Genomic DNA, 112,793 nt, shown 5'->3' with positions numbered 1-112,793 from the left:
CGACGGGCGCCGCGTCATGGGCCTGGCCAGGCAGGCCTACGCGAGCAAGGCCCTGATCAAGGTGGACGACGTCGTTGACCTGCCCGAGGAGGCCGTCGCGGGCGAGGCCCTCGCGCTGCTGATCCAGGGCCTGACCGCCTGGCACCTGCTGGGCACCTCGGCGCGGGTGCGCAAGGGCGAGAGCGTCGTGGTGAACTCGGCGGCGGGCGGCGTCGGCCACCTCGCGGTCCAGCTCGCCAGGGAGCTGGGCGCGGGCAGGGTGATCGCGACCGCCTCGACCCCGGAGAAGCTCGAACTGGCGCTGAGCCTGGGCGCGGACGCGGCAGTCGACGGCTCGGCGGAGGGCTACGCGGAGCGGGTGATCGAGGCCAACCTGGGCAACCGCGCCGACGTGATCCTGGACGCGGTCGGCGGTGACGTCTTCGACGCGGCGCTCGGCGCGGTCGCCGAGTTCGGCCGCCTGATCAGCTACGGCACCGCCTCGCACAAGGACCCGAGCCCGGTGGACGTCGGCCGTCTCCTTGAGACCAACGTCGCGGTGGCGGGCTTCTGGATCAGGCCGCTGCTGGCCAGGCCGGGCGGCTACCGGGCACAGCTCAGCGAGCTGCTCGAACTCACCGGCTCCGGCAGGATCCGCCCCATCGCGGGCCGCGAGTACGCCCTCGCCGACGCCGGCAGGGCACTCGGCGACGTCCTCGCCCGCCGTACGACGGGAAAGGTCGTGCTGCGCCCCTGAGAAGCGCCCCTGAGCCCCGCGCGTGGCCGCCGTCCGGGCCTGGACGGCGGCCACGTACGCTGGGAGGGCGATTGGGACGCGCCGGACACCTCCCCCTAAGGTGGGGCGCAGAAATGCGCCTACTACGAGGGGTAGGGAATCACCTGATGCTGCATGAGCGACTGTCGTCGATCTACGAGAACGTGCTCCGGCGCAACCCGGGGGAGATCGAGTTCCACCAGGCCGTCCGCGAGGTGCTGGAAAGCATAGGACCGGTGCTCGGCAAGCACCCCGAGTACGCCGAGTCGAAGATCATCGAGCGGATCTGCGAGCCGGAGCGGCAGATCATCTTCCGGGTCCCGTGGGAGGACGACCGCGGCGAGGTCCACATCAACCGTGGCTTCCGGGTCGAGTTCAACAGCGCCCTCGGCCCCTACAAGGGCGGCCTGCGCTTCCACCCTTCGGTCTATCTCGGCATCGTGAAGTTCCTCGGCTTCGAGCAGATTTTCAAGAACAGCCTGACCGGCCTGCCGATCGGCGGCGGCAAGGGCGGCTCGGACTTCGACCCCAAGGGCCGCTCAGAGCGCGAGATCATGCGCTTCTGCCAGAGCTTCATGACGGAGCTCTACCGCCACATCGGCGAGTACACCGACGTCCCCGCCGGTGACATCGGCGTCGGCGGACGCGAGGTCGGCTACCTGTTCGGCCAGTACAAGCGCATCACCAACCGCTACGAGTCCGGCGTGATCACCGGCAAGGGCCTCACCTACGGCGGCGCGCAGGTGCGCACCGAGGCCACCGGGTACGGCTGCGCGTTCTTCGTGGACGAGATGCTGAAGGCCCGTGGCACGTCCTTCGAGGGCAAGCGCGTCGTGGTCTCCGGGTCGGGCAACGTCGCCGTCTACACGATCGAGAAGATCCGCCAGCTCGGCGGCGTCGTGGTCGCCTGCTCCGACTCCTCCGGATACGTCGTGGACGAGAAGGGCATCGACCTCGATCTCCTCAAGCAGGTCAAGCAGGTCGAGCGCCAGCGGATGAACGTCTACGCCGAGCGCAGGGGCTCCCAGGCCGTCTTCGTCTCCGGCAGGAGCATCTGGGAGGTGCCCTGCGAGGTGGCGATGCCGTCGGCGACCCAGAACGAGATCACCGGCCGTGACGCCGGGCTGCTCGTCGGCAACGGCTGCGTCGCCGTCGGCGAGGGCGCCAACATGCCCACGAACCCGGAGGGCATCCGCGTCTTCCAGGAGGCGGGCGTCGCCTTCGGCCCCGGCAAGGCCGCCAACGCGGGCGGGGTCGCGACCAGCGCGCTGGAGATGCAGCAGAACGCCAGCCGCGACTCGTGGACCTTCGAGTTCTCCGAGAACCGCCTGCAGCAGATCATGCGCGACATCCACGCCCGCTGCCTGAACACCGCCGACGAGTACGGCATGCCCGGCGACTACGTGGCCGGTGCCAACATCGACGGGTTCAAGCGCGTCGCGGACGCGATGCTCTCCCTCGGCCTGATCTGACGGCCTGGATCTCCCCGGCCGATCACCTGGCCGCCTTGACCGGCTGTTCTGACAACGGCGTCCGACAGCCTGGTCGGTGCCCGCGAAACCGTAGGAGGACGCATGGCACCGAGCCCCACCCTGATCGTGATCTACACCCCCGCCCTTGAGGCCTGTCGCGCCTTCTACGCCTCCCTCGGGCTCGATCTCAGGGGCGAGCGGCACGGGACGGGTCCCGCGCACTACGCCGCCGTTCTGGGCGACGGGGCCGTCTTCGAGCTCTATCCCTCGTCACCGCGGCGTACGACCGGCGCGCTGCGTCTCGGGTTCACCGTGGACCCCGGCCTGGCCATAGACGGCACGACGCTCACTCCCGGCCGTCACCTCTTCCACGACCCGGATGGCAGGACCGTCGAGGTGCACGTCCCGCCTTCCTAGCGGGTGCGGGCCCGCCATCCCGGCCTGCGGAGCAGGTCACGGCGCTCCAGCAGGTAGGTGAGCTTCGCGGCCGCGGTCCGCACCGCCTCCTCGTGACGGTGCCGCCGCTCGGGGACGGCGCCGCTCCAGCGTTCGAGGACGTGGGCCATCTCGTCGGCGACCTCGCCGATCACGCGGTGCCGGGTGCCGAAGGCGTACAGGTCGCCGTGCACCTCCTCGACCACGTCCTCCTCGACCCGGCGCGTCAGCGGCCTGATCCTCCTGAGGATGTCGGCGTCCATGGACGTGGTGACCGGCGCGCGTCTGGCGTCTCCCTCGGGGACCATGACGAGCGCCCTGATCCGCGCCACCGCCAGGGCCCGTTCGGGCTGCGAGGTCGAGGGATGCCCGGCGAGGTCGAGCAGGCGCCTGAGGGTCTCCTGTGTCTTCTCGTCGAACATGGAGACCTGTTCCGTTCTTCTCGTCCTGGCGGCCGATCACATGCTATTCGACGGAGTGGCGGCTTAGCCGTACGGCAAAGAACCTCCAGATCCCGACTTTCCGGGCGAGTCTCGTGGAAGCGGAGGGTAGGGACCGGGGCATGGTAGCGATCGGTTACACGATGATGTGTGAGCAGACTCCCGCCCGGCAGCTCGTCGAGGACGTCGCCGAGGCCGAGCGGGCAGGGTTCGACTACGCGGTCATCTCCGACCACTACTTCCCGTGGATCGAGGAGATGGGGCACTCGCCGTACGCCTGGTCGGTGCTCGGCGCGGCGGCGCAGGCCACCGAGCGGCTGCCGCTGATGACGTACGTGACCTGCCCGATCATGCGTTACCACCCGGCGGTCGTGGCGCAGAAGGCCGCCACGATGGGGGAGCTGACGCGGGGGCGCTTCACGCTCGGCCTGGGGGCGGGCGAGAACCTCAACGAGCACGTGATCGGCGAGGGCTGGCCTCCCGTGGACACCCGGCACGAGATGTTCCGTGAGGCCGTGGAGATCATCAGGGAGCTGTTCGAGGGGAACTACACGACCTACCACGGCGAGTACTTCGACGTGGACTCCGCCAAGCTGTTCGACCTGCCTGACGACCCGGTGCCGATCGCCATCGCCGCCTCGGGTGGCCGCTCCGGGGAGATCGCCGCGGAGTACGGCGACGCGCTCGTCGCGACCGATCCCGACGCCGACCTGGTCGGGCTGTTCGCCGCCGCCGGAGGGCGGGGCAAGCCGGTCTACGGTCAGCTTCCCGTCTCCTACGGCCAGGACGCCGAGGCGGCCAGGGAACGGGCCCACCGGCTGTGGCGCTGGTCCGTCCCCGGCTGGAAGGTCATGGCGGAGTTGCCCGCGCCGGTCAACTTCGACGCCGCCACGCGGACCGTGCGCCCCGAGGACGTTGCCGAGACCGTGCCGTGCGGCCCGGACCTGGAGGCGGTCGTCGAGGCGGTGCGCCGCTACACCGAGGCGGGCTTCACACACGTCGCCCTGGTCCAGATCGGCCACGAGCACCAGCGGGAGTTCCTCGACTGGTCGGCCAAGGAGCTGCTGCCCGCGCTGCGGGGCCTGTAGGTCAGACGGCCGCCTTGCGGTGCGGGTAGACATGTCCCAGCTCGTGGTCGACCGGCAGGACACACCGGCGTCCCGACTCGGTGCTGGGGCAGCGGGGCGCTTCGAGACGCCGAGGGAGCGGCCGCTCCTCCTCCAGCCCGAGCTCGCCGTCCTCGGCAGGCTGGTGGGTCATCGCGCGCATCCTCCTGTGACCGCCCCAGGCCGTGCCGGGCGCGATATCCGTGTGAGCCGTGAGTCAAGCAATCTATCCCCGGGGGTTCCGCCTGGCCCAGGACCGGGGGTTTGACGCTCCCCCACGTGATCGTTGTCAGGAAATGGGGGATATGCGCCCCCACTGACTGATCTGTGGCCGAAGAACCGGGAACAACCGGCGACGATCACGCGTTCGCCGTTTCGGTCGCCTCACCCCGCTGGAGAGACGCTCGCGGGTCCCTCGCGGGCGGTGGGCGGAGGGCGACGGCGGGACGGGCAGCCCTCGGGGGGACAGCTCGTCCCGCCATCCCCGCGCCCCTACATCGCCGAGGCCGCGCCGTCCCGGAGAGGCCGCCGATCCGGCCCAGAAGGCATGCGGATGGCACGGGGAGCCCCCGCTGAGCAGGGGTCATAACGCGGTGACGTCATACCACTGCGGTAGGGAGTTTTTGCCACATTGCCCAGGCATGCCCTGACAAATACTTTGACAGCACCCCTCACAAGGAGTGCATATGTTGAGTAAGCGTTCCCTCCTGTCCGGCGCCGCCGTCGCCGCCCTCTGCCTCGCGGCCACCGTCTCCCCCGCATCCGCACAGCCGGCCGCGCAGCCCGCCCCCTCGATGATCGAGGCACTCCAGCGCGACCTCGGCCTCACCGCGGAGCAGGCCGTCACCCGGCTGGCCAACGAGGCCCGCGCCGCGAGCACCGAGGCTCTCCTGAGCAGGACGCTCGGCGCCGGATACGCCGGTACCTGGCTCAACGCCGACGCCACCCAGCTCCTGGTCGCCACCAGCGACCCGGCGTCGGTCTCCGCCATCAAGGCCAAGGGCGCCCTGCCCGTGGTCGTCAGCCGTTCCCTCGCCCAGCTCGACGCGCTCAAGGCCCGCCTTGACCAGGCACCGGCCCAGGCGCAGGCGGGCGCCTCTCTGTGGTACGTGGACCTGCCGACCAACAGCGTCGTCGTGGTCGCCAAGCAGCGCGAGGCCGGCGAGGCCCTGCTGTCGGCGGCCGGGCTCGGCGGCGACGTCGCGCGGGTCCAGGTCTCCGGCGAGCAGCCCCAGACCTACGTCAACCTCAGGGGCGGCGACCCGTACTACATCGGCAGCGGCAGCCGTTGCAGCATCGGCTTCCCCGTCACCAGGGGCAGCACCCCCGGCTTCGTCACCGCGGGCCACTGCGGCAGGGCGGGCCAGACCACCAGCAACCCCTCCGGCACCTTCCAGGGCTCGTCGTTCCCCACCAACGACTACGCCTGGGTCGCCACCCCCGGCCACACCCCGCAGCCGTGGGTGAAGTCGGGCAGCACCAACGTCATCGTCAAGGGCTCAACCCAGGCCCCGGTCGGCTCCTCCATCTGCCGCTCCGGCTCCACCACCGGCTGGCGCTGCGGGACCATCCAGCAGCACAACACCTCCGTCACCTACTCCCAGGGCACCGTCTACCAGGTGACCCGCACCAGCGTCTGCGCCGAGCCCGGCGACTCGGGCGGCTCGTTCATCTCGGGCAGCCAGGCCCAGGGCGTCACCTCGGGCGGCTCCGGCAACTGCTCCTCGGGCGGCACGACCTACTACCAGCCCGTCAACGAGATCCTGCAGACCTACGGGCTGACCCTCAAGATCGGCTGACCGCCCTCCTCCCGGCGTTACCCCCCAGACCGAGGAGACCAGCAAAGTGTTGAGAATCATCCGCCTGACCGTCGCGTTCGTCCTCGGACTCGCCTTCCTCGCGACCGTCACCCCCGCGCAGGCGGGGACGGCCTCGGGCGAGGCCGTCGCCGTACGGGTGCTCAGGTATGACGCCAGCCGGGCCGCCGAGTTCCGCTCCGCGATCGACCAGGCGGCACAGGTGTGGAACTCCAGCGTCACCAACGTGCGGCTGGTCGCCGGCAGCCCAGCCGACTTCGTCGTGTACGCGGACAACGGCTGGCCCCGCACCCAGCCGACCAGCCTTGGCCGCGGCACGATCTGGATGGGCAGGCAGGCCACCGCGGAGGGCCACAACCCGCTGCGCATCGCGACCCACGAGATCGGTCACGTGCTGGGACTGCCCGACCGCCGCACCGGTCTGTGCTCGGACCTGATGTCCGGTGCGAGCGCGGGCACGAGCTGCACCAACCCCTACCCGAACGCGGCGGAGAAGGCCGAGGTCGAGCGTAACTTCAGGGGCTACACCCCGCTCGTCGACTTCGGCAGGGTCTACGTCGACAGCCCGGAGCCCGCGGCGCGGTAGCGGGCATCACGGGTGAACCCGCGGGTGGGACCCCCACCGGTTCCCGCCCGCGGGGACGTGGACGGACCTTTTCAAACCAGCGGCCGGTACGGCGGAGCGCTCCGCCGTACCGGCCGTCGTCGTGAGCCGCCCTCAGAGGCGTTTCTCGAAGCAGTGGGAGCCCGCGAGGCGCTCGTAGGGCGCGAAGAGCGGGATGGCGACGTAGCCCTCCCGCTCGTACAGCCGCACGGCGTCCGGCTGGCGGTCGCCCGTCTGCAGGATGATCCTGGGGGCGCCGAGCGCGCGGGCCGCCTCCTCGACGGCGGTGAGCAGCGCGCGGGCCACGCCCGTCCCCCGGTGGGAGGGCGCGACGAACATCCGCTTCAGCTCCAGGTCGTCGCCCAGCCAGCGCAGTGCGACGTGGCCGACGGGGAGGTCCGCCCCGGCGTAGGCGACCCCGGTGTAGGCCACGGTGTGCGCCTCGACGTGCATGCCCCGGGGCAGGTAGTCGGGGTTGCCCGCGACCCGGTCGGCGTATCTCGCCCCCATCTCCTCCGTCATCGCCCCGCGCAGCGCGACGGCCGCGGCGTCGTCCCAGCCGACCGACCTGACCTCGACGACGTCGGCTCTGTCCGCGTATGCGGTCATGCTGGCGCTCCCTGCCTCTCCGCGGGCCTCTCGCACGGGACTGCTCCCGGACGAGGGTAACCCTCCCCTCAGCCCAGGATTCTGGCGGCCCCGAAGCCCGCCGCCAGCTCGCCGCCGCCCTCGAACCTGGACGGCGCGAAGGCCGCGAGCCGGGGATCCGCCTCACCGAGGACAAGCCTGGCCACGTGCTCCCCCCAGGCGGGAGCGAGCTTGAACCCGTGCCCGCTGGTCCCGGCGTCGACGAGGACGTGCTCGGTGACCCGGCCCGTCACCGGCTGCCAGTCGGGGCTGACGTCGTACAGCGAGGCCCATCCTCCGACGGGTACGGCCCTGCGCCGGGCCGGGGAACGCCTGGCCGAGACCGTGGCGAGCCTGACCGTCTCTTCGGGGGTCACCGTACGCTCGAAGTCGTCAGGATCGGCCGGGGAGGCGGGCACCACCCCGCCGACGAGATACTGCGTGCGCGGCTGCGGGGTCGAGTAGTAGCCCCCGGCCACGTCGATCAGCACGTACGGCACGAGCCCCGCCGCGTCCGCGGGATCGTGTTCCAGGATCGCGACGACGTGCCGCTCCACGGTCAGCGGCAGGTCGACGCCGAGGGGCCGCAGCAACGGCGCCGTCCACGGCCCCGCGGCCACCAGCAGCGTGCCCAGGTGGTGCGTGCTCCCGTCGGCCGTCGTGACGGTCACCCCACGGGCACCCTCCTCGATCGCGACCACGGGCCGGTCGAGGAGGAACTCGGCCCCGTGCCCGCGTGCCGCCTCGGCCAGGCCGAGCGTGGTGGCGAAGGGGTCGGCGTACCCGGCCCCCGGCTCCCACACGGCGACCGCGACACCCTCGGTCTCCAGTTGGGGCAGCGCCTCGGGGCCGAGGGTCTCCGCGCCAGGCCCGAGGCGCGCCGCCGTCTCCCGGGCCGCCTGGACGTCGTCGGGGCCGTGCAGGTAGAACGCCCCGGTACGGCGGAAGCCCGACTGTCCCCCGCCCGTCCGCTCACCGAAGTCGGCCAGGAAGGCGATGCCCTCGTGGGCGACCTCGGCGAGGAAGGGATCGGTGTAGTAGGCCCGGCAGATGCCGCCCGAACGTCCCGTCGGTCCCGAGGCCGGGGTGCTCCGGTCGAACACGACGGTCGAGACGCCCCTGCGGGCGAGGTGGAAGGCCGCGCTGACCCCGTGGACTCCGGCTCCGACGATCCCGACGTCGTACGACACACCACCACATCCTCAAACCAGGCTTTGTCCCCAAAAATACCCATAAAGCTGATAGGAAAACCAGGTTTTCGGACATCACCTACCCAAGAGGGAGTTCGGCGTTGTCGGTCTGCGCGGCGACCAGGGCCGCATACCGGCCGCCCCTGGCCAGCAGGCCCTCGTGGGTGCCCCGCTCGACGATCCCGCCCTGGTCGACCACCAGGATGAGGTCGGCGTCCTTCACGGTGCTCAGCCGGTGGGCGATCACGATGCGCGTCTGGGTGAGCCAGCCGAGGTTGGCCTCGATCCGCGCCTCCGTCGTGCTGTCGAGGTGGCTGGTCGCCTCGTCGAGCAGCAGGATCCTGGGCCGGGACAGCAGCGCGCGGGCGAGCGCGAGCCGCTGCCGCTGGCCGCCGGACAGGCCGCCGCCCTCCATGAGGACGGTCTCGTAGCCCATGGGCATCGCGCTGATCTCCTCGTGCAGGCAGGCCAGCTCGGCGGCCTGCACGATCCGGTCCATCGGCGCGTCCGGGGCGTTGAGCGCGATGTTCTCCCTGATCGACCCGGTGAACAGCGACGGCTCCTGGGTGACGACACCGAACTGACGCCGCAGCGAGCGCAGGTTCAGCTCCGTCAGCGGCACCCCGTCGTAGCTGACCCGCCCCTCGGAGGGGTTGTGCAGGGCCAGCAACAACCTCGCCAGGGTGCTCTTGCCCGCCCCAGAGGGGCCGACCAGGGCGACCTTCTGCCCCGGGCTGATCGAGACCGAGATGCCGCGCAGCGTCCACGGCCCCCGGGGGTCGTGCCGGAAGCCAACCCCGTGCAGCTCGATCGACCCGCGCAGCCTGAGCACCTCGATGCCCGCCGCGGACTCCGGCTCGGAGGCGAGGATGTCGGACAGCCGGTCGAAGTGCGCCCCCGCCTGCTGGAGCCCCTGCAGACTCGACATCAGCGAGCCGAGGGGGGTCAGCGCCGCGGCGGCCAGGGCGTTGAGCGCGAGCAGCGCGCCCAGCGTCAGCTCCCCGTCGAGCACCCGCCACGCCCCGATCCACAGCAGCGCGAGCGGGGCCAGCAGGCGCAGGGTGCCGAGCGCCGCCTCAAGGAGCCCCTGGGCCAGCCCGCCCCGCATGTCGGCGTTGAGCTGGGTGGTGAAGTGCCGCGACCACTGTTCGACCGCCCGGTGCTCGGCTCCCGACGCCTTCAGCGTCTCGATGCCGCCGATGGCCTGGACGAGCTGGCTCTGCGTCGCGGAGAAGGCGCTGAGCTCCTCCTGGGTCAGGAGGCTGACCCTGCGGGCCGTGGCCAGCAGCAACAGCACCTGCGTCGCGGCGAAGCCGAGCAGGCACAGCCCCATGACCGCGTCCCAGCCGAAGACGAGAACCATGTAGCCCAGCGCGAGCGGCCCGTCGAGCAGCGCCGAGAGAACCTGCCCGGTCAGCATGTCGCGCAGCACCGCGACGCTTCCCGCCCGCGTCATCAGGTCGCCCTTGCCACGCAGCGCGAAGTAGCGGTACGGCAGGGCGACCAGATGGGAGACCACGCCACCGGTCAGCTCCGCGTCCGCGCTCGCCCTGATCGCCACCAGCAGCACCGAGCGCAGATAGCCGACCGCGAACTGGGTCACGGCGGCGAGCGCCAGCCCGATCCCGATCATCGGGAGCAGGTCACGCGCCCCCGAGGGCAGGACGCGATCGACCAGCGCCTCGGAGAAGAACGGCAGTGCGAGGCCGAGGAGCTGCAGCAGCAGGGAGGCCAGGACCACCTGGGCGAGCAGCCCCTTCCTGCGGGCCAGCAGCGCCCGGACGAACCGGCGGCGCCAGGCGGCGCCCGCGCTCGATCGGCCCCGCTCGAAACCGGGTCCCGGCTCGAAGGCCAGCAGCACGCCGGTGAAGCCCTCGTCGAACTCCTCCGCGGTGATCCTGCGGCGGCCACGTCCCGGATCGACGATGCCGACCCGGTCCCGCGCCCAGCGCTCGACGACCACGAAGTGCTTGAACTCCCAGTGCACGATCGCGGGCATCGGCACCCGCTCCAGGTCGGCCGGGGCCAGCGAGAAGGCCCGCGCCTTCAGGCCGCACTCGACGGCCCCCTCCCGCAGCGCCTTGGCGCTGAGGCCGTCCCTGCCGATCTGGAGCCGGTCGCTGATCTCCTGCAGCGAGACGCGCCTGCCGTGGTAGGACAGGACCATCGCCAGGCAGGCGGCCCCGCACTCGGTCGCGCTGTTCTGCAGCACGACGGGCACGCGTCTCATGCCCCGCCTCCCAGCCGCTCCCCCAGCGCAAGGGCGAAGACGCCCCCGGCGACCAGCAGCAGCGCGACGAGCGCCCAGAGCGCGACCAGCCTGCCCGTCCCGACCGTCAGCGGGACGTCCTCGCGTCTGACCCGGTTCCGGTAGCGGCGCAGGGACTCCTCCCGGTAGATGCCGTCGCTCACGACCAGTGCCATTCGATCGTGGCCCGGGCCCGGCGCGCGGCCAGCCACTCGGAGAACGCGGCCCGTCCCGCGGCGGCCAGCGTCCGCTCATCCTCGCGGGCCTCGTGCCGGGCCAGCACCGTGCCCGCCAGGAAGGCCCCGCCGTACGGCACGGGCCCGACCGTCTCCCCCGGTGCCATGTCACGCAGCGGCTCGGGGAGGTCGAGGGCCGGGCGTTCGGCGATCGTCGTCTCGACGTCTCCTGCGGCCGCGAGGGCGGCGAGTCCCCCGTCGGCGGCGCGGGCGAGGTCGCCCGTGTGGGCCGCGACGCCGTTCTCCCGCCCGGTGATCCAGACCGCGCGCACCAGGTCGAACGCCCGGGGGTCGGCCGCGAGGCGGGCCGCGCCGAGTTCGGCCTCCTTGCGCCGCCGGAAGGCCCTGCGCCTGGCGACGCCGCCGATGTAGGTCTCGAACCGCTCGGGCGTCATGCCCATCTCGGCGAGCCAGGCCAGCGTCGTGGCCCTGTCGTACAGGCCCCTGCCCCTGCGGAACTCGTCGGCCGCGGCCTGCAGGTCCTCCGTGGGGACCGGCTCCGTCTCGTCCGCGACCTCGTTGAGGATCAGGCACTGGTCGACGATCTCGTCGTGCGGCGTCGTGTCCCGGCGCGACAGCGATTTGATCATGGTCAACGCCTGGGCGACCGACAGGTGGACGTCGTCGACGCTGACGAGCTGCCCAGCGGCCCAGTGCGTCGAATGATCGACCAGCCAGGGCACACCGTCCTCGGTCTGGACGGTGAGGGCGACCGTACCTCCCCGGGGGTCCTCGACCAGGAGGTCGAAGTCGACAACGGGGGTGCCTGGCCGTTCGTCCACGACGAGCTGGGCCCGCAGGTCCGGGTGCTCCAGCGCCCATCCGGCCGCCGCCCGCCTGGCCTCCTCGACGTGGGCGCGGCGGCGGGGCAGGCCGCGCAGCAGCCGCACCCCGGATTCGAGCGCGGTGGCGAAGTCGCTCATCGCCCTTCTCCTGTCCCGGCCGTGGCCAGCCAGTCGGCGATGGCGTCGGCGACCGGCAGCCCCGCCCGCTGTTCGACGAAGCCCCAGGCGCCGTTGGGGTTGATCTCAAGGAACACGTACTCCCCCTCCGGGGTGAGGATGAGGTCGATCGCGCCGTAGGACAGGCCGAGCGAGGTCACCAGGTCCGCGCACCGGCGTTCCACGTCGCCGGGGAGCCGGTGCGCGCCGTAGCGCACCCGGTCGTCGTCGTAGTGCCGCCAGTCGTCCTTCGCGGTGCGTGACGCCTGGGAGTCGATCTCGGCGGCGAAGACCCGCTCGCCGACCACGATCACCCGCAGCTCGACCGCCTTGGGGACGTACGGCTGGAGAATGACCGGTTCGTGCCCGAGCCGGTGGCGCGAGGTCAGGTGGCGCCGGGTGACGACGGTGGTGTAGGCGCGGTGGTCGGCTCCGTCGAGGGTGAACTCCGCCGAGTCGATCTGCTTGGCGACAAGACGCCCCCCGGCCCGCCCGTGGGCGGGGACCAGTTCGCGGGGGTCGTTGGTGTAGACGGTCTCCGGCACCCGGAAACCGAGGGCGACGGCGTGCGCCATGTGAACGATCTTGTTGTGCGCCCGGCGCTCGGTCTCCCCGCGCGCGGGCATCCACCGGGCGGACGTGAGCTCCCAGGCGCCGTCGAGCAGGAACCGCGCCTGGGAGACGACGTGACGGCGGTGGGAGGGGTCGGTGACGTTCGCCGCGGGCGTCGGCGGGTTGGGGCGCCGCCGCCACACCGCGCGCACCTCGGCCAGGTCCAGGGGAGTCTCGCCCGTCCCGGGATCGAGCACGAGGCGGTGTCCCCCGTCGCCGAAGGTCACGGTCAGGTGGCCTCTGGCGGGGAAGTCGCCGGGATCCCACCAGGTGACCGGCGCCCGGCGCCGCCTCAGCCCGGCGAGCACCATCTCGACCGCCTCGTCCCGCCGGTCGCTCAGAATCAGGATCACGCCGCCCTCGCCGTACTTTGCGTTCGGAAACCGGACCGCCGGCCGGGTGGGAACCCGGCCGGCGGCGGATGTCATCGTGGCGAAGCTCAGACCGACCACTCGGCGGGCTTGCCCTTGATGTACCAGGTCACGTGCCAGCGACCACCGGACACCTCGCCCAGCTCGGCCTCCGACAGCTCGGCGCCCTCAAGCGCCAGGTCCTCAAGGCTGATCCTGTTGTCCTTCACGAGCCTCCCCCTTCCTTGCCGTGCCGGGAGCGACGTCCCGGCGTTTCGTGCCTTACGGAAGGGGACGCTACGGATGCCCTCTTGTGATCATCTGGCGGATGACTTGTGAACCACTGGAGCTGCCCGTCCAGGCGGTCTGGGCAACGAAAAGGCCCGCCCCGGGCGGGACGGGCCTGTCTTCGGGAGGTCTCAGTGCTCGGTGAGGCCGCGACGGGGGTCGCGTGGCTCCCGCGCGCCCGGCTCCTCACGGATGACCTCGCCGTGGATGACGGGACCAGAGCCGGGCCGCTGGACGTCCCCGAAGGGGAAGCCGGGGATGTCGCCGAACGGCGTGCCCGCGCCGGGAACCGTCCTGGCGAGCGCGTCGACCCTGCGGGCCAGGAAACGGGCGCCGAACCCGCGGACCAGCGGCCTGGTGAAGGGCAGCAGGAACAGCAGGCCCGCCACGTCGGTGACGAAGCCGGGGAAGAGCAGCAGCGCGCCACCGGCGACGACCATGGCGCCGTCGGCGAGCTCACGCTCGGGCATCCGGCCGCTCTGCAGCGCGCCCTGCAGGTTCTTCCAGGCCCTGCGGCCCTCCCTGCGGACGATCCAGACGCCGAGCGCGCTGCCCGCCAGCAGGAGAAGGAACGTGGGCCAGCCGCCGATGACCTGGCCGACCTGGATGAGCACCAGGACCTCAAGGACCGGGACCATCAGGAAGAGCAGGAGCAGCACAGAGCGCATCTTTTCCTCGACTCACGCGACAGGGCCGTACGACAGTGACAACGTCCGGAGGGCGCGGCGCGTTCCGCACCCCGCCCCGTCCGGCCCGATGTTCGCTCAGCGTGTACGGCGCAGCCGCCGCGGGAGCCCCGTCAGGCCCCACACGGTGACCCGCCACAGCGCCTCGACGAAGACGCCACGGCTCATCTTGCTGGCTCCCGCCGTACGCTCCACGAAGGTGATGGGCACCTCGGCGACGCGCAGCCCGTTGCGGATCGTCCGCAGGGTCATGTCCACCTGGAAGCAGTAGCCCTGCGACTGGACGTTGTCCAGCCCGATCTTCTCCAGCGTCGAGGCCCGGTAGGCGCGGAAGCCCGCCGTGGCGTCGCGGACCGGCATGCCGAGCATCAGCCGGGTGTAGAGGTTGGCGCCGCGCGACAGCAGCTCCCTGGGGACGGGCCAGTTGACGACCCTGCCGCCGGGCACCCACCGGGAGCCGATCGTCAGGTCGGCGCCACGGGTCAGCCGCTTGAGCAGCTTGGGCAGCTCCTCCGGCTGGTGGGAGCCGTCGGCGTCGATCTCGACGAGGACGTCGTAGCCCTCCTTGAGCCCCCAGCGGAAGCTCGCGATGTAGGCGGCGCCGAGCCCCTGCTTGCCGGGGCGGTGCAGCACGTGGACGTGGTCGTCCTCGGCCGCGATGCCGTCGGCGACCTCTCCGGTGCCGTCGGGGCTGTTGTCGTCGGCGACCAGCAGGTGCGCCTCGGGCACCGAGGCGCGCAGCCTGCCGACGATCATCGGCAGGTTGTCCCGCTCGTTGTACGTCGGGACGATGACGAGCACCCGGCCGAGCATCTGCTCCATCATGCTTCTCCCACCTGCTCGTCCGCCGGGCCCTGGTTGGGGGCCGGGATGCGCTTTCTCTGCGGTCGGGAGGCGACGAGCGCGCCCGCGCCGACAAGTATCAGGAGCCACTGCGGCAGTGCGCCGACACGGGTGGCGACGGTCTGGGCGGTCCGCACCGGGACGGTGAGGACGCCGGAGGCGGGAACCAGCTCACCGGTACGCCAGGCGATCTTTCCTTGGGGGGTCACGTAGGCGGATATACCCGTGATCGCGGAGGTGATCACCGCCCGGTTGTGCTCGACCGCGCGCAACTGGGACATGGCCAGTTGCTGGGCGGGCAGGTTCGTCAGCGCGTAGGTGGCGTTGTTGGTCTGCACGACCAGCGGGCTGGCGCCGGTCCTCGCGGTGCCGCCCACGACGTCGTCGAAGGCGACCTCGTAGCAGTTGATCGCGCCGACGGTCACCGGGCCGAGCTTCAGGTCCCCGTCGCGGGTTCCGGCCACCGACTGCTTGCCGACCAGGGCGGCCCGTTCGAACAGGGCGAGCACGACGTCCTTGAACGGGGTGTACTCCCCGAAGGGGACCAGTTTCTGCTTGTCGTAGTAGGCGCCGGGCCCGGTGACCGGGTCCCACACGAGGCTGCGGGTGGCGCGGTTGTTCTCGCCGATCCCGACCACGGCGCCGACCAGGACCGGGACCCCGATGTCCTTGACCGCCGCGTCGAGCTGCGCCCTGGCGAAGTCGCTGCGGTAGGGGTCGATGTCGGTCGAGTTCTCCGGCAGCACGACGAGGTCGGGTTTTGCGACGGTGCCCTGCCGTACGGCCTGGGCCATCTCGTGGAGCATGCGGACGTGGTTGCCCAGGACCACGGCGGGTTCGTCGCCCAGGGGGTGCATGCCCCTGCCCGGGACGTTGCCTTGGATGACCCCGACGGTGACGGTCCTGCCCTCGTCTTGCGGTCTGGGCACGCCCAGCGCGGCGGCGGGTACGGCCAGCGCCCCGACCAGCGGCAGCACGACCGGCAGGGGACCGGCCCTGCGGGACCCCCTGAGGGCCGTGAGCGCGAGCAGCCCGCCGCACAGCACGACCGTGAAGCTCACCAGCGGCGCGCCGCCGAGGGCCGCGTAGGGGGTGAAGGGCGTCTCTCCCTGGCTGAAGGCCACCCGCGCCCACGGGAAGCCGCCGATCGGGAACGTCCCCCTCGCCCACTCCATCGCCACCCACAGCGCGGCGCCCCACAACGGCCACAGGGGCAGCCGGGAGGTCAGGGTGGCGCCCACCGCCCAGGCGCCGTAGAAGAGGCTCTCCAGGGCCACCAGGCCCAGCCAGGCGTCGGTGCCGATGGGGCTGACCCAGTGCAGGGCGGGCAGCAGGAAGGCGAGGCCGCCGAGGAGGCCGAGCCACAGCGCGCGGCGGGCGCGGACGTCGCGCACCGCGAGGGTGAGCAGCGCGACGCCGAACGGCGCGAGGAACCACAGCCCGATCGGCGGGAAGGCCAGATAGAGCAGCACCCCGCCCGCGACGGCTCCCACGGCCCGCGAGGCCAGACGCCCGCGCGCGGTGGGCGCCGCGACCGGTGCCGCCTCGGGCGGGGCGCCCGGGGCGGGTCCGGCCGTCTTCTCCTGCACCACGGGCGGGGCTCCTCGATGACATGCGATGACACGGGGGACGGGTTGACATCCGATCCTGACCCGTCTTTCTAGCCCGAACGGTACCGCTCCACCGCCTCTCTCCCAAAGCGTCTGCGGCGCCTGTTCCAAACCACGAGTTCAGAGGCCTCTCCGAGGGCCCCGGGAACGGCAACGGGGCGGCTCCCGGCTGGGAACCGCCCCGACGCTTGCGCGCTCGCACGGGAGCGGGAAGAGGGCCCGGACGACCCTTCGGACCGGTTCCGTCCCGTCGGCGGCGAGCGCGGATTGCCGTTGTCTACTGGGTGTCCAGGCCCCTCCTGGGTCCAACCCCCCGCCCGGATGGGGTGCCCCGCCTCGACGAAGCGCCCGCCCTGCGCCTGGCTGTACGGACGGGGTGACCCCCCGTCACGGGCGCAGGAACCGGCGATGCCGAAAGACGGCCAACCGGCCAGTCCCGTGCTGGACTGGGCAGCAAACTACCGACCCCAGCGCAGATGTCAACCGTGTCACCAACAGCGGAAACACCAAGTTTCCGCAGCTGGGGCATGATCGACGAGAGCCGTCAATGCTCTCATGTGATCCGATGTCGCTCAAGTCGAGCCAGCGCTTCGGGCAGTGACCCGGTGTGCACGACGCCAAGGCGCTGGGTCGCCCGGGTCATCGCGACGTAAAGGTCGCTCGCGCCGCGCGGGGACTCCCCAAGGATCAGCTCCGGCTCGACCACGATCACCACGTCGAACTCCAGCCCCTTCGCCTCGGCGACGGTCATGACGGAGACCGGGGCGTCCAGCGCGGCGGTGCCGCGTCCCCTGACGGCTCCTTCGACGGACTCGGCGAGGAGTTCCCCGGTCTTCTCGGCCGACGACTCGGCCACGATCACGACGGTTCGCCCACCTTCGACGGACTCGGATTTGACCAGTTCGGGCAGGCGGGTCGCCGGGGAGGCGGCCCACGGGTGGGTGCCCGTCTCCCTGACCGAGGTCGGCGCGCTCAGACCGGGCCCGACCAGGGTCAGCACGTCGGCGGCCACGGCCATCAGCTCGCTCGGGGTGCGGTAGTTGACGGTGAGCTCCTCCTGCCGCCAGCGCCCGGCCACGTAGGGGTCCAGCATCCGGCCCCAGGAGCGCACGCCCGCGGAGGAGCCGGTCTGCGCGAGGTCGCCGACGATCGTCATCGAACGGCTCGGGCAGCGCCGCATCACCATCCGCCAGTCCATCGGCGACAGCTCCTGCGCCTCGTCCACGATGACGTGCCCGAAGGCCCAGGTGCGGTCACTCGCGGCGCGCTCGGCGGTGGTGAGGTAGGCCTCGTCGTCCATGTGCCTGGCGGCGAACCGCTCCGCGTCCATGATCTCGGAAAGGCCGGTGAGTTCGAGCACCTCCCTGGCGTAGTCGAGCCGGTGCCGCTGCTCCTCCTCGGCGGCGGAGCGCGCGGCGGCCTGTTCCTCCTCCGCCATCCACGCCCCGGCCCGCAGCACCGCGGGGTCGATGTCGCCGAGCAGCTCGGCGGCCTCGTCGAGCAGCGGCACGTCGGAGGGCGCCCACCAGCCCTCCCCCTTGCGGGGCGGCTCGCGCAGCAGCAGGCGGCGCTCGGCCTCGCCCAGCTCGGCGGCGGCGTAGTCGAGCCGCTCCCTCGACGTGAACAGCCCGATGAGCAACTGCTGCGGGGTGGTGTACGGCCACAGCCTGTTCAGGGCGGCCTTGACGGGCTGTTCCGTGCGCAGTTCCTCACGCAGGTCGGCCAGTTCGTCGTCGTCGATCGTGCCCTTGCCGATCAGGCGGGCGGCCTGCCTGGCGAGGGCGTTGAGCAGGTGGCGGACGAAGACGGCGCGGGCCTCGTTGTGCGGCCTCCTCGACCGGGCCGCCCGGTTGCGCGCGGCGTCGAGCAGCCGCCCGTCGAGGGTGAGGGTGTAGCGGTCCAGGCGGATCTCCACCGGTTTGCGCGGCACCCGCTGCCGTTCCCGTACGGCCCTGGCCACGACCTGGGCCATCCGTTCGTCACCCTTGACGGCGGCGACCTCGGGGCGCTCCCTGCGCGTCGCGGTGATGCCGGGGTAGAGCTCGGCGACGGTGGACAGCAGCACGTCGGTCTCGCCGAGGGAGGGCAGCACCTGTTCGATGTAGCGCAGGAAGGTCAGGTTGGGCCCGAGGATGAGCACGCCCCTGCGGGCGAGCCGTTCCCTGTGCGTGTAGAGCAGGTAGGCGGCCCTGTGCAGGGCGACGACGGTCTTGCCGGTGCCGGGGCCACCCTGCACGACCAGCACGCCGTCGAGGCCGGAGCGGATGATCCGGTCCTGCTCGTTCTGGATCGTGGCCACGATGTCGCGCATCCGGCCGGTCCGCCTGGCGTCGATGGAGGCCAGCAGCGCGGCCTCGCCGTTGAGGGTGCTGACGTCCTCCTCGGTGAGGTTGTCCAGGTCGAGCAGGTCGTCGTCGATCCCGATCACCGTGCGGGCCCTGGTCTGCAGGTGCCTGCGGCGCACCACGCCCATCGAGGCCGCGGGGGTCGCGGCGTAGAACGGCCTGGCGACCGGGGCCCGCCAGTCGATCAGCAACCGACGCTGGTCGTCGTCGGCCAGCCCGATGCGGCCGACGTAGAGGGTGCTCTGGTCGGCGCCGTCGAGCCGTCCGAAGCACAGGCCGTTCTCCACCGCCCACAGACGGCCGAGACGCTGGGCGTACATCCCGGCGAAACTGTCACGCTCGGAGCGGTTCTGGTGCGTACCGCCGCCCCCGCCCTGGGCCAGCACCTCGTCCAACTGCCGCTGGGTGCGTTCGCGCAGCAGGTCGAGCCGCTCGTAGAGCCCGGAGACATACTCCTGCTCCCTCTCCAGCTCGATTTGACGGGTTGCCTTCGCTCCATTATGGTTGATACTAATGGGATACTCCGGGCCATTGCGCTAGTTGTTGTGACAAACCACCACCCTAGCAGGTCCGTTGAGGCACCCGGTCATTCTCCGGCCATCACAGGTTCATTGCGGCGTCTCCGTGACGCTTGACGCGGCTGAGCAGGGTTCTTTAAATTCATTTAAGGTTAGGAAACTTTCCTAACTCCGCCCTGCGGGTGACCGTACGAACATGCGCGGACACGGAGGACCTGTGACCCAGCCCACCCCGGGCACCCCAAGCCTGCTCCGGGCGATCAACGACCGGGCGGCCCTGCAGGCGCTTCTTGAGCGTGGACCGCTGACCCGTCCGGAGATCGGCGCCCTCACCGGTCTGTCCAAGCCCACAGCATCCCAGTTGCTCGCCCGGTTGCAAGAGGCGGGGCTCGTCGTGCTCAACGGCATCCGCGAGGGAATGCCCGGCCGGACCGCGGAGGTCTACCGCCTCAACCCCGAGGCCGCGCACGTCGCCGCGCTCGACGTCACCCACACCCACATCGACGCCAGGGTCGCCGACATCACGGGAACCGTGATCGGCAGGCACCGGCTGGTCACCCCCGCCCCCTCCGACGACCTGGTGGGACGGGTCCGCACCGCGCTCGACGGCGCGGGCGCCCCCGCCGACCTGAGGCGCGTCGTCATCGGCGTGCAGGGCGCGCTCGACCCCGGCACCGGCAGGATCGGCTACGCGACCAGCAGGGACCTGCCCGGCTGGCACATCCCCCACCTGGTCGAGACCCTCCGCGAGGGGCTCGGCGTCCCGGTCTCGGTCGAGAACAACGTCAACCTCGTCGCCCAGGCAGAGCAGGCGCACGGCGCCGCCCGGGGGCACCGGGACTTCGTGCTGCTGTGGGCCGACGAGGGCCTCGGCTCGGCGCTGGTGCTCGGCGGCAGGCTGCACCGGGGCGCGACGGGCGGCGCGGGCGAGGTCGGCTACATGCCCGCCCCGGGGGCGCCCACGGCCCGCGAGACCGGCCGCTACGCCAACCACGGCTACCAGGCCCTCACCGGCGGCCCCGCCGTCCTCAGGATCCTCAGGTCGTACGGCGTGCCCGGCGGAACCTTCAGACAGGCCGTGAGCAACGCCGTACTGGCCGCGGAGGGGGGTGGGGCACGGGCGGGGGACGCCCGCGCCGGGCTGCGCGAGGTCGCCTCCAGGCTCGCGGTCGGCCTGGCCTCGATCACCTCCGTCGTCGATCCCGAGCTCATCGTGCTGACCGGCGGGACCTTCCTGGCCGGGGGCGAGACCCTGCGGGGGCTCGTCGAACGCGAGCTGCACACGCTGACCATCCCCCGCCCCCCGCTGCTGCTGTCGGCCGTCGAGGGCAACCCCGTCCTCGCGGGCGCACTCGACCTCGCCCTCGCCGCCACCCGCGAAGAGGTGTTCAGCTCGACCGTGCCGTCCTGAGCTCCCACCTCCCCCACCAGCAAGGAGCAGCCCCCGCCCAGTAGGAGTCACCCTTCCCCTGCCGCGCCCTTCGCGGCCCGATCCACCGTTTTCCCCTACTTTCCCCTACGCCCGGAGAGATCCCGTCCGAGGCGTGACGCTGACAGGAGCACACAGATGAAACTCGCCGTAGTCGGGGGCGGCTCGACGTACACGCCGGAGCTGATCGACGGGTTCGCCCGGCTGCGGGACGAGTTGCCGGTGACCGAGATAGCGCTGGTCGATCCCGACCCCACCCGGCTCGGGCTGGTCGCGGGGATGGCCCGCCGCATGCTTGAGCACGCCGGTCACCCGGCCAGGGTCGTGGCGACGGCCTCGGTCGAGGAGGGGGTCGCCGGGGCCGACGCCGTACTCCTCCAGTTGCGGGTCGGCGGTCAGACGGCGCGCAACGTGGACGAGACGTTGCCGCTCGAATGCGGCTGCGTCGGCCAGGAGACCACCGGCGCCGGAGGTCTGGCCAAGGCCCTGCGCACCGTCCCCGTGGTGCTGGACATCGCCGAGAAGATCCGCAGGCACGCGCCGAACGCCTGGATCGTCGACTTCACCAACCCCGTCGGCATCGTCACCAGGGCGCTGATCGAGGCCGGGCACCGGGCCATCGGCCTGTGCAACGTGGCCATCGGCCTGCAGCGCCGCTTCGCCGCCGGGCTGGGGGTCGCCCCCGAGCGGATCTCCCTCGGCCACTTCGGCCTGAACCACCTGACCTGGGTGCGCTCGGTCAGCCTCGACGGCGTGGACGTGCTGCCGAAGACGCTCCAGGAGCCGCTGGGCGAGAAGATCGCCGAGGCCATCGGCCTGCCGATCTCCCTGATGCGCCACCTCGGCGTGGTCCCCTCCTACTACCTGCGCTACTACTACGAGCACGACACCGTGGTGTCCGAGCAGCGCAGCAAGCCCTCGCGGGCCGCCGAGGTCGCGGCGATGGAGGCCACCCTCCTTGAGCTGTACGCCAACCCGTCGGTGAACACCAAGCCCGAACTGCTGGAGAAGCGGGGCGGCGCGTTCTACTCGGAGGCGGCGGTCGCGCTGATCGCCTCGCTGCTCGGCGACCGGGGCGACGCCCAGGTGGTCAACCTGCGCAACGACGGCACGCTGCCCTTCCTGCCCGACGAGGCGGTCATCGAGGTCCCGGCCACGATCACCGCGAACGGGGCCAGCGCGGTGCCCGTGGCGCCGGTCGAGCCGCTCTACGCCGGGCTCATCGCGCACGTCACGGCCTACGAGACGCTGGCGCTCGACGCCGCGCTGCACGGCGGCCTGCGACGGGTCTCCGACGCGCTGCTCGCCCACCCGCTGGTCGGCCAGGCCTCGCTCGCCGACGACCTCGCCCAGCGCCTCGTCGAGGCCAACCGCGCCCACCTGCCCTGGGCGACGGAGTGAGGACCGTACTGGCGGTCGACGGCGGCAACAGCAAAACGGACGTCGCGCTGGTCACCGAGGACGGCTCCGTCCTCGGCACCGGCCGGGGCGGTCCCTTCCAGCCGCAGATCGCGGGGGTCGGCACCGCCGTGGACGCGATCGCCGAGGCCGTGCGGGCGATGCTCGGCCCTGACGCGACGCCCCCGTTCGCCGACCACGTGGCCGCCTACGTGGCCGGTGCCGACCTGCCCGCCGAGGAGGAGGTCCTGCGCGCGGAGATCCTCTCCAGGGGGTACGGCGGGCACGTGGTCGTCGGCAACGACACCTTCGCGCTGCTGCGCGCCGGGGCCTCGGGACCCGCCGGGGTCGCCGTGGTGTGCGGGGCCGGCGTCAACGCCGCGGCGGTCTCCCCGACCGGGGAGGTCACGAGGTATCCCGCCCTGGGCAAGCTCACCGGCGACTGGGGCGGCGGCTTCGGTCTCGGCGAGGAGACGCTGTGGTGGGCCATCCGCGCCGAGGACGGCCGGGGCCCGGCGACCGCGCTTCGCCAGGCCGTGCGCGAGCACTTCGGCACCGGCACGGTCGAGGAGCTCTGCCTCGACATCCACTTCGGCCGGACCTCCGCCGAGAGGCTGCACGAGCTGGTCCCGGTGCTGATGGCCGTGGCGAACTCGGGGGACGCGGTCGCCGGGGCCGTGGTGACGCGGATGGCCGACGAGGTCACCGTGCTCGCGGTGGTCGCGCTGCGCCGTCTCGGCCTGCTGGAGACCCCGATGGAGGTCGTCCTCGGCGGGGGCGTGCTGACCGCCCGCGACCCGCTGCTGAACTGCCTGATCGAGGAGCGCTTCGCCGAGCAGGCCCCCCAGGCGAAGCTGATCGTCGCGGACGTGCCGCCGATCATGGGCGCCGCCCTGCTCGGCCTGGACGCCCTCGGCGCCACCGAGGAGGCCAAGGCCGCGCTACGCGCCCACTTCCACGCGGCTGTGTGAAATTCGCCCCGTACGGCCCGCGGAGGGCTGTACGGGGCTCTCAGGCCTTCTCGCGGGGTTTGTCCCCCGGCTCGTCGGGCTCGCCGATCAGCTCGGGCGCCCTGTGCTCGTACGGCGTGCTGAGCACCACCGTCGTCCTGGTCGAGACGTTGGCCGAGGTGCGGATCTGGTTGAGCAGTTCCTCAAGGGCCAGCGGCGAGGCCACCCTGACCTTGAGGATGTAGCTCTCGTCCCCGGCCACGCTGTGGCAGGCCTCGATGGCGCCCAGGTGGGCCAGCCGCTCCGGCGCGTCGTCGGCGGCGGCGGGGTCGATGGGCTTGATGGAGACGAACGCGGTGAGCGGCAGCCCGATCGCGTCGTAGTCCACGAGCGCCGCGTATCCCCTGACGACCCCGCGTTTCTCCAGCCTGCGCACCCGCTGGTGCACCGCGGAGACCGAGAGCCCGGTCTCCCTCGCGAGGTCGGTGAAACTCATCCGGCCGTCCCTGGCCAGTAACGTCACGATCCGGCGGTCGATCTCCTCCACCCGGTCAACGGTAACGGCCCACGGCGGGACTCGCGCCGCCACATGGTCACGGCATGGTCCCAACCGCCCCACCCGTGCCGGGCGGCGGGCGGCGGCCGTACATTCTCGGCATGAGCAACCTGGAACGCGCGCCCCTGGAGACCGAGTGCGGCGGCCCCGCGAGCGCCGTGGCGGGCCAGGCCGGTGAGCTTCTCACGGGCCGGGAGGTGGTGCTGGGCGGCACCCGGGGCATGCGGGTGACCCGGACCCTGCCCAACCGCGACGTGCGCATGGTCGGCGCCTGGTGCTTCCTCGACCACTACGGCCCCGAGCGTACGGCCATGCGGGTGCCCGCCCACCCGCACACCGGGCTGCAGACGGTGAGCTGGCTCGTCGAGGGCGAGGTGCTGCACCGCGACTGCCTGGGCAGCGAGCAGGTGATCCGGCCGGGCCAGCTCAACCTCATGACGGCGGGCCGGGCCATCTCGCACTCCGAGGAGTCTCCCGAGGGCCGCGACCTGCACGGCGTGCAGCTGTGGGTCGCGTTGCCCGCCGCGCACCGTGCGACGGAGCCCGCCTTCGAGCACCATCCTGCGCTGCCGACGCTGACCGGGCCCGGCTTCACCGCGAAGGTCCTGATGGGCGAGCTCGGCGGCGTCGTCTCCCCCGCCCGCGTCCACAGCCCGCTGACCGGCGCCGAGATCACCCTCCGCGAGGGCGCCTCCGCCACGGTCCCGCTCAGACCGGACTTCGAGCACGCCGTGCTGAGCCTGTCCGGAACGGTCAACGCCTGCGGGAACGACCTGGCGCCGGGACCGCTGCTCTACCTGGGCACCGGCCGTTCAGAACTCACCCTGCGCGCCGGGCGGGACGCGCGGGTCCTGCTGCTCGGCGGCGAGCCGTTCGAGGAGCGGATCGTGATGTGGTGGAACTTCGTCGGCGGCGACCACGACGAGATCGTCCGGTTCCGACGGGAGTGGATGACGGGCAAGACCTTCGGCGTCGTCCCCGGCGCGCCTGGAACCCGGCTGCCCGCGCCTGACCTGCCCGGCGTCCCGCTGAAGCCCCGGGGGCGTCACCGCTGAGCCAACCTCTGACAAGCTGGACGGTGAGTTTTCTGAGCCCTGGGAGGCAGTCGTGGCCGATGAGTTCGACGTGGTCGTGGTGGGCGCGGGGCCCGCTGGGGAGAACGTCGCCGGACGTGCGGTCCGGGGCGGACTGAGCGTCGCGGTGGTCGAGGAGGAGCTGGCGGGCGGTGAGTGCTCCTACTGGGCGTGCATCCCCAGCAAGGCGCTGCTGCGCCCGGTCGATCTCGTCGCGGAGGTGGGCCGGGTCCCGGGCCTTGAGACGGGGCCGATCGACACGGCGGCCGTGCTCGCCCGGCGTGACGAGGCGGTCTCGCACCTGGACGACGAGGGACAGGTCGGCTGGATCGAGGGCCTGCCCGCCGAGTTCGTCCGGGGCAGGGGAAAACTCGACGGCCCCAAGGTGGTCGGGGTGACCGCGCGGGACGGCTCCGTCCGCACGCTGCGCGCCCGGCACGCGGTCGTGCTGGCCACCGGGAGCCGCCCGGTATTCCCCGAGGTTCCCGGGCTCGCCGAGGCCAGGCCGTGGACGAGCCGCGAGGCCACCGCGGTGCGGGAGGTCCCCCGGCGCCTGGTCGTGCTCGGCGGCGGCGTGGTCGCCTGCGAGATGGCGCAGGCCCTGCACGGGCTCGGCGCGCGGGAGGTCACGCTCCTGGTGCGCGGCGGCTCACTGCTCGGCCGGGTCGAGCCGTTCGCCGGGGAGCTGGTCGCGGAGTCCATGAGGGCCTCCGGCATCGACGTGCGCACCCGGGCGGAGGTGACCCGGGTCGAACGGCCGACGCCCGGCGGGCCCGTCACCGTCCACCTGGCCGACGGAGAGTCCGTCGAGGCCGACGAGCTGCTGGTCGCCACCGGGCGCGCGCCCGCCACGGGGGACGTCGGTCTGGCCTCCGCGGGCCTGCCCGAGCACGGCCCGGTCAAGGTCGACGACAGCATGCGCGCCACCGGCGTGGACGGCGGCTGGCTGTACGCGGTCGGCGACGTCAACGGCCGCGCCCTGCTCACCCACATGGGCAAGTACCAGGCGCGGGTGTGCGGCGACGTGATCGTGGCCAGGGCCAAGGGCGAGCCCGACGACCTGCCCGCGCTGCGCGCCGTCGCCGACGGGTACGGCCCGCCGCAGGTGGTCTTCACCGACCCCCAGGTCTGCGCGGTCGGCCGTACCGAGGAGGCGGCCAGGGCCGAGGGCTTCGACGTGCGCGTCGTCGAGTACGACCTCGGCTCGGTCTCCGGCGCCTACCTGCTGGGGGACGACTACAGGGGCAGGGCCAAGGCCGTCGTCGACGAGCGGCGGCGTGTCCTGCTCGGGGTGACCTTCGCCGGTCCCGGGGTGGCCGAGCTGCTCCAGGCCGCGACGGTCGCCGTCGTCGCCGAGGTGCCGCTGGACCGGCTCTGGCACGCCGTACCGGCCTTCCCCACGGTCAGCGAGGTGTGGCTGCGGCTGCTTGAGGAGTACGGCCTCTAGGGGGCGGGTCATGGGAGATCTTCCTGGCCCTTTGCCCGGATCGTTTTTCACGTGTCCATCGGGGATTGCGGCCTTCTCCACATAAGGTCCACGCCTGCCGACGTTCACGGTTTGGCCAGTGGAAAAAATGGTTTTTTGACTGGTTTGTCATATTTTAGAAACAAGCGGGCACCAATGGAAAGGATACGGTTTCGGCAGGTACATGGAGCGGACCAGGGCGTGCAAGGGGGGCGAAATGGCAGCCATGGAGAAGGGCATGCACAGCAACCAGCACGAAACTCCCTGGCAGGTCGACTTCCAGGCGCTGGACAGACGTGAACGCCTGATCATCAAACGGATGCTCGCCGGACTCGCCCTTGGCATGGTCCTGGCAGTGGCAGGTGAATCCCTCGCGGAGGTCCTGCCCCCGACGATCACCATGATCTACGACCCGTACGTCTACGGGCTCCTGGTGCTCGTCATGACACGCGGCTCGGCCAACGCCTGGTGGGCCGCGCTGAACGGCCTGCTGGCCACCGCGGGCCTGACGGCGGGACACGTGGTCGCCCACGCCCTCAACCACGGCGAGACGCTGATCACCCAGGCCAACGAGAGCTGGCAGATCGCGCTGAGCGTCACGCTGGTCGGCTTCGGCGTCGCGGGCTATCTCAGCCGCGGGAAGGGCCTGGGCGGCGACGTGGCCGTGGGGGTGTTCGCCGCCCTGATCTGCACCCAGGGCCAGGAGATCCAGCGGGCCGCCCTGGTGCCGCACGGCCTCCCACCGGCGAACGGCACGTGGCCCGTGGTCGCCCTGGTGCTGCTGGGAGTCGGCCTCCCCCTCCTGCTGCGCCCAACCGCCCAGGCGCGGCTGCGCACCCTGCTGATCACCGTCGGCTGCGCAGCCGTACTCTTCGGCGTGTCCCTGCTGTGAGCGCCTCTCAGGCGTTCTTCGCCAGCGCCCTGCCGATGACCAGCCGCTGGATCTGGTTGGTGCCCTCGACGATCTGCAGCACCTTCGCCTCCCGCATGTAACGCTCCACCGGGAAGTCCTCCACGTAGCCGTAGCCACCGAAGATCTGGACCGCGTCGGTGGTGACCTTCATGCACGCGTCGGTCGCGAACAGCTTGGCCATCGCCGCCTGCGTGCCGTACGGCCTGCCCGCGTCCCGCAGCCGGGCGGCCTCCAGATAGAGCGCCCGCGCCGCGGCCACCTGGGTGGCCATGTCGGCGAGCATGAACCCGATCCCCTGGAAGTCGACGACACGCGTGCCGAACTGCCTGCGCTCCCCCGCGTAGGAGACCGCCGCGTCCAGCGCCGCCTGGGCCAGGCCGACCGCGCAGGCCGCGATGCCGAGCCTGCCCCCGTCCAGGGCGGCCAGCGCCACCCGGAAGCCCTCCCCCTCCTGGCCGACCAGGGCGTCCTTGGCGAGCCGTACGCCGTCGAAGCGGACCTGGGCCGTCGGCGAGGAGCGCATGCCCATCTTGCGCTCGGGCACGCCGAACGACAGCCCCTCGGTGCCCGCAGGGACGTGGAAGCAGGAGATGCCCCGGCTGCCGTCGTCGGAGGTCCTGGCCATCAGCGTGTAGAAGTCGGCCTCCCCGCCGTGGGTGATCCAGGCCTTGACCCCGTCCACCACGTAGCCGTCGGCGTCGCGGACCGCGCGGGTGCTCAGGGCCGCTGCGTCCGAGCCCGACTGGGGCTCCGACAGGCAGTAGGCGCCCAGCAGCTCGCCCCCCAGCAGCTCGGGCAGCAGTTCGGCGCGCTGCTCCGCCGAGCCGTACGCGGCGACCGGGAAGGAGGACAGGGTGTGCACGGACAGGCCGAGCCCGACCGCCAGCCAGCCCGCGGCCAGCTCCTCGATGACCTGGAGATACACCTCGTACGGCTGCGCGCCGCCGCCGTACTCCTCGGGGTAGGGCAGCCCGAGGAGGCCGGACCTGCCCAGGGTGGTGAAGACCTCGCGGGGGAAGCGCTTGGCGGACTCGTCGGCCGACGCCCTGGGCGCGACCTCCTTGGCGATCAGGTCGCGGACGAGGTCCAGCAGGTCGTGGGCCTCGGCGGTTGGCAGCGTACGCTCAACGGTCATATCCGCTTACTCCAGGTCGGGGCGCGAAGTAAAAAGGGCGGCCGGGATCGCCGGCCACCCCGATTGTTACACCTGTCACACTATGACGAGTTCGCGAGGGCGATGGTTGAGCCGCTCGCCACCCTCCTCGGTGCAGACGAGGATGTCCTCGATGCGGGCGCCGTGCTCCCCCGGCAGGTAGATGCCCGGCTCGACCGAGAAGGCGTGCCCCGGCGCCAGCGCCTCGGTGTTGCCCGCGACGATGTAGGGCTCCTCGTGGGTCTCCAGGCCGATGCCGTGCCCGGTCCGGTGGATGAAGTAGTCGCCGTAACCCTCGGCCGCGATCACCTCGCGCGCCGCCGCGTCGACCGACTCGCACGAGACCCCGGGCCTGACGGCCGCGCAGGCCGCCTCCTGGGCCCGCTGGAGCACCTCGTAGTATCGCGTGAACTCCTTGGGCGGCTCCCCGACGGAGTAGACCCGGGTCGAGTCGGAGCAGTAGCCGCTGGGCATCTGGCCGCCGATGTCGACGACGACGGGCTCACCCGGCTGGATGATCCGGTCGGACAGCTCGTGGTGCGGGCTCGCGCCGTTGTGGCCGGAGCCGACGATGACGAAGTCGACGGTCGTGTGCCCCGCCGCGAGGATCGCCTCGGCGATGTCCCGCCCGACCTCCCGCTCGGTACGGCCCGCCCGCAGGAAGCCGGGCACCTGCGCGTGCACGGCGTCGATCGCGGCCCCCGCCTCGCGGAGAGCGGCCACCTCCGCCTCGCTCTTGCGCATGCGCAACTCCCGCAGCACCGTCCCGGCGAGCACCTGCTCCGCCCCGGGCAGCGCGTCGCGGAAGCGCAGCGACTGCATCGCCCACATGCGGTCGGCCAGCCCGACCCTGCCGACCTTCCCCGCACCGCCCAGACGCGCGGCGACGAGCGCGTAGGGGTCGTCGGTCTCGTCCCAGGGCACGAACTCGATGCCGAGCCGCGCGGCGGGAGAGTGCTCGGCGGCGGGCAGCTCAAGACGGGGCACCACCAGGAAGGCGGGACCCTCCGCGGGCAGCGCCAGACAGGTCAGCCGTTCGAGCGGCAACGCCTCGTAGCCGGTCACGTAGCGCAGGTCGGGGCCCGGCGTGAGCAGCAGCGCGCCGAGGCCGGCCGAGGCCGTGGCCTCCTGCGCGGCGGCGAGACGGGCCACGGGATACAGGTCAGAGGACTCCTTTGTCACACCGACCAATGTAATCCGGAACAGATCGGCGCCACACCGGTGGCCACACCCGTGCCTTCGACCGGCCCTGGAAGCCGGGGAAAAGTCCAGGAAAAGGCCACCGACGCCGTGACGACGCCACTACAATCCGTTGAAGGACGATCACATTTTGTGGATAGGATGTCCCCAGGTCCCCACATTCGAGAGCGAGCTAAATGGTCGGCGTAGTGGGCGGCCACCAGCCACCCCTCCACCCACGAAACGACCACGTGACCGGTTCCGCCCCGCTGACCGCGGCAGAGATGGTGCAGCGGTTGCGCGGAGAGCTGGACGAGCACATGGCCGTCGAAAGACAACTTCTCAGTGCGCGGCTGGCCCACGCCGAACGGCTTGGCGATCTGGGCTGGGCCGAATGGCACCTGCACAGCGGCGAGTCCACCTGGTCGGAGCACGCCTACGCCATCTTCGGCCGCGATCCCGGCGAGGGGCCCATCGGTCTGCGCGACCTGGTCGGCCACGTCGAGCCGCAGGACCGCGCCCTCGTTGACGGACTGCTCAGGTCGGTGGTCGATCTCGCGGAGCCCGGACAGGCCGAGTTCCGCATCCGCCGCCGCGGCGAGGTCCGCAACGTCCGCGCGGCCCTGGACCCTGTCGTGAACGGGGGCCGCCACGCCGTACACGGCGTGATCCAGGACATCACCAGCCGCCGCAGGGCCGAGCAGATCGCCTCCGAGTCACGCAGGCAACTGCTTGAGGTCCGCGAACGGGCCGCCGAGCAGCAGGGCGTGAGCACGGCCCTGCGCGAGGCGATCATCCCGCGCCTCGGGACGTCCGTCGATCTCCCCGGCGCCCGGATGGAGGTCCGCTACGTCCCCGCCGGGCTGAAGGACGGCCTCGGCGGCGACTGGTACGACGCGACGACCATGCCTGACGGGCGGGTGCTGCTGACCATCGGCGACGTGTCCGGCCACGGTCTGCCCGCCGTCACCCAGATGAGCAGGCTCAGACACGCGCTCGGCGGCCTCGCGATGACCGGCGAGCCGCCCGACAAGCTGCTGACCTGGCTCAACGACCTGGTGATGCACCGCTTCGAGGAGACCACCGCGACCGCTGTCGTCGGCCACCTCGACCCGCTGAACCGCGTGTTCACCTGGAGTCAGGCGGGGCATCCGGCGCCGATCCTGGTCCGTGGCGGGAGTGCCGTCCAGCTCGAACCGCCCGCCGGGGTGCTGCTCGGCGCGACCCTGTCGGAGAAGTACGAACGCTCGGCCGTACGGCTGCGCGAAGGTGACGCGCTGCTGCTGTTCACCGACGGGCTCGTCGAGCGGCGCGACCGCGACATCGACGAGGGGGTCGCCCTGACCCTCAGGGCGGCGGCCACCCTGCGCCCGCAGGACGGGGAGGCCGCCCTCGACCGGCTGATCCGGGCGGTCGGTGGCCCCAACCCCGAGGACGACACCTGTGTGCTGATGATCGTCCTGCCCGGGTGAGCGGCTTGGTTAAATGGTCGCCATGCCCGGGCTGATGCTTCTTGACACCCCCTCGCTCTACTACCGCGCCTTCTACGGGATCCCGGAGTCGGTGACCGCCCCCGACGGGACGCCCGTCAACGCCGTCCGCGGCCTCATCGACATGATCGCCATGCTGGTCAGGCAGCACTCCCCCGGTGAGCTGGCCGCGTGCATGGACGCCGACTGGCGCCCCGCCTTCCGGGTCGCGGCGATCCCGTCCTACAAGGAGCACCGCCTCGCCCCCGACGGCGGCGAGGAGACCCCCGACACGCTCGCCCCGCAGGTCCCGGTGATCGAGCGGGTCCTCGACGCGGCCGGGATCGCCCGCCTCGGCGTGCCCGGTTACGAGGCCGACGACGTGATGGGCACGCTCGCCCTGCGCCCCCGGGGCGCGGCGGACGGCGGGGTCGACGTCGTCACCGGTGACCGGGACATGTTCCAGCTCGTGGACGACGCCGTGCCGATCCGGATCCTCTACACCGCCAGGGGCGTCAAGAACCTCCAGCTCGTCGACGAGGCCGCCGTCACCGAGAGGTACGGCGTGCCCGGCCGCGCCTACGCCGACTTCGCCGTCCTGCGCGGCGACCCCAGCGACGGCCTGCCCGGGGTCGCGGGGGTCGGGGAGAAGACCGCGGCCACCCTGATCACCCGGTTCGGCTCGCTCGACGCCCTGCTCAAGGCCCTCGACGGGGACGGCGACCTCACCAAGGCACAGCGGAGCAGGCTGGAGGCCGCCCGCGACTACCTGCGGGTGGCGCCCGAGGTGGTCAGGGTCGCCCACGACGTCCCCGTGCCCGACGTCACGCTGGCCCTGCCCCAGGAGCCGCGCGACCCGCGGGCGCTCACCGAGCTGGCCGGGCGCCACGGGATCGGCGGCCCTCTCGGCCGCCTGGCCCAGGCGCTGTCCTGGAGCTGGCGGGCCTGAGTCCCGCCCCCCGGCGCCCGATACGCCGGAGAGCGGTAGGTTGACCCCCGTGCCTCACAAAAGCATCCGGGTGCCCCAAGAACCCCATCCGCGGCTGAGTGACGGCTTCGAGCGGATCAGACGGGAACTGAAGCTGCCCGCGGAGTTCCCCGTCGCCGTGTGCGCGGAGGCGGAACAGGCCACCGGGACCCCCACACTGCCCGCGCTCGACCGCACCGACCTCCCCCTGATCACGATCGATCCCCCGGGGGCCATGGACCTGGACCAGGCCATGCACCTGGAGGAGCGGCACGGCGGCTACCGCGTCTGGTACGCCGTCGCCGACGTCGCCGCCTTCGTACGGCCCGGCGGGGCGATCGACGTCGAGGCCCGCACCCGGGGCGAGACCGTCTACATGCCGGACGCCCGGGTGCCGCTGCACCCCACGGTGCTGTCCGAGGGCGCGGCCAGCCTGCTGCCCGGCGCGACCAGACCGGCCGCGCTGTGGTGCGTCGACCTGGACGCCGAAGGCAGGATCGTCGGCACCGACGTGACCAGGGCGCTGGTACGCAGCCGGGAGCGGCTCGACTACGACTACGTGCAGACGGCGGTGGACACCGGGACCGCGGACGGCACGCTGCGGCTGCTCGCCGAGATCGGCAGGCTCAGGCTGGCGCTCGAACGCGACAGGGGCGGCGTCACGCTGCCCACCCCCGACCAGGAGGTCGTCCCCGACGGGGACGGCTACCGGGTCGAGCTGCGCGCCCCCCTTGAGGCCGAGGCGTGGAACGCGCAGATCTCGCTGCTGACCGGTATGGCCGCGGCCTCGATGATGCTGGACGCCGAGATCGGCCTGCTGCGGGTGCTGCCGCCCGCCCCGGCGGAGAAGATCGCCCAGGTTCGCCGGGTCGCCGCCGCGCTGGGTGTGCCGTGGCCCGAGGGAGCGGGTTACGGGGACGTCGTCCACGGTCTCGACCCGAAGGTCCCCGGACAGGCCGCCTTCCTTGAGGAGTCCACGGTCCTGCTGCGCGGGGCCGGATACGTGGCCTTCAACGGCGAACCCCCGGCCCAGGCGGACCACGCCGCGGTGGCCGCGCCGTACGCGCACGTGACCGCGCCGCTGCGCAGGCTCATCGACCGCTACGCCACCGAGATCTGCCTGTCGGTCGCGGCGGGCGAGCCGGTTCCCGAGGAGATCCAGCGGATCATGGGCGAGCTGCCCGGCGTCATGCGGGTGACGGGACGGCGCGCGGGCGCGGCCGAGCGGGCGTGCGTCGACCTGGTCGAGGCGTTCGTGCTGCGCGAGCGGGTCGGCCAGACGTTCGACGCGGTGGTGATCGACGTGGACGAGGGCCGATCAGGGGGGCTGGTGCAGATCACCGAGCCCGCGGTGGTCGCCCGCTGCGACGGCGAGCGGCTCCCTCTCGGCGAGACGGTCCGGGTACGGCTGACGCGCGCCGACCCGGCGACCCGGGAGGTCCGCTTCAGCCTCACCTGACGGCGGGCTTCCCGCGTTCTCCGCCGGGCCGCCCGCCTTCCGGTCTCTTTCCGTGCTTCTTCAGCCTTTACCGCTTGAACGTCCAGCCGGCACCGACACCCAGCAGGTGCAGGGCGACGAGGGCCAGTCCGGCGATGACGAGCGTGGTGACGGTCACGACGGAACCGACGGCCACACCGGCGATCTGGAAGATCAGCGCGAGAACGAACAGCAATGCGGCGACGAGGGCGAGCATTCCTACCTCCCTGGGCGGGGGTCCAACATGGTTCTGCTTTGGGGATTTCCTAGGCGATATCCCAGAAAACAGCCCTGAAGGTGACGTTCCGCCCACCTGCCGTCACGCGGTATTGACCGGACGGTCAGTCGACCGCCCGGTGCGCCCCTCGCTCAGGTCAGGGACGAGTAGGCCACGACACCCCGCCTGAGCGCGTCCATCGCCTTGCCCGCGTTCTGTCTCACCTTGCTGCCGGACGGGGAGGCGTCGGCGATCTGGCCGAGCAGGTCGAGCAGCTGCTTGATCCAGCGCACGAAGTCTCCCGCGGCCAGCTCGGCGCCGTTGACCCCGTCGCCGAGCACCGCGTCCAGGTTGTGCCCCCTGGCCCAGCGGAAGGCCGCCCAGGCGAACCCGAAGTCGGGCTCCCTGATGAACGACAGGCCGTGGTCGCTCTCGACGGCCTCCAGGTCGCCCCACAGGCGCACCATGTCGCCCAGCGCCTTCTGCACCCCGCCCGCGGGGATCCTCGGCTGACGGGCCTCGTCCGCCTGCCGGGACTCGAAGACCAGCGAGGAGACGCTGGCGGCCAGCTCCGCCGGGTCCAGCCCCTCCCAGAGCCCGGCGCGCAGGCACTCGGCGGTCAGCAGGTCCAGCTCGGTGTAGAGCTGGGCCAGCCTGCGGCCCTCGGCGGTGACGTGCTCACCGTCGAGATAGCCCAGCTGGTCGAGCACCCCGCACACCTTGTCGAAGGTGCGGGCGATGACGTGGGAACGGCCCTCGACCCTGCGGCGCAGGCCGTCGGTCTCACGGAGCAGCTTGTAGTAGCGCTCCGCCCAGCGGGCGTGGTCCTCCCGCTCTTCACAGCCGTGGCAGGGGTGCTGCCTGAGGTCCCTGCGCAGCCGCAGGATCTCCTCGTCCTCCCCCGCGTGGTCGCGTGCCCTGACCGGCTTGCCGAGGTCACGGTCACCGAGCTTGGCGTGCATCGAGGAGACCAGGTTGGCCCGCTCCTTCGGCGAACGGGCGTTGAAGTTCTTCGGGATGCGCAGATGCTCGACCGGCTCGACGGGGACGGGGAAGTCGGCCGAGGAGAGCTTCTTGACCTGCTTGCCCGCGGTCAGCACCAGCGGCGCCGGCCCCTCGCCCCGGGAGTTGAGCCCCGGATCGAGGACGACCGCGACCCCCGCCCTGCGTCCGCCGGGCACCCGGATGATGTCCCCCGGCCTGAGCGCCTCAAGGGAGCGCAGCGCCTGCGCCCTGCGGGCCGCGCCGCGCTGCCGCGACAGCTCGGCCTCCCGGTCGGACAGCGCCCTGCGCATCGCGGCGTACTCCTCGAAGTCGCCCAGATGGCAGGTCATCGCCTCGCGGTAGCCCTGCAGCGCCTCGTCGTGGCGACGCAGCTGCTTGGCGAAGCCGACCACCGCCCGGTCGGCCTGGAACTGCGCGAAGGAGGACTCAAGCAGCGACCTGGCACGTTCCCTGCCCACCTGGCCGACCAGGTTGACCGCCATGTTGTAGGAGGGACGGAAGCTGGAGCGCAGGGGGTAGGTGCGGGTGCTGGCCAGGCCCGCGACCTGCAACGGGTCCATGCCGGGCTGCCAGTGGACGACCGCGTGACCCTCGACGTCGATGCCGCGCCGCCCCGCCCTTCCGGTGAGCTGGGTGTACTCCCCCGGGGTGAGGTCGGCGTGGGTCTCGCCGTTCCACTTGTCGAGCTTCTCGATCACCACGGAACGGGCGGGCATGTTGATACCCAGCGCGAGGGTCTCCGTGGCGAACACGGCCTTGACCAGGTTACGGGTGAACAGCTCCTCGACGACCTCCTTGAAGGCCGGGAGCATGCCCGCGTGGTGGGCCGCCAGCCCGCGTTCCAGGGCGTCGCGCCACTCCAGATAGCCGAGCACCGCCAGGTCCTCGTCCGGGAGGTGGGCGGTGCGCTCGTCGACGATCTGCCGGATCTCGTGGCGTTCGGCGTCCGTGGTGAGGCGGATCCCGGCGTACAGGCACTGCATGACGGCGGCGTCACACCCGGCCCTGGAGAAGATGAAGGTGATCGCGGGCAGCAGCCCAGCGGCGTCGAGACGCTCGATGGCCTGGGCGCGGTCCGGCGGGCCGCCCCTGCGCGGCCGGGAGTAGCCCCTGCGGCCCCTGCCGTACGCCTGACGCTCCTCGTCCCTGGCCAGGCGCAGCAGGTTGGGGTTGACCAGCGGCCTGCGGCCGTCCTCCTCGCCGAGGAACAGGTCGTAGAGGCGGTTGCCGACGAGCATGTGCTGCCAGAGCGGGACGGGCCGGTGCTCGTCGACGATGACGCTGGTGTCGCCGCGGACCTCCCCCAGCCACTCGCCGAACTCCTCGGCGTTGCTGACCGTGGCCGACAGGGCGACCAGCCGTACCGACTCGGGAAGGTGGATGATCACCTCTTCCCAGACCGCGCCGCGGAACCGGTCGGCCAGGTAGTGGACCTCGTCCATGACGACGAAGCCGAGCCCCGCGAGGGTCCCCGACCCGGCGTAGAGCATGTTGCGCAGCACCTCGGTCGTCATGACGACGATCGGGGCCTCACCGTTGACGCTGTTGTCGCCGGTGAGCAGGCCGACCTTGGCGGCGCCGTACCGTTTGACCAGGTCGTTGTACTTCTGGTTGGAGAGCGCCTTGATGGGGGTCGTGTAGAAGCACTTGCGGCCCTCCTGCAGGGCCAGGTGCACCGCGAACTCCCCCACCACGGTCTTGCCCGAGCCGGTCGGGGCCGCCACGAGCACCCCGTCGCCCGCCTCAAGGGCGCGGCAGGCGTCCAACTGGAAATCGTCCAGCCCGAAGCTGTAAAGACCGCGGAACGAGGTCAGCGCCGGCCCACTGTCGGCCTGGCTCTGACGGAAGGCAGCGTAACGTTCCGCTGGGGTCGTCATGCCTCCAAGCCTACCGATATCAACATTCCGGTCCGCCCCACGAGCCCCAGCCCATGCCCGACGCCAAGTGTGAGGAGTTTCGGCTTGGGCGCGTCGGTTTCTAGACTGAGGAGTGTCGGCTTGGGCGCGTCGGTGAGCTGGACTGAGGAGTGACGGAGCGAAGCGGAGGAACGACGAGGGAAGTCACCGACTTCGGGCGCCCAAGCCCGCGCCGCCGCCAGGCGGCGCAAAGCAAGCACAGCGGAGGAACGACGAGGGAAGTCACCGACCTCAGGCGCCCAAGCCCTGCGACGCCGCAGGCGTCGCAAAAGGAACACAGCCCAAACCCGCGACGCCGCCAGGCGGCGCAATCAGCACAAAACATGAAGTGCGCCTGGAACGAGTTCGCAGGTGAGGGGTAGAGGGCCGAGGCGCTCGCCGTCGGCGTAGGCGACCACGTCCCGCGCCTCCAGCGTGATCCCGCGCACGCGCCTCGTCGCGACGAAGGGATGGGTGACGTGGGAGCCCCGGTAGACGCGGGGGAAGGCGCGCAGGAAGCGTCCCACGGGCACCGCGTCGATGATCGTCACATCCAGCAGGCCGTCGTCGGGAACGGCGTCGGGGCACACGCGCATCCCGGCGCCGTAGGAGGAGGTGTTGCCCACGGCGACCAGCATGATCGGCCGTTCGATCGTCTCGGCTCCCGAGGGACCGTCCAGGGTGATTCGGAACGGGATCGGCCGGTAGGAACGCAGTTCCGCGGCCAGCGCGAGTAGATACCGGGACATGCCCGGCGGCCCGCTGATCCGGTTGGCCCGCTCGTTGACGCGGGAGTCGAAGCCGCAGGCCAGCACCCCGGCGAACCACTCGCCGCTCCCGGTCCGCACCGCGTCCACCGTACGGCCGACGCCCCGCAGCACGGCGTCGGCCGCCTCAAGGGGTCTGCCCCGGGTGACGCCGAGGGCGGTGGCGATGTCGTTTCCCGTGCCCGCGGGGATGATGCCCAGGGGGACGCCGGTCTCCGCGACCGCCTGGACGGCCAGGTGCACCAGCCCGTCGCCGCCGAAGGCCACCAGGGTGCCCGCGCCCGCGGCGACGGCCGTACGGGCTCGGGCGAGGGCGTCATCCGCGGAGTCACCGACGAGCACGGAGACCTTCCTGTCGCCGCGCCGCAGCCGGTGCAGCACCGGGCCGAGCAGGCCGCGTGAGCGTCCGCCCCTGGCGGCCGGGTTGACGAGGACGGCGATCTCTCCGGGCATGGCGCCGGAATCTACCGCCTATTTCGGCGGATCGGTATCCGTCTCCAGGTCGAGCGGGGAGGCCTCGTCGTCGGACAGGTTGGAGAAGTCCTCACCCTTGGGGCGTCGCTTCTCCCTGAGGTACATGAACCCCTCGGCGAGGGCGAACAGCACGACCATCGGGATCGCCAGGGCGATCATCGAGAACGGGTCGGTGCTCGGGGTCGCGAGAGCGGCGAAGACGAACATGATGAAGATCACTGTGCGCCGGTGCTTGGCCACCGTGTCGCGCGGCAGGACCCCGATCACGTTGAGGAAGACCATGAGCAGCGGCAGCTCGAAGGAGACTCCGAAGATGACCAGCATCACCAGCGCGTAGGTGAGGTAGTCGTCCATCTCCAGCAGCGGGATCGCGTTGTCGGGCGCGAAGCTGAGCAGGATCGCCAGCCCGGTGTCCATGATGAGGTAGGCCAGCCCGGCACCCGCGAGGAACAGCGGGATCGCCAGCCCGAGGAACGACAGCGAGTAGCGCTTCTCGTTGCGGTACAGACCGGGGGTGACGAAGGCCCACACCTGGTACAGCCAGACCGGTGAGGAGACGACCATCGCGAACATCACCGCGACCTTCAGGTTGACGAAGAAGGCCTCGAAGACGCCACGGATGGCGAAGGTGCACTCTCCGGCCCGCAGGGTCTGCGACGCGGGCAGGCTGCAGTAGGGCTCGGTGATGAACGCCCAGATCGGCTGGAAGAACAGGAAGCCGATGACGACGCCGACGACCAGCGCGAGCATGGAGATCAGGATGCGGTTGCGCAGCTCACGGAGGTGTTCCATGAGTGGCATGCGCCCCTCGGACACTCCGGACGATCCCGGTCCGTTCGAGCCCGGCTTGGGCCATTTCAGCAGCGCCATTCACGAATCCCGGTCTGACGAGTGAGGTGGTGAGAAGCGGGCTGGACGCCCCGCCTCGGCCCTACTGCGGCTTGGCCGCACCGGCCTGGGCGCGCAGCTTCGCGGCCTGCTCCTCAAGGGCACGTGCCTGCTCCTCGGCCGTCTGCTGGGGAGCGGCAGCCGTGGGGAGCGGCTGGGGGGCCGGAGCGGCCGGCTGGGGCTGCGCCTGCGTCTGGACGACGGTGGTACGGGTGTCCGTCTCGTCGTCGTCGCGAAGCTTGGCGGTCTCCGACTTGAAGATCCGCAGTGACCGGCCCAGGCCGCGAGCCGCGTCCGGCAGTTTCTTCGCACCGAACAGCAGGATCAGGATCACGCCGATAATGATCAGCTCGGTGGGTCCCAGGTTAGGCATGACACATCCTTAGGCCGAACGACATGCACTCTCCTGCCCGATCGTACGCTCCCGTGAGCACAGACTCATCCCTTCCGGGAGGGGATTGTCCGGACCTGCTCGTTCAAGGCGCTGTGTGCGGGGGTGACCGTCTGGCGGATCCTGGCGACCTCCCGGCCCAGCGCCCGGGTGGCCAGCAGCACGCGAACCCCCAGAAAACCCAGCACCAGCAGGCCCGCGAAGGCGAGTCCGACCGCGGCGAAGATCCAGCTCATGACAGCCGATCATAACGGCGCATGTCAGGAGACCGACTCGTAACGATTCAGCGCCGAGGTCGCCGCCCGCCTGACGCTCTCGGCCAGTGAGGCGGGTGAGAGCACCCGGCCGGTGTCGCCGAGGCGCAGCGCGAGCCGTACCAGCCAGCCCTGGTCCCGGGCGCGCAGTGTCACCTTCAGGCGCCCCTCGCCCAGTTCGGTGACCTCCTCGCACGCGTAGTACTCGGCGACCCAGCGGCCCGCGGGGGTCAGTTCGAGCTCGACCAGCTCGTCGGTCGGCGAGGGCCGGAACACCCCGGGCGTCACCTCGTCGGGCACCGCGTCCGCGGGCGGGTCGGCGGCCACGTCGAGGATCTCGACGGTGAGCATCCGGTCGAGGCGGAAGAGCCTGACCGCCTCCGCCCGGTAGCACCAGCCGGACAGGTAGGAGCGGCCGTCCACCACGACCAGGCGCATCGGGTCGACCTCGCGCGGGGTGATCTCGTCGCGGCCCGGCACGTGGTAGCGCAGCGAGAGCCGTCTGCCGCGGCGCAGCGCCTCGTTGACGGTCGGCAGGGCGTCCGGGGTCGCGCCGACCTCGACGGCGACCTGGCTGCTGACCGCCGCGGCGCCCTCTCCCTCGGCCTGCTCGAACTTGGCGATGACCCGCGCCAGCGCGTCACGGTCGCCGAACTCCGGCAGCTCGGCGAGCATGCGCAGGGCCACCAGCAGGGCGCTCGCCTCGTCGATGCCCAGCCGCAGCGGGCGGGCGATGGTGTCGGCGTTGTCGATGACGATCTCGCCGCCGTCCCAGGAGACGTCGATCAGGTCTCCCGGGGTGTGGCCGGGCAGCCCGCACATCCACACCAGCTGGAGGTCGTCGATGAGCTGCTTCTCGCTCAGCCCGAAGACCTTGGCCACCTCGGGCACCTGCGCCCCGGGGTGGGACATCAGGTACGGCACCAGCGCCAGCAGCCTGGGCAACCGGTCGGCCGTGCTCATACTGTGTTCCCCCTGCTCGTCGGTCTGTCCTCGCCCCTCACGCCAGGGCTCCCTTCAGGCGGCGGATCACGGCCTCCCTGGCGTCCGGCGGCCCGGCCACCTCGGCGTCGGCGGCGAAGCCCGCCACCCACCCGGCCAGCCGCTCGGTGTCGGTGAACTCGACGTCCAGCTCGTCCCACCCGTCGTCGCCCTGCCGTACGGCCTTGGCCACCTGGCGAAGCCCCTGGCAGGTGCCCTCGCGGACCCGGATGAGGGCGGCGCGCTCCCTGACCGTCATCTCGTCGCGGTAGCCGACCATCGAGATGATGTCCACGCCCTCGGGGACCACGACGGCGCCGGGGCGGCCGACCGGGACGACGGGGCCGTTGATCCGGCTGAGCCGGAACACCCGTGCCGCGCCCCGGTCGCGGTCGTGACCCACGACGTACCACCGGCCGCGGCGGCTGACCACGCCCCACGGTTCGACCGTCCTGGTCAGCACGCTCTCGCTGGCCGCGGCCCGGTAGGGGAAACGGACCGCGCGCCGGTCGCGCACGGCCTCCCACAGCGCGGGGAAGGCCGGGTCGCGGGTGTCGACGCGCAGTTCAAGCGCCCCACCGAGCATCCCGCCCGCCTCGTCGGTCTCCACTCCCCCGGCGCGCAGCTTCAGCAGCGCGCCGCTGGCGGCCTCGGCCAGGCTCGCCCGCTGCCACACCTGGGCGGCCAGGCCGACCACGGCCGCCTCGTCGGGTTCGAGGGTGATCTCGGGCAGCTCGTAGGACTCGCGGACGATCCGGTAGCCCGGGTCCTCCTCCCAGGGGTCCTTCTGGACCTCGATCGGAATGCCGATCTCCCGCAGCTCGTTCTTGTCCCGCTCGAACATCCGCTGGAAGGCCTCGTCGTTGGCGGCGTCGTATCCGGGCACCGCCTGGCGGATGTGCTCGGCGCTGAGCGGCCGCCTCGTGGCCAGCAGGCAGATCACAAGGTTCAGCAACCGCTCGGTCTTCCGGCGCGACATCCGGCCTCCTTCCCTGTTCACATGACTCTACGTCCAGGTGGCGCTACTCTTCCCCGGTGATCAGATGGCGCAGGGGCGAGGTCGCGCGGATCCGGCGAGAGTGGTCGGGGGCGATGGAGATCGAGGTCTCCACCGAGGAGGGGCTCGTCCGTGCGCTGGCCTACCCCGCCCTGGTCGGGCGTCCTGAGCCGGGCGACACGGTCCTCCTCAACACGACCGCGCTCGCGATGGGTCTCGGTACGGGAGGTTACGCCATGGTGGTGGCACTCCCGAACAGATTGCCGAAAGATCCACAGGGTCCCGGCCACCTGGTGAAGGCACGCTACACCCCCCTGCAGGCGACCGTGCTCGGCGCGGACGAACAGGACTCCCCCTTCCACGAGGCGCTGCGCGAGGCCGACTCGCTGGACGGCATGCCCGTCGTGGTCGCCGACCTGCACTCGGCGCTGCCCGCCATCCTCTGCGGCCTGTACGGCTCCCGCCCCGCCGGGCACGAGGAGGTCCGGGTCGCCTACGTGATGCTCGACGGCGGCGCGCTGCCCGCCTGGTTCTCCATGTCCTGCGCCAGGCTCAGGGAGACGGGCTGGCTCGACGGGGTGGTCACGGTCGGTCAGGCGTTCGGCGGCGACGTGGAGGCCGTGACGCTGCACACGGGCCTGCTCGCGGCCCGACACGTGATGGACGCCGACGTGGCGATCGTCACCCAGGGGCCGGGCAACCTGGGCACCGGAACCCGCTGGGGCTTCTCCGGCGTCTCCGCGGGCGAGGCCGTCAACGCGGCCTCCGTGCTCGGCGGCAGGCCGGTCGCGGCGCTGCGGGTCAGCGAAGGCGACCTGCGCAAGCGTCACATCGGGGTCTCACACCACTCGCTGACCGCCTACGGCAGGGTCGCCCTCGCCCCCGCCCAGGTGGTCGTGCCCGAGCTGCCCGGCGACTTCGGCAGCCGGGTGGCCGAGCAGTGCGCGCCGCTGGCCGTACGGCACGAGCTGGTCGGGGTCCCGGTCGAGGGGCTGTACGAGGACCTCGCGGACTGCCCGGTCAGACTGTCGACGATGGGCCGTGGGCTGGACGAGGACCTGGCCTACTTCCTGGCCTCCGCGGCCGCCGGACGCCACGCGGCCTCGCTGCTTTCGTAGAACTCCTTGAAGGTGAAGGCCTGCGGTGTAGGGCCCTGAGTTCTGAGCAGGTCCAGGCGCTCCATGCCCTCCTCAAGCGTGGGCACGTGGTCGCTCGGGATCCACCACATCACCGAGTACGGCTCCGCGACGCGCAGGAACCACTCCCTGCGCCGTTGCAGGATGCCCAGGTGGGCACTGCGGTAGACGAAGTCCCACAGGCTGTCGCGGTCCTCCCACACGGAGAAGTTGATCAGCAGGTGGTCCCCGTAGTCGTGGTGGACGACGTCCTGCGGCCCTTCGCCTCCTTTGAGCCGCCACACGTAGCCGGGGGACTCCTCGGCGAGCTGGTTGATGGGGTCGAGGGCCGCGACGAAGTCGGCGATCTCGGGGGATTCGAGGGGGGCGCGCAGATGACCGACGTTGAGCTGAGCTAGGTGCATGCCTGTCAGCAAACCATCCCCCGTTCTTCTATGTCAATCTTCGTTGTTTTTAGAAAAAGTGACGCAGCACTCCCCCGGCCGGGGATCCAGCCTGGCCGTACGGGCCTCCTCACCCAGCGCATCGAGCAGCCCCCGGCACAGCGCCAGGTTCATCGAGCACACCAGCAGCGGTTGCTCCCGCGACAGCACGTGGAAGGGGCAGTTGCGCATCCGCAGCACACCGTCGTCCTCGTAGGGCTCGTATCCCCGCGCGCGCAGCGCCCCGGCGAGGTCCTCACCCCGCTCCGCCAGCTGCGCGCCCGCCCGCCGCGCGACCTCGTCGGCGATCTCCTCCCCGCCGAGACGATCGACCGCCTCGGCCAGCATTGACGCCATGGAACGGTAGTCCCTGGCCGGGACGCTGACCTGCCACTCCCCCGGCGCCCTGCGGTAGACCTTCGCCGGACGGCCACTGCCCGGCCCCGTCCTGTCGGTCAGCCGTTTGAAGCCCGCCTCAAGCAGACCGGCCTCCACCAGCTTGTCGAGGTGGAAGGCCGCCAGGGTCCGCTGCACCCCCACCGCCTCCGCGGTCTCGTTCCGCCCCGCCTCACGCCCCAGGGAGGCCACGTACTCGTAGACGGCCCGCCTCACGGGATCGTGCAGGGCCGCGACCGTGCCGAGGTCATCGCTGCTCACAGGCGGGATTCTAGGCTGTGCTTGTTTTTGCGGCGCCTTCGGCGCCGCAGGGCTTGGGCGCCCGAAGTCGGTGACTTCCCTCGTCACTCCTCCGCTTCGCTCCGTCACTCCTCAGTCCAGCTCACCGACGCGCCCAAGCCGAAACTCCTCACGCACGGCACCGGTACCCCAAACCCTTCACCGGTGATGCGAAGGACCCGGGCACGCGGGGGGCGTGACCGGGTCCCTGGACGTTCAGTGGGTCAGTAGGCCTTGAGGACGTCCACCAGGAAGACCAGGGTGTCGGTTCCCTTGATCTTGTCGCCGGAGCCGTCCTTGCCGTATCCCAGGTCCGGCGGGATGCTCAGCAGCACCCGGCTGCCGACCGGGACGCCGACCAGGCCCTGGTCCCAGCCCTTGATGACCTTGCCGGTGCCGATCTGGAACATGATCGGCTCTCCGCCACGTGCCCAGCTGCTGTCGAACTCCTGGTCAGAGCCCCAGATCTTGCCGACGTACTGGACCAGGATCGACTGGCCCGACTTGACCTCGGGCCCGGTGCCCTTGATCACGGTCTTGGCGACCAGTCCCTTGGGGGCCTTCTCGTCGGTCTTGGTGGTCAGCTTGGGCGCGGCGTCCCCACCGGGGTTCTCGATCTTGATCCCCTTGACCTCGGGGTCGGCCGCCGTACCCTGGGCCGCCTTGCCCGCGGCGGGGACGTCGACCACGTCGACCACGAAGACCTGCGACTGGCCCGCGGGAGCCTGGGCCTGCTGCTCCTTGGGCAGCGCGTCCTTGCCGAGGACCGACAGGAAGCGGCCCCCGCCCTTGGTCTCCGCGAAGCCCTTGCGCAGGATCTCGGGGATCTGCTCGTTGAGGGTGATCAGTTGCGGGCCGCCCTCGTCGTAGGTCGAGCCGACCAGCTTGTTCTGCTTGCCGTCCCAGGTGAAGACGGTGAGGTTGGCCACCACGCTGGCGCCGGCCTGGGCCGGGGTGCCGACGGTTCCGGGTGTGAGCACCTGGTAGGAGGAGACCTCCGTGACCTTCGCGGGGAAGGCCACGGTCGGCTTGGCGTTCGTCGCGCCGGTGACCTTCAGCTCGGGCGCCGACCCGGCGGAGGTGGTGGCCGAGGCCCCCGAGCCCGTGCCTCCCTCGGAGCCACAGGCTGCGGCGAACAACAATGGCACTGCGGCCAGTACGGCCAGGCTGCGGCGGCGCATGAATATCCTTCTGGCAGACGTCAGGTTTGCGTCACACTACCCGTCAACACATACGGGCGTGCTAAGACCGCCGACGACCTTACCGAAGCATGACCGTCACATTCCCGCGATCAGCTTGTCCACCCTCTCGTCCACGCTGCGGAAGGGGTCCTTGCACAGCACCGTGCGCTGCGCCTGGTCGTTGAGCTTCAGGTGGACCCAGTCCACGGTGAAGTCGCGGCGCTTCTCCTGCGCCCTGCGGATGAACTCCCCGCGCAGCTTCGCCCTGGTGGTCTGCGGCGGCACCGACTTGGCCTCGAAGATCTTCAGGTCGGAGGCGACCCGCTCGACCGCGCCGCGCTTCTGCAGCAGGTAGAACAGGCCCCTACGCCGGTGCACGTCGTGGTAGGCGAGGTCGAGCTGGGCGACCCTGGGGCTGGACAGCGGCAGGTCGTACTTCCTGCGGTAGCGCTCGATCAGCTGGTACTTGGTGACCCAGTCGATCTCCCTGGAGACCAGGTCCAGGTTGCCCGTCTCGACCGCGGTGAGCGTCCGCTCCCACAGTTCGAGCACCCGCTCGCTGATCTTGTCGCCGCCCCTGCGGTCGACGAAGTCACGCGCCTTGGAGAGGTACTCCTGCTGGATCTCCAGCGAGGACGCCTCCCTGCCGTTGGCCAGGCGCACCCGGCGCCGGCCGGTCATGTCGTGGGAGACCTCCCGGATGGCCCGGATGGGGTTCTCCAGCGACAGGTCGCGCATCACGGTGCCCGCCTCGATCATGCGCAGCACCAGGTCGGTCGCGCCGACCTTGAGCAGCATCGTCGTCTCGCTCATGTTGGAGTCGCCGACGATGACGTGCAGGCGGCGGAAGCGCTCGGCGTCCGCGTGCGGCTCGTCACGGGTGTTGATGATCGGCCGGGAGCGGGTGGTGGCGCTGGAGACGCCCTCCCAGATGTGCTCGGCCCGCTGGGAGACGCAGTAGACGGCGCCGCGCGGGGTCTGCAGCACCTTGCCCGCGCCGCAGATGATCTGACGGGTGACCAGGAAGGGGATGAGCACGTCCGCCAGGCGGCCGAACTCCCCGTGCCTGCCGACCAGGTAGTTCTCGTGGCAGCCGTAGGAGTTGCCCGCCGAGTCGGTGTTGTTCTTGAAGAGGTAGATGTCCCCGGCGATGCCCTCCTCGCGCAGACGCTTCTCCGCGTCGACGAGCAGGCCCTCCAGGATGCGCTCACCCGCCTTGTCGTGGGTGACGAGCTCCACGACGTTGTCACACTCGGGGGTTGCGTACTCGGGGTGGCTGCCGACGTCGAGGTAGAGGCGCGCGCCGTTGCGCAGGAAGACGTTGCTCGACCGGCCCCAGGAGACGACTCTGCGGAATAGGTAACGCGCGACCTCGTCGGGCGACAGCCGCCGCTGTCCCCTGAACGTGCAGGTGACGCCGTACTCGTTCTCAAGCCCGAAGATGCGACGGTCCATTGCCTCACACTATTCGCCGAACCCCTCCTGCGGGAGGGATCAGTGGGGTTTTCGGTCGTACGGCTTATGCCCCCACCTGGGGTCGGCTAAGCGTGAGCGGGGCTCACGCCCGGTGAGAACGGGCGCGAGCCGTACGGGAACGTTCAGGGGGTGTAGATCTCCTGGACCTTGACGATCTGTCCCCGGTAGACGGTGATCAGCGAGGGGCGCTGGGACTTCTTCACCCTCGTCAGCAGAACCTTCCTGGAGCACCGCTTGGCCCCCAGGCCGACCTTGTCGACGGTCATGGGGCCGGCCCCCGTCGAGGAGCAGCCGAAGGCGCTCAGGAAGACGACGTTCTTGGCGACCGGTGAGGCGTAGGCGCTCACGTGCCCCTCCGGGGGGCCGACGAAGTATCCCTCGGTGTACTTGTCCCGCACCCACTTGATCGGCTCGTACTCCACCTCGTACCGGCTGACGTGGGTGATCCAGCCGCGCAGGATGCCGTTCTTGCGGGGGCTGATGCGCTTGGTGAAGTCGTGGCCGGGGTCCTTCTGGAAGGTGGTGCCGAAGATCTTCGGGCGGGGGAAGTTAGGAATCGCCGCGGCCTCGGCGGGGATCGCGCCGCCCAGGGCGACGGAGAGCGCGGCGGCCACGGCCAGCAGTGAGCGTTTCATGCTCGTTACGACGACGGCCCCACGGACCCGGTTCGCCGCATGGAAGGTGATCCACGTCACAGCGGAGCGCCGCGCCCCCACACGGGGACGCGGCGCTCTCTGACCGTTCCGACCGGCTCCGTCAGCCGTTGGAGCCGGTGTCGATGTCGCCCTCCGGCGCGGTCGGCGGCAGGTCGGAGCCCTGCTCGGGCGCCGCCCCCGACGCCGTGTCCGGAGCGGTCGGGGAGGGCGTCGTCTCCTCGGCGAGCAGCCGCTCCAGCCTCGGGCCGTTCAGGCGCAGGAACTTGCGGTGCGGCCGGTTGCGGTCGAGCACCGCGACCTCGAGCTGGTTCGCCGGGGGGCGCTCACCACCCGGCTCGGTGAGGGCGAACAGCGCCGCCTCAAGGGCCTCGGGCAGCGGCAGGCCCTCGCGGTAGCGCTCCTTGAGCCTGCCCGCGACGGCCTCCGCCTGGCCGCCCATCGCCACCAGGCCGGTCTCGTCGAAGACCGAGCCGTCGAAGGTGAGGCGGTAGATGTGGTCCTCCTCCGCGCTGTCACCGACCTCGGCGACCACGATCTCGACCTCGAAGGGCTTGGGCGACTCGGTGAAGATCTGCCCGAGGTTCTGCGCGTAGAGGTTGGCCAGCCCACGCGCGGTGACGTCGTCCCTGGCGTAGTTGTAGCCGTTGATGTCGGCGTAACGGATGCCGCCGAGTCGCAGCGCCTCGAACTCGTTGTAGCGGCCGACCGCGGCGAAACCGATCTTGTCGTAGATCTCGCTGATCTTGTGCAGGGCCCGGGAGGGGTTGGGGGCGACGAACAGGATGCCGTCCTCGTACTGCAGGACGACGACGCTGCGGCCTCGCGCGATCCCCTTACGCGCGTAGTCCGCCTTGTCCCGCATCTGCTGCTCGGGCGAGACATATCCAAAGGGTATGGACACCTGGGGTGATCCTCTCGTGTTAGCGCAGCGGGGCGACGGGGCCGTCGGGGAAGTTCATGCGCCCTTCGAGGACTGTCTGGACGTGGGCGCCGACCTCCTCGTCGGACAGACGGCGGAAGCCGTCGGCGGTGATCTGCGCTACAACGGGCCAGATCTTGCGGGTGACGTCGGGGCCACCGGTCGCCGAGTCGTCGTCGGCCGCGTCGTACAGGGCGTTGATGAGCGCCTGCACGACGTCCTCCGGCGAGGCGTTCTCCCGGTAGAGCTTCTTCAGCGAACCACGCGCGAAGATCGAACCCGAGCCGATCGCGTGGTGCTGGTACTGCTCGTACGGCCCGCCGCCGACGTCGTATCCGAAGATGCGCCCACCGTCGATCTCGGGGTCGTACGCGGCGAACAACGGTACGACGGCCAGGCCCTGCATCGCCATGCCGAGGTTGCCGCGGATCATCGTGGCCAGGCGGTTGGCCTTGCCCGCGACGGAGAGCGTCCTGCCCTCCATCTTCTCGTAGTGCTCAAGCTCGACCCGGTAGAGGCGGGCCATCTCGATGCCGGTGCTCGCCGCCCCGGCGATGCCCATGCACGAGAAGTCGTCGGTCCTGAACACCTTCTCCATGTCCCGCTGGGAGATGATGTTCCCCGAGGTCGCCCTGCGGTCACCGGCCATCACCACGCCGCCCGCGCAGGTCGCGGCGACGATCGTGGTCGCGTGCGGAACGTGGTCTCCGACCGGGGCCGCCAGGGTCTCGTTTCTGTCGGGCAACAAGTCCGGCGCGTAGGAGCCGACGAACTCGGTGAACGAGGAAATGCCGCTGTTCGTGAAGATGTGATTCACCATGCCGGCGGGCAGGTCCCTGTGCGATCCCACGCGACTCCCTCCAAAGGTGCGGTCCTATAAGGCCCGACCTTACTCATCTTGCCGTGCTGCATGCACTTCCCTGGATCAGCTCAGCGCGAACCCTCTCCAGGCGCGTCTTCGAATCTTTATATCCGGACGGAGGCCGCGTTCCGCCCCCACGCGCGGGGCCCGGCCGAGGCTTTTCCGCGCGGGCGGAAGGCCTGAAGGACCCCGCAAAAAAGGGCGGGCGGCGCCTTCGCGTCACACCCGCCGTCTGCGCCGGTCCACGCCGTCAGGGCGTGGCGGGACCGGCGACGGCCAACCGGCCCGTCGTCTCGCGGCGTGGCTACGCCCTGAGCCGGTCCGCCTCTCGGCTTCCCACGTTCACGAACACCGTCTGACCCTCCGGGGGGCCGCCGCCGCGACGCGCGGCCTCACCCCGCTCGGCCCGGGACTCGTCCTGGCTTCCCTATCGACTCCCTCGCGCTCAGGAACGACCGGCTACTGGCCGCCCTTCTGGACGTAGGACCTGACGAACTCCTCCGCGTTCTCCTCAAGCACCTCGTCGATCTCGTCGAGGATCGCGTCAACGTCGTCGGAGAGCTTCTCCTGGCGTTCCTGAACGTCGGTCGAGTCGGCCTGCGCGGTCTCCTCGACCTCCCTGTCGGTCCGCCCGGTCTGCTTCTGGCCTCCGGTGTCCTTACTAGCCATCTGTGGCACCTCCACATGGGGGACGTCGTTGCCCCATATCTTCCCCGAACCGGCGGACATTTCGCGTGGATCGTCCTCGATCTTTGCGAGGACCGCGAACTCCCCGGACTCGCCCCAAGACAACCCTCCCCGAGCCGTCGGCGGCAAATCGCACTTGACTAGATAGCAACTCTATCCAATGATGGGCCGACATCGGCCGTCCCCAAGGAGCCCCCATGCCGCCCGAGACGCTGAGCACCGCCGGAGTGCTCCTGATCACCGTGCCCACCATCGCCTTCGGCGGACTCATGCTGCTGAGCCACATCATGCGCAACGTCCCCGGCTACCTCGACAACCCGGTCCGGCAGAACCTGTGGCGGGCGGGACACGCCCACGCGGGCGTCCTGGTCCTGTTCGCCCTCGTCGCGCTGCTCTACATCGACCAGACACACCTGGACGAGGGCCTCAGGAGAGTGGCCAGACTTCTGATCGTCTCGGCGCCGATCCTGATGCCGCTCGGCTTCTTCCTGTCCGTCGTGCGCCCCTCGGACACCAAACCCAACAAGCTCATCTGGCTCACGGTCCTCGGGGGTGTCTTTCTCGCCGCGGGCACGTTGCTGCTCGGTATCGGCCTGTTCTGACCCGCCTCATGCCCTCGCGGAGAAGGAATTTGTCAGCTAATCCGGCGAGTCGGGACCGTTCCGAGTAGGCCAACCGGGTGCAAAACTGCGATCATTGGACCGTGAGCACCATCGTCGCCAGCCGTTACAAGCTTCACTCCCCCGTCGGCCGGGGTGCGACGGGCGTGGTATGGCGCGCCTACGACCTGTTACTCGAACGGAAGGTGGCGCTCAAGGAGATCGCCCTGCCGCCGGGGCCCGCCGCGGCCGAGCAACGACGGCGGGTGGTGCGCGAGGCCCGGATGGCCGCCAGGCTCAGCCACCGGGGCATCGTGACGGTCCACAACCTCGCCGAGGAGGCCGAGCGGCTCTGGATCGTCATGGAGTTCCTTGAGGCCCTCACCCTGCACGACACGCTCGTCCAGGCCGGGCCGCTCCCGGTCGACCTGGTGGCCGGGATGGGCCGCAGGCTCCTCGACGCGCTGCGGCACGCGCACGACGGCGGCGTGATCCACCGTGACATCAAGCCCGCCAACATCATGCTGACGGGCGACCGGGTGGTCCTTGCGGACTTCGGCTTCGCCGCCCCCGAGGGCGCCGCGGGCACCTCGATGCGCGGCACCCCGGCCTTCATCGCGCCGGAGACCCTGCACGGCCGGGGCGGCACCCGCGAGGCGGACATGTGGTCGTTCGGGGCGACCCTCTACATGGCCGTCGAGGGCAGGACCCCCTTCAGGACCGTGAACTCCATGCCCGCGCTGGTCGAGGCGCTGCGCGAGCCCGCACGCGCGCCGCAGCGGGCGGGCGCGCTCGAACCGGTGCTGCGGGGGCTGCTCCGCAAGGACCCCAGGGCACGTCTGAGCGCCGAGCAGACCTCGGCCATGCTGGCCAAGGTCCGTTGCTTCAGCGCCGCCTGACCGGCCCCTCGCCGGAGGCCCCGGGGTTCGTCGTTCGCGGACCCCGGGCCGGCGCCTTTACAAAGTAGATCAAAGTAGATCAGCGACAGGCCTCGACGAACCTGGCGGCCAGCCCGGGGGTACCCGCCCAGTGCAGGTGGAGGTAGGAGGCCACGACCGGGCCGACGGCGAACCCGTCCGCCCCACCCCGCCAGCGGAACAGAGGCCGCTCCGGCACGGGCTCGACGGCCGTGCGGTGGAACTCGTGCCCCCGGTAGCGCTCCCCCGCCCTGGTCAGCGCCGAGTCCTCGACCGCGACCGCGTCGCGGTAGCCTAGGGTGAGGGTCCCCGTCATCCTGGCCTCCACGTCGAGGACCCCGCACATGGGACTGTCGTCGAGCCGCCTGGCGAGATACAGCAGGCCCGCGCACTCGGCGGAGATCGGTCCGCGGAACGCGGCGACCTCCTTGCGCAGCGGCTCGTTCGCGGACAGCTCGGCCGCGTAGATCTCCGGGAACCCTCCACCGATGACGACGCCGCCCGTCCCCTCCGGCAGGGACTCGTCCACCAGCGGGTCGAAGGGGACGACCTCCGCCCCCGCCGCCGTCAGCAGCTCCGCCTGCTCGGTGTAGCCGAAGGTGAACGCCTGCCCCGCGGCGAGCGCGACCCTCGTGGTCGCCGGTACGGCGGGCCCCGGGCTCCACGGCGACGCGGACAGGGCGGGAGCCGTACGGGAAAGTCGGAGGAGCTCCTCCAGGTCGCAGGAGGCGGCGACCAGTTCGGCGGCGGCGTCCATCGCCCTGACCGCCTGCGTCGCGCGCTCGGCGGCCGGGACCAGGCCGAGGTGGCGGGAGGGGGTGGCCACGAGGTCGCTGCGGTGGATCGCGCCGAGCACCGGGACGCCGCTCTCGGCCAGGGCCGCGCGGCACAGCTCCTCGTGCCTGGCGGAGCCGATCCGGTTGAGGATCACCCCGCCGAAGCGGATCCGGGTGTCGTAGGAGGCGAACCCGTGCACCAGCGCCGCGACGGACCGGCTCTGTCTTGCCGCGTCGACCACCAGGACGACCGGGGCCTGCAGCAGTCTGGCCACGTGCGCGGTCGAGGCGAACTCGCTCGTTCCGGCCCCGTCGTAGAGGCCCATCACCCCCTCGACCACCGCGAGGTCGGCCCCGGCGGCGCCGTGCAGGAACAGCGGGGCGACCAGGTCCTCACCGACGAGCCACGGGTCGAGGTTGCGCCCCGGACGGCCCGTGGCCAGGGCGTGGTAGCTCGGGTCGATGTAGTCGGGCCCCACCTTGTGCGGGGAGACTCGCAGGCCCCTGCGGGTGAGCGCGGCCATCAGCCCGGTCGCGACCGTGGTCTTCCCCGCGCCGGACGCGGGGGCCGCGATCACCAGCCGGGCTACCATTCGATGCCCTTCTGCCCCTTCTGCCCGGCGTCCATGGGGTGCTTGACCTTGCCCATCTCCGTCACCAGGTCGGCGGCCTCGACCAGGCGGGGGTCGGCGTCACGGCCGGTGACGACGACGTGCTGGCCGTCGGGACGGGAGGTGAGGGTGGCGACGACCTCCTCGACGTCGATCCAGCCCCACTTCATCGGGTAGGTGAACTCGTCGAGGACGTACAGCCGGAAGGTCCGCGCGGCCAGGTCACGCTTGATCTGCTCCCAGCCCTCCCTGGCGTCGGCTGCGTGGTCCTCCTCGCTGCCGGGGCGCTGGATCCAGGACCACCCCTCCCCCATCTTGTGCCAGGACACCGTGCCGCCCTCGCCGGACTCGCCCAGGACACGCAGCGCCCGCTCCTCGCCGATGCGCCACTTGGCGGACTTGACGAACTGGAACACGCCGATCGGCCACCCCTGGTTCCAGGCCCGCAGCGCCAGCCCGAAGGCCGCGGTCGACTTGCCCTTGCCGGGCCCGGTGTGGACGATCAGCAGCGGCCGGGTACGGCGCTGCCTGGTGGTCAGCCCGTCCTCGGGCACGCTGACCGGTTTCCCCTGGGGCATCGTCATCCGCCTTTCGTTCTCGTACGGCTCACGCGGCGGCCCGTCTGTCGCGGACCACCCCGGCGAGGTCGGTGAGGTCGTCGAGGCGTACGGCCTGTGCCCCCATCCGCCGTGCCAGGGAGGCGGCCAGGCCGAGCCGGATGTGTCCCGTCTCGCAGTCGACCACGACCGTGGCGATCCCGGCCAGCAGCCCGGCGGCCCTGTGAGCCTCCTCGACCGTGCCGGAGGTCGCCCGGCCGTCGGTCACCACGACCAGGAGGGGACGCCGGGACGGGTCGCGCAGCCGTTCGACCCGCAGGACCTCGGCCGCGCGCAGCAGCCCGGCGGCCAGCGGGGTGCGCCCGCCGGTCGGCAGCTCACGCAGCCGGGCGGCGCCCGCCTCGACCGAGGAGGTGGGCGGCAGCACCAGGTCGGCGCGGGAGCCGCGGAAGGTGACCAGGCCGACCTTGTCGCGGCGCTGGTAGGCGTCAAGGAGCAGGCCGAGCACGGCGCCCTTGACGGCGCTCATGCGCTTCCTGGCGGCCATGGACCCGCTGGCGTCCACGACGAACAGCACCAGGTTGCCCTCCCGGCCCTCACGCGTGGCCTCCCTGAGGTCCTCGCGCCGCAGCAGCAGGCCGGGCCCGCTCCTGCCCCGCTCGACCTGGTACGGCGCGGCGGCCTCGACGGTCGCCCTCAGGTGCAGGGAGGTGGGCCGTCCGCCGGGGACCCTGGCCCCGGTCACCCTGCCGAGCGGGGTCGCGGCCCTGGACCTGCGGCCGGGGGCTCCCGCGCCGAGACCGGGCACGGTGAACAGCCTGGCACGCCGGGCGGGGTCGGCCTCGGCGACCTGGTCACGCCCGGTCTGTCCGGTCTGCCCGGGTGCGGGCTCCCCGGACGGGGGCGTGGGCACGCCCTCCTGGTTCGTGGGCTCGGCGGGACCGTCGGCAGATCCCGCTTCCTGGCCGCCCTCGGGACCGCCACCGGGACCGTCGTCCTCGGGACCGTCGTCGGGGTCGTCGTCCGGCTCCTCGGGCATCTGGTCGAGGAGGTCGTCCAGCTTGGACTCGTCCAGGCCCGGCGCGTCGAAGGGGTCGCGGCGCCGCCGGTGCGGCAGGGCGAGCCTGGCGGCCTCGCGGACGTCCTCGGCCGTGACGGTCGTCCCGCCCCGCCAGGCGGCGTGCGCGATGGCGGCCCGCGCGGTGACCAGGTCGGCCCGCAGGCCGTCCACCTCGAAGGCGGCGCAGACCGTGGCGATGCTGTGCAGCGCGGAGTCGGGCAGGGTGACCTCGGCGACCCTGGCCCTGGCCTCGGCGATGCGCGCCGCGAGCTCCCTCTCCTGTGCCTGCCACGAGGCGGTGAAGGCGGCCGGGTCGGCCTCGAAGGCAAGGCGCCGCCGGACGACCTCGGCCCGCTGGGACACCTCCCGCGACGCCCGGACCTCGACGGTCAGCCCGAACCTGTCGAGCAGTTGGGGCCGGAGTTCGCCCTCCTCCGGGTTCATGGTCCCCACCAGCAGGAACCTGGCGGCGTGCCGTACCGAGACGCCCTCTCGCTCGACGTAGCAGGTGCCGAGCGCGGCGGCGTCGAGCAGCAGGTCGACCAGGTGGTCGTGCAGGAGGTTGACCTCGTCCACGTAGAGGACCCCCCGGTGGGCGTCGGCGAGGAGGCCGGGTTCGAAGGCCTTGACCCCCTCGGTGAGCGCCCGTTCCAGGTCGAGCGAGCCCGCGAGCCGGTCCTCCGAGGCGCCGACCGGCAGCTCGACGAGCCTGGCGGGCCGTACGGTGCCTGGGGCGGCCTCGTGCGGGCCGTCGGGGCAGCCCGGGTCGGGGGCCGCGGGGTCGCAGGAGAAGCGGCAGCCGCGCACCACCTCGACGGGCGGCAGCAGCGCCGCCAGTGCCCGCACGATCGTGGACTTGGCGGTGCCCTTCTCCCCCCTGACCAGGACTCCGCCGACTCCCGGGGAGACGGCGTTCAGGATCAGGGCGAGCTTGAGGTCCTCCGACCCCACGATCGCGGTGAAGGGATAGCGCGGATCGCGCACCTTTGCTGCCTCCTCGGCTCTCGTCATGCGGGGTAACTCAGCCGCCAGCGCCCGCCCCGCCCGGTGAGCGTCACCAGGGAGAGCGGTGCGACGTCCACACGCCAGAAGGCGCGGGCCGGGGCGCCGAGGGCGTGTACGACCGCGGCCCTGACCACCGGGGCGTGGGTGACGGCGACGGTCCTTCCTGGGCCGAGGGTGGCGAGCCAGTCCGCGACCCGGCCGACGAGACCGGTGATCGGCTCCCCGTCGTGGGGGGCCGCCGCGGGGTCGGTGAGCCAGGCCTCAAGACCCTCGGGCTCGGCCGCCTCGACCTCGGCGAGCGTCATGCCACGCCAGCGCCCGTAGTCGCAGTCGGCGAGCAGCGGCTCGGGTACGGCCCGCAGGCCGAGCGCCTCCGCCGTCTGCGCGCAGCGCAGCTCGGTCCCGCGGACCGCCCTGCCGGGGCCGATCCGCGGGGCCGTCGCGCGGGCGCGGCGCAGGCCGTTCCCGTCGAGCGGCTCGTCGCCGGGGAAGGCGGCCCGCGCCGTCGCCCGCGTCGAGGCGTGACAGACCAGCAGCAGGCGCGCGACCCCCGAGGGGGTCGTCACGCCGGGCTGCGCCTGCGTGCGGCGAAGGCGAACAGGGCGCCGACTCCCAGCCAGAACACCGCCTGTGTGCCCAGTGAGGCCAGGCGGAAGTCCCACAGGAGACCGGCGGGGAAACCCTCGGGCACCTCGTCGATCCTGGGTAGCAGGATCCAGGCGGCCGCGACCGGCACCAGCAGGGCCGCGCCACCCGCGACCCAGCGCGGCCACGCCTCGGTCGAGGAGACGTAGCGGTACGCGGCGGCCGCGGCGCCGACGGCCAGGATCCCGATGACGACGGCGACAAGGTAGAGCACCGTGCGCTGGTTGATCGTCTCCGGGTCACCGACAGCCGGTGGATTGGCGGGATATTTCACGAACGGGACGAGGACGATCGCGACGAACGACGCCGCCGCGAGAGAGATCGCGAGCAACGGCTCCGACCTCGGGCCGACCCGCCCTCGCACCCCCGCGTAGACGAGGGCGAACAGGCCGCCGAGGGCCACGCCGTACAGGCCGAGGGCGAGGAAGAGACCGAGGCGCTGGCCGTCCCTGCTGACCAGTTCCTCCTCCTCGTGGGAGTGGGCGGGCTCGGCCGCCTCCTCGGCGTGGGAGCTGGAGGCCGCGGCGGCCTCCTCAAGCGCGATGGCCCGGTCGACCCGGGGTTCGCCGACTGTGTAGGCGAAGACCCCGGCGAGCAGTCCGGCGAGCAGCCCTACGAGCATGCCCCTGACGATGAGTTTGGTGATCACGTGTGTGCTCAGTGGCAGGGCACACCGAGCAGGTGGCGCCCGTCGTGCATGAGCTCGTGCAGGTAGTTGCCGGTCTGCGAGATCGCGCCCTGGTCGAAGGCGACCAGGTAGGCGACGAGCAGCAGCACCGGTACGGCGAGCAGCCAGCGGGTGAGTGAGCCAAGCGGGATGGGGTTGACTGGCGGAGCCGAGATCTGGCTCACGGCCACCTCCTTCAGGGGATTGACGCGCCCCTTTTTCGTAGGTCGGTGGCGGTCGAGTGACCTGGCTCCCCGCCCCTCGTGGGGTGGGTCACAGTGGCGCGACCGCACCGGAATCTCACCGGATTTCCCTCGCACCGCCACAAAACAACCGGAACTTATCCCGGTTTGTACTGTCCGTCAATCCATACGATAGCGGACAGAGAACCAGAAACTGTGCGGACGGGTACACCCGCCCGCACAGCGGGTCACTGATCGCCCGTGAGGGCGGTCACCAGGTCGGACGCGGTACGGCAACGGTCGAACAGCTCGCCGACGTGGGCCTTGGTACCGCGCAGCGGCTCCATGGTCGGGACGCGCTGCAGCGATTCCCTACCTGGAATGTCGAAGATGACGGAGTCCCACGAGGCGGCCGCGACCGACTCGCTGAACTGGCTCAGGCAGCGGCCCCTGAAGTAGGCCCGCGTGTCGCTCGGCGGGGCCTCGATGGCCCGCTGGACCTCCTCCTCGGTCACCAGGCGCTGCATCCTGCCCCGGGCGACCAGCCGGTTGTACAGGCCCCGGTCCGGGCGGATGTCGGAGTACTGCAGATCGACGAGCTGCAGACGCGGGTGCGACCAGGCCAGGCCGTCACGCGAGCGGTAGCCCTCAAGGAGTTCGAGCTTGGCCACCCAGTCGAGCTCCCGCGACAGCTGCATCGGGTCCTCGGCCAGGCGGGTCAGGACGGACTCCCAGCGGTCGAGGACGTCCTTGGTGACCTCATCCACGCCGTTGCCGCTGCGCTCCTCGGCATACTTGCGGGCCAGTTCGAGGTACTCCATCTGCAGTTGCACCGCGGTGAGCCTGCGGCCGTCGCGCATCGGGATCTCGTACTTCAGCGTGGGGTCGTGGGAGACCGCGCGCAGCGCCTGGACCGGGTTGTCGACCGCGAGGTCACGGGTGAAGTAGCCGTCCTCGATCATGGCGAGGACCAGCGCGGTCGAGCCCAGCTTCAGGTAGGTCGAGATCTCCGACATGTTGGCGTCGCCGATGATGACGTGCAGCCTGCGGTACTTCTCCGGGTCGGCGTGCGGCTCGTCCCTGGTGTTGATGATCGGCCGCTTGAGCGTGGTCTCCAGGCCGACCTCGACTTCGAAGAAGTCGGCCCGCTGGCTGATCTGGAAGCCCTCACCCCGGGAGTCCTGACCGATGCCGACCCGGCCCGCGCCGACGACGACCTGCCGGGAGACGAAGAACGGGGTCAGGTGCCTGACGATGTCGGCGAACGGCGTGGCCCGGCGCATCAGGTAGTTCTCGTGGCAGCCGTAGGAGGCGCCCTTGTTGTCGGTGTTGTTCTTGTAGAGCTGGATCGGAGCGTTGGCGGGGACGGCCGAGGCGCGGGTCGCGGCGTCGTACATGACGCGCTCCCCCGCCTTGTCCCAGATCACCGCGGCTCGTGGGTTGGTGCATTCGGGAGTCGAGTATTCGGGATGGGCGTGATCCACGTACAGCCGGGCCCCGTTGGTGAGGATCACGTTGGCCAGGCCCAGATCCTCGTCCGTGAGCTGGCTCTGGTCGGCCACCTCCCTGGACAGGTCGAAGCCCCGGGCGTCGCGCAGCGGGTTCTCCTCCTCGAAGTCCCAGCGTGCTCGCCTGGCCCTGGCCGCCGAGGCCGCCAGGTAGGCGTTCACCACCTGGGAGGAGGTCACCATAGCGTTGGCCCCCGGCTGTCCGGGCACGGAGATGCCGTATTCGGTCTCGATGCCCATCACCCGCCGTACCGTCATGCGCACCCTCTGTTCATCCAGGACGACTACTCCGCCGTATATATCCCCGACCCTAGACCCTTCACTATCCCCGTTGACCAGACAGTTATGGCACAGAGGCCTTTTCTGATGCCTTTTCTCCCGGCACCCCCGGCACCCACGGCCCAGGGACCGCTCCCCGCCCATCAGGTACGGCTGCCCGCCTCCTCCTGGCCTTGACAAACTCCTGGACGGGCCGTTCGACCAGCCGGTGAACCAGGTAGGAGAGCGCCAGCGTGACCAGCACGGTGACCGTGGCGGTCAGCCAGGGTGGCAGCGTGTCACGCAGCACCGGCACGAGCACGGCGGCGACCGTCGAGTGGAACAGGTAGAGGGGGTAGGTCAGCGCGCCGAGCACGACCAGCCCGCGCCAGCGCAGCCTGCTGAGGGCGCCGAGCGCGACCAGCGCCATGAGCACGTAGAAGATCACGACGGTCACGACGACCGCCCAGCCGGGCACCGGCATCGCGGCGTAGCCGACCGCGTCGATCCTGCCCTCGACCCTTGCCAGGGCCGCGTTGACCGCCAGGCCACCGCTGATCCCGGCCACACACCACAGCACGGGCTTGGGGCCGTACTTCGTCATGAGGAAGAAGGCCATGCCGCCGACGAAGTACGGCGCGTACTTCGGCATCACGATTAGCTGGACCCACTCGTTCTCGTTGCCGGTGAGGATCCCGGCCGCCAGCAGCCACACGCCCATGAAGACCAGGCAGCGGACGAACGTCACCCCGACGATCACCAGGATCGAGATCAGCAGGTAGAAGCGCAGCTCCGCCCAGAGCGACCAGTAGACGCCGTTGGCGTCGGTCAGGCCGAAGGCGCGCTGGAACATGGTCAGGTTGACCAGGTAGTCGCGCAGGCCGAGCTTGGGGTCCAGAGCCGTGGCCGCGCCGAGGCCGTAGACGGCGGCGACGACGCCCACGCTGATCCAGTAGGCGGGGAAGAGCCGCACCAGGCGTGACAGGGCGAAGGCGCCCAGGCCCCTCCCCCAGATGCTCATCAGGATCACGAAGCCGCTGATCATGAAGAACAGCTCGACGCCGAGGATGCCCAGCCCCGCCGGGGTGGCGGTCGCCGGGAACAGTTTCGCCGGGCGCTCCCCCCAGACGGAGGCGAAGGCGATGAGGTAGTGGAAGGAGACGACCCCGGCGGCGGCGAGGAAGCGCAGGAGGTCGAGTTCTGCGAGACGGCCGGTTCCCCTTGTGGTCGTGCCCGTAGCCGTGCCGGTCATGTGCCCGCCGGGGCGAAGTGTTCACGCACGCCACTTGGACGGTGTTTCGATCATCCGGGTTCCCTCGGGCCGGATCTTGTTCCCCCGGTTTCCCGGCTCTCCCGGAAGGCCTTCCGGAGACGCGAGGGCGGCGCGGTCCTCGGAAGGACCGCGCCGCCTCGGTGGTGCGTCTACAGGTACTGACCGGTGTTGGCGACCGTGTCGATGGACCGGCCCGCCTCGGTGCCCTGCTTGCCCGTCACGAGGGTGCGGATGTAGACGATCCGCTCGCCCTTCTTGCCGGAGATGCGGGCCCAGTCGTCGGGGTTGGTGGTGTTGGGCAGGTCCTCGTTCTCGGAGAACTCGTCCACGCAGGCCGCCATCAGGTGCTGGATCCTCAGCCCCTTCTGCCCGGTGTCGAGGAACTGCTTGATGGCCATCTTCTTGCCGCGGTCGACAATGTTCTGGATCATCGCGCCGGAGTTGAAGTCCTTGAAGTACAGGACCTCCTTGTCGCCGTTGGCGTAGGTCACCTCAAGGAAGCGGTTCTCCTCGCTCTCGGTGTACATCCGCTCGACCACCCGCTGGATCATGGCCGAGATCGTGCCCTCACGGCTGGAGCCGTGCTCGGCCAGATCGTCGGCGTGCAGCGGAAGGTCCTCGATGAGGTACTTCGAGAAGATGTCCCTGGCCGCCTCGGCGTCCGGCCGCTCGATCTTGATCTTGACGTCCAGACGGCCGGGCCGCAGGATCGCCGGGTCGATCATGTCCTCGCGGTTGGAGGCGCCGATCACGATGACGTTCTCCAGGCCCTCGACGCCGTCGATCTCGGACAGGAGCTGGGGAACGATGGTGTTCTCGACGTCGGAGGAGACGCCGGAGCCACGGGTCCTGAAGATCGAGTCCATCTCGTCGAAGAACACGATCACCGGGGTGCCCTCGGAGGCCTTCTCCCTGGCGCGCTGGAAGACCAGGCGGATGTGCCGCTCGGTCTCGCCGACGTACTTGTTGAGAAGCTCGGGACCCTTGATGTTGAGGAAGAAGCTCTTGCCGGACTGGCCGGTCTTCTCCGCGACCTGCTTGGCCAGGGAGTTGGCCACCGCCTTGGCGATGAGCGTCTTGCCACATCCGGGCGGGCCGTACAGCAGCACGCCCTTGGGGGGACGGAGCTTGTGCTCGCGGAAGAGGTCGGCGTGCAGGTAGGGAAGCTCGATGGCGTCCCTGATCTGCTCGATCTGCCGCATGAGCCCGCCGATCTCCTCGTAGGAGATGTCGGGCACCTCCTCCAGGACGAGCTCCTCGACCTCGGACTTGGGAATGCGCTCGTAGACGTAACCGGAGCGCGGCTCCAGCAGCAGCGAGTCGCCCGCGCGGATCGGCTGGTCGAGCAAGGACTCGGCCAGTCTCACCACCCGCTCCTCGTCGGCGTGCGAGATCACCAGCGCGCGCTGGCCGTCCTCAAGGAGCTCCTTGAGCATCACGATCTCGCCGACTTCCTCGTATCCGAGGGCCTCGACGACGTTGAGCGCCTCGTTGAGCATGACCTCCTGGCCACGCTTCAGCGAGTCGACGTCAACCGCTGGACTGACGTTCACTCGAAGTTTGCGACCACCGGTGAAGACCTCCACCGTGCCGTCTTCCCTGGACTCAAGGAACACGCCGAAGCCGGAGGGCGGCTGCGCCAACCGGTCGACTTCCTCCTTGAGCGCGACGATCTGGTCCCTGGCCTCCTTGAGGGTGGCCACAAGACGCTCGTTCTGGCCGGTTACGGCCGCGAGGTTCGCCTGCGCTTCGTGGAGACGCTCTTCGAGGATCCTGGCCTGCCGGGGAGACTCCGTCAGCTTCCGACGTAGCGTGGTGATCTCCTCCTGCAGGAAGGAGACCTGTGCTGTGAGGTCGGCGACCTCCCGTTCGCGCTGCGCGGCACGAGCCTCGGCGTCGTCGCGAGCTGCCACGGCGTCACCTCCTTCCCAGTCGAGACCGACTACTCAAAACCCTACCCATCTGGGGGCTGTCCCTTACCTGGCCGAGCGGTGTTCGTATGGCTACATTAAGTAGGCACTTAACAATCCCTTATCGTGCGTTTAGTCCTTGGAGCATAAGAACACGGAGATCTGTTCCCGCGTCACTCTCCGACGCACCCTCGTGGCTGAATCGTCATCAACTGGTGGAAGTGGTGGAAGACGCGGACTCCTCGCCATATGCCCCCTTCGCTGGACGCCTGCGACGAGGTGGTGGGGTCACCCCGTCCGCCATGCGACGCGCGGTGACGAGAAACCCGGTGTGCCCGACCATCCTGTGGTCCGGCCGTACGGCGAGGCCCTCGACATGCCAGTCGCGAACCAGGGTCTCCCACGCATGGGGCTCGGTGAAACTCCCGTGTTCGCGGAGAGTTTCCACCGTGCGGGACAATTGGGTGGTAGTCGCCACATAACAGCAGATGACACCACCGGGAGTGAGGGCCTTGGACGCGGCGTCCACGCACTCCCACGGGGCGAGCATGTCCAGGATGATCCGGTCGACGTCACTCTCGTCGAGCGCGTCCACGAAGTCGCCGACCACCAGTCGCCACTGGTCCATCGGGCCGCCGTAGAACTTCTCCACGTTCTTGGTGGCGACCTCGGCGAAGTCCTCGCGCCGCTCGTAGGAGGTGACCCGCCCCTCAGGGCCGACGGCGCGCAGCAGGAAGCAGGTCAGGGCGCCGGAGCCGACCCCCGCCTCGACGACCCGGGCGCCGGGGAAGATGTCGGCCATGCCGACGATCTGCGCCGAGTCCTTGGGGTAGATGACCGCGGCGCCACGCGGCATGGACAGCGTGTAGTCCTGGAGCAGGTGCCGGAACGCGAGATACTGGGTGCCGCCGGACGAGCGCACGACCGATCCCTCAGGCTGACCGATCAGGTCGCTGTGCGGGATGGCGCCCTTGTGCGTGTGGAAGACCCCGTCTTCCTTCAGCGTCACCGTGTGACGCTTGTTCTTGGGATCGGTGAGCTGAACCTGATCCCCGGCCTGAAACGGCCCATGCCTGCGAAAACCCATGCCCGCAAGGTTATCGGCGCCCGGCCGCCGCCCGTCCCCTCACGAAGATCCCCGCGGGACGTCCAGGACGGAAATGGTTGGTCCGCCTTCGTGGGGACCTGATAGCACTTGGGGATGCTCCCACAAGACATGATCCTCTCCCGGGACGTCGTCCTGCGCCCACCCGCGAAGTCCGACGTCGAGCCGATCGCCCGCGCCTGTGCCGACCCCCGCGTCAGTCGCTTCCTGCCGACCCTGCCGGTGCCGTACACCCGCGACGACGCGCTCGCCTACCTGGGAATGGCCGAGCAGGCGTGGCGGGACGGCGGCGCGTCCTTCGCCATCGCGGACACCGAGACCGACGAGTGGCTGGGCAACATCGGCCTCAAGCCGCTCGACGCGCGCGGCAACGGCGAGGTGGGCTACCTGGTGGCGCCGTGGGCGCAGGGGCGGGGCGTGGCGACGGCGGCCACCAGGGCGCTCACCGAGTGGGCCTTCGCCCTCGGGGTGCGGCGGATCGAGCTGCTGGCGGATGTGGAGAACCTCGCCAGCCAGCGGGTCGCGCTCGCCGCCGGTTTCCAGCGCGAGGGCGTCAGGCGCTCGGCCGAGGCCCGCAGGGACGGCGGCCGGGCCGACCTGGTGGCCTTCGCCCGCCTGTACGGCGAGCCTGGCGAACGCGTCCACCCCTTCCTGCCCGCCCTGCCCGGCGGCTCGCTGACCGACGGTGTGGTACGGCTGAGGCCGCTGGGCCCCGGGGACGCCGACGACTATCACACGCTGGAGAACCTGCCCGACGTCGTGCGCTACAGCGTCCCCCCGCAGGGCCCCGACAGGGCCAGGGCCGAGCGACTGTGCCGGGAGGCGGGTGCGCACTGGCTCGCGGGCGAACGCGTCGAGCTGACGATCAGGGACGCCGCGACGGACGCCTTCGCCGGGCACATCCAACTGACCTCGATCGTCCCGGTGCTCGGTCAGGCGATGACCGGCTACAGCCTGCTGCCCGCCTTCCGCGGCCGGGGCCTGACCACGCGGGCTGTCGACCTGCTCGTCGGGTGGGCCTTCGAGCACACCGCGCTGGCCAGGATCATCGCGGGCACCTCCCCCGGCAACCACGCCTCGCACCGGGTGCTGGAGCGCGCGGGCTTCGCCAAGGAGAGGCTGGCGCGCGGCCTGCTGCCCGGCCCCGACGGTACCCGCCTGGACGACCTGCAGTGGTACAGGCTGCGGGAGTAGCTCTCAGCCGAGCAGCGCGTACAGGCGGTCGGCGACCCCCCTGGCGGTCGGCCGCCGGGCCGGTTCCCCGATGCAGGCCAGGACGAGGTCGGCCAGCCCGGGCTCCAGGTCGCCGCTGACCGAGGGCGGCGTCGTGTTGACCTTGCGCAGGGTCAGCAGCGGGTCGTGGACGGGCAGCTCGCCGTACAGACCGGTGCGGGTCACCGACCAGTGCAGCGTCGCCCCGAGCGACCACACGTCCCCCGCGGGCGAGGGGTCGTCGCCCCGCAGCAGCGCGGGGTCGGTGAACTCGACCGACCCGATGTCGCCCATCCCGGTCACCGTCGCGCCCGGCGTCAGCACCTGCGACAGGCCCAGGTCGGACAGCTTGCCCCCGGTCTCGGTGAGCAGCACGTTGCCGGGCTTGACGTCCCGGTGCACGATGCCCTCCTCGTGCAGCGCCTGGACGGCGTGGGCCGCGCACGCGACCGAGCGCAGGACCCGCTCGCGCGAGGGCGGCGTCGCGGGCAGCCTCAGGGAGCCCTCCGGGAGATACTCCATCGAGTAGTAGAAGACCCCGCCCTGCTGCCCGGCGTCGTAGAGCGTCACGAGGTACGGCGAGCGCACCGCGGCGAAGGCCTTCAGCTCCCTGGTCGCCCGCCGGAAGGCGTCCTTGCCGGTGCCGCCGACCACCTTCACCGCCACCAGGTCGGCCTCGACCGGCAGCCGCTGCGGTTTCCTCGCCAGGTAGAACTCGCCATGGTTGCCCGCCCCCAGCGGGCGGACGAACTCGTAGTCGGCGATGCCCTCCACCGATGGTCCCCCTTCGCACCTTCCGCGACGCTCGCGGTGATCTGCCACAGACGGTAACGTCACCTTGGTCATTCTCGGGGCTTTTCATTACTTACGGGAAGCGTGTCCCAGTGTTCCAGGTTGACCTGCTTCTGCTTGATCTCGTGATCGTCCTCGTCGCGGCGCGGCTGCTGGGAGCCGCGGCCAGGCGGCTCGGCCAGCCCCCGGTCGTCGGGGAGATCGTGGCCGGCATCCTGCTCGGTCCCACCCTGCTCGGGCCGCTGGTCGGCGACCGGCTGTTCGGCCCCGGGATGCTTCCCCCGCTGCAGGCCCTTGCCGACGTCGGGCTCGTGCTGTTCATGTTCGTCGTCGGCCTGGAGCTGGACCAGAAGCTGGTCAGGGGCAAGGGCAGGATCGCGGTCGTCATCGCGCTCGGCTCGACGCTCCTGCCGTTCGTCCTCGGCTGCGCGCTGGCGCTCGGCATAGCGGGCGACCACGTGGACGGGTCGAAAACGCTGCCGTTCGTGCTGTTCATGGGCGCGGCGATGGCGGCGACCGCCTTCCCCGTGTTGGCCAGGGTCATCACCGACCGGGGGATGCAGCGCGTCACGGTCGGCGGCCTCTCGCTGGCCTCGGCCGCGGTGATCGACGTGCTCGCCTGGACCGCGCTCGCGGTGGTCGTCGGGCTCGCGAGCGCGGACGGGGGCGAGGGGCAGTGGAAGGTCGCGCTGGCCCTGCCGTACGGGCTGGTGATGTTCCTGGTCGTGCGGCCGCTACTGGCCCGTCTGGTGCCCGCGTGGCAGCGGGCGGGCAGGCTGACCCCGGGGCTGCTGTCCGTGGTTCTCATCGGCCTGCTGGCCTCCTCCTGGGCCACCGAGTGGATGCACGTGCACTTCATCTTCGGGGCGTTCGTCTTCGGCGCCGTGATGCCCCGCGAGGGGGCCGAGCGGCTCAACCACGAGATCCTCGAACGCCTCGAACAGCTCGCCGTGCTCCTGCTGCTGCCGATGTTCTTCGTGGTGGCGGGACTCAACGTCGATCTCCGCTCGCTCGACCTGTCCAGTCTGGGGACGCTCGCGGCGATCCTGGTGGTCGCGATCGGCGGCAAGCTGGTCGGCTCCTACGTCGCGGCCCGCACCCAGCTGCCAGGGCGGCAGGCGCTGGCCATCGCCACGCTGCTCAACACCCGGGGGCTCACCGAGATCGTCATCCTGTCCGTCGGGCTGCAGAAGGGCGTGCTCGACAACGAGCTGTACTCGCTGATGGTCGTGATGGCGCTGCTGACCACGGCGATGACGGGGCCCGTGCTGCGCAGGGTCTATCCCGAACGCCGGGTGGCGCGTGACATCGCGCAGGCCGAACGCGAGGCCCTCGGCGTGAGCGCCGCCCACCGCGTGCTGGTCGTCGTGCCCGGCTCCCCCGCCGAGCAGGTCCCGCTGGCGGAGCTGGCGGCCGTCCTGGCCCGTTCCGCCCCGCCCGCCAAGGTGATCCTCGCCCACCTGCGGCCCTATCCGGGCGGCCGTCTCGAACTCGGCGGGGGCCTGTCGTCGGAACTGGCCGAGCTGGCGGAGACCCTCCACGATCTTGAGGTCCTGGCGGAGGTCGTGCGCGCCCACGGCCACGAGGCGAGGGTGGTGAGCCGCTTCAGCGCCTCCGTCGGCACCGAGCTGGCGGAACTGGCCGTGGGAGCCTCCCCCGACCTGGTGGTGCTGCCCGAGGGCGTTCCCGGATACGCGGAGATCCGCGACGGGGTCACCTGTCCCGTGGTCACGGTGACCTCCGCTGCCCCGCTGACCTCACGGGGACCGGTCGCGGTACAGCAGGCCGACGAGGCCGCCGTCCGCGTGGCGCTCATCCTGGCGCTGGCCGGTGGGCGCCCGCTGGTGGTCGAGGGCGGCGGCAGGGCCTCCGCCCTGGTCAGGCGGCTGGACGGGCTCGGGGTCGAGGTGGGCGGCGGGCCGGTGCCCGAGGACGCCCTCACCGTGGCCGGGGAGAGCGCCAGGGACGCCGCGGGACACCTGCTGGTCCGGGCGGAGCGGGACGCCGACCCGGTGGACTGGTCCGCACTCGTCTCCGCGCTGCGCGAGCCCGTACCCCCCGCGCGGAGCTGAGATCAGCGGTTGCGGTGCGACTCGTAGCGCATCGTGCGTGAGACGCCGATCCGCACGGTCGTGCCCGGCAGGATGGCGACCGGCTCGTTCGGCGGGATGTCGTAGAAGTTGGGGTCCCCCGGCGGCTGGATCTGGGTGCCGTTGACCGAGCCGAGATCGACCAGGTTGACGTCCCAGCCGTCCAGTGCGACCCGCAGGTGTCGGCGCGAGACCGACCCGTCGGGGCTGGTGACCTTGGCGGGGCGCACCGTCCCGTCCGCGACTTCGGGGGCCCGCTCGGGGTCGCGGCCGACCAGGTAGTCGCTGTCGAGGCGCAGCGTCGTGCCGTCGTCGAGCAGGAGCACGCCCAGCGGCGGGCGCGGCCCCTTGTAGGGGACGAGCGTGCGCTGCACCAGCGCGATGCCGCAGACCGCGCAGTACGGCACGCGCGGGTCGTTGAAGTGGTCGTTCTTGCAGTCCACCCCGTAGACCAGCGGACGCGACTCGGCCTGCTGGTCACCGGGCGGCGCCGGGGACACCGGAGACACTGGAGACTCCGCGGTGCCCTGGGGACCGCCGGGCATGAGCAGCTCGTACTCGAAGGGCTGGTCGCGGACGTCCTGGACGGGCTCGGGTTCGTGCTGGGCCATCGCGGGGGCCTGCGGCCCCGGGTCGGAGTGCCACCCCTGCTGCGCGGGCGGTCCTGGGGCGTAGTGGTCGGGGGAGCCCATCGGGTACGGCGCGGGCGGCACCGGCTCGGCCGGGGGCACCGGAGGCACCGGAGGCGCGGACCAGTCCACGGACGGCTGGGACGGCGCGGGGTCGGCCCACTCGGAGGGCGCGGAGACGACCGGTGGAGGCGCGGTCTCCACCGGAGAGGCCGCCACGGGGGCGGCCTGCGGGAGGGGCTCGGGGGCGGGCTCGCGGCGCGGAGCCTGTACGGGCGCCTGCCCCGGCTCCGCGGGGTCGCACAGGACGCCGCCCGCGTTGACCACGCCGCTGTCCAGCCGGGTCAGCGGGTGCGCCTGCCCGGCGTCGGGCAGGCGCAGCTCGACCCGGGTGACCGGGCCGGGAACCAGCCGGTCGGACCAGGTGAGGGCGTCGCGCCCGGCGAGCTGCACCTCACCGCCCTGACCGGTGACCGAGGCGAACGCCGGGCCGCTGACCAGCACGGCCACCCCGGAGGAGACCGGACCGGCGACGGCGCACGCGACGGGCTCGCCCATCACGACCGCGAGCACCTGGGCGACGCGGCGGGCCAGCGCCCGGCCGTCGCCGCCCGAGGCGGCCGTCTCCCTGAGCGCCCCCAGAAGATCCTCGACGACGGGCTCGGCCGCGTCACACACCAGCAGCAGGCCACCCACATGGGCGACCAGCCCCTTGCCCGGAAGTGGACGCACCACTCCGAAGCCCTCGTCGGTCACAGAACTCTCCCTCCCCGGAAACGCCACCGGATGAACGGAACCCTCATCGGCCCGTTCGCCACCAGCCACATGCAGACCCAGACGACGGTGAAGTGCGTCCAGAACGCGGCAGGTGGGACCGGGTCAATGAAATCAACCGCACCGGACCGTAGCAAAAAGTACAGCAGAAGGCCTTCAGGAACGAGCGTCAGCAAACCGAACAGCGTCGGCCAGTCCTTCTCCCACCGGAACTGCATGAGGAAGTGGTAGATCAGCTCCCAGACGATCCCCAGGACGGCCACCGCCAGCAGGACGAGCAGGGCGTTGGCGTAGCGGGCGCCGAGCGCCCCCGAGGAGCCGGGAAGAACCGGGACGATCAGCAGCGTGACGACCACGCCGACGGTGGCCAGCAGGAAAAGGCGCGTCTGGATGCGCCCGAACAACGTCGGAACCACGGGGAAACTACTCTCCTTACGGCGGTCTGACCGCTCACACCGGCGTGTTGAAGGCCCACTTGAACCACTGCGAGGTCGAGCGCAGCGGCCCCATCTTCCTGACGAACCCCCGCCTCGCGAGGTCGTCGGCGATCTCCTGCGCGGCGATCTGCAGCCCCAGGAAGGTGTCCACCCCGGGGAAGTAGCCGCCGAGGGTCGCCGAGCCCGAGGCGTACAGGACCCCGTCGCCGCTGGCCGTGCCCTTGACCTCGAAGTGCCGCTCGACCTCCAGCCTGCCCAGCGGGTTGCGGAAGGCCCCGCCGTACTGCAGGAGGTCGGCGAAGATCCGGTGCTCGGAGATGTCGGCCTCAAGGCCGGTGCAGTCGATGATGTAGTCGGCCACCGGCTCCCGGACGATGCCGTCGTTGCTGCGCACGTAGCTGACCAGCCGCCCGTCGGGGGCCCGCTCCACCCGGTCCACGGTGCCCTGCACGGCGTGGTAGTAGCCGCCGCTGCGGCCCGCCCGCATCTGCTCCTGCCAGCGCCTGCGGTAGGGGGTGTTGGTGCCGCCCATCTCCTTGTACTTCGCGGCGCGCTCCGCGCCCTCCAGCTTGCGCATCTCCGCCTTGAGCTGGCCGCCCCACACCGACTTGGGGTAGTTGAAGCCCTGGTAGGCCCAGCCGTTGCCACCCTTGCGCCGGGCCCAGATGTGCGGGCCGTGCGAACCGGCGACGAAGGTGCGGAAGATGTGCACGATCTGGGTCTTCAGGCCGTACTTCTCGCGGTCGTCGAACAGGCGCTGCAGCACGCGGGAGGCGACGATGCCACCGCCCCGGATGACGACCGTGCCCGGCCGGGTCTTGAGGAACTCGTAGACCTGCTCGTGCGGCTCGTAGGCGTTCACGACGTGCTGGTAGTCGTTGTGCTTGGTGCGGAACTCCTGCAGGTCGGGCAGGAACTTCAGGCCCGGGTAGCCGACCGCCAGGTGCACGAAGCGGGAGCGGAAGATGACGCGCTTGGTCGGCCCACTGCCCTCCGGCGGGGTGACGACGGTGAAGTAGCCGCCGCCCACCCTGCGGCGGACCATCCGGACCTGCCCCTTGACCAGCATGTCCCAGTAGCTGATGCGCTTGGCCTCGCGCTCGATGCTCTCGAAGACCGTGCCGGCGCGCGGCGTCCAGTAGTCGTTCAGCAGCGGCTCGGTCAGCAGCTGCCACAGGTAGGCCGGGGTCTTGTCCTTCCACGTCTCCTGCAGGGCATAGGAGGGGAAGCCCCAGAGGTTGTCCGGGCGGGAGGCGGAGTCTGAGCGGATGCGCTCGCTCCTGGGGATCTGCGAGCACCGGGTGAGGAACTCGTAGGTCTGCCACGGGGTGTCGATGTTGGAGATCACCCGCATCTGGGAGGTGGGAACACCGTAGACGCGCAGATAGTCCAGGGTCACGAAGGACCCCATGCCGCCCCCGACCGTCAGGAAGGGGATGTCGTACATGGGGATTCCCGCGGCGGCGACCATCTGGTCGGTCCACTCTGGCGCGCCGAGCAGTTCCGGGGTGAGATCACCGGCGGGGGCCGGGGTGTTGGGGGGTGCCAATTGTGCGTCCCTTTAGCTTCATGGCCGACCGGTTCGGTTGGCCAGAACAGTAGTCCTGGTGCGTGCCGAAAACGAGGGGCGAATCATGCCTGCCCGTGCCGTACGGACACATCCACTCAGACGCCCGAACGGGCGCCGGGGTTCGCCAGAAGCCCGTCCCAGCCTGGAGGGAGCGGGTGCTAGACCCCGCTGAAGACGCGGTTCACGTCGGCGGTCGCCAGCACCCCGAAGATCTCCCCGCCGCGTTCGACCAGGAGGTACTCCCCGGCGGGGGCCTCGCGCATGGCGTCGATCAGGGCCTCCCCCGTCAGGTCGGCGGCCAGCACCAGGGAGGGTTCGAGGTTGCGCGCCAGCGAGCCCGCGCTCACCCAGGGGCGGCGGCTCTCCGGGGTCGCCTCGACCGCGACCTCGTTGACGATCCCGGTCGGGCGGCCCTCGTGGTCGACCACGACCATCGCCCCGGCCTTCGCCTCCGTGGCCCTGCGCAGCGCCTCGGCCAGCGGCACGTCCGCGGTCACCGGGATGGCGCGCCTGGCCAGGGCACGGGCGTTGACCTGCGGGATGCGGGCCCGCACCCGGGCGCCGCGCAGCGACTGGGTGGCGCCGATCCAGATGAAGGAGGCCAGCAGGATCGACCAGATGAGCATGCTGGTGTTGGGCGCCTGCCCGCTGACCAGCGCGAGGCCGACGGGCACCGCGACCAGGAGGACGGCCAGCGCCCGGCCGACCCAGGCGGCAGCCGCGGTGCCGGAGCCCGCGCTCCTGGTGAGCTTCCACACCCCGGCGCGGAGCATGCGCCCGCCGTCCAGGGGGAGGCCGGGCAGCAGGTTGAACACCCCGACGATCAGGTTCGCCAGCCATAGCTGGAAGACGAGGACGCCCGCGATGGTGCCGGGGTCGATGACCCGGTAGGCCAGGAACCCGATGACCGCCAGGCCCAGGGACAGCAGCGGCCCGGCGAAGGCCACCATGAACTCCCTGCCCGGGGTCTCCGGCTCGCGCTCGATCTCCGAGACGCCGCCGAGCAGGTAGAGGGTGATGCGGCGGACCGGCAGGCCGTACATCCTGGCGACCACGCAGTGGGCCAGCTCGTGCAGGAGCACCGAGACGTACAGCAGCACCGCGAAGACGAAGGAGACGACGTAGGTCATCGGGGTGTTCAGCTCGGGCAGGCTGGTGCTCACCGAGCCCTGGAAGGTGAAGGTGATGAACGCCGCCACGATGAACCAGGTCGGCGAGACGTAGACGGGAATGCCGAACGGCCGCCCCATCCGCAGTCCTGGCTTGTCCTGGCGCGGGCTCTCGCTGCTCACCGCTGGCTCACCGTTCCTCGCTCACATCGTCTTCAGGCCTCGATGCTACGCGCCATCGCGGCGGCCGCAGCCTCCCGTGGCCAACCTGGCCCTCCCGAGATCCCCCCGATATCTTCCCGAGACCCCCGTGAGGTCTCCGTGAGGTCTCCGCGAGCCGTCCCGAACTGTCGTCACCGTGACCTACAGTGCGGACATGCCACCGACCGAGCCCACGATCATCGGAGCCCTGTCGCCGTCCCGCGCGGGCGACTTCATGACATGTCCGCTGCTCTACCGTTTCCGGGTGATCGACCGGCTGCCCGAGCCGCCGTCGCCCGCCGCGGTGCGCGGCACGATGGTCCACTCGGTGCTCGAACGCCTCTACGACCTGCCCGCCGCCGAGCGCACCAGGGCCGCGGCAGTCGAGCTGCTCGAACCGCAGTGGCGCAAACTGCTGGCCTCTGAGCCGTCCTACGAGGACATGTTCACCGACGAGTCGGAGCGGGCGGAGTGGCTCTCCCAGGCGGCCGTCATGGTCGAGCGCTACTTCACCCTTGAGGACCCCACCCGTCTCGAACCGGCGGAGAGGGAGCTGTACGTCGAGGCGACGCTGGACAACGGCCTGGTGCTGCGGGGCTACATCGACAGGCTCGACGTGGCGCCGACCGGGGAGGTGCGGGTCGTCGACTACAAGACCGGCAGCGCGCCGGGCCCTGCCTTCGAGGCCAAGGCGCTGTTCCAGATGAGGTTCTACGCGCTGGCGCTGTGGCGGCTACACGGCTCGGTGCCGCGCGTGCTGCAGCTGATGTACCTCGGCGGGCAGGGCGAGGTCCTGCGCTACGCCCCCGACGAGGCCGACCTGCTGGCGACCGAGCGCAAGGTGCGGGCGCTGTGGACGGCCATCGAGCGGGCCATGGAGACCGGTGAGTGGCCACCGAGGCCGAGCCGCCTGTGTGACTGGTGCAACTACCAGGAGCTGTGCCCGCAGTACGGCGGCACTCCCCCGCCGCTGCCCGAGCGGCAGCCCGGCGACACCGTGCGCAGCACGAGGAGACGCGCCGTCAGGGCCGCGACGGACGAGCTCTGAGTGACGCCGCCGCACTCCTGAGGCGCGTCGGCCCGTCCGCGTCATCCGTGGGTATGAGGTCGATATCCACCCGCAGCAGGGCGGCGGCAGGGGCTGGGCGCCTAAATTGATTGTGTGCGCAACCCCTCCGGTGTCCTGCGGGCCTGGCTCCACGACCGCCCGCTGGTCCCCGACGCGGCTCTGGCGGTGGTGACCACGGCGCTCGCCGTGCTCCTCCTCCGCTCCGTCCCGTCCCCGGAGGGGGCGCAGGACGGCCCGGCCGTCGCCCTGACCGTGGCCTGCTGCCTGTCCCTGGCGCTGCGCCGCCGCGCGCCCTTCCCCCTGCTTCTCGTGGTCTGCCTGGCGGGGGTGGCCCTCGCGACGCTGGGTCTCGACGGGCTGCCGCTGTGGCCCGCGGTGCTGGTGCTGGTCTACACGGTCGCCGCCCACCGCGGCCTGGCGCTGAGCCTGTGCGGGCTGGCCTGGAGCTTCGTCTGCCACTTCGCCTCCGCCGCCGTGGGCGGCACGCTCGGCGACTGGGGCCTCCACCTGCCCGTCACGGTCCTCACCGTCACGCTGTGGATCACCGGCAGGAGCGTACGGCTGCGCAGGGCCTATCTGGAGGAGCTGCGTGACCGGGCCCGGCGCACCGAGTGGGCCAGGGAGGCCGACACCAGGGCGGCCAGGGCCGAGGAGCGCTCCCGGATCGCCAGGGAGCTGCACGACGTGGTCGCCCACCACGTCAGCGTGATGACCGTCCAGGCCTCGGCGGCGCGCCGGGTGCTGGCCACCAACCCCGAGGGGGCGCGGGAGGCCCTGTCCGCGATCGAGGAGATGGGCAGGACCGCGATGGCGGAGATGCGCAACATCGTCGGCGTGCTCAGGACCGACGCCTCCCCCGCCGAGCGCAACCCGCAGCCGGGGGTGGCCGAGATCCCCGCGCTGGTCGACCAGATGCGGGAGGCGGGCCTGCGCGCGCAGCTGTGGGTCGAGGGCGTGCCCGGGGCGCTGCCGCCCGGGGTCGACCTGGCCGCCTACCGGCTGGTCCAGGAGGCGCTGACCAACAGCCTGCGGCACGCGGGGCCCCTGGCCCGGGCCTGGGTGACGGTACGGCACGAGCACGGTCAGCTTGCCGTACAGGTCGAGGACGACGGGCGGGGCACCAGCGGCGAGGCCGGGGCCGGGGAGGGGAGCGGCCACGGGTTGGTCGGCATCCGCGAGCGGGTGGCCCTCTATGGTGGAGTCCTGAGGATCGGCCCGCGCCCAGAGGGCGGGTTCGAGGTCAATGCCCGTTTCCCCCTCAAGGACGTGTGATGACAATCAGAGTGCTGCTGGTGGACGACCAGCCACTGCTGCGCACCGGTTTCCGCCTCATCCTGGAGGCCGAGGCCGACGTCACCGTGGTCGGCGAGGCCGGGGACGGCAAGGCCGCCCAGGACCAGTCACGGGCGCTGCTGCCCGACGTGGTGCTGATGGACATCAGGATGCCGGGGGTCGACGGCATCGAGGCGACCCGCAGGATCGTCCGTGAGGCGAGCGGCGGGGCGCACGTGCCCAGGGTGCTGGTGCTGACGACCTTCGACCTCGACGAGTACATCGTGGAGGCGCTGCGCGCCGGGGCCAGTGGCTTCCTGCTCAAGGACGTCCCGCCCGACGAGCTGGTGCAGGCCATCCGGGTGGTCGCGGCGGGCGACGCCATCGTCGCGCCGAGCGTCACGCGCAGGCTGCTCGACCGGTTCGGGGCACGCCTGCCCTCGGCCTACCAGCAGACCACCCCGGCCCGTCTCGACCGGCTCACCGAACGGGAGCTTGAGGTGCTGCGGCTGATCGCCAGGGGCATGTCGAACGCGGAGATCGCCGCCGAGCTGGTGGTGAGCGAGACGACGGTCAAGACCCACGTCGGCAACGTGCTCACCAAGCTCGGCCTGCGCGACCGCGTCCAGGCCGTCGTCCTGGCCTACGAGACCGGCCTGATCACTCCGGGAGCCATTCCCTAGCGCCGAGGGCCCGCAGGACGCCGGTCAGCACGGGCCGGGTGTCCGCGCGCCGCCAGGCGAGGGCGGTCGAGCACCGCTGCCCGCCGGAGAGCGGGACGAAGACCACCCCGGCGCGGGCGTAGTGCTCGTCGGTTCCCTCGGACAGCAGGGCGACGCCCCGGCCCGCGGCGACCAGTTCCAGGGTCTCCTCGATCGCGTCCGAGCCGACCTCCCCCGCCACGTCCGTCACCCCGGCCGCTCCGGGGCGGCGGAAGGCCCGCCAGACCTCGTCCCGGCTGCGCGGCACCACCCAGACGCGGCCCGCCAGGTCCGCGGGACCCACGGCGGCGAGCCCGGCCAGGGGATCACCGAGGGGTACGGCGACGGCACGCGGGTCGGTGCGCAGGGGCCGTGTCTCCAGGGCGTCACCCGTCTCCAGGGGCGGCCACACCACGGCCAGGTCGCTGGCCCCGGTCAGCAGCCCGCAGGACGGGTCGTCGAAGTCGAAGCGGCGCAGCCGTACCTCCCCGCCGCAGGCGCGCCGGACGACGGCGAGCAGGCGGGAGGTGAGCGGGCCCGCCGCCTCGCCCATGAAGCCGACCGTCAGCTCCGGGGTCTCCCCCGTCAGCAGCGTCTCGAAGTCGTCGGTCGCGCTCACCACGGCCACCGCGTGGGCCAGCAGCCGTCGGCCGAGCTCTGTGGGCCGCACGCCGTCGCGGTCGCGGACCAGCAGCGGCCGTCCCACGACGGTCTCCAGGCGTCTGACGGCGGCGCTCACCGTCGGCTGGCTGACGCCGAGGCTGGTGGCCGCCGCGCCGAAGGAGCCCTCCCTGGCGACCGCCACGAAGGCCCGTATCGCGGGCAGCGTGACCTCCATCCCGCAACGATAGCCTCCGGCTATCGGCATAGGCGGAGGCTGTTGGGCGGGCCGGGGATCGTTCGCCGAGGATCGGAGCATGGAACGATCTGTGGGGTTACGGGGTGATCTCGGGCTCGCGCTGGGCGCGGCGGCCGGGGCCGCCGTCTACTCGGCGGTGTTCGGCGCGGCGGCGGTCGAGCGGGGCTGGCCCGTCTGGGCCGCGGTGCTGGCCAGCGTGGCGGTGCACGCGGGCGGCAGCCAGATCGTCGGGCTGACCGCGCTCGGCGACGTGGACCCCGAGGCTCCCGCGCTCACGGCGGTGACGGCGGCGGTGGTCACGGCGTCGCTGGTCAACCTGCGACTGACCGCCTTCGGCCTGGCGCTGGGCGACGTCTTCCCGACCCGGTGGGGCCGCGCGCTCGCCGCGCACCTGGTCTCCGACGAGTCGGTCGCCGCCGCGGTGACCCGTGGGACGCCCGACACGCGCAGGCGGACCTTCCTGGTCGTCGGCTCCGTGCTCTTCACCGGCTGGGTCGCGGGGACGGCCGTCGGCGCGACGCTGGGGGCCGTGCTGCCCGCCGGGGCGCGGCAGGCGGTCGAGGGAGCCGCCGTCGCGGCCTTCGCGGCGCTGCTGGCCCCGCTGCTGCGCACCCGGGGTGACCTGGCCGTCGCCGCGGCCGCGGCGGTGACGGCGCTGGTGTCGTCGTGGTGGCTGCCTCCCGGCCTGCCGGTCGCGCTCGCGGCGCTGACCGTGCTGCCGAGGGCGGTGAGGCGGAGGTGAGCGTGGTGGTGTTCGTGGTCGGGCTCACGGTGACGACCTACCTGCTGCGGCTGGCGGGGGTCGGCGCGGCGGCCTCGGGGCGCCTCGACGACCCCGGGCATGGCGTGCTCACGGCGGCACTGCCGGTGGCCCTGCTGGCCGCGGTGGTGGCCGTCCAGGCGGCGCCCGGCGGCCACCCCTCCGCCCGGCTGGCCGTCGCCGCCCTGGTCGCCGGGCTGTGCGCCCGCCGCACCGGCTTCCTGCCCGCCGTACTGCTCGGCACCCTCGCCGGGGCCCTGGTCCCCTGAGAGGCGGACCGTCCTGTACGGCCGGGCCGTACAGGACGCCGATCCAGCGTGGGGGTGTCAGGCGGAGACGGTCGCGGCCGGGGTGGCGCGGTCCGGCTCGGGGGCGTTCTCCGGGAAGTGGCAGGCCACCTGGTGCCGGGGGGCCAGCTCGACCAGCGGAGGCTCGACCGTCTTGCACACCTCCTGGGCCTTCCAGCACCGGGTGTGGAAGCGGCAGGCGGAGGGCGGGTTGAGCGGGCTCGGCACGTCACCCTGGAGCCGGATGCGCTCGCGGTCCTTGCGCCTGGCCGGGTCGGGGATCGGCACCGCCGACATCAGGGCGTTGGTGTAGGGATGCATCGGCGTGTCGTACAGGGACTTGCGGTCGGCCAGCTCGACGATCTTGCCGAGATACATGACCGCGACCCGGTCGCTGATGTGCCGGATGACCGACAGGTCGTGCGCGACGATGACGTAGGTCAGGTCCAGCTCGTTCTGCAGGTCCTCCAGGAGGTTGACCACCTGCGCCTGGATCGACACGTCGAGCGCGGAGACCGGCTCGTCGGCGATGATGAGCTTGGGCTTGAGCGCGAGCGTGCGGGCGATGCCGATGCGCTGGCGCTGGCCGCCGGAGAACTCGTGCGGGTAGCGGTTGTAGTGCTCCGGGTTGAGGCCGACCAGTTCGAGGATGTCCTGGACCGCCTTCTTCGTGCCCTGCTCGGTCTTGATCCCCTGGATGCGGAAGGGGGCACCGACGATGGCGCCGACCGTGTGCCTGGGGTTGAGCGAGGAGTAGGGGTCCTGGAAGATCATCTGCATGTCACGGCGGAGCGGACGGATCCGCGACGCCGACATGTGGGTGATGTCGTGGCCCTCGAAGACGACCTTGCCGCCCGTCGGTTCGAGCAGCCGGGTGATCAGCCTTCCCGTGGTGCTCTTGCCGCAGCCGGACTCTCCGACCAGGCCGAGCGTCTCGCCCTTGCGGACGTCGAAGGAGACCCCGTCGACGGCCTTGACCGCGCCGACCTGGCGGCGCAGCAGACCCTTGGTCACCGGGAAGTGCTTCTGGAGACCCTGGACGGACAGCAGGACCTCGGCCCCGCTCCTGTCGTCGTGGTCCTCGTGCGAGGTCACGCGCCCTCTCCCGTCACTCGCTGGCTACGCTCGCTCACGTGCTCTCCAACATCGGCTTGATCTCGTTGTCCCAGATGGACCGCCGCTCGGCGCGGGGCATGTGGCAGCGGACCAGGTGACCGCCCTCGGTCTCCAGCAGATCCGGCACCTGTGAGGTGGCCTTGCCGTCCGTACGGCCCGCGAAGGCGCACCGGGGGTTGAAGGCGCAGCCGCTCGGGACGTTGATCAGGGAGGGCGGGGTGCCCTTGATCGGGAGCAGCCGCTCGGTCGGCTCACGGTCCAGGCGGGGCATCGACCCCAGCAGACCCCAGGTGTAGGGGTGCTCCGGACGGTAGAAGATGTCCTCCGCCGTGCCGTACTCGACACACTTGCCGCCGTACATCACCAGGATGTCGTCCGACAGCTCGGCGACCACGCCGAGGTCGTGGGTGATGATGATCAGCGCCGAGTTGAACTCGCGCTGCAGGTCGGTCATGAGGTCCAGGATCTGCGCCTGGACCGTCACGTCGAGGGCCGTGGTCGGCTCGTCGGCGATCAGCAGCTCGGGGTCGCAGGAGAGCGCCATGGCGATCATCGCGCGCTGGCGCATTCCACCGGAGAACTGGTGGGGGTAGTCGTCGACCCGCCGGTCGGGCTGCGGGATGCCGACCCGGCCGAGCATGTCGATCGCGTGCTTGCGCGCGACGGCCTTGCTGACCCTGTTGTGGATCCGGTAGGCCTCGACGATCTGGGCGCCGACGGAGTAGAAGGGGTGCATCGACGACAGCGGATCCTGGAAGATCATCGCCATCTTCTTGCCGCGCAGCGTCCGCACGTGGTCGGCGCTGGCGCTGACGAGCTCCTCGCCGTCGAGCCAGATCTCACCGGAGATCTTCGCGTTGCCGCCCTTGTGCAGGCCGAGGATGCCCAGGCTCGTCACGCTCTTGCCCGAACCGGACTCGCCGACGATGCCCAGGGTCTTGCCCCGTTCGAGCTTGTACGACAGGCCGTCGACGGACTTGACCAGGCCGTCCTCGGTCGGGAAGTGGATGCGCAGGTCACGCAGTTCGAGGAAGGACTCGGGTGGCTGAGTCGTCATGAGAGCCTCACCCTCGGGTCGACCACCGCGTACAGGATGTCCACGATGAGGTTGGCCAGGACGATGAAGAACGCCGCGAACAGGGTCACCCCCAGCACGACCGGAAGGTCGTTGCCACGGATCGCGTCGATCACCAGCTTGCCGATGCCCTGGATGGAGAAGGTGCTCTCGGTGAGCACCGCACCGCCCAGCAGCAGTCCCAGGTCGAGGCCGAAGATGGTGAGGATGGGGGTCAGCGTGGCGCGCAGGGCGTGTCTGGTGACGACCGTGCGCTCCTTGAGCCCCTTGGCGCGGGCGGTGCGGATGTAGTCCTCGCCCATCGTCTCCAGCATGCCCGCCCTGGTGAGCCGCGCGTACAGGGCGGCGTAGAGGAAGGCCAGGCTGATCCAGGGCAGCACGAGCGCCTGGAACCACATGATCGGGTTCACCGTGATCGGGGTGTAGCTGCCACCGCCGGGGAAGATCCCGAGCGTGTAGGCGAACACCGCCAGGGAGACCAGGCCGGTGAAGTAGATCGGCAGCGAGACTCCCGCCAGGGCGACCGTCATGGCGGCCCTGTCGAGCAGGGTGCCGCGTTTCAGCGCGGATATGACGCCGATGCTGACACCGGCGACGAGCCACAGCACGGCGGCGCCGACGGCCAGCGAGAGCGTCGCGGGCAGCCGGTCGAGCAGCGTCGGCCACACCGGCTGGTTGTTGTTGAACGAGAAGCCGAAGCAGGGCGCGGGGCACTCGGCCTTCTTGGGGCCGAGGGAGTAATCCTGACCGGCGACGATGCCCTTGGCGAAGCGCCCGTACTGCACGAGCAGCGGGTCGTCCAGGTGCAGCCGCTTGACGGCTCCCTGGATCGCCTCGGGTGTGGCGTCCCGTCCCACGTAACGCGACGCCATGCCCTCGGGGGTCTGTCCCAGGGCGCGCGGGATGAGGAAGAAGATCGCGAAGGTGGCCATGCTGACGACGGCGAGCATCAACACGGCGGCGATCACGCGGCGGACGATGAAAGCGACCACGATCGTTCGGCCGGGATGCCCGGGAGGATCCGCTCCCGGGCATCGTCAGGCCTTCACCTGCCTTTGGCTAGCTAGAGAAGGACTACTGCTTGACACCCAGCCACGTGTAGTCGTACATGCCCCAGGCGGAGTGGACGTACGCGTCGGTGAGGCTGGCGGGACGGAAGATCAGCGTCTTCTCGTAGACGAAGGACGTGAACGCGGCCGACTCCATCACCTTCTGGTCGACCTGGGCCCAGATCTCGTTGCGCTGTGCGGCGTCAGCGGTCTGGATGCCCTTGTCGAGCAGCTCGTTGATGCTGGGGTCGTTGAGCTCCATCATGTTGTAGTTGCCGGAGGGCTTGATGGCCCGGCCGTCAACGATCTGCGACAGGAAGCCGAAGCCGGACGGCCAGTCAGAGCCCCAGCCCGCGATCATGATGCCCAGGTTGTTCTTGTGCACGAAGTCCGGCTTGCCGGCGTACTGCGCGCTCCAGTCACCCGAGGGGTACTTCTTGATCGTGAGCTTGATGCCGACCCGGGCCAGGGAGGCCTGCAGCGCCTCGGCGACCTGGACCTCCTTGGTGCGGTCACCACGGACGGCGACGTTGGTCGAGAAGCCGTCGGGGTGGCCACAGGCGGTCAGGGCCTCCTTGGCCTTGGCCAGGTCACCCTTGTGGTCGGCGCCGTTGGGGTAGAGGTCGAACGGCTTGTAGCCGACCGTGGTCGGGGTCATCGCGGTGGTGCCGATGTCACCGCCGAGCGGGCCGCCCCACGGAGCCTGGGTGGCGGTCTTGTCGATGGCGTACTGCACGGCCTTGCGGCAGTCGATGTTGTCGAACGGCGCGACCTTGGTCGACATCATCGCGTAGCGGTTGAACGGCGTGAAGGGGTTGTCCGTGGAGTCCTTCAGCTGCGGGTTGCTGACGACCTTCGCGCGGCCCGCGGGCTGCAGACCGGTGCCGCCCAGGTCGACGTGGATCTGCCCGGCGATCAGGCGGTTGTCGATGTCCTCGGCGTTCTGCTTGAACTGGACCTCGATGCGGTCGGGCAGCTGCTTGCGGGTGGTGTCGGTCGCCTGGTCCCAGTTGGGGTTCCTGACGAGGTTGAGCTGCTTGCCGACCTCGTAGCTCTCGAACTTGTAGGGACCGGTCGAGGCGACGGCCTTCTCGTAGTCGACGCCGGTGTCCTTGGCCTGCGGCACCGGGGCGGACTGCGGGTTGGCGACCAGGAAGTCGAACTCGGAGAAGGGCGCCTTGAGCTTGAAGACGACCGTGTAGTCGTCGGGGGTCTCGATGCCCTTGAAGTCGTCGAGGTTCTTGTCCTTGTAGGGACCCTTGTAGTCGCCGGCGTCGAGGTACTGGGCGAAGTACTTCGGACCGTCGGTCAGCTCGTCGGTGAAGTTGCTGCGGGCGATGGCGTACTTGACGTCGGTGGCCTTGACCTCCGTGCCGTCGTCGTACTTGATGCCCTTCTTCAGCTTGTAGGTCCACGTCTTGCCGTCGGCGCTGACCTCACCGGGAGCCTCGGCCAGGTCCGGGACCAGCTTCAGGCCCTCGGGGCCGGGCTTGGGCGTGTAGGTCATCAGCGGGCGGGAGTAGAGCCGGCTGAAGTTCCAGTTCCAGGCGTAGTAGGTGTTGCCCGGGTCCATGGAGTCCGGCTCGTCGGTCAGGGCGAACTTGAGCGTGCCGCCCTTGGCGTCGGAGGGGTTGACGACCTTGGTGTAGGCGTCGTTGTGCTTGGCGGCCGAGGCGTCGCCGCCCCCCGTCGAGCTGTTGTTGTTCCCGGAGGACGTGTTGCCACCGCCACCGGCCGTGCCGCCACAGGCGGCGAGCCCCATTGTCAGCACGGTGCCCAGCGCGGCGAGCGCCAGGACGTTGGTCTTCCTCATCGTGGTGGTACACCCCTTGTCATGAGTGACGGTGATATGGAGAAACGGTCGTGTTCCGTTATCGGGCGCGCGGGTCGAGGGCGTCTCTGAGCCCGTCGCCCAGCAGGTTGAAGGCCATGACGGTGATGAAGATCGCGAGGCCCGGAACGATCATGAAGTGCGGGGCGATCTGGTAGTAGTCCACCGCCCGGGTGAGCATGCCTCCCCACGAGGCCTGGGGTTCGCTCACACCCACGCCGAGGAAGGACAGCGCCGCCTCGAAGAGGATGTTCGTGGGGATGAGCAGCGTCGCGTACACCAGGATCGGCGCCACGAGGTTCGGCAGCATCTCGCGGAAGATGATGTAGCCGTTGCCCGCCCCCAGCGAGCGCGCGGCGTCGACGAACTCCCGCTCACGCAGCGACAGCGTCTGACCTCGCACGATACGCGCGATGTACGGCCAGCTGAAGAAGCCGATGATGAACACGATGACGGCGATCCGCAGGGCGTTGCCGCTCAGGCCCAGCGCCTCGTCGGGCAACGCGCCCACGATGGCGATGGCGAACAGCAGCAGCGGGAAGGCCAGGAAGATGTCCATCAGGCGGCTGATCAGCGTGTCCACCCAGCCGCCGAAGAAGCCGGCCAGCACGCCCATCAGCGAGCCGATCACCACCGAGAGCAGCGTGGCGAGGAAGGCGACGAGCAGCGAGATCTGGGCACCCGACAGGACCCTGGCGAACAGGTCGCGTCCGTTGACCGGTTCGAGACCGAACGGGTGCTCCAGGCTGATGCCGCCCCAGGCGCCCATGGGGGCACTGGTGAGGGGGTCGATCAGGTCGTTGTTGGGGATGTTCGGGTCGTCGCCGAACAGTGCGATCAGCCCCCCGAAGGGGCGCTCGGCGAAGATGGCGACCAGGGTCAGGAAGACCACGATGAAGGCGCCGAGGATCGCCGCTTTGTCACGTTTGAGGCGGATCCACGCGATCCGCCCGAGCGAGCGGCCTTCGATGGCCTTTCCGCCCGCCCCTTCGAGAACGGCCTCGGGCTGGGCCTCCATGGCCTGCCCGGAGACATCGAGCGGTGCGGTCATACCAGTGGCCCCCTGGATCCCAGACGACATTGTCCTAAACGCGTGCCCGGGTCGGGTAGCGCGCCTGAAGTCTATGGGCCGTTTGACGGCCCCGTGACGCAGAATCTATGGGCTGATCTGCGCTGACTAGTCCCCTGGCACACCATGTGGCTCAACTGTGATTCATGCGAAATTCATTTGTTTTGATCTTGAAGCGAATGTCTGGGAGCCGTTCAGCTTGTGTCTCGAATTCGTGACACTGCACGGGAGGGTGACGCTGGGTCATCCGATCCCGCGACGCTTCAGAATTGCCTCGATATCCGAGAAATCATCGTCGGTCGCCGGCGCCGCCTTCTTGGCGCCCCCCTGGGCCCCCGGCTTGGCACCGGCCTGCGGACGGCGCTGCGGCAGAGGCTGCGTCTTGGCCGACGGCCCCGCGGTCACTCCCGGCGCGCTCCCCGGTCCCGCCACCGCCGCGGGTGCCCCCGGGGCCGCCGTGGCCGCCGCCGCCCGCGAGAGAGTACGGCGACGCAGCACCCCGGACACCAGGAACAGCAGCACCGACACTCCCGTGACGGCGACCCCGGCCCACACCATGGGGTTGAAGACCAGACCGGTCAGGAATCCGGCGACAGCCGTACCCGCCTGCCAGAGGGCGGGCAGCGCACCGGTCAGGTAGGCGGCCATGGGCAGCAGCGACCAGGCCGCGCCCCGCAGCCCCGCGGCCGCCCCCTTACGGCGCAGCAGCAGGAAGCTCAGCACGAGCCCCACCCCGGTCACCCCGGCGCACAGTGGCAACCACGCGATCTGACTGAACGACAACATGCGGACCGCCCCTCGAAATCGGCTTACCCGATCCATCCTGGCATGTCGCGCGCGGACCGTTCCTCCTCCCAGGGGAGGGATCATCCCCTAGGGGGCCGGAGGCGCCCTCTCAGGGGAGTGCCCGGGTGCCTCTCACAGGACCGTGACGGACAGCTCCCGCAGCACCTCGACGTCCACCTCACGCAGGGAGGCCACGACCAGGCGGCCGGGGGCCCGCGGGACGGGCAGCACGCTGGGCACCGCCACGACCCGGCAGCCCGCCGCCGTGGCCGAGGTCACCCCGTTCGGGGAGTCCTCAAGCACCACGCAGCGGGCCGGATCGACCCCGAGCAGCCCCGCCGCCGTGAGGTAGGGCTCGGGGTCCGGCTTGGTCCTCGTCACGTCGTCCCCGGTGACCACCCGGTCGAAGTTGTGCCTGCCGATGCCGTCGAGACAGGCCTCCGCGATGGGCCTCAGCGAGGAGGTGACCAACGCGGTCGGCAGGCCCGCGTGCCGTACGGCCGCCAGCAGCTCGGCGGCGCCGGGCATCATCTCGACCCCCTCGGCGAGCCTGGAGGTCATGCCCGCCAGCATCCAGGCCGCCACGTCCTCGGGATCGGCGTCGGAGCCCGCCACCCTCAGCATGTAGGCGACGGTCGAGGGCATCGACCCACCCACCAGGTTCTCCTGGTCGGTGGGGCCCCACTGGCCGCCGAGCCGTTCCATCACCTCGGTCTCGACCTGGAACCAGATCTTCTCGCTGTCGACGAGCAACCCGTCCATGTCGAAGAGAACCGCGTCCATACCCTGGAAAACCCCTTACACGTCAGACGTTGAAGTACTTGGCCTCAGGGTGGTGGACGACCAGCGCGGACGTCGACTGCTCCGGATGGAGCTGGAACTCCTCCGACAGGCTCACCCCGATCCTGGCCGGGTCGATCAGCTGGGTCAGCTGAACCTGGTCCTCCAGGTTGGGGCAGGCGGGGTAGCCGAAGGAGTAGCGGCAGCCGGTGATGTTGACCTTCAGCATGTCCTCAAGCGACTCGTCACCGCCGATGCCCAGCTCGGCGCGGACCCGCGCGTGCCAGTACTCGGCCAGCGCCTCGGTGAGCTGCACCGACAGGCCGTGCAGCTCCAGGTAGTCGCGGTAGGCGTCCTTGGCGAACAGCTCGGCAGTCGCCTCGGAGATCCGCCCGCCCATCGTGACGATCTGGAAGGCGACCACGTCCGTCTCGCCCGACTGCCTGGACCTGAAGAAGTCGGACAGGCACAGGTGCCGGTCACGGCGCTGGCGCGGGAAGGTGAACCTGGTGCGCTCCTGCCCCGCCTCGTCCAGGATGATCAGCGCGTCCCCGTCGCTGACGCAGGGGAAGTAGCCGTAGGCGACGGCGGCCTCCAGCAGGCCCTCCGTCTGCATCCGCTCCAGCCACATGCGCAGGCGCGGCCTGCCCTCGGTCTCGACCAGCTCCTCGTAGGAGGGCCCGTCCCCGCCCCGCGCCGCCTTCAGGCCCCACTGGCCCATGAAGGTCGCGCGCTCGTCGAGGAAGGCGGAGTACTCGGCGAGCGGGATGCCCTTGACGACACGCTCACCGAGGAAGGGCGCCCTCGGCACCGGGTTGTCCTCGGCCACGTCCGAACGGGCGGGCAGCTCGGTCTCCGGGGTCCTGACCAGTCTCGCCCCGGTCCTGACCCGCCGCTCGCGCAGCTCGGGCAGCCTGGCGCCCTCCTCGCCGCGCTTGACCGCCATGAAGGCGTCCATCAGGCGCAGTCCCTCGAAGGCGTCGCGGGCGTAGCGGACCTCGCCTTGGAAGAGCTCGGCCAGGTCCTGCTCGACGTAGGCGCGGGTGAGCGCGGCGCCGCCGAGCAGCACCGGGTAGCGCTCCGCGATGCCCCTGGAGTTCATCTCCTCCAGGTTCTCCTTCATGACGACCGTGGACTTGACCAGCAGGCCGGACATGCCGATCACGTCGGCGCCCTTGTCCTCGGCCGTCTCCAGGATCACCGAGACCGGCTGCTTGATGCCGAGGTTGACGACCTCGTAGCCGTTGTTGGACAGGATGATGTCGACCAGGTTCTTGCCGATGTCGTGCACGTCGCCCTTGACGGTCGCCAGCACGATGCGGCCCTTGCTCTCGCCCTCGACGCGCTCCATGTGGGGTTCGAGGTAGGCGACCGAGGTCTTCATCACCTCGGCCGACTGCAGCACGAACGGTAGCTGCATCTGGCCGGAGCCGAACAGCTCGCCCACGGTCTTCATGCCGTCGAGCAGCACGTCGTTGACGATCTCCAGGGCGGGCCGCAGGGTCAGGGCCTCGTCGAGGTCGGCCTCCAGGCCCTTGCGCTCGCCGTCGACGATGCGGCGCTTGAGCCGCTCCCACAGCGGCAGGCCGAGCAGCTCGGCGGCCCTGTCGGCCTTGACGGAGGCGGCGTCCACGCCCTCGAACAGCTCCATGAACCGCTGCAGCGGGTCGTAGCCCTCCCTGCGCCTGTCGTAGACCATGTCCAGGGCGACCTGGCGCTGCTCGTCGGGGATGCGCGACATCGGCAGGATCTTGGAGGCGTGCGCGATGGCCGAGTCGAGGCCCGCGTTGACGCACTCGTTGAGGAAGACGCTGTTGAGGACCATCCGCGCGGCCGGGTTGAGGCCGAAGGAGATGTTGGACAGGCCGAGCACGGTCTGCACGCCCGGGTAGCGCCGCTTGAGCTCCCTGATCGCCTCGATGGTCTCCAGGCCGTCGCGCCTGGTCTCCTCCTGGCCGGTCGCGATGGGGAAGGTGAGGGTGTCGACGACGATGTCCTCGATCCTCATCCCCCAGTCGCGGCGCAGGTCCTCGATGATCCTGGAGGCGATCCTGACCTTGTCCCGCGCGGTGCGGGCCTGGCCCTCCTCGTCGATGGCCATGACGGTCACCGCGGCGCCGTGCTCGCGGACCAGCCGCATGATCCGGTGGAAGCGCGACTCGGGGCCGTCGCCGTCCTCGTAGTTGACCGAGTTGACGATCGCGCGCCCGCCGAGCATCTCCAGCCCGGCCTCGATCACGGCAGGCTCGGTCGAGTCGAGCACGATCGGCAGGGTCGAGGCGGTGGCCAGGCGGAAGGCCAGCTCCCGCATGTCGCCGGCGCCGTCACGGCCGACGTAGTCGACGCACAGGTCCAGCATGTGGGCGCCGTCGCGGGCCTGCGCCCTGGCGATCTCGACGCACTCCTCCCAGTTGCCCGCGAGCATCGCCTCACGGAAGGCCTTGGAGCCGTTGGCGTTGGTGCGCTCGCCGATGGCCAGGTAGGAGGTGTCCTGGCGGAAGGGGACGCTCTGGTAGAGGGAGGAGGCGCCCGCCTCAGGGCGGGGGCGGCGGGGGTGCACCGGGTTGCCGCGCACCCGCTCGACCACCTGGCGCAGGTGCTCGGGGGTGGTGCCGCAGCAACCGCCGACCAGCGACAGACCGTAGTCGCGGGTGAAGGTCTCGTGGGCCGAGGCCAGCTCCTCCGGGGAGAGGGGGTAGTAGGCGCCGTCCGCGGTCAGCACGGGCAGCCCGGCGTTCGGCATGCAGGAAAGGCGCACGCGCGCGTGGTTGGCCAGGTAGCGCAGGTGCTCGCTCATCTCGGCGGGGCCCGTGGCGCAGTTGAGCCCGATGACGTCGACGCCGAGGGGCTCGACGGCGGTGAGCGCGGCGCCGATCTCCGAGCCGAGCAGCATCGCGCCGTTGGTCTCGATCGTCACCTGGGCGATGATCGGCACGTCCCTGCCCGCGTCGGCGACGGCTCTCCTGGCCCCCACGACGGCCGCCTTGACCTGGAGCAGGTCCTGGCAGGTCTCGATGATGACGGCGTCCGCGCCCCCGGAGATCAGCCCGGCCGCGTTGTCGTAGTAGGCGTCCCTCAGCACGTGGTACGGCTTGTGCCCCAGCGTGGGCAGTTTGGTGCCCGGCCCGATGGACCCGAGCACGTAGCGGGGGTGGCCAGGGGCCGACCAGTGGTCGGCGGCCTGCCTGGCGATCCTGGCCCCCGCCTCGGAGTACTCGAAGACGCGCTCCGAGATGTCGTACTCCCCCAGCGCCGCCAGGTTGGCGCCGAAGGTGTTGGTCTCGACGCAGTCGACGCCGACCTCGAAGTAGGCGTCGTGCACCGCGCGGACGATGTCGGGGCGGGTGACGTTGAGGACCTCGTTGCAGCCCTCGTGCCCCTCGAAGTCGTCGAGGGTGATCTCGTGGGCCTGGAGCATCGTCCCCATGGCCCCGTCGGCGACCATCACTCGCTCGGACAGAACCTCACGGAAGGACGGGGTGCTCGTCATGACACAAGACTACTTGGGCCCCTTTGGCCACCGCCGTACACCATGGGACAACCGGGGCGTCTCGGGGCGTGTGAGGCGGACGCGCCGTGGCCGTCCTGATCGTGCGCACCGCCCAGGGAAGGTGACGTAAAGGCCGCCTCACAGCATAGGCTTAGCGGGATAGACAGTACGGCGAGGAAACCAGGAGGAGGCCGCGCGTGATCGAACTCGAAGGTCTACCCGAGCTCGTCGACCCGGTGCTGATCGCCGCGTTCGAGGGGTGGAACGACGCGGGCGAGGCTTCGAGCGGAGTGATCGCACACCTTGAGGAGGAGTGGAAGGCCACCCCGCTGGTCTCCTTCGATCCGGAGGAGTACTACGACTTCCAGGTGACGCGCCCCATCGTGGAGATGGGTGAGGGCCTGACCAGGTCCATCACGTGGCCGACGACCCGGCTGTCCTTCGCCCGTCCGCCCGGCGCCGACCGCGACGTGGTGCTGGTGCGCGGCATCGAGCCCAATATGCGCTGGCGCTCCTTCTGCGAGGAGCTGGTCGGGATCTGCCGCGAGCTCGGCGTCGAGCTGGCCGTGCTGCTCGGCGCTCTCCTCAACGACTCCCCGCACACCCGGCCGGTGCCGATCGTCGGCTCCGCGACCGACGAGGGCCTGGCCAGGGCGATCAACCTGGAGCTGAACCGCTACGAGGGGCCGACCGGCATCGTCGGCGTGCTCCAGCACGCCCTCGGCAACGCCGGGGTGCACGCGGTCTCACTGTGGGCCTCCGTGCCGCACTACGTGGCGCAGCCGCCCAACCCCAAGGCCACCATGGCGCTGCTGAGCCGGATGGAGGACCTGCTCGACATCCCGATGCCGATGGGCGCCCTGGCCGAGGAGTCGCGGGCCTGGGAGCACGGCGTGGACGAGCTGGCCTCGCAGGACAGCGAGGTGGCCGACTACGTCAAGGAGCTTGAGGAGCGCAAGGACGCCGCCGAGCTGCCCGAGGCGAGCGGCGACGCCATCGCCGCGGAGTTCGAACGTTATCTCCGCCGCAGAGATCGCGACGGCGATGGCTGAGACGCGCGCGACATAGTTATAATTGTTTACTCCTTTCTCCACTGATTTAGAGTGATAATCGGTGACCATCCAGGTCTTCCTTCGGGTCGTACCGGGTTGGAAGACTGGCTCGCAGACCACAAGAAACACCGTCCTGTAAACACCGGTGAACGGGCCCGTCACCGCGCCGAACATTGTCCACGTGACAGCGCACGTTAGGGCGATCATGGCCACTCCACAGCTCGACCCGCACCAGAAGGCACAGGAGGCGCGACGCCGCGTCCTTGAGATGGCCGTAATCATGAAACGTGAGGACGGTGAGAACGCCCCTTCGTACCCACGGGTCCGGGGCACCACCCCGGGGCAGGCGGTGGACATGTTCCTCGCCCTGCTGCAGGACCGGCTCCCGGTCTGGCTGCGCATTCTCGACGACCTGATGTATCTCGTCGGCAAGGGGCGGGTGAACGACAACCTGCTGCCCATCGCGAGGGCGGGCATCGACTACTACCTGGAGGTCCAGGCCGCGGCACTGCCCGCGTTCACCTCCCCCTCGGTCACCGTCCGCTTCCGCGAGGCGATGCGTGACAGCGAGATGGGCCCGATGTCCGAGGTCGTCCCCCTGGCGGAGTACCTCGCGGCCGAGCAGCGGATCGGCCGGATCTCGGCCGACGCGGACCCGCTGGCCAGCGCCCGGCTGCTGCTGGCCGGATGTTTCCGCCACGCCTACTACGAGATGTTCGTCGGCACCGGTTTCCTGCCGTCGCGCGACGACAGCGCCGAGGAGATCATCCGCGAGCTGCGCCTGGAGCGCGCCCCCGGCGACACCCCGCCGGACACGACACCCGAGTGATCCCCTGTGCCGGCTCTCCTGTCCGGCACATACGGCTTCTTTCCGTACGGCACAGCACTTTTCTCGTACGGCGAAGCGGCCCCGCGGGGGGTTGGCCGGAGGCGACAATGGGAATCGTGTGCGTGTCCGTCCGTCGCCCCGGGGAGTGCGTGTGGCCGTCCAGCCGATCCGACTGTTCGCCGACCCGGTGCTCAGGACCGTGTCCGAGCCGGTGACCGACTTCGACCGTGAGCTGCGCGGCCTGGTCAAGTCGCTCCAGGCGACACTGCGCGCGGGCGCGGGCCGCGCCGGTCTGGCCGCCCCGCAGATCGGCGTCCCGCTGCGGGTCCTCGTCTACGAGTCGGACGGCAGGTCGGGGCACCTGGTCAACCCGCGCATCGAGGCGTCGGAGCGCAGGATCACGGCCGACGAGGCGTGTCTTTCCGCGCCCGGTCTGTGGTGGCCGCTGGAACGCTCCTACATGGTCACGGCCAGGGGCCGCGACATGTTCGGCAAGCCCGTGACCGTCCGTGCCCTGGGGACGCTCGCCCGGGTCCTGCAGCACGAGGCCGACCACCTCGACGGCGTCCTCTTCGTGGACCACCTTCCCGCCGAGGAACAGGAACGATTCTTCGCCGCCAACTCATGACTTGTCAGCGGGTAATCATTCTGATAAGGTCGCCCGGTTGCAGTCGTAGTCTCAGCAAGCCTTATCATCTCAAGTGCTCGATGAGGTCCGCCGACGGCGGGCTTTACGGTTTCTCCCGATGGTTCTAGCGGGTGCAGACAAGGCCCGCAACGCAGCCCCGAACCGCCGGCTTGGCGGTCCGGTGAGGCTCCCGACGAGGAGAAGTAGTTTTGTCCGAAGGCACCGTGAAGTGGTTCAACGCCGAAAAGGGTTTCGGATTCATCGCGCCGGATGACGGTGGCGCCGATGTGTTCGTGCACTACTCGGCCATCGACTCCGGGGGCTACCGCTCCCTGGAGGAGAACCAGCGGGTCAGCTTCGTCATCACGCAGGGCCAGAAGGGCCTGCAGGCCGACCAGGTCCGGATCGTCTGACCCGTACCTCATGTCTTCAGCCGGGGCTTCGGATCCTTTTCGGTCAAACGTCCCGGTCCGGGCCCGTGCCGCCTCTCCGCGGCGCGGGCCCGCACGTTTTCTCCCGACGGAGCCTTCCGTGAGGGGCGCGCTCAGAGCCTGACGCCGAGCAGCGCGTCGGTGAGGTCCCTGACCAGCCCGGGTGCGCCCGGGTCGGTGCCGCCGTCCGCCAGCGCCCGCTCCGCCCAGTCGTCGATCAGCGCCAGCGCCCCCGGGGTGTCGAGGTCGTCGGCGATCCTGGCCCTGACCTCGTCGAGCAGGCCGCGCGCGTCCGGGCCCGTCTGCAGCCCGGTCGCCGAGCGCCAGCGGGCCAGCCGTACCTCCGCCGAGGCCAGTTGACCGGAGGTCCACTCCCAGTCGGCGCGGTAGTGGTGGGCCAGCAGGGCCAGCCGGATGGCCATCGGGTCGGTCTGCTGGCGGAGCCTGGAGACGAAGACCAGGTTGCCCTTGGACTTGGACATCTTCTCGCCGTCGAGGGCGACCATGCCGGCGTGGACGTACGCCCTGGCGAAGGGCCACTCGCCGCAGGCCACGTGCCCCTCGTGGGCGCCGCACTCGTGGTGCGGGAAGATCAGGTCGGAGCCGCCACCCGCGACGTCGAACCCGCTGCCCAGGTTGGCCAGCGCGATCGCGGTGCACTCGATGTGCCAGCCCGGCCTGCCCCTGCCGAGGCGTGAGGGCCAGGCGGGCTCCCCGGGGCGCTCGGCGCGCCACAGCAGCCAGTCGAGCGGGTGCTTCTTGCCGGGCCTGTCCGGGTCGCCGCCGCGTTCGCGGGACAGGGTGAGCATCAGCGCCTCCGGGTATCCGGAGACGGCGCCGAACTTGGGGGCCGCGGAGACGTCGAAGTAGACGTCGCCGTCGAGCTCGTAGGTCGCGCCCTTGTCGCGCAGGAGCTCGATCAGCTCGGCGACCTGGTCGACGACCTCGGTCACCCCGACGTACTCGCGCGGCGGGAGGATGCGCAGCGCCTCCATGTCGGTCCTGAAGAGCTCGATCTCACGCTCGGCCAGCTCGCGCCAGTCGACACCGGTCTGCTCCGCCCGCTCAAGGAGGGGGTCGTCGACGTCGGTGGCGTTCTGGGTGTAGTGGACCTCGTGCCCGGCGTCCCGCCAGGCGCGGTTGACCAGGTCGAAGGCGAGGTAGGTGTTGGCGTGCCCGAGGTGGGTGGCGTCGTACGGCGTGATGCCGCAGACGTACATCCGCGCCGTCGGGCCCGGCCTGGTGAGGCCGGTCTCTCCCGCGGCGGTGTCGAACAACCGCAGCGGGACACCGGCACCGGGAAGCCGAGGGACCTTCGGCGCAGACCACGATCTCATGTGATGAGCCTATCCAGCAGACAGACCGTCCCCATCAGGCAGGGACGGTGGGTGGTACGGGGTACTTTCTCAACCTCGGCGACCCGGTGGATCATTCCGGCAGGACGCGGTGGAAGGCCTCCGGGTCCTGCGGATCGCCGGTGAAGTCGTAGCGGACGCCCTGGGCGGACAGCCCGAGCAGGGAGACCGACAGCGAGCCGAAGACGCGCCCGTCGGGCAGTTCGTGCCGGATGACCATGGCTCTGGGGTCGTCCCTGGGCAGACCGGCCCCGGTGGAGAGCTCCCGCCACTCCCGCCAGGGGCCGTCGAGGGTCTCCGGTCTGCCGGCCTTGGCGAACAGCGGGCGGAAGAAGGCGACCCGCTCGTTCTCCTCGCCGCGCTCCCAGCCGCTGTTGACGATCATGTGCGTCCCCCGGGGAAGCTCCTCCTCCCACAGGGCGGTCCCGTCCCAGTGCCAGATACGGGCTCCCGTCCGCTCGGCCAGAATCAGGTGGAAGGGGTCGTAGCTCACCGGGTCGAGACCGGTCAGGCCACCCTCCGCCGCGGCCCTTAACGGCAGCTCCCCGCGCGAGATCCTGCTCTCCTGCGGGGCGAGCAGGCCCTGTCCGTTGACCAGCGCGGCGATCCTCCCGGATCCGGGGTGTACGGCGAGCCAGGTGCCGCCCGCGAGGAGGTCACGTCCACCGAGCAGGCCGGGCCAGTAGGGGGCCGGGGGCGACCATGGCCGCTCGACGAACTCGTCACGCACTCCGACCATGATCAGGGGGACCTCGGCGCCAGGATCGACGCTAACCACAACCGTGCACATGCCCGGCAGGCTACGCCTCCGGAGAAGGACGGCCCATGGCGGGGTCGGGGGTCCTCGCGGACCGGGTCTAGATCGGCGGCCAGGGAATGGCGGGCCAGTCCTGGGAGGGCAGAGGGTGCAGTCCGGTGTCGAGGAGCTTACGGACCCGGGCGCCGGTCGCCTCGACCTCGGCGGGGGTCAGCAGCTCGCGCAGGCGGCGGCCGAGACTCCCCTGCTCCAGGTCGCGTTCCAGGCGGGCCAGGACGTTCACGGCCTCGCGGGACAGCGGTTTGCCGCGCCACTGCCACAGCACGGTGCGCAGCTTGTTCTCCGTGGCGAAGCAGACCCCGTGGTCGACGCCGTGGATGTGCCCGTCCGGCAGCGGCAGCAGGTGGCCGCCCTTGCGGTCGGCGTTGTTGACGACGGCGTCGAAGACCGCCATCCGCCGCAGGGAGGGCTGGCGACTGCGGATGAGGACCATCAGATCCACGTCGGGGTCGGCGTCGATCCACAGCTGGCACATCCCGGGGCCGAACGGGCCGTCGCGGTAGACGGTCGGCGGGACGATCCGCCAGCCGGTGGCCGCGGAGACCTCGAAGGCGGCCACCTCACGGGAGGCGAGGGTGCCGTCGGGGAAGTCCCACAGCGGGCGCTCCCCGCGCACCGGCTTGTACACGCAGGCGGCGGACAGGCCGCCGAGCCGTACCGAACAGTAGAGCGTCATGTTGCTCGCCTCGACCAGACGGCCCTCGACCTCCAGGTGTCCGTCGCGGAGCAGACGCAGAGCGGTCTCGTCGTCCAGTCCCGCCATGGGAGTCGCGCTCAGCGTGAACTCGCCCTCGGCACTCATTCGCCTCCTTCTGCCTGTGAAGCGCTCCTACCCCGGTAACCGTTGAGGCGCACGCAAATATGCCCGTCCGCATCGAGAGGTTGGCCGCACAACGGGCACGGTGGGCGTCCTGCGGCGACCAGGGCCATGGCGCGCCTGGTGAAGGCCCTGGCGGCGGCCGGGCTGATGTGCACGCGCAGCACGGCGGGCTCCAGCAGCGGGGAGGGCTCGAACTCCTCCTCTTCCTCCGCGACGGCCTCCTGCGCCTCGATGACCACCTGGGCGGTGTCCGCGTCCCAGGCCAGGGCCATGGCGCCGACCCTGAAGTCCTCGCTGATGGGCACGTCGAGCGGGTCGTTGTCGGTCAGCGCCACGGGGGCGGTCGCGGGCACCTGGGTTCCGCCGCGCCGCAGCACCTCGTCGAGCAGCTCGTCGAGGCGGTCGGCCAGCGCGGCGACCTGGAACTTCTCCAGCCCGACCGTGGTCAGCCGACCCTGCCCGCGGGCCTGCAGGAAGAACGCTCGTGATCCCGGTTGCCCCACGGCACCGGCCACGAATCTCTCGGGTGGGTCGTAGTCGAAGACCGGCATAGCCCCGACCTTACGTGGTCCCGGCGCCGCCGCCGACCGCGGCGTCGCTCTCGGTGAGGTTTTGTCCCCCGCCCTTCTCCTCCGCCCCCTCCTGCGGCTCCTCCGGAGGCCGCAGGCCGGTGACCTCGCCACCCAGGTCGTTGAGCCTGAGCACGAAGGGGCGCAGGGGGGTGTAGCGGATCGCGGTGAGCGAGGCGGGATCGGCGGTTATCCGCTGGAACTGGTCCAGGTGCAGCCCCATCGCGTCCGCCACGATGGCCTTGATCACGTCCCCGTGGCTGCAGACGAGGTAGACGCCCCTGGGGCCGAGCCGTTCGTTCCACTCCCTGACCGCGGCCACCGCCCGGTGCTGCACGGCGGCCAGCGACTCTCCTCCGGGGAAGGTCACGGCGCTCGGGTGGCTCTGCACGACCCGCCACAGGGGGTCCTTGGCCAGCTCGGCGATCGGGCGGCCGGTCCAGTCGCCGTAGCGGCACTCCCCGAACCGCTCGTCGGTCACCACCTCGGTCTCACGCCCGGCGGCCACGGCCCCGGCGGTCTCCAGGCAGCGGTCCAGCGGGCTGGAGACGATCGCGTCCAGCTCCAGCGGGCCCAGCCGTACGGCCAGTGCCTCGGCCTGGGCGCGTCCCGCCTCGCTGAGGTGGAGGTCCGGCGTCCAGCCCGCCAGCACGGGGCCGGTGAGGTGGGTCAGGCCGTGTCTGGCCAGCAACAGGGTCGTCACGCGGGCAAGTCTTGCAGGCCTCGCTCCACTACTTTTAACCGGCCGGGCGGTAACCTGGCCGGATCATGGAGCAGCGCTATGTGGGCCGCAGCGGCCTGTCGGTGTCCCGCCTCGGGCTGGGGACGATGACGTGGGGACGTGACACCGCCGCAGAGGAGGCCGCGGCGCAGCTCCGGACGTTCGCCGAGGCCGGGGGCACCCTCATCGACACCGCCGACGTCTACTCGGGCGGTGAGGCCGAGCGGCTGCTCGGGCGGCTGATGCGCGACTCGGTGCCCCGCTCCGAGCTGGTGCTCTCGACCAAGGCGGTGCTCACCCCCGCCGGGCCCAGGCCGCGCGACGCGTCCAGGAGACATCTGATCGCGGCCATCGACGCCTCCCTCGGCCGTCTCGGGGTGAACGAGGTCGATCTGTGGCAGCTACACGCCTTCGACCAGGAGGTCCCGCTTGAGGAGACCCTGGCCGCGCTCGACGCCATCGTCTCCTCGGGCAGGGCGGCCTACGCCGGGGTCTGCGACTACGCGGGCTGGCAGCTCGCGGCGGCGGCCGTCAGCCAGCGGACGGTCCCGGGAAGGACGCCGATCGTCGCGGCCCAGGTGGAGTACTCGCTGCTGGCGCGGGAGGCGGAACGCGAGCTGATCCCGGCCGCCGAGCACGTCGGCGCCGGGGTGCTCGCCTGGTCGCCGCTGGGCAGGGGGGTCCTGACCGGCAAGTACCGCACCGGCATCCCCGCCGACTCCCGGGCGGCGACCCCGCACTTCGCCGACTTCGTCACGCCGTACCTCGACGAGAGGTGCCGCCGGGTCGTGGAGTCGGTGACGACGGCGGCCGAGGGGCTGGGGGTCTCCCCGCTGTCGGTGGCGCTGTCGTGGGTGCGCGACCAGCCGGGGGTGGCCTCGGCGATCGTCGGCGCCAGGACCTGCGCCCAGCTGGTAGGAGCGCTCCAGTCGGAGGACCTCGTCCTGCCGATGGAGATCAGAGAGGCCCTCGACGACGTCTCGGCGGACTGAGGAACGCGAAACGAGGAAAGCGAGCCGGAACAGAACGAGAATCCATCTCGCGTATCACTACTCGATACCGAATGGCAACTTTACGTGGAAAACCCTGGCCTCCCCACAAAACTGTCAATGGTGACAGGAGGGGCACTCAGGTGTCAGCGACGTTCCGTCACCGATGCACAAGGGGGACAATTGCGAACCGCGATCTCTGTCGGCGCCCTAACGCTGACGCTCGGCGGCATGCTGCTCGCCGTCGCACCCACCCCCGTGAGCGCCGTCGCCCGGGCGGGTGACTGTGAGGGCGGCGGGCTTCTCGGCGGAGTGACCGACGGCCTGTGCGAGGCGGTCGGTGCCGTGAACAACGCCGTGAGCGGCACCTTGAACGACACCTTGAACGACACCGTGGGCGGCGGTGTGAGTGATCTCGTCGGCGACGCTCTGGGCAGTGCCGTGAGCGGTGCCGCGAAGGGACTGGCCGTCGCTCCCCCGCCCGACGTTCTCCCCTCCGGTGACGACGGCTACGGACAGACCATGGAAACTCCGTCGTACGCCACGAAAGACGGGAAAAACCCGAAGGACGATAACCCTAAAAAAGACGATAAAAGCGGGAAAGCGCAGAGCAGTGAGGCGAGCGCGCTCGCCCCGGAGAGCATCCTGGACCAGCCCCGGCAGGCCCTTCTCCCCGAGGCGGTTCCCGAGCTCTTCATGACCCCCTGGGATGAGGCCGCCGAGGACGCGAGCGACGTGGGCGACCCGCCGGATCCCAAGGACCCCAAGGACGCCGGAGACGCGGGGGACGCCGACGCCGCGCCACCCCAGAGTCCGGGCAACGCCTGCTCGCCGCTGTCCGACTCCCCCGGGTGCGCGGGCACCTCGGCGAACGCGGCCCCCAAGGAGAGCGCCACCCCGCAGGCCTCCCCGAGCCCCACCCCCTCGCACGATGGCGGGGCCGTACCCGCGGAAGAGAGCGCGCGGTGGCTGACGGACGAGCCGGTGCGCCCCGCGCAGTCCCGCAGGCGCGCCGTGGAGACCGATGAGAGGGGCGACGGAGGTGGTGACCGCGCCGACGGGCGTCAGGAATCCTCCGGCTCGGAGGACCAGCCGCCGGTGGTCGACGCCGAGGCGCCCCGGCTCGACCTCCTGTGGCCCGCGGGCCCGGTCATGCGCAAGCTTCAGCGGACCGTCACCCCGACCAGGTCACCCGACCCGCTGGGCACCGCGTTCACCATGACGCTGCTGGTCGCGGCGATCCTCGCCGTCCGCCTGCTGTACGTCAGGCGGATCAGCGAGAAGTCCATCCCGCTTGAGCCGCTGCGGATGAAGCGGCACAGGACGGCCTGAGAGGCGGGGTCAGCCGATCGCGTGCACGCCGCCGTCGACGTGCACGATCTCCCCGGTCGTGGCGGGGAACCAGTCGGAGAGCAGCGCCAGGCAGGCCTTGGCCGCGGGCACGGTGTCGCGCAGGTCCCAGCCGAGCGGCGCCTTCTCCGGCCAGCTGTCCTCGAACTCGGCGAAGCCCGGGATGCTCTTGGCGGCCATCGTGCGCAGCGGCCCCGCGGCCACCAGGTTGACCCGGATCCCGTGCGCGCCGAGGTCACGGGCCAGATAGCGGGAGCAGGACTCGAGACCGGCCTTGGCGACGCCCATCCAGTCGTAGACCGGCCAGGCCCTGCTGGCGTCGAAGTCGAGCCCGACGACAGCTCCCCCCTCCTTCATGAGCGGCAGGCAGGCCACGGCCAGCGACTTGAACGAGTAGGTCGAGACGTGCAGCGCGGTCGCCACGTCCTCCCACGAGGTGTTCAGGAAGTTGCCGCCAAGACAGCTCTGCGGGGCGAAGCCGATGGAGTGCACCACGCCGTCGAGGCCGTCGAGGTGCTCGCCGACCCGGTCGGCCAGCGAGTCGAGGTGCTCGGTGTCCTGCACGTCCAGCTCGATCACCGGCGGCGTCTCCGGCAGCCGCTTGGCGATGCGCTCGACCAGGCTGAGCCTGCCGAAGCCGGTCAGCACGACCTGCGCGCCCTCCTGCTGGGCCAGCTTGGCCACGGAGAACGCGATGGAGGCATCGGTCAGGACACCGGTGACCAGGATGCGCTTGCCTTCGAGAATTCCCATTGTCAGTGCCCCATTCCCAGGCCGCCGTCCACGGGGATCACGGCCCCGGTGATGTAGGCGGCGTCCTCGCCCGCCAGGAACCCGACCACGCGGGCGATCTCCTGGGTGCTCGCGTAGCGTCCCAGCGGGATGTTCTTACGGATCTGCTCCTGATACGCCTCGTCGAGCTCGGCCGTCATGTCGGTCTCGACGAACCCGGGAGAGACCACGTTGACCGTGATGCCGCGCGAGCCCAGCTCCCTGGCCACCGACCTGGCGAAACCGATCAGCCCGGCCTTCGAGGCTGCGTAGTTGCTCTGCCCTGCCGAGCCGAGCATGGCGACCACCGAGGAGATGAGCACGATCCTGCCGCGCTTGAGCTTGAGCATGCCGCGCGTGGCGCGCTTGGCGACCCGGTAGGCGCCGGTCAGGTTGGCGTCGATGACGTCGGTGAAGGTCTCTTCCTTCATCATCGGCAGCAGCGTGTCCCTGGTGATGCCCGCGTTCGCGACGAGCACCTCGACCGGGCCGTGCTCGGCCTCGATCTTCCCGAACGCCGCGTCGACGTCGGCCGTGCTGGTCACATCGCAGCGCACGCCGAACAGGCCCTCCGGGGGCTGCCCTGAGCGGTAGGTCACGGCGACGGCGTCACCGGCCCTGGCGAATTCACGGGCGATCGCGAGGCCTATGCCGCGATTGCCGCCGGTTACGAGAACAGATCGAGCCATGCACCCGACGCTAGTGGCTACCCGGCGGTAAACCTCTTGTCCGTGAGGGACAAGATCACAGGGTTAGGATCGTTGACATGCGCCAGATCGATCCCGATTTCCTCGCCCTGCCGATGAGGCGGCTGGCGGACGCGGCCCTGCAGCGCGCCCGCGACCTCGGCGCCGAGCATGCCGACTTCCGGTTCGAGCGCGTCCGCGCCGAGACGCTCCACCTGTCCGACGCGCTGCCCGAGGGGTCGGCCGACGCCGACGACCTCGGCTACGCCGTACGGGTCGTCAAGAACGGCACCTGGGGGTTCGCGGCCGGGATCGAGCTGACCGCGGAGGCTGCCGCGCGGGTCGCGGAGCAGGCGATCGAGGTGGCGGTCGTCTCCGCGCCGGTCAACCGCGAGCCGGTCGAGCTGGCCCCCGAGCCGGTCCACTCCGAGGTCACCTGGGTCTCCGCCTACGACGTCGACCCGTTCGAGGTGCCGATGCGCGACAAGGTCGCCCTGCTGGCGGCCTGGTCGGAGGGGCTGCTGCGGAATCCGCGGGTCGATCACGTGCAGGCCTCGCTGATGCAGGTCAAGGAGCAGAAGTTCTACGCCGACGCGGCGGGCGCCTCCATCACGCAGCAGCGGGTGCGCGTGCACCCCCAGTTCGAGGCGACGCGGACCGAGGACGGCAGGTTCGAGTCGATGCGCACCCTCGCCCCGCCGGTCGGGCGCGGCTACGAGTACCTCACCGGCACCGGCTGGGACTTCCCCGGCGAGCTGGCCCTCATCCCGGAGCACCTCGCGGAGAAACTCGCCGCCCCCTCCGTCGAGGCGGGGCGCTACGACCTGGTCATCGACCCGTCGAACCTGTGGCTGACGATCCACGAGTCGGTCGGGCACGCCACCGAGCTGGACCGGGCCCTGGGCTACGAGGCGGCCTACGCGGGGACCAGCTTCGCCACCTTCGACCAGCTCGGTTCCCTGGAGTACGGCTCGCGGGCGATGAACGTCGTCGGTGACCGGACCGCGGAGCACGGCCTGGCCACGATCGGCTACGACGACGAGGGCGTGGCGGCCAGGCGGTTCGACATCGTCTCCGGCGGCGTCCTGACCGGCTTCCAGCTCGACCGCAGGATGGCGCTGCTCAAAGGGCTCGGCTCCTCCAACGGCTGCGCCTTCGCCGACTCCCCCGGCCATCCCCCGATCCAGCGCATGGCCAACGTCTCGCTGCTGCCCGACCCGGAGGGCCCCTCGACCGAGGGGCTCATCTCCGGCGTCGAACGCGGCATCTACGTGGTCGGCGACAAGAGCTGGTCGATCGACATGCAGCGGTACAACTTCCAGTTCACGGCGCAGAGGTTCTACCGGATCGAGAACGGCAGGCTCGCCGGGCAGGTGCGCGACGTCGCCTACCAAGCGACGACCACCGACTTCTGGCGGTCGATGGCGGCCGTCGGCGGGCCGGGGACCTACGTGCTCGGCGGCGCGTTCAACTGCGGCAAGGGCCAGCCCGGCCAGGTCGCCCCGGTCAGCCACGGTTGCCCCTCCGCGCTCTTCCGGGATGTGCGCGTGCTGAATACCCTGCGGGAGAGTGGCACGTGAGCCGACGGGGAGACGGGCGCGCGTTCCCTGGCCAGGGCCGCGGGAGCGCGCCGACGAACACCGCACGCCAGGGGACGCCCCTGCGGACCACCGGGCAAGGAGTGGGATGAGTCCCCAGGAAATCATCGAAAGGGCTCTGGAGTTGTCCACGGCCGACGACACCGTCGTGATCGTGGACGAGACCTCGAGTGCCAACCTGCGGTTCGCGGGCAACACGCTCACGACCAACGGCGTGACCCGCTCGTCGCAGCTCACCGTGATCTCGATCGCGGGGCGGGGGGTGGGCGTGGTCTCGCGGGCGGCGGCCCGGCCCGAGCAGCTCGCCGACATCGTCGCGGCGGCCGACCACGCGGCCGAGGACGCCAGGCCCTCCGAGGACGCCAGACCACTGGTCGAGGGCGCCCAGTCCGCCGACTGGCGGGAGGCCGCCGAGCCGACCTCCATCGGGGTCTTCGGCGGCTTCGCCCCGGCGCTCGGCGAGACGTTCGCCACCGCCGAGGCGGGCGGTCGCAGGCTGTACGGCTTCGCCGAGCACCTCGTCACCACCACCTTCCTCGGCACCTCGACGGGCACCAGGCTCCGTCACACGCAGCCGACGGGGCGTCTTGAGCTGAACGCCAAGTCGCCGGACATGCGGCGCTCGGCCTGGACGGGGGTGGCAACCCGCGACTTCTCCGACGTGGACGTGGCGGCGCTCGACGCCTCGCTGGCCACGCGGCTCGAATGGGCCAAGAGGCGGATCGACCTGCCCGCGGGCCGTTACGAGACGCTGCTGCCGCCGTCGGCCGTCGCCGACCTGATGATCTACCTGTACTGGACGGCCGGGGCCAGGGACGCGATGGAGGGCCGCACGGTCTTCTCCAGGCCAGGTGGCGGCACCCGCGTCGGGGACACGCTCTGCCCGCTGCCCGTCGGCCTGGGCAGCGACCCCTGGGCGCCCGGCGTCGAGTCCGCGCCCTTCGTGGTGGCGCACTCGTCGAGCAGGCAGAGCTCGGTCTTCGACAACGGGCTGCCGCTGGCGCCGACCGGCTGGATCACGGACGGCAGGCTGGCGAGCCTGCTGCAGACCAGGCACTCGGCGGAGCTGACCAACCTGCCGGTGACCCCGGCGACGGACAACCTGATCATGACGGGGCCGGGGGACGGCCGCTCGCTCGACGAGATGGTCGCCTCGACCGAGCGCGGGCTGCTGCTGACGTGCCTGTGGTACATCCGCGAGGTCGATCCGCAGAGCCTGCTGCTGACTGGCCTGACCCGTGACGGCGTCTACCTGGTCGAGAACGGCGAGGTCGTGGGCGAGGTGAACAACTTCCGCTTCAACGAGAGCCCGGTGGGCCTGCTCGGCCGCGTCACCGAGGTCGGCGCCTCAGAGCCGACCCTGCCCCGCGAGTGGAGCGACTACTTCACCCGCGCCGTCATGCCCGCGATGCGGGTCCCCGACTTCAACATGTCGACGGTCAGCCAGGCAAGCTGACGATCGTTCTGGGCCGTCCTCCCACGCCGGGACGGCCCCGGGTGTCTCAGGTCAGGTGTCCTCAAGGCGGAAGCCGACCTTCAGGCCGACCTGGAAGTGCCCGATCTCCCCGTCCACGATGTGCCCCCTGACCTCGGTCACCTCGAACCAGTCGAGGTGACGCAGGGTCTGCGCGGCACGCCGGACGCCGTTGCGCACGGCCGCCTCGATGCTCTCCTCCGACGTGCCCACGATCTCGGTCACCCGGTACGTACGATCCGTCATCGCGACCTCCTTGCCGAAGGCCATGGTCGCACGCGCTTTCACCCTCGCCGGAGGCGAGGTCTAGGTTGGAGGGGTGAGGAAATGGCACAGACGCCAGCAGGTCCACCAGGTGACCAACGCGCAGCCCTCCCTGAGCGAGGACATCGGCAGGCGCGAGCGGAACTACCTCATCAAGATGGGGATCCGGCTGCTCTGCCTCGTCCTCGCCTTCACCGTGCCCGCCCCGCTGCCCGTACGGCTGCTGCTCTTCGCCGGTGCGATCTTTTTACCGTACGTTGCCGTGATCGGGGCCAACGCACCGCGTCGCGGGGCGGAAAGCACCTTCGACATTACGGATGACAGCCAGAACGAGATTCCACGCCACCGACGCGAGATCGGGTCGTGACTAACTCTTGACGCATCTCAGGGGTTGGAGGTGTACGCTTTAAGCAAGTGCCCTGGTCCCCCGTCGGGGCACTGGTGCCGGCGTTCCGGGCCCCCGTCGGAACGCCGATGAAGCGACGCCGGGTGGTTTGCCCCCGTAACCACCCGGCGTCGCCCTTCTCTTTTCAGGCCTCAGTCCTCGGTCTTCTCCCAGTTCTTCGCGAGCTCGACTAGTCGCTCAAGCGTGTCCTCGTTCGCCGTGCCCGCTCCCTGGGCCAGTCCGAGCAGGTAGGCCGTCAGCGGAGCCGCGGGGCGCGCCACCCCGTGGGCGACCTCCTTCGTCAGGTCGAGCACGGCGTCCCTGTCGACCCGCGCCGGGTCGATGCCGAGTTCCCGGCAGACCAGCTCGGTCCACTCCGCCAGCACGTTCATCGCTCACTCCTCGTCCGTGGTCGTCCGCGCGCGGGCGGGGTGCCCACGCGGTCATGCCGGTGCCGCCGTGCCCGGCGCGTCGCCTCCGGCACGCAACAGATCATCCGGCGTGTCGCAATCGAACCACGGTCTGCCGGGAAGGCGGAGCCCGACGGGTTCGAGCGGGCCGAGCAGCCCGTGCAGCGACCGTCCCTCGTAGCCGTCGAGCGCCCTGGTGAGCCGGGCCGTACGCCAGACTCCGGCGAGCCACTGCGGTCTGTCCTCGTCGTCGAGGAGCACCGCGCCCGCGGCTCCCTCGGCCGCGTCGAGCAGGGCCGAGACGTGTCCGGGCGTCAGGAACGGCAGGTCGGCGGCGAGCAGGACGACCCAGGGGGCGGTGACCGCGGTCATGCCCGCCCGCAGCGCGGGGACGGGGCCCGAGCCCGGGGGGTCCTCGCGCAGGAAGACGGCGCCGGGCAGGCCGGGGCGGGGGGCGCCGACGACGATCAGTCGCTCCGCGCCGGGGACGGCCGCCGCGACCCGCTCGACCAGCGGGCGTCCTCCGACGCGCAGGCCGGGTTTGTCCCGGCCGCCGAGCCTTCTCGCCATACCGCCCGCGAGGACGCAGGCGTCGTGACGCGCGGTCATCCGCCGATGGCGGACATCGGGCGGGACGGCTGCAGGAAGGACGGGTCGTCGATGCCGTGCCCGGCCTTCTTGATCCGCACCGCGGCCAGCCAGCGCTCGGCGAGCTCCTCGTCGCTGGCGCCCGCGCGCATCGCCGAGCGCAGGTCGGACTCGTCGGTGGCGAACAGGCAGTTGCGGACCTGGCCGTCGGCGGTCAGCCGTACCCGGTCGCAGGAGCCGCAGAACGGGCGGGTGACCGAGCCGATCACGCCGACCCGCGCGGGGCCGCCGTCGACCAGGAAGAGCTCGGCGGGGGCGCTGCCCCGCTCCCCCGGGTCGGCGTCCGTCAGGTCGAAGTCCTGGCGCAGCGCGGCGAGGATCTCCTCGGCCGTGATCATGTTCTCCCTGCTCCAGCCGTGCTGGGCGTCCAGCGGCATCTGCTCGATGAAGCGCAGCTCGTAGCCCCGCTCCAGGCAGTGGCGCAGCAGCGCGGCGGCCTCGTGGTCGTTGACCCCGCGCATCAGCACGGAGTTGACCTTCACCGGGCGCAGTCCCGCGGCGTCGGCGGCGGCCAGGCCGTCGAGCACGTCGTGCAGCCGGTCGCGGTGGGCGAGCTTCCTGAACGTCTCACGGTCGAGGGTGTCGAGGGAGACGTTGACCCGGCTCAGACCCGCCTCGGCCAGGGGCGCGGCCAGCCTGACCAGCCCGATGCCGTTCGTGGTCAGGGAGACCTGGGGCGCCGGGCGCAGGGACGAGGTGCGGGCAACGATGTCGACCAGTTCGCGGCGCAGCAGCGGTTCACCACCGGTGTAGCGGACCTCGGTGACTCCGAGCCGCTCCACGGCGAGGGTCACCAGCCTGACGATCTCGTCGGCGGTCAGCAGCTCGGGTTTCGGCAGCCACTCAAGCCCCTCCGGGGGCATGCAGTAGGAACAGCGCAGGTTGCAGCGGTCCGTGAGGGACACCCGCAGGTCAGTCGCCACCCGGCCGAACGAGTCCCGCAGCATGGGTCGTCACCTCCTCACATCTGTCCGCTCCGGCTGGGGGCCAAGCCTAAGCCCGGTACCCGCCGGGATCCCGTACGGGTCTCCTCCTGGCGACAACATCACCGTCGAGGGGTTGATTCCTCCAAAGCCCTCAAAAGGATGACATGTCCAGACACTGGGAACGCTCTCCCCGTCAGGACCGGGCGGCTCGCCTGCCGAAATCATCACATGAGCCGCGAAATCCCACACAAATCACAAGAAAGCATTCAGGTGATTCATGGATATATGTCTAATTATCGCATAACGCTTTGGTGCCAAGGCCTCCGCGCGCCGGGGAAATCCCGGAGGGCACACCCATAATCCGTAGCGACGACCCCGGGAGTGCGAAGGGAGCCGGAGCCCGTGAGACCGGTACCGGACAACCGCCTGCGCGCGCTGATCCTCGTGGCGCCCCTGCTCATGACCGTCCCCATCCTGCTCTCCGGCCCCGCCGTCGCCTCCGTAGGAGGGGCCGCGACCCCGGGCCGGGGAACATCACCGGAAGCGGCAAAGAACGAATTTTCCGGAAAAATCCTGGAATCGTCTTTCGGGATTCCCCCGGGGCCGACTCCGCGCGCCGTACTCCCGGCCGGTGTGACGAATCTCGCCGTTTCCATACCTGGGTACGGCGTGGCCGACTGGTGGAACCCCGCAGAGGAGGAGGACGCGATCCAGGCCGTTCCCTTCCTCATCGCCTCCGGGGTGATCCTGCTGGCCGTCGTCCTGGTCTTCCGGGGGACGCTGCGGGCCAACCTGCGCGCCGAGCGGAGCAGGAGGTCCCGGCTTGAGCGTTCGAGGCGGCGGCCCGACCTCCCGGAGGACGAAGACAGGGAGAGGCCTACCTGATCGAGGAATGCGGGTGATAATCCGGCGAACGGTAAAATGAGTGGGATTTCCTTTCTGGCACCGCCACACTGATCAACAGCCAGTTCAAGGAGATTCACACGATGCCGAACCAGCCCGCACCGAACCTGCTGTCGTGGGCCAGCGAGATCGACGAAGGCGCGATCATGCAGGCCGCACGCACCGCCCGTCTTCCGTTCGTCTCCGGACACGTGGCTCTCATGCCAGACGCGCACGTCGGCATCGGGGCGACCGTCGGCTCGGTGATCCCCACCGAGAACGCCATCATCCCCGCCGCCGTCGGGGTGGACATCGGCTGCGGCATGGTGGCGACCGAGACGACACTCACCGCCGCCGACCTGCCGGAGACCCTCGCCGCGCTGATGCCGATGGTCGAGCGCCGCATCCCCGCCGGGGTCGGCAAGGGACACAGCGACCCGTCCATCGACCGGGCGCTCGACGACCTCGGCCTGCCGTACACGGACCTGAATCCCAGGCAGGAGAAGAAGGTCGCCGAGCAGTTCGGGACGCTCGGCTCGGGCAACCACTTCGTCGAGGTCTGCCTCGACGAGCGTGACCGGGTCTGGACCGTGCTCCACTCGGGGTCGCGTGGCGTCGGCAACCAGCTCGCCACGATGCACATCACGGGCGCCAAGCGGATGATGAAGAAGCAGGCCGTCGGCCTTGAGGACCCGGACCTGGCCTACCTCGTCCAGGACACGCCGGAGTTCACCGCCTACATCGAGGACATGCTGTGGGCCCAGCGCTACGCCATGGCCTCGCGTGCCCGGATGGACAGGGTGCTGGTCAACGCCCTGTTCAACGTCGTCGGCGCCGGGCGGCGGGTCCGCACGATCAACTGCCACCACAACTTCACCCAGCGGGAGACGCACTACGGCAAGTCCCTGTGGATCACCCGTAAGGGCGCCATCAAGGCCGACGCCGGGGACGAGGGCGTGATCCCGGGCTCGATGGGCACCCGTTCGTACATCGTCCGCGGTCTGGGGAACGTGGAGTCCTACACCTCCTGCTCGCACGGGGCAGGACGCCGGATGTCGCGGACGAAGGCCAAGCGGGAGCTGTCGGCCGACTCGCTCACCCAGGCGATGCGGGGCCGTACGTGGAACGCCGACCGGGCCGCGTCCCTGGTGGACGAGCACCCCGAGGCGTACAAGCCCATCGACCAGGTCATGGCCGACCAGAAGGACCTCGTCGAGGTCCAGCACACCCTGCGTCAGATCTTCAACTACAAGGGTTGACCGTACGGCGGGCGTGGGGATCTTGCCCCGCCCGCCGTTCTCCCGCAAGATCGCAGTATGCGCGGTGGCCCTCGGCGTCAGGACGCGGTGATCGTGGTTCCCATGGCGAGCAGGAGCAGGACGTCGACCGCCGCGACGGCCACGGCTCCCGCGAAGGGCGCCTTCGGCCACCGCCCGGCCAGCAGTGGCCCGGCGCAGGCGAACACCGTCGCGACGGCGAGCGCGGCCCATCCGCCCGGTCCCGGCGCCCCCGGCGGCCCCAGGACGAGCAGCACGGTCGCCAGCAGCAGCGGGGCGGGGACCAGCACGCGCACCCGCGCGGCGCCGAGCCGCTGCGGCCAGCCTCTGACGCCGGTCGCGAGGTCGTCCTGGATGTCGGGCAGCACGTTCGCCAGGTGCGCCCCGCAGCCGAGCAGGGCCGCGGCCAGCACCGCCCACCACGCGGGCCACGGCGCGCCGGGCAGGCCCAGCGTCACGAACGGCGGCAGGCTGCCGAAACCGACCGCGTACGGCAGCCACGAGAACACGGTCGCCTTGAGGCCCAGGTCGTACGCCCAGGCCGCGGCGACGCCTACGAGATGGACGATCCCCGCCGCCGGGCCGAAGGCCAGGGAGAGCGGCACGCAGAGCGCGAGGGCCGTCCACGCCGCGGCCCACACCGTGCGCGGGGCGAGCGCGCCCTCGGCGACCGGCTTGTCCGTACGGCCCGCCGCCACGTCCCTGGCCGCGTCGGCCGCGTCGTTGCACCAGCCGACCGAGAGCTGTCCCGTCAGCACGGCCATGGCCGCCAGGGCGCAGCCACGCGCGTCGTGCCCGCAGGCCAGGGCCAGCGCGGTCACCAGGACGGTGACGGCCACCGTCGGCCCCGGATGGCAGGCGCGCGCCAGCGCCACCGCCGTCGCCACCGCCGTCGCGAACCCGCCCCCCGGCCTGTCCGCCGTCCGCACCCGTCCCGCCCACCGGCTCGTCACAGAGTCGATGGTAGGCACACCACCGTCCGGCGGAAGGCTTGCCACGAGCGTGGGCGGGCAGAAGCCAGGTGTCCGCACCCCCCTTCCTGACGAGGCCCGGGAGTAACCCTCTGATGACGCGAATCGCCGCCGTCCGCGGCGCGCTCCCGCCGAACCGCCACTCCCAGGCCGAGATCACCGACGCCATCGCGCGGCTGTGCCTGCCCGAGGGTGCCGACCGGCGGGTGCTCGACCGGCTGCACGCCAGCGCCAGGGTGCGTTCCCGGCACCTGGCGCTGCCCCTGGACCGCTACGCCAAGCTCGACGGGTTCGGGGCGGCCAACGACGTCTTCGTCGAGTGCGCCGTCGAACTCGGCGCCGAGGCGGTCGGGGCCGCGCTCGACGCCGCGGGGCTCACCCCCGGGGACGTGGACATGATCATGTTCACGTCGGTGACCGGCCTGGCCGCGCCCTCGGTCGACGCCAGGCTGGCGGGCCGCCTGGGGTTCCGGCCCGACGTCAAGCGGGTGCCGATCTTCGGGCTCGGCTGCGTCGCGGGGGCGGCGGGGATCGCCCGGGTGCACGACTACCTGCGCGGCTGGCCGGAGCACGTGGCGGTGCTGCTGTCGGTCGAGCTGTGCTCGCTGACCCTGCAGCGTGACGACTCCTCGGTCGCCAACCTGGTCGCGGGCGCGCTGTTCGGCGACGGCGCCGCGGCCGTCGTCGCCTGCGGCGCCGACAGGCTCCCCGGAGGGGACGGCCCCACGGTCGTGGCGACCAGGAGCCACCTGTATCCCGGCTCGGAGCACGTCATGGGCTGGGACGTCGGCGACACCGGTTTCCAGGTGGTGCTCGACGCGAGCGTCCCGGACGTGGTGCGGACCTACCTGGCGGACGACGTGGACGGTTTCCTCGCCGACCACGGGCTGACCAGGCAGGACGTGACGGCCTGGGTGTGCCATCCGGGCGGCCCGAAGGTGCTTGAGGCCGTCGCGGAGACACTCGCGTTACCGGAGGAGGCGCTCGAACTCACCTGGCGCTCGCTGGCCTCGGTCGGCAACCTGTCGTCCTCCTCGGTGCTGCACGTCCTGCGGGACACCCTCGCCCTGCGCCCGCCTCCCCCGGGGACGCCGGGGCTGCTCATCGCGATGGGCCCCGGCTTCTGCTCGGAACTCGTCCTGTTGCGCTGGTAGCCGGTAGGGGGAACGGTGTCCTGGTATCTGTCGCTCGTCCTGCTCGTCGGCGTGGAACGGCTGGCCGAGCTGGTGGTCGCCCGCCGCAACGCGCGCTGGAGCCTGGCGCGCGGAGGGGTCGTCCACGGACGCGGCCACTACCCGTGGATGGTCGTCCTGCACACCGGGCTGCTGGCCGGATGCGTCCTTGAGGTGGGCCTGGCGGGACGGCCCTTCGTCCCCGCGCTCGGCTGGCCCATGTTCGCCCTGGTGGTGGCGGCCCAGGGACTGCGCTGGTGGTGCATCGTCACCCTGGGCAGGCAGTGGAACACCGAGGTGATCGTGGTTCCCGGCCTGTCGCCGGTGACGCGCGGGCCGTACCGGCTGCGGTGGCTGCGCCATCCCAACTACGTGGCGGTCGCGGCCGAGGGCCTGGCGCTGCCGCTGGTGCACGGCGCCTGGGTCACCGCGCTGACCTTCACGGTGCTGAACGCCGCGCTCATGGTGGTGCGGATCCGCTGCGAGGAGGCCGCCCTGGCCACGCTCTCCCCGGCGCCGTCCCCGGGGCGGGCTCCGGCGTGATCGACGTCCTGGTCGCGGGCGGCGGGCCCGCGGGTCTCGCCACCGCCATCCACGCGGCGCTGGCCGGGATGGAGGCCGTCGTGGTCGAGCCCAGGCCCGGCCCGGTCGACAAGGCGTGCGGTGAGGGGCTGATGCCCAGCGGTGCCGCGGCGCTGCGGGCGCTTGGCGTGCGGGCCGAGGGCAGGGCGCTGGCGGGGATCCGCTACGTGGCCGGCGAGGACCGGGTCCAGGCGGAGTTCAGGAAGGGCAGCGGGCTCGGGGTGCGGCGCACCGCCCTGCACGACGCGCTGTCACGGCGCGCCGCCGAGGTCGGCGTGCGGGTCGTGCGGGGCAGGGTCGACGAGGTACGGCAGCGCCACGACGGCATCGAGGCCGCGGGGCTGCGAGCCAGGTGGCTGGTGGCCGCGGACGGCCTGCACTCCCCGCTGCGCGCCCTGCTCGGGCTCCAACTGCCCGACACCCGTCCCCGCAGGTACGGCCTGCGACGGCACTACCCCGTCGCCCCGTGGACGGACTTCGTCGAGGTGCACTGGGCCGAGGAGTCGGAGGCGTACGTGACGCCGGTGGGCGCGGACCTGGTCGGGGTGGCCGTGCTCAGCTCGCGGCGGCGGGGTTACCAGGAGCACCTGGCGGACTTCCCCGAGCTGGCGGCCAGGCTCACGGGTCCCGCGGCGACCAGGGTGCGGGGAGCCGGGCCGCTGCGCCAGCGGGTGCGTTCCCGGGTCGCGGGGCGGGTGCTGCTGGTCGGCGACGCGGCGGGCTACACCGACGCCCTCACCGGTGAGGGGCTCTCCCTGGCGCTGCTGTCGGCGCCGGTGCTCGTCGGCTGCCTGCGCTCCGGGGATCCGCGTTCCTACGAGGGGGCCTGGCTGCGGCTCTCGCGCAGGCACCGGCTGCTGACCGGGGCGTTGCTGGAGACGCGGCGGCACCGGGTGGCCGGGCGGCTGATCGTCCCCGCGGCGCGGCGGCTGCCCGCCCTGTTCGGGGCCGCGGTGCACGCTCTTTCGTGAGGTTCCCGTGCGGCGGACCGCCCCGCGTGGGCGGGGCGGTCCTGGGTTCTCACCCCGTGGTCAGCGGACCGAGGGGGTCAGCGGACGACCCTGACCCAGTCCCTGGCCTCGGACGGCGCCAGGCCCCTGGCGCCCTCGAAGACGACGCGCCAGGTGCCGGAGGTGTAGACGCGGACGTCCGTGGCGAAACGTCCGTCACGGCCGGTCTCGATCGCGTCGACGAACTCCCACCTGCTCTTGCCGCTCGCGCGGAACAGCACCACGATCTTCTGCCAGCCGGCCGAGCCCGCCCACTGGGTCCTGCTGCTGTCGCAGGGGTTGTGGCGGGTGGCGAGACCGGGCCCGCGCTCGTGCGGGTTGCACTCCTCGCCGACCTGGAGCTGGCCACCCAGCGTGATGCGGTGGAACCTGCGGACCGGGTTGGGGTCGGCGTAGAAGCCGGAGATGCGGGTCTCGGTGGCCCGGCTCGCGGTCTGCGCGGTCACGGCCTGGGTGGTCGCGGCCTGCGCCGGTGTGGTGAGCGCGAGAGCGGAGGCGCCCAGCGCCGCCGTGGCCAGGACTGTCGCGATGCGTCGCAACATCTGGTACTTCCTTCCCCGTTGAAGGACGCGCCTCACGGCGAGGCGCGCCTACCGTCAAAGACGCTTCAACATAAGGAAAAGTCACAGTAAACCGGAAATTAGCCACATCAAATGGAATAGAGATATGGCGTTTTGTCCCGATAAATGCGTTTATGAGATGGTCGAGTGGATGATGCTACGTCTGCCCGCGTAGTGTCCCGTCCCGGCGAACACGATGCGCCACTGCCCGTTCCCCACCCCCGGCACGTCCCTGATGAAACGCCCCTGCGCGTCCGTGGTCGCCGAGGCCACGGTCTGCCAGTCCTCCGCCGGATCACGCCGGTACAGGATGTCCACCGGCTGGCCGGGGAAGGGGGCGTAGTCCAGGTAGCCCTGCGGATCGACCCGGTTCAGGACTCCGCGGACCCGCACGCCCGCCTCCCCCGCGACCGCCCGCACCGCGCTGAACCTCGTCTCCCGCCGCAGCCAGAAGGAGGCGCGCCCGGTGACGGCCACGCCGTCGGCGCCCCTGGCGGTCACCGTGACGGTCCAGCGTCCCGCGGGATACCAGCGGGTCAGCTCCCTGTCGGGCACGAACCGCCAGGTCTCCCACTCCCGTCCAGGGGGCGGCGTCTCCCCCGGTGTCACGGGCTCCTCCGGGTCCCCCTGGATCAGCGGGGGGATCGGCTCACCGTTCGCGGCCGGGGTGCCCGGCTCGACCTCGATCGTCACCCCGTCCGGCCCGACGATCCCCGCGGCGATCACCTCGATCACCAGCCGCACCGACCCGGACGGCCCGACCACGGGTGAGCGCGGGGTCATGGTCACCGAGCGGATCACCGGCTCCTCGGTCACGGCCGCTCCCGCCGGGGCGGGCAGGAGGGCGGCCGTCGCCGTCAGCAACGCGAAAAGGACTCTCATGATCCAGGACGCTAGGAACGGCGCGGTAATGGCCGGGGGACGGACACGCGCCCGTTGGGCAAAAGGCCGTTCCCGCAGCAGGTCAGGACGCGTACAGACCGTCGATCTCCCGCGCGTACCGGGCATGGATGACCCTGCGCCTGAGCTTCAGGCTCGGCGTCAGCTCCTGGCTCTCCGGCGTCCACTCCACCGGCAGCAGCCGCCAGCGCTTGACCTGCTGCACCCGGGCCAGGCGCCCGTTGGCCGCGGCGACCGCCCCCGCGACCTGCTCGGCGACCTCGGGATGCCCGGCCAGGTCGGCCAGGTCGGTGAACCCGATGCCCCGCTCCTTCGCCCAGACGGGAGCCGTCTCGCCGTCGAGGGTCAGGATCGCCACCGGGTACGGCCTGCCGTCGCCGTAGGCCAGGGCCTGGCCGACGAGGGGGTGCTCCCGCAGGAGGCCCTCGATGTTGGCCGGGGAGATGTTCTCGCCTCCCGCGGTGATGATCAGTTCCTTCTTGCGGTCGAGGATGCTGACGAAGCCGTCCGCGTCGACGGTCCCGACGTCGCCGGTGTGCAGCCAGCCGTCCTCGTCGAGCAGTTCGGCGGTCTCCCTGGGCCGGTTGAGGTAGCCGACGGCGTTGGCCGGGCTGCGGGTGAGGATCTCCCCGTCGTCCGCGACGCGGATCTCGACCCCGGGCCCGGCCTGCCCGACCGTGCCGAGCTTGAAACGGTCCTGGGCGTTGGCCGTGAAGGCGCCCGTCGTCTCGGTCATGCCGTACACGTCCAGGACGCGCAGGCCGAGACCGGCGAAGAAGCGCTGGACCTCGCGCGGCATCGGCGCGGCGGCGGTGGCGAGCCAGCCCGCGTTGTCCAGGCCGATCATCGAGCGCACGCCGGACAGCAGCGCGGCGTCGGCCCGCGCGTAGGCCTCGATGACCTTCGGTGAGGGCGTGCGGCCGTACTGGCAGGCCTCGACGTGGGCGAGACCGGCGGCCATGGCCAGGCGCGCCTGCTCGCGCCGCTCGCGCGGCTGCACGGACAGCACGGCCTGGAGCTTCGCCATCATCTTCTCCCACACGCGCGGGACGCCGAAGAACAGCGCGGGCCTGACCTGGCCGAGGACCGTGCCGAGCTGGGACATGTCCGTGCAGAAGTAGGTGTGGGAGAGCTTGAAGAGCGGCAGGTAGAGGCTGAGCACCCGCTCGGCGATGTGCGCGTAGGTGAGGTAGGAGATCTGGGTGCCGCGCTCGGGCACCTTCGCCAGCCGGTCGGTCGCCACGACCTCGTAGAAGACGTTGGCGTGGGTGAGCGGCACGCCCTTGGGGTTGCCGGTCGTGCCGGAGGTGTACAGGACCGTCAGGACGTCGTCGGCGCTCACCGCGCGCCAGCGGGCCTCGACCTCGCCCGGCTCGGCGGCGAGCCGTTCGCGGCCCAGGGCCAGCAGGTCGTCCCAGGTGACGAAGCGCTCGTCCCTCGGGGCGCCCTCCAGCATGACGATCCTGCCCAGCGCGGGCAGGTCACGCAGGACCGGCTCCCATCTGGCCAGGTCGTCCGGGCCACCGAGCACCGCTATCCGCGCGCCCACGTCGACGGCGACGAAGGCGACCTGCTCGGGGGCGAAGGTGGGGTAGACCGAGCACGAGACGCCACCGGCGTGCACCGCGCCCAGGTCGGCCAGGACGTGCTC

At 71.0% G+C, this 112,793-nt stretch carries 110 protein-coding genes and 1 riboswitch (2 of these 111 running past the window's edge); of the genes, 39 read left to right on the top strand and 71 right to left on the bottom strand.

Annotated features, from left to right (window positions below):
• From FHS44_RS33315 to FHS44_RS33305, 3 genes are all read left to right on the top strand, one after another.
• Window positions 1-736: the 3' portion of a quinone oxidoreductase family protein gene (locus tag FHS44_RS33315; protein ID WP_184722180.1), read on the top strand. The gene continues 206 nt to the left of window position 1, outside the view; the window shows 736 of its 942 coding nt (coding positions 207-942); its start codon lies off the left edge, out of view; its stop codon occupies window positions 734-736.
• 146 nt (window positions 737-882) lie between these two features.
• Complete coding sequence (gene gdhA, locus FHS44_RS33310; protein ID WP_184722177.1) at window positions 883-2,226, top strand: NADP-specific glutamate dehydrogenase; 1,344 nt, start codon at window positions 883-885, stop codon at window positions 2,224-2,226.
• A gap of 102 nt (window positions 2,227-2,328) precedes the next feature.
• Window positions 2,329-2,643: a VOC family protein gene (locus FHS44_RS33305; protein ID WP_184722174.1), complete on the top strand. Its 315-nt coding sequence runs from the start codon at window positions 2,329-2,331 to the stop codon at window positions 2,641-2,643.
• Here the strand turns inward: FHS44_RS33305 and FHS44_RS33300 are convergent.
• Window positions 2,640-3,083: a hypothetical protein gene (locus tag FHS44_RS33300; RefSeq protein WP_184722171.1), complete on the bottom strand. Its 444-nt coding sequence runs from the start codon at window positions 3,081-3,083 to the stop codon at window positions 2,640-2,642. The genes FHS44_RS33305 and FHS44_RS33300 overlap by 4 nt on opposite strands.
• A gap of 140 nt (window positions 3,084-3,223) precedes the next feature.
• Here FHS44_RS33300 and FHS44_RS33295 point away from each other — a divergent pair, with 140 nt between their 5' ends.
• A complete protein-coding gene (locus tag FHS44_RS33295; protein WP_184722167.1) occupies window positions 3,224-4,189 on the top strand; it encodes a TIGR03557 family F420-dependent LLM class oxidoreductase in 966 nt (321 codons plus the stop codon).
• A gap of 1 nt (window position 4,190) precedes the next feature.
• Here the strand turns inward: FHS44_RS33295 and FHS44_RS33290 are convergent, their stop codons facing one another.
• On the bottom strand, window positions 4,191-4,361 hold the full coding sequence (locus FHS44_RS33290; protein WP_184722165.1) for a hypothetical protein: 171 nt from the start codon (window positions 4,359-4,361) through the stop codon (window positions 4,191-4,193).
• A gap of 532 nt (window positions 4,362-4,893) precedes the next feature.
• Here FHS44_RS33290 and FHS44_RS33285 point away from each other — a divergent pair.
• Together FHS44_RS33285 and FHS44_RS33280 are read left to right on the top strand one after the other, a co-directional pair.
• A complete protein-coding gene (locus FHS44_RS33285; protein ID WP_184722162.1) occupies window positions 4,894-6,006 on the top strand; it encodes a S1 family peptidase in 1,113 nt (370 codons plus the stop codon).
• Between the two features lie 46 nt (window positions 6,007-6,052).
• Complete coding sequence (locus FHS44_RS33280; RefSeq protein ID WP_184722159.1) at window positions 6,053-6,610, top strand: snapalysin family zinc-dependent metalloprotease; 558 nt, start codon at window positions 6,053-6,055, stop codon at window positions 6,608-6,610.
• Between the two features lie 132 nt (window positions 6,611-6,742).
• Here the strand turns inward: FHS44_RS33280 and FHS44_RS33275 are convergent, their stop codons facing one another.
• From FHS44_RS33275 to FHS44_RS33225, 11 genes are all read right to left on the bottom strand, one after another.
• A complete protein-coding gene (locus tag FHS44_RS33275; protein WP_184722156.1) occupies window positions 6,743-7,237 on the bottom strand; it encodes a GNAT family N-acetyltransferase in 495 nt (164 codons plus the stop codon).
• A 68-nt stretch (window positions 7,238-7,305) separates the two neighbouring features.
• A complete protein-coding gene (locus FHS44_RS33270; RefSeq protein ID WP_184722153.1) occupies window positions 7,306-8,445 on the bottom strand; it encodes an NAD(P)/FAD-dependent oxidoreductase in 1,140 nt (379 codons plus the stop codon).
• Between the two features lie 79 nt (window positions 8,446-8,524).
• A complete protein-coding gene (locus FHS44_RS33265; RefSeq protein WP_184722150.1) occupies window positions 8,525-10,675 on the bottom strand; it encodes a peptidase domain-containing ABC transporter in 2,151 nt (716 codons plus the stop codon).
• Window positions 10,672-10,869, bottom strand: a complete 198-nt coding sequence (locus FHS44_RS33260) for a hypothetical protein (RefSeq protein WP_184722147.1) — start codon at window positions 10,867-10,869, stop codon at window positions 10,672-10,674. Before FHS44_RS33260 ends, FHS44_RS33265 begins: the two co-directional genes overlap by 4 nt.
• Window positions 10,854-11,852 (bottom strand): TIGR04500 family putative peptide maturation system protein, encoded by a 999-nt coding sequence (locus FHS44_RS33255; RefSeq protein WP_184722144.1) that lies wholly within the window; start codon window positions 11,850-11,852, stop codon window positions 10,854-10,856. The genes FHS44_RS33260 and FHS44_RS33255 overlap by 16 nt, the downstream gene beginning before the upstream one ends.
• Complete coding sequence (locus tag FHS44_RS33250; protein ID WP_184722141.1) at window positions 11,849-12,835, bottom strand: MvdC/MvdD family ATP grasp protein; 987 nt, start codon at window positions 12,833-12,835, stop codon at window positions 11,849-11,851. Before FHS44_RS33250 ends, FHS44_RS33255 begins: the two co-directional genes overlap by 4 nt.
• An 86-nt stretch (window positions 12,836-12,921) precedes the next feature.
• On the bottom strand, window positions 12,922-13,062 hold the full coding sequence (locus tag FHS44_RS33245) for a putative ATP-grasp target RiPP (RefSeq protein WP_184722138.1): 141 nt from the start codon (window positions 13,060-13,062) through the stop codon (window positions 12,922-12,924).
• 189 nt (window positions 13,063-13,251) lie between these two features.
• Window positions 13,252-13,788, bottom strand: a complete 537-nt coding sequence (locus FHS44_RS33240) for an FxsA family protein (protein ID WP_184722136.1) — start codon at window positions 13,786-13,788, stop codon at window positions 13,252-13,254.
• A gap of 96 nt (window positions 13,789-13,884) precedes the next feature.
• Window positions 13,885-14,628, bottom strand: coding sequence for a polyprenol monophosphomannose synthase (locus tag FHS44_RS33235; protein WP_184722415.1), 744 nt, complete (start codon window positions 14,626-14,628; stop codon window positions 13,885-13,887).
• Entirely contained in the window at window positions 14,628-16,241 is a 1,614-nt protein-coding gene (gene lnt / locus FHS44_RS33230) for an apolipoprotein N-acyltransferase (protein WP_184722133.1), read from the bottom strand. Before lnt ends, FHS44_RS33235 begins: the two co-directional genes overlap by 1 nt.
• 571 nt (window positions 16,242-16,812) lie before the next feature.
• Window positions 16,813-19,113, bottom strand: coding sequence for a HelD family protein (locus tag FHS44_RS33225; RefSeq protein ID WP_184722413.1), 2,301 nt, complete (start codon window positions 19,111-19,113; stop codon window positions 16,813-16,815).
• 226 nt (window positions 19,114-19,339) lie between these two features.
• On the opposite strand from FHS44_RS33225, the gene FHS44_RS33220 reads away from it, so the two are divergent.
• The 3 genes from FHS44_RS33220 (at window position 19,340) to FHS44_RS33210 (ending at window position 22,920) form a co-directional block, all read left to right on the top strand.
• Window positions 19,340-20,533, top strand: a complete 1,194-nt coding sequence (locus FHS44_RS33220; RefSeq protein ID WP_312863906.1) for an ROK family transcriptional regulator — start codon at window positions 19,340-19,342, stop codon at window positions 20,531-20,533.
• Window positions 20,534-20,689: 156 nt separating this feature from the next.
• The gene (locus tag FHS44_RS33215; protein ID WP_184722127.1) at window positions 20,690-21,952 is read left to right on the top strand and encodes a 6-phospho-beta-glucosidase; all 1,263 of its coding nucleotides are present in this window, start codon (window positions 20,690-20,692) and stop codon (window positions 21,950-21,952) included.
• Complete coding sequence (locus tag FHS44_RS33210; protein ID WP_184722124.1) at window positions 21,949-22,920, top strand: N-acetylglucosamine kinase; 972 nt, start codon at window positions 21,949-21,951, stop codon at window positions 22,918-22,920. The genes FHS44_RS33215 and FHS44_RS33210 overlap by 4 nt, the downstream gene beginning before the upstream one ends.
• Before the next feature lie 40 nt (window positions 22,921-22,960).
• Here the strand turns inward: FHS44_RS33210 and FHS44_RS33205 are convergent, their stop codons facing one another.
• The gene (locus FHS44_RS33205; RefSeq protein ID WP_184722121.1) at window positions 22,961-23,446 is read right to left on the bottom strand and encodes an Lrp/AsnC family transcriptional regulator; all 486 of its coding nucleotides are present in this window, start codon (window positions 23,444-23,446) and stop codon (window positions 22,961-22,963) included.
• A gap of 110 nt (window positions 23,447-23,556) precedes the next feature.
• Between FHS44_RS33205 and FHS44_RS33200 the strand changes: the two genes are divergently transcribed.
• The 3 genes from FHS44_RS33200 (at window position 23,557) to FHS44_RS33190 (ending at window position 26,885) form a co-directional block, all read left to right on the top strand.
• Complete coding sequence (locus FHS44_RS33200; RefSeq protein ID WP_184722118.1) at window positions 23,557-24,510, top strand: pirin family protein; 954 nt, start codon at window positions 23,557-23,559, stop codon at window positions 24,508-24,510.
• 52 nt (window positions 24,511-24,562) lie between these two features.
• Window positions 24,563-25,975 (top strand): dihydrolipoyl dehydrogenase family protein, encoded by a 1,413-nt coding sequence (locus tag FHS44_RS33195; protein ID WP_184722115.1) that lies wholly within the window; start codon window positions 24,563-24,565, stop codon window positions 25,973-25,975.
• Between the two features lie 235 nt (window positions 25,976-26,210).
• Window positions 26,211-26,885, top strand: coding sequence for a hypothetical protein (locus tag FHS44_RS33190; RefSeq protein WP_184722113.1), 675 nt, complete (start codon window positions 26,211-26,213; stop codon window positions 26,883-26,885).
• Between the two features lie 7 nt (window positions 26,886-26,892).
• Here the strand turns inward: FHS44_RS33190 and FHS44_RS33185 are convergent, their stop codons facing one another.
• Together FHS44_RS33185 and FHS44_RS33180 are read right to left on the bottom strand one after the other, a co-directional pair.
• Window positions 26,893-28,041, bottom strand: a complete 1,149-nt coding sequence (locus FHS44_RS33185; RefSeq protein ID WP_184722110.1) for an acyl-CoA dehydrogenase family protein — start codon at window positions 28,039-28,041, stop codon at window positions 26,893-26,895.
• 75 nt (window positions 28,042-28,116) lie between these two features.
• Window positions 28,117-29,241, bottom strand: a complete 1,125-nt coding sequence (locus FHS44_RS33180; RefSeq protein WP_184722107.1) for a M24 family metallopeptidase — start codon at window positions 29,239-29,241, stop codon at window positions 28,117-28,119.
• Window positions 29,242-29,489: 248 nt separating this feature from the next.
• On the opposite strand from FHS44_RS33180, the gene FHS44_RS33175 reads away from it, so the two are divergent.
• From FHS44_RS33175 to FHS44_RS33165, 3 genes are read left to right on the top strand one after another with little or no spacing between them, the layout of a single operon-like run.
• Entirely contained in the window at window positions 29,490-30,710 is a 1,221-nt protein-coding gene (locus tag FHS44_RS33175) for a PP2C family protein-serine/threonine phosphatase (RefSeq protein ID WP_312863905.1), read from the top strand.
• A 34-nt stretch (window positions 30,711-30,744) separates the two neighbouring features.
• On the top strand, window positions 30,745-31,656 hold the full coding sequence (locus FHS44_RS33170) for a 5'-3' exonuclease (protein WP_184722101.1): 912 nt from the start codon (window positions 30,745-30,747) through the stop codon (window positions 31,654-31,656).
• 49 nt (window positions 31,657-31,705) lie between these two features.
• Window positions 31,706-33,133 (top strand): RNB domain-containing ribonuclease, encoded by a 1,428-nt coding sequence (locus FHS44_RS33165; RefSeq protein ID WP_184722098.1) that lies wholly within the window; start codon window positions 31,706-31,708, stop codon window positions 33,131-33,133.
• Window positions 33,134-33,200: 67 nt separating this feature from the next.
• Here the strand turns inward: FHS44_RS33165 and FHS44_RS33160 are convergent, their stop codons facing one another.
• The 8 genes from FHS44_RS33160 to FHS44_RS33125 form a co-directional block, all read right to left on the bottom strand.
• Window positions 33,201-33,368, bottom strand: coding sequence for a hypothetical protein (locus FHS44_RS33160; protein WP_184722096.1), 168 nt, complete (start codon window positions 33,366-33,368; stop codon window positions 33,201-33,203).
• Window positions 33,369-33,520: 152 nt separating this feature from the next.
• Window positions 33,521-36,250, bottom strand: a complete 2,730-nt coding sequence (locus tag FHS44_RS33155; RefSeq protein WP_184722093.1) for a DEAD/DEAH box helicase — start codon at window positions 36,248-36,250, stop codon at window positions 33,521-33,523.
• Window positions 36,251-36,600: 350 nt separating this feature from the next.
• Window positions 36,601-37,488, bottom strand: coding sequence for a diacylglycerol/lipid kinase family protein (locus tag FHS44_RS33150; protein WP_184722090.1), 888 nt, complete (start codon window positions 37,486-37,488; stop codon window positions 36,601-36,603).
• 18 nt (window positions 37,489-37,506) lie between these two features.
• Complete coding sequence (tatC, locus tag FHS44_RS33145; protein ID WP_246436469.1) at window positions 37,507-38,301, bottom strand: twin-arginine translocase subunit TatC; 795 nt, start codon at window positions 38,299-38,301, stop codon at window positions 37,507-37,509.
• Window positions 38,302-38,440: 139 nt separating this feature from the next.
• A complete protein-coding gene (gene tatA / locus FHS44_RS33140; RefSeq protein ID WP_184722084.1) occupies window positions 38,441-38,770 on the bottom strand; it encodes a Sec-independent protein translocase subunit TatA in 330 nt (109 codons plus the stop codon).
• 65 nt (window positions 38,771-38,835) lie between these two features.
• The gene (locus tag FHS44_RS33135) at window positions 38,836-39,024 is read right to left on the bottom strand and encodes a hypothetical protein (RefSeq protein WP_184722081.1); all 189 of its coding nucleotides are present in this window, start codon (window positions 39,022-39,024) and stop codon (window positions 38,836-38,838) included.
• 24 nt (window positions 39,025-39,048) lie between these two features.
• The gene (locus FHS44_RS33130) at window positions 39,049-40,005 is read right to left on the bottom strand and encodes a helix-turn-helix transcriptional regulator (protein WP_184722077.1); all 957 of its coding nucleotides are present in this window, start codon (window positions 40,003-40,005) and stop codon (window positions 39,049-39,051) included.
• 37 nt (window positions 40,006-40,042) lie between these two features.
• Window positions 40,043-41,002: a helix-turn-helix transcriptional regulator gene (locus FHS44_RS33125; protein WP_184722074.1), complete on the bottom strand. Its 960-nt coding sequence runs from the start codon at window positions 41,000-41,002 to the stop codon at window positions 40,043-40,045.
• A 113-nt stretch (window positions 41,003-41,115) separates the two neighbouring features.
• Between FHS44_RS33125 and FHS44_RS33120 the strand changes: the two genes are divergently transcribed.
• A complete protein-coding gene (locus tag FHS44_RS33120; protein ID WP_221461614.1) occupies window positions 41,116-42,138 on the top strand; it encodes a DUF3866 family protein in 1,023 nt (340 codons plus the stop codon).
• Here FHS44_RS33120 and FHS44_RS33115 read toward each other — a convergent pair.
• The 8 genes from FHS44_RS33115 to FHS44_RS33080 all read right to left on the bottom strand — a co-directional run bounded on the left by FHS44_RS33115 (window position 42,084) and on the right by FHS44_RS33080 (window position 49,016).
• A complete protein-coding gene (locus FHS44_RS33115; RefSeq protein WP_184722068.1) occupies window positions 42,084-42,560 on the bottom strand; it encodes a DUF3291 domain-containing protein in 477 nt (158 codons plus the stop codon). The genes FHS44_RS33120 and FHS44_RS33115 overlap by 55 nt on opposite strands.
• Window positions 42,561-42,593: 33 nt before the next feature.
• Window positions 42,594-43,235 (bottom strand): helix-turn-helix transcriptional regulator, encoded by a 642-nt coding sequence (locus FHS44_RS33110; RefSeq protein ID WP_184722065.1) that lies wholly within the window; start codon window positions 43,233-43,235, stop codon window positions 42,594-42,596.
• A 242-nt stretch (window positions 43,236-43,477) separates the two neighbouring features.
• Complete coding sequence (locus FHS44_RS33105) at window positions 43,478-44,434, bottom strand: FKBP-type peptidyl-prolyl cis-trans isomerase (RefSeq protein WP_184722062.1); 957 nt, start codon at window positions 44,432-44,434, stop codon at window positions 43,478-43,480.
• Between the two features lie 96 nt (window positions 44,435-44,530).
• Window positions 44,531-45,889, bottom strand: a complete 1,359-nt coding sequence (gene pafA, locus FHS44_RS33100; RefSeq protein WP_184722060.1) for a Pup--protein ligase — start codon at window positions 45,887-45,889, stop codon at window positions 44,531-44,533.
• 143 nt (window positions 45,890-46,032) lie between these two features.
• Window positions 46,033-46,545: a hypothetical protein gene (locus FHS44_RS33095; protein WP_184722058.1), complete on the bottom strand. Its 513-nt coding sequence runs from the start codon at window positions 46,543-46,545 to the stop codon at window positions 46,033-46,035.
• Between the two features lie 121 nt (window positions 46,546-46,666).
• Window positions 46,667-47,467 carry a proteasome subunit alpha gene (gene prcA, locus FHS44_RS33090; RefSeq protein WP_312863904.1) on the bottom strand — a complete coding sequence of 267 codons (801 nt, stop codon included), beginning with the start codon at window positions 47,465-47,467 and terminating at the stop codon, window positions 46,667-46,669.
• Window positions 47,468-47,486: 19 nt separating this feature from the next.
• A complete protein-coding gene (prcB, locus tag FHS44_RS33085; protein WP_184722409.1) occupies window positions 47,487-48,305 on the bottom strand; it encodes a proteasome subunit beta in 819 nt (272 codons plus the stop codon).
• A gap of 501 nt (window positions 48,306-48,806) precedes the next feature.
• The gene (locus tag FHS44_RS33080) at window positions 48,807-49,016 is read right to left on the bottom strand and encodes a ubiquitin-like protein Pup (RefSeq protein WP_184722055.1); all 210 of its coding nucleotides are present in this window, start codon (window positions 49,014-49,016) and stop codon (window positions 48,807-48,809) included.
• A gap of 215 nt (window positions 49,017-49,231) precedes the next feature.
• On the opposite strand from FHS44_RS33080, the gene FHS44_RS33075 reads away from it, so the two are divergent.
• Both FHS44_RS33075 and FHS44_RS33070 read left to right on the top strand, forming a co-directional pair.
• Window positions 49,232-49,636: a hypothetical protein gene (locus tag FHS44_RS33075; RefSeq protein WP_184722052.1), complete on the top strand. Its 405-nt coding sequence runs from the start codon at window positions 49,232-49,234 to the stop codon at window positions 49,634-49,636.
• A 101-nt stretch (window positions 49,637-49,737) separates the two neighbouring features.
• Window positions 49,738-50,532 (top strand): serine/threonine-protein kinase, encoded by a 795-nt coding sequence (locus FHS44_RS33070; protein ID WP_184722049.1) that lies wholly within the window; start codon window positions 49,738-49,740, stop codon window positions 50,530-50,532.
• A gap of 79 nt (window positions 50,533-50,611) precedes the next feature.
• Here the strand turns inward: FHS44_RS33070 and FHS44_RS33065 are convergent, their stop codons facing one another.
• The 10 genes from FHS44_RS33065 to FHS44_RS33020 all read right to left on the bottom strand — a co-directional run bounded on the left by FHS44_RS33065 (window position 50,612) and on the right by FHS44_RS33020 (window position 62,089).
• Window positions 50,612-51,919 carry a cobyrinic acid a,c-diamide synthase CobB gene (locus FHS44_RS33065; protein ID WP_184722046.1) on the bottom strand — a complete coding sequence of 436 codons (1,308 nt, stop codon included), beginning with the start codon at window positions 51,917-51,919 and terminating at the stop codon, window positions 50,612-50,614.
• A complete protein-coding gene (gene cobO, locus FHS44_RS33060; RefSeq protein ID WP_184722407.1) occupies window positions 51,913-52,515 on the bottom strand; it encodes a cob(I)yrinic acid a,c-diamide adenosyltransferase in 603 nt (200 codons plus the stop codon). Before cobO ends, FHS44_RS33065 begins: the two co-directional genes overlap by 7 nt.
• A 28-nt stretch (window positions 52,516-52,543) precedes the next feature.
• Window positions 52,544-54,565 (bottom strand): putative cobaltochelatase, encoded by a 2,022-nt coding sequence (locus FHS44_RS33055; protein WP_184722043.1) that lies wholly within the window; start codon window positions 54,563-54,565, stop codon window positions 52,544-52,546.
• Entirely contained in the window at window positions 54,562-55,125 is a 564-nt protein-coding gene (locus FHS44_RS33050) for a histidine phosphatase family protein (protein WP_184722041.1), read from the bottom strand. Before FHS44_RS33050 ends, FHS44_RS33055 begins: the two co-directional genes overlap by 4 nt.
• Window positions 55,122-55,853 (bottom strand): CbtA family protein, encoded by a 732-nt coding sequence (locus FHS44_RS33045; RefSeq protein WP_312863903.1) that lies wholly within the window; start codon window positions 55,851-55,853, stop codon window positions 55,122-55,124. Before FHS44_RS33045 ends, FHS44_RS33050 begins: the two co-directional genes overlap by 4 nt.
• A gap of 8 nt (window positions 55,854-55,861) precedes the next feature.
• The gene (locus FHS44_RS33040) at window positions 55,862-56,056 is read right to left on the bottom strand and encodes a CbtB domain-containing protein (RefSeq protein WP_184722038.1); all 195 of its coding nucleotides are present in this window, start codon (window positions 56,054-56,056) and stop codon (window positions 55,862-55,864) included.
• Window positions 56,057-56,089: 33 nt separating this feature from the next.
• Window positions 56,090-56,210: riboswitch (cobalamin riboswitch) on the bottom strand.
• Window positions 56,211-56,301: 91 nt separating this feature from the next.
• Complete coding sequence (dop, locus tag FHS44_RS33035; RefSeq protein WP_184722035.1) at window positions 56,302-57,819, bottom strand: depupylase/deamidase Dop; 1,518 nt, start codon at window positions 57,817-57,819, stop codon at window positions 56,302-56,304.
• An 85-nt stretch (window positions 57,820-57,904) separates the two neighbouring features.
• Entirely contained in the window at window positions 57,905-59,071 is a 1,167-nt protein-coding gene (locus FHS44_RS33030; protein ID WP_184722033.1) for an acyltransferase family protein, read from the bottom strand.
• A gap of 170 nt (window positions 59,072-59,241) precedes the next feature.
• Window positions 59,242-61,005: a proteasome ATPase gene (arc, locus tag FHS44_RS33025; RefSeq protein WP_184722030.1), complete on the bottom strand. Its 1,764-nt coding sequence runs from the start codon at window positions 61,003-61,005 to the stop codon at window positions 59,242-59,244.
• Between the two features lie 205 nt (window positions 61,006-61,210).
• Window positions 61,211-62,089, bottom strand: a complete 879-nt coding sequence (locus tag FHS44_RS33020; protein WP_184722025.1) for a tRNA (adenine-N1)-methyltransferase — start codon at window positions 62,087-62,089, stop codon at window positions 61,211-61,213.
• A 129-nt stretch (window positions 62,090-62,218) separates the two neighbouring features.
• Here FHS44_RS33020 and FHS44_RS33015 point away from each other — a divergent pair, with 129 nt between their 5' ends.
• A complete protein-coding gene (locus FHS44_RS33015; protein WP_221461573.1) occupies window positions 62,219-63,301 on the top strand; it encodes a GNAT family N-acetyltransferase in 1,083 nt (360 codons plus the stop codon).
• 3 nt (window positions 63,302-63,304) lie between these two features.
• Here FHS44_RS33015 and FHS44_RS33010 read toward each other — a convergent pair whose 3' ends face one another.
• Window positions 63,305-64,093, bottom strand: a complete 789-nt coding sequence (locus FHS44_RS33010; RefSeq protein WP_184722019.1) for a serine/threonine-protein kinase — start codon at window positions 64,091-64,093, stop codon at window positions 63,305-63,307.
• A 110-nt stretch (window positions 64,094-64,203) separates the two neighbouring features.
• On the opposite strand from FHS44_RS33010, the gene FHS44_RS33005 reads away from it, so the two are divergent.
• Window positions 64,204-66,183 (top strand): cation:proton antiporter, encoded by a 1,980-nt coding sequence (locus FHS44_RS33005; RefSeq protein WP_184722016.1) that lies wholly within the window; start codon window positions 64,204-64,206, stop codon window positions 66,181-66,183.
• A 2-nt stretch (window positions 66,184-66,185) separates the two neighbouring features.
• Here the strand turns inward: FHS44_RS33005 and FHS44_RS33000 are convergent, their stop codons facing one another.
• The 4 genes from FHS44_RS33000 to FHS44_RS32985 all read right to left on the bottom strand — a co-directional run bounded on the left by FHS44_RS33000 (window position 66,186) and on the right by FHS44_RS32985 (window position 70,861).
• Window positions 66,186-67,586, bottom strand: a complete 1,401-nt coding sequence (locus FHS44_RS33000; RefSeq protein WP_184722013.1) for an FHA domain-containing protein — start codon at window positions 67,584-67,586, stop codon at window positions 66,186-66,188.
• Complete coding sequence (locus tag FHS44_RS32995; RefSeq protein ID WP_184722010.1) at window positions 67,583-68,020, bottom strand: hypothetical protein; 438 nt, start codon at window positions 68,018-68,020, stop codon at window positions 67,583-67,585. Before FHS44_RS32995 ends, FHS44_RS33000 begins: the two co-directional genes overlap by 4 nt.
• Window positions 68,021-68,054: 34 nt before the next feature.
• Window positions 68,055-69,590 (bottom strand): hypothetical protein, encoded by a 1,536-nt coding sequence (locus FHS44_RS32990; RefSeq protein WP_184722007.1) that lies wholly within the window; start codon window positions 69,588-69,590, stop codon window positions 68,055-68,057.
• Window positions 69,591-69,769: 179 nt separating this feature from the next.
• Window positions 69,770-70,861 (bottom strand): site-2 protease family protein, encoded by a 1,092-nt coding sequence (locus FHS44_RS32985; RefSeq protein WP_184722403.1) that lies wholly within the window; start codon window positions 70,859-70,861, stop codon window positions 69,770-69,772.
• A 235-nt stretch (window positions 70,862-71,096) separates the two neighbouring features.
• Here FHS44_RS32985 and FHS44_RS32980 point away from each other — a divergent pair, with 235 nt between their 5' ends.
• The 3 genes from FHS44_RS32980 to FHS44_RS32970 all read left to right on the top strand — a co-directional run bounded on the left by FHS44_RS32980 (window position 71,097) and on the right by FHS44_RS32970 (window position 73,945).
• The gene (locus FHS44_RS32980; protein WP_184722003.1) at window positions 71,097-71,969 is read left to right on the top strand and encodes a RecB family exonuclease; all 873 of its coding nucleotides are present in this window, start codon (window positions 71,097-71,099) and stop codon (window positions 71,967-71,969) included.
• Window positions 71,970-72,083: 114 nt separating this feature from the next.
• Window positions 72,084-73,262, top strand: a complete 1,179-nt coding sequence (locus FHS44_RS32975; RefSeq protein ID WP_184722000.1) for a sensor histidine kinase — start codon at window positions 72,084-72,086, stop codon at window positions 73,260-73,262.
• Window positions 73,262-73,945: a response regulator gene (locus FHS44_RS32970; RefSeq protein ID WP_184721997.1), complete on the top strand. Its 684-nt coding sequence runs from the start codon at window positions 73,262-73,264 to the stop codon at window positions 73,943-73,945. Before FHS44_RS32975 ends, FHS44_RS32970 begins: the two co-directional genes overlap by 1 nt.
• Here the strand turns inward: FHS44_RS32970 and FHS44_RS32965 are convergent.
• The gene (locus FHS44_RS32965) at window positions 73,923-74,801 is read right to left on the bottom strand and encodes a LysR family transcriptional regulator (RefSeq protein WP_184721994.1); all 879 of its coding nucleotides are present in this window, start codon (window positions 74,799-74,801) and stop codon (window positions 73,923-73,925) included. The two genes, FHS44_RS32970 and FHS44_RS32965, sit on opposite strands and share 23 nt — an antisense overlap.
• Before the next feature lie 79 nt (window positions 74,802-74,880).
• On the opposite strand from FHS44_RS32965, the gene FHS44_RS32960 reads away from it, so the two are divergent.
• Both FHS44_RS32960 and FHS44_RS32955 read left to right on the top strand, forming a co-directional pair.
• Complete coding sequence (locus FHS44_RS32960; protein WP_184721990.1) at window positions 74,881-75,564, top strand: AzlC family ABC transporter permease; 684 nt, start codon at window positions 74,881-74,883, stop codon at window positions 75,562-75,564.
• A complete protein-coding gene (locus FHS44_RS32955) occupies window positions 75,561-75,851 on the top strand; it encodes an AzlD domain-containing protein (protein WP_184721987.1) in 291 nt (96 codons plus the stop codon). The genes FHS44_RS32960 and FHS44_RS32955 overlap by 4 nt, the downstream gene beginning before the upstream one ends.
• Window positions 75,852-75,908: 57 nt before the next feature.
• Here the strand turns inward: FHS44_RS32955 and FHS44_RS32950 are convergent, their stop codons facing one another.
• The 8 genes from FHS44_RS32950 to metH form a co-directional block, all read right to left on the bottom strand.
• The gene (locus tag FHS44_RS32950) at window positions 75,909-76,964 is read right to left on the bottom strand and encodes an ABC transporter ATP-binding protein (protein WP_184721984.1); all 1,056 of its coding nucleotides are present in this window, start codon (window positions 76,962-76,964) and stop codon (window positions 75,909-75,911) included.
• A 34-nt stretch (window positions 76,965-76,998) separates the two neighbouring features.
• On the bottom strand, window positions 76,999-78,042 hold the full coding sequence (locus FHS44_RS32945) for an ABC transporter ATP-binding protein (protein ID WP_184721981.1): 1,044 nt from the start codon (window positions 78,040-78,042) through the stop codon (window positions 76,999-77,001).
• Window positions 78,039-79,052: an ABC transporter permease gene (locus FHS44_RS32940; RefSeq protein WP_184721978.1), complete on the bottom strand. Its 1,014-nt coding sequence runs from the start codon at window positions 79,050-79,052 to the stop codon at window positions 78,039-78,041. The genes FHS44_RS32945 and FHS44_RS32940 overlap by 4 nt, the downstream gene beginning before the upstream one ends.
• Window positions 79,053-79,134: 82 nt before the next feature.
• On the bottom strand, window positions 79,135-80,922 hold the full coding sequence (locus FHS44_RS32935; RefSeq protein WP_184721975.1) for an ABC transporter substrate-binding protein: 1,788 nt from the start codon (window positions 80,920-80,922) through the stop codon (window positions 79,135-79,137).
• Between the two features lie 58 nt (window positions 80,923-80,980).
• The gene (locus tag FHS44_RS32930; RefSeq protein ID WP_184721973.1) at window positions 80,981-81,991 is read right to left on the bottom strand and encodes an ABC transporter permease; all 1,011 of its coding nucleotides are present in this window, start codon (window positions 81,989-81,991) and stop codon (window positions 80,981-80,983) included.
• A 261-nt stretch (window positions 81,992-82,252) separates the two neighbouring features.
• Window positions 82,253-82,795: a cellulose synthase gene (locus FHS44_RS32925; RefSeq protein WP_246436467.1), complete on the bottom strand. Its 543-nt coding sequence runs from the start codon at window positions 82,793-82,795 to the stop codon at window positions 82,253-82,255.
• Window positions 82,796-82,927: 132 nt separating this feature from the next.
• Window positions 82,928-83,578: an HAD family hydrolase gene (locus FHS44_RS32920; RefSeq protein ID WP_184721970.1), complete on the bottom strand. Its 651-nt coding sequence runs from the start codon at window positions 83,576-83,578 to the stop codon at window positions 82,928-82,930.
• Between the two features lie 22 nt (window positions 83,579-83,600).
• A complete protein-coding gene (gene metH / locus FHS44_RS32915) occupies window positions 83,601-87,065 on the bottom strand; it encodes a methionine synthase (protein WP_184721967.1) in 3,465 nt (1,154 codons plus the stop codon).
• 197 nt (window positions 87,066-87,262) lie between these two features.
• On the opposite strand from metH, the gene FHS44_RS32910 reads away from it, so the two are divergent.
• From FHS44_RS32910 to FHS44_RS32895, 4 genes are all read left to right on the top strand, one after another.
• Window positions 87,263-88,117 carry a PAC2 family protein gene (locus FHS44_RS32910; RefSeq protein ID WP_184721964.1) on the top strand — a complete coding sequence of 285 codons (855 nt, stop codon included), beginning with the start codon at window positions 87,263-87,265 and terminating at the stop codon, window positions 88,115-88,117.
• A 181-nt stretch (window positions 88,118-88,298) separates the two neighbouring features.
• Window positions 88,299-88,946 (top strand): hypothetical protein, encoded by a 648-nt coding sequence (locus FHS44_RS32905; protein WP_184721961.1) that lies wholly within the window; start codon window positions 88,299-88,301, stop codon window positions 88,944-88,946.
• Window positions 88,947-89,097: 151 nt separating this feature from the next.
• The gene (gene def / locus FHS44_RS32900; protein WP_184721957.1) at window positions 89,098-89,574 is read left to right on the top strand and encodes a peptide deformylase; all 477 of its coding nucleotides are present in this window, start codon (window positions 89,098-89,100) and stop codon (window positions 89,572-89,574) included.
• 209 nt (window positions 89,575-89,783) lie between these two features.
• The gene (locus FHS44_RS32895) at window positions 89,784-89,987 is read left to right on the top strand and encodes a cold-shock protein (RefSeq protein WP_184721955.1); all 204 of its coding nucleotides are present in this window, start codon (window positions 89,784-89,786) and stop codon (window positions 89,985-89,987) included.
• Between the two features lie 131 nt (window positions 89,988-90,118).
• Here the strand turns inward: FHS44_RS32895 and mshC are convergent, their stop codons facing one another.
• The 5 genes from mshC to FHS44_RS32870 form a co-directional block, all read right to left on the bottom strand.
• Window positions 90,119-91,342: a cysteine--1-D-myo-inosityl 2-amino-2-deoxy-alpha-D-glucopyranoside ligase gene (gene mshC / locus FHS44_RS32890; protein ID WP_184721952.1), complete on the bottom strand. Its 1,224-nt coding sequence runs from the start codon at window positions 91,340-91,342 to the stop codon at window positions 90,119-90,121.
• A gap of 91 nt (window positions 91,343-91,433) precedes the next feature.
• A complete protein-coding gene (locus FHS44_RS32885; protein WP_184721949.1) occupies window positions 91,434-92,150 on the bottom strand; it encodes an NRDE family protein in 717 nt (238 codons plus the stop codon).
• Window positions 92,151-92,217: 67 nt separating this feature from the next.
• Entirely contained in the window at window positions 92,218-92,979 is a 762-nt protein-coding gene (locus FHS44_RS32880; RefSeq protein ID WP_184721946.1) for an Rv2133c family protein, read from the bottom strand.
• Window positions 92,976-93,548 carry an Rv2134c family protein gene (locus tag FHS44_RS32875; RefSeq protein WP_184721943.1) on the bottom strand — a complete coding sequence of 191 codons (573 nt, stop codon included), beginning with the start codon at window positions 93,546-93,548 and terminating at the stop codon, window positions 92,976-92,978. Before FHS44_RS32875 ends, FHS44_RS32880 begins: the two co-directional genes overlap by 4 nt.
• Before the next feature lie 10 nt (window positions 93,549-93,558).
• Window positions 93,559-94,269 (bottom strand): histidine phosphatase family protein, encoded by a 711-nt coding sequence (locus FHS44_RS32870; protein ID WP_184721940.1) that lies wholly within the window; start codon window positions 94,267-94,269, stop codon window positions 93,559-93,561.
• Between the two features lie 65 nt (window positions 94,270-94,334).
• Here FHS44_RS32870 and FHS44_RS32865 point away from each other — a divergent pair, with 65 nt between their 5' ends.
• Together FHS44_RS32865 and FHS44_RS32860 are read left to right on the top strand one after the other, a co-directional pair.
• A complete protein-coding gene (locus FHS44_RS32865; RefSeq protein WP_184721937.1) occupies window positions 94,335-95,279 on the top strand; it encodes an aldo/keto reductase in 945 nt (314 codons plus the stop codon).
• Window positions 95,280-95,459: 180 nt separating this feature from the next.
• Entirely contained in the window at window positions 95,460-96,608 is a 1,149-nt protein-coding gene (locus tag FHS44_RS32860) for a hypothetical protein (protein WP_184721934.1), read from the top strand.
• Window positions 96,609-96,617: 9 nt separating this feature from the next.
• Here the strand turns inward: FHS44_RS32860 and fabI are convergent, their stop codons facing one another.
• Entirely contained in the window at window positions 96,618-97,379 is a 762-nt protein-coding gene (fabI, locus tag FHS44_RS32855) for an enoyl-ACP reductase FabI (RefSeq protein WP_184721932.1), read from the bottom strand.
• A 2-nt stretch (window positions 97,380-97,381) separates the two neighbouring features.
• The gene (fabG, locus tag FHS44_RS32850) at window positions 97,382-98,086 is read right to left on the bottom strand and encodes a 3-oxoacyl-ACP reductase FabG (protein WP_184721929.1); all 705 of its coding nucleotides are present in this window, start codon (window positions 98,084-98,086) and stop codon (window positions 97,382-97,384) included.
• Between the two features lie 77 nt (window positions 98,087-98,163).
• Here fabG and FHS44_RS32845 point away from each other — a divergent pair, with 77 nt between their 5' ends.
• Window positions 98,164-99,663: a TldD/PmbA family protein gene (locus tag FHS44_RS32845; protein ID WP_184721926.1), complete on the top strand. Its 1,500-nt coding sequence runs from the start codon at window positions 98,164-98,166 to the stop codon at window positions 99,661-99,663.
• 106 nt (window positions 99,664-99,769) lie between these two features.
• Entirely contained in the window at window positions 99,770-101,137 is a 1,368-nt protein-coding gene (locus FHS44_RS32840) for a metallopeptidase TldD-related protein (protein WP_184721923.1), read from the top strand.
• Between the two features lie 51 nt (window positions 101,138-101,188).
• Here FHS44_RS32840 and FHS44_RS32835 read toward each other — a convergent pair whose 3' ends face one another.
• The gene (locus tag FHS44_RS32835) at window positions 101,189-101,401 is read right to left on the bottom strand and encodes a dodecin (RefSeq protein ID WP_184721921.1); all 213 of its coding nucleotides are present in this window, start codon (window positions 101,399-101,401) and stop codon (window positions 101,189-101,191) included.
• Between the two features lie 73 nt (window positions 101,402-101,474).
• Between FHS44_RS32835 and FHS44_RS32830 the strand changes: the two genes are divergently transcribed.
• Window positions 101,475-101,786 (top strand): DUF3099 domain-containing protein, encoded by a 312-nt coding sequence (locus FHS44_RS32830; RefSeq protein WP_184721918.1) that lies wholly within the window; start codon window positions 101,475-101,477, stop codon window positions 101,784-101,786.
• 170 nt (window positions 101,787-101,956) lie between these two features.
• On the opposite strand, the gene FHS44_RS32825 is transcribed toward FHS44_RS32830, so the two are convergent.
• The 3 genes from FHS44_RS32825 to moaA are packed head-to-tail and all read right to left on the bottom strand — an operon-like array spanning window position 101,957 to window position 103,809.
• Complete coding sequence (locus tag FHS44_RS32825) at window positions 101,957-102,196, bottom strand: DUF6457 domain-containing protein (protein ID WP_184721915.1); 240 nt, start codon at window positions 102,194-102,196, stop codon at window positions 101,957-101,959.
• 51 nt (window positions 102,197-102,247) lie between these two features.
• The gene (gene mobA / locus FHS44_RS32820; protein ID WP_184721912.1) at window positions 102,248-102,823 is read right to left on the bottom strand and encodes a molybdenum cofactor guanylyltransferase; all 576 of its coding nucleotides are present in this window, start codon (window positions 102,821-102,823) and stop codon (window positions 102,248-102,250) included.
• Window positions 102,820-103,809 (bottom strand): GTP 3',8-cyclase MoaA, encoded by a 990-nt coding sequence (gene moaA, locus FHS44_RS32815; protein ID WP_184721909.1) that lies wholly within the window; start codon window positions 103,807-103,809, stop codon window positions 102,820-102,822. Before moaA ends, mobA begins: the two co-directional genes overlap by 4 nt.
• Before the next feature lie 648 nt (window positions 103,810-104,457).
• Here moaA and FHS44_RS32810 point away from each other — a divergent pair.
• Window positions 104,458-104,673, top strand: coding sequence for a hypothetical protein (locus FHS44_RS32810; protein WP_184721906.1), 216 nt, complete (start codon window positions 104,458-104,460; stop codon window positions 104,671-104,673).
• A gap of 101 nt (window positions 104,674-104,774) precedes the next feature.
• Entirely contained in the window at window positions 104,775-105,929 is a 1,155-nt protein-coding gene (locus FHS44_RS32805; RefSeq protein WP_184721903.1) for an RtcB family protein, read from the top strand.
• Between the two features lie 77 nt (window positions 105,930-106,006).
• On the opposite strand, the gene FHS44_RS32800 is transcribed toward FHS44_RS32805, so the two are convergent.
• Complete coding sequence (locus FHS44_RS32800) at window positions 106,007-106,900, bottom strand: UbiA family prenyltransferase (protein ID WP_312863902.1); 894 nt, start codon at window positions 106,898-106,900, stop codon at window positions 106,007-106,009.
• A gap of 113 nt (window positions 106,901-107,013) precedes the next feature.
• Between FHS44_RS32800 and FHS44_RS32795 the strand changes: the two genes are divergently transcribed.
• From FHS44_RS32795 to FHS44_RS32785, 3 genes are read left to right on the top strand one after another with little or no spacing between them, the layout of a single operon-like run.
• The gene (locus FHS44_RS32795) at window positions 107,014-108,072 is read left to right on the top strand and encodes a type III polyketide synthase (RefSeq protein ID WP_184721900.1); all 1,059 of its coding nucleotides are present in this window, start codon (window positions 107,014-107,016) and stop codon (window positions 108,070-108,072) included.
• Between the two features lie 15 nt (window positions 108,073-108,087).
• Window positions 108,088-108,633 (top strand): isoprenylcysteine carboxyl methyltransferase family protein, encoded by a 546-nt coding sequence (locus FHS44_RS32790; protein ID WP_184721897.1) that lies wholly within the window; start codon window positions 108,088-108,090, stop codon window positions 108,631-108,633.
• Window positions 108,630-109,643 (top strand): NAD(P)/FAD-dependent oxidoreductase, encoded by a 1,014-nt coding sequence (locus tag FHS44_RS32785; RefSeq protein ID WP_184721894.1) that lies wholly within the window; start codon window positions 108,630-108,632, stop codon window positions 109,641-109,643. Before FHS44_RS32790 ends, FHS44_RS32785 begins: the two co-directional genes overlap by 4 nt.
• A 77-nt stretch (window positions 109,644-109,720) precedes the next feature.
• Here FHS44_RS32785 and FHS44_RS32780 read toward each other — a convergent pair whose 3' ends face one another.
• The 3 genes from FHS44_RS32780 to FHS44_RS32770 form a co-directional block, all read right to left on the bottom strand.
• Window positions 109,721-110,224, bottom strand: a complete 504-nt coding sequence (locus FHS44_RS32780) for a hypothetical protein (protein ID WP_184721891.1) — start codon at window positions 110,222-110,224, stop codon at window positions 109,721-109,723.
• A gap of 150 nt (window positions 110,225-110,374) precedes the next feature.
• Window positions 110,375-111,124: a peptidase associated/transthyretin-like domain-containing protein gene (locus FHS44_RS32775; RefSeq protein WP_184721888.1), complete on the bottom strand. Its 750-nt coding sequence runs from the start codon at window positions 111,122-111,124 to the stop codon at window positions 110,375-110,377.
• Between the two features lie 82 nt (window positions 111,125-111,206).
• A protein-coding gene (locus tag FHS44_RS32770; protein ID WP_184721885.1) for an AMP-dependent synthetase/ligase crosses the window boundary here: on the bottom strand, window positions 111,207-112,793 show its 3' portion. The gene runs 258 nt beyond the window's last position; the window shows 1,587 of its 1,845 coding nt (coding positions 259-1,845); its start codon lies beyond the right edge, outside the window — the gene reads right to left on this strand; it ends in the stop codon at window positions 111,207-111,209.

The organism is Streptosporangium saharense, from assembly GCF_014203715.1.
GTDB lineage: Bacteria > Actinomycetota > Actinomycetes > Streptosporangiales > Streptosporangiaceae > Streptosporangium > Streptosporangium saharense.
Note: the sequence above shows the minus strand (reverse complement) of the source record. Positions and strands in the feature narration are given on the sequence as shown.

Coding starts and splice junctions, on each gene's coding strand:
- gdhA (WP_184722177.1), top strand. CDS start 883: ATGCTGCATGAGCGACTGTCGTCGATCTACGAGAACGTGCTCCGGCGC.
- FHS44_RS33305 (WP_184722174.1), top strand. CDS start 2,329: ATGGCACCGAGCCCCACCCTGATCGTGATCTACACCCCCGCCCTTGAG.
- FHS44_RS33300 (WP_184722171.1), bottom strand. CDS start 3,083: ATGTTCGACGAGAAGACACAGGAGACCCTCAGGCGCCTGCTCGACCTC.
- FHS44_RS33295 (WP_184722167.1), top strand. CDS start 3,224: ATGGTAGCGATCGGTTACACGATGATGTGTGAGCAGACTCCCGCCCGG.
- FHS44_RS33290 (WP_184722165.1), bottom strand. CDS start 4,361: ATGACCCACCAGCCTGCCGAGGACGGCGAGCTCGGGCTGGAGGAGGAG.
- FHS44_RS33285 (WP_184722162.1), top strand. CDS start 4,894: ATGTTGAGTAAGCGTTCCCTCCTGTCCGGCGCCGCCGTCGCCGCCCTC.
- FHS44_RS33275 (WP_184722156.1), bottom strand. CDS start 7,237: ATGACCGCATACGCGGACAGAGCCGACGTCGTCGAGGTCAGGTCGGTC.
- FHS44_RS33265 (WP_184722150.1), bottom strand. CDS start 10,675: ATGAGACGCGTGCCCGTCGTGCTGCAGAACAGCGCGACCGAGTGCGGG.
- FHS44_RS33260 (WP_184722147.1), bottom strand. CDS start 10,869: ATGGCACTGGTCGTGAGCGACGGCATCTACCGGGAGGAGTCCCTGCGC.
- FHS44_RS33255 (WP_184722144.1), bottom strand. CDS start 11,852: ATGAGCGACTTCGCCACCGCGCTCGAATCCGGGGTGCGGCTGCTGCGC.
- FHS44_RS33240 (WP_184722136.1), bottom strand. CDS start 13,788: ATGCGCTCTGTGCTGCTCCTGCTCTTCCTGATGGTCCCGGTCCTTGAG.
- FHS44_RS33235 (WP_184722415.1), bottom strand. CDS start 14,628: ATGGAGCAGATGCTCGGCCGGGTGCTCGTCATCGTCCCGACGTACAAC.
- FHS44_RS33215 (WP_184722127.1), top strand. CDS start 20,690: ATGAAACTCGCCGTAGTCGGGGGCGGCTCGACGTACACGCCGGAGCTG.
- FHS44_RS33200 (WP_184722118.1), top strand. CDS start 23,557: ATGAGCAACCTGGAACGCGCGCCCCTGGAGACCGAGTGCGGCGGCCCC.
- FHS44_RS33190 (WP_184722113.1), top strand. CDS start 26,211: ATGGCAGCCATGGAGAAGGGCATGCACAGCAACCAGCACGAAACTCCC.
- FHS44_RS33185 (WP_184722110.1), bottom strand. CDS start 28,041: ATGACCGTTGAGCGTACGCTGCCAACCGCCGAGGCCCACGACCTGCTG.
- FHS44_RS33170 (WP_184722101.1), top strand. CDS start 30,745: ATGCTTCTTGACACCCCCTCGCTCTACTACCGCGCCTTCTACGGGATC.
- FHS44_RS33160 (WP_184722096.1), bottom strand. CDS start 33,368: ATGCTCGCCCTCGTCGCCGCATTGCTGTTCGTTCTCGCGCTGATCTTC.
- FHS44_RS33155 (WP_184722093.1), bottom strand. CDS start 36,250: ATGACGACCCCAGCGGAACGTTACGCTGCCTTCCGTCAGAGCCAGGCC.
- FHS44_RS33150 (WP_184722090.1), bottom strand. CDS start 37,488: ATGCCCGGAGAGATCGCCGTCCTCGTCAACCCGGCCGCCAGGGGCGGA.
- tatC (WP_246436469.1), bottom strand. CDS start 38,301: ATGGAACACCTCCGTGAGCTGCGCAACCGCATCCTGATCTCCATGCTC.
- tatA (WP_184722084.1), bottom strand. CDS start 38,770: ATGCCTAACCTGGGACCCACCGAGCTGATCATTATCGGCGTGATCCTG.
- FHS44_RS33135 (WP_184722081.1), bottom strand. CDS start 39,024: ATGAGCTGGATCTTCGCCGCGGTCGGACTCGCCTTCGCGGGCCTGCTG.
- FHS44_RS33130 (WP_184722077.1), bottom strand. CDS start 40,005: ATGAGCACGGCCGACCGGTTGCCCAGGCTGCTGGCGCTGGTGCCGTAC.
- FHS44_RS33125 (WP_184722074.1), bottom strand. CDS start 41,002: ATGTCGCGCCGGAAGACCGAGCGGTTGCTGAACCTTGTGATCTGCCTG.
- FHS44_RS33120 (WP_221461614.1), top strand. CDS start 41,116: ATGGAGATCGAGGTCTCCACCGAGGAGGGGCTCGTCCGTGCGCTGGCC.
- FHS44_RS33115 (WP_184722068.1), bottom strand. CDS start 42,560: ATGCACCTAGCTCAGCTCAACGTCGGTCATCTGCGCGCCCCCCTCGAA.
- FHS44_RS33105 (WP_184722062.1), bottom strand. CDS start 44,434: ATGCGCCGCCGCAGCCTGGCCGTACTGGCCGCAGTGCCATTGTTGTTC.
- pafA (WP_184722060.1), bottom strand. CDS start 45,889: ATGGACCGTCGCATCTTCGGGCTTGAGAACGAGTACGGCGTCACCTGC.
- FHS44_RS33095 (WP_184722058.1), bottom strand. CDS start 46,545: ATGAAACGCTCACTGCTGGCCGTGGCCGCCGCGCTCTCCGTCGCCCTG.
- prcB (WP_184722409.1), bottom strand. CDS start 48,305: ATGGTGAATCACATCTTCACGAACAGCGGCATTTCCTCGTTCACCGAG.
- FHS44_RS33080 (WP_184722055.1), bottom strand. CDS start 49,016: ATGGCTAGTAAGGACACCGGAGGCCAGAAGCAGACCGGGCGGACCGAC.
- FHS44_RS33075 (WP_184722052.1), top strand. CDS start 49,232: ATGCCGCCCGAGACGCTGAGCACCGCCGGAGTGCTCCTGATCACCGTG.
- FHS44_RS33065 (WP_184722046.1), bottom strand. CDS start 51,919: ATGGTAGCCCGGCTGGTGATCGCGGCCCCCGCGTCCGGCGCGGGGAAG.
- cobO (WP_184722407.1), bottom strand. CDS start 52,515: ATGCCCCAGGGGAAACCGGTCAGCGTGCCCGAGGACGGGCTGACCACC.
- FHS44_RS33055 (WP_184722043.1), bottom strand. CDS start 54,565: ATGACGAGAGCCGAGGAGGCAGCAAAGGTGCGCGATCCGCGCTATCCC.
- dop (WP_184722035.1), bottom strand. CDS start 57,819: ATGACGGTACGGCGGGTGATGGGCATCGAGACCGAATACGGCATCTCC.
- FHS44_RS33030 (WP_184722033.1), bottom strand. CDS start 59,071: ATGACCGGCACGGCTACGGGCACGACCACAAGGGGAACCGGCCGTCTC.
- FHS44_RS33020 (WP_184722025.1), bottom strand. CDS start 62,089: ATGGGTTTTCGCAGGCATGGGCCGTTTCAGGCCGGGGATCAGGTTCAG.
- FHS44_RS33015 (WP_221461573.1), top strand. CDS start 62,219: ATGATCCTCTCCCGGGACGTCGTCCTGCGCCCACCCGCGAAGTCCGAC.
- FHS44_RS32985 (WP_184722403.1), bottom strand. CDS start 70,861: ATGGGGCGGCCGTTCGGCATTCCCGTCTACGTCTCGCCGACCTGGTTC.
- FHS44_RS32980 (WP_184722003.1), top strand. CDS start 71,097: ATGCCACCGACCGAGCCCACGATCATCGGAGCCCTGTCGCCGTCCCGC.
- FHS44_RS32970 (WP_184721997.1), top strand. CDS start 73,262: ATGACAATCAGAGTGCTGCTGGTGGACGACCAGCCACTGCTGCGCACC.
- FHS44_RS32965 (WP_184721994.1), bottom strand. CDS start 74,801: ATGGAGGTCACGCTGCCCGCGATACGGGCCTTCGTGGCGGTCGCCAGG.
- FHS44_RS32960 (WP_184721990.1), top strand. CDS start 74,881: ATGGAACGATCTGTGGGGTTACGGGGTGATCTCGGGCTCGCGCTGGGC.
- FHS44_RS32945 (WP_184721981.1), bottom strand. CDS start 78,042: ATGACGACTCAGCCACCCGAGTCCTTCCTCGAACTGCGTGACCTGCGC.
- FHS44_RS32935 (WP_184721975.1), bottom strand. CDS start 80,922: ATGAGGAAGACCAACGTCCTGGCGCTCGCCGCGCTGGGCACCGTGCTG.
- FHS44_RS32930 (WP_184721973.1), bottom strand. CDS start 81,991: ATGACCGCACCGCTCGATGTCTCCGGGCAGGCCATGGAGGCCCAGCCC.
- FHS44_RS32925 (WP_246436467.1), bottom strand. CDS start 82,795: ATGTTGTCGTTCAGTCAGATCGCGTGGTTGCCACTGTGCGCCGGGGTG.
- FHS44_RS32920 (WP_184721970.1), bottom strand. CDS start 83,578: ATGGACGCGGTTCTCTTCGACATGGACGGGTTGCTCGTCGACAGCGAG.
- metH (WP_184721967.1), bottom strand. CDS start 87,065: ATGACGAGCACCCCGTCCTTCCGTGAGGTTCTGTCCGAGCGAGTGATG.
- mshC (WP_184721952.1), bottom strand. CDS start 91,342: ATGAGATCGTGGTCTGCGCCGAAGGTCCCTCGGCTTCCCGGTGCCGGT.
- FHS44_RS32885 (WP_184721949.1), bottom strand. CDS start 92,150: ATGTGCACGGTTGTGGTTAGCGTCGATCCTGGCGCCGAGGTCCCCCTG.
- FHS44_RS32880 (WP_184721946.1), bottom strand. CDS start 92,979: ATGAGTGCCGAGGGCGAGTTCACGCTGAGCGCGACTCCCATGGCGGGA.
- FHS44_RS32875 (WP_184721943.1), bottom strand. CDS start 93,548: ATGCCGGTCTTCGACTACGACCCACCCGAGAGATTCGTGGCCGGTGCC.
- FHS44_RS32865 (WP_184721937.1), top strand. CDS start 94,335: ATGGAGCAGCGCTATGTGGGCCGCAGCGGCCTGTCGGTGTCCCGCCTC.
- fabI (WP_184721932.1), bottom strand. CDS start 97,379: ATGGGAATTCTCGAAGGCAAGCGCATCCTGGTCACCGGTGTCCTGACC.
- fabG (WP_184721929.1), bottom strand. CDS start 98,086: ATGGCTCGATCTGTTCTCGTAACCGGCGGCAATCGCGGCATAGGCCTC.
- FHS44_RS32845 (WP_184721926.1), top strand. CDS start 98,164: ATGCGCCAGATCGATCCCGATTTCCTCGCCCTGCCGATGAGGCGGCTG.
- FHS44_RS32840 (WP_184721923.1), top strand. CDS start 99,770: ATGAGTCCCCAGGAAATCATCGAAAGGGCTCTGGAGTTGTCCACGGCC.
- FHS44_RS32835 (WP_184721921.1), bottom strand. CDS start 101,401: ATGACGGATCGTACGTACCGGGTGACCGAGATCGTGGGCACGTCGGAG.
- FHS44_RS32825 (WP_184721915.1), bottom strand. CDS start 102,196: ATGAACGTGCTGGCGGAGTGGACCGAGCTGGTCTGCCGGGAACTCGGC.
- mobA (WP_184721912.1), bottom strand. CDS start 102,823: ATGACCGCGCGTCACGACGCCTGCGTCCTCGCGGGCGGTATGGCGAGA.
- moaA (WP_184721909.1), bottom strand. CDS start 103,809: ATGCTGCGGGACTCGTTCGGCCGGGTGGCGACTGACCTGCGGGTGTCC.
- FHS44_RS32805 (WP_184721903.1), top strand. CDS start 104,775: ATGCCGAACCAGCCCGCACCGAACCTGCTGTCGTGGGCCAGCGAGATC.
- FHS44_RS32795 (WP_184721900.1), top strand. CDS start 107,014: ATGACGCGAATCGCCGCCGTCCGCGGCGCGCTCCCGCCGAACCGCCAC.
- FHS44_RS32780 (WP_184721891.1), bottom strand. CDS start 110,224: ATGTTGCGACGCATCGCGACAGTCCTGGCCACGGCGGCGCTGGGCGCC.
- FHS44_RS32775 (WP_184721888.1), bottom strand. CDS start 111,124: ATGAGAGTCCTTTTCGCGTTGCTGACGGCGACGGCCGCCCTCCTGCCC.